The 114,302-nt window shown below is 50.7% G+C and carries 120 protein-coding genes, 7 tRNA genes, 1 pseudogene and 1 CRISPR repeat array (2 of these 129 running past the window's edge); of the genes and pseudogenes, 59 read left to right on the forward strand and 69 right to left on the reverse strand.

All coding sequences use genetic code 11. The features are described from left to right. A protein-coding gene (gene aroB, locus QJT81_17515) for a 3-dehydroquinate synthase (GenBank protein ID WGZ93576.1) crosses the window boundary here: on the forward strand, positions 1–524 show its 3' portion. 553 nt of this gene lie to the left of the window's left edge; the window shows 524 of its 1,077 coding nt (coding positions 554–1,077); the start codon falls outside the window, past its left edge; the stop codon is at positions 522–524. A 49-nt stretch (positions 525–573) separates the two neighbouring features. Here aroB and QJT81_17520 read toward each other — a convergent pair whose 3' ends face one another. From QJT81_17520 to QJT81_17545, 6 genes are read right to left on the reverse strand one after another with little or no spacing between them, the layout of a single operon-like run. Further along, entirely contained in the window at positions 574–1,890 is a 1,317-nt protein-coding gene (locus QJT81_17520; protein WGZ93577.1) for a DUF3131 domain-containing protein, read from the reverse strand. Continuing rightward, entirely contained in the window at positions 1,887–3,755 is a 1,869-nt protein-coding gene (locus QJT81_17525) for a cellulose synthase catalytic subunit (GenBank protein ID WGZ93578.1), read from the reverse strand. Before QJT81_17525 ends, QJT81_17520 begins: the two co-directional genes overlap by 4 nt. A 12-nt stretch (positions 3,756–3,767) precedes the next feature. Then, positions 3,768–5,984, reverse strand: a complete 2,217-nt coding sequence (locus QJT81_17530) for a glycoside hydrolase family 2 TIM barrel-domain containing protein (protein WGZ93579.1) — start codon at positions 5,982–5,984, stop codon at positions 3,768–3,770. Between the two features lie 2 nt (positions 5,985–5,986). Next, positions 5,987–6,418, reverse strand: a complete 432-nt coding sequence (locus tag QJT81_17535) for an ATP-binding protein (protein WGZ93580.1) — start codon at positions 6,416–6,418, stop codon at positions 5,987–5,989. Then, a complete protein-coding gene (locus QJT81_17540; GenBank protein ID WGZ93581.1) occupies positions 6,418–7,608 on the reverse strand; it encodes an NDP-sugar synthase in 1,191 nt (396 codons plus the stop codon). Before QJT81_17540 ends, QJT81_17535 begins: the two co-directional genes overlap by 1 nt. Before the next feature lie 34 nt (positions 7,609–7,642). After that, entirely contained in the window at positions 7,643–7,981 is a 339-nt protein-coding gene (locus QJT81_17545; protein ID WGZ93582.1) for an STAS domain-containing protein, read from the reverse strand. 210 nt (positions 7,982–8,191) lie between these two features. Between QJT81_17545 and QJT81_17550 the strand changes: the two genes are divergently transcribed. Then, the gene (locus QJT81_17550; protein WGZ93583.1) at positions 8,192–9,346 is read left to right on the forward strand and encodes an FIST C-terminal domain-containing protein; all 1,155 of its coding nucleotides are present in this window, start codon (positions 8,192–8,194) and stop codon (positions 9,344–9,346) included. Next, the gene (locus QJT81_17555; protein ID WGZ93584.1) at positions 9,343–11,001 is read left to right on the forward strand and encodes an ATP-binding protein; all 1,659 of its coding nucleotides are present in this window, start codon (positions 9,343–9,345) and stop codon (positions 10,999–11,001) included. Before QJT81_17550 ends, QJT81_17555 begins: the two co-directional genes overlap by 4 nt. Here the strand turns inward: QJT81_17555 and QJT81_17560 are convergent. Further along, the gene (locus tag QJT81_17560; GenBank protein ID WGZ93585.1) at positions 10,993–12,192 is read right to left on the reverse strand and encodes a SpoIIE family protein phosphatase; all 1,200 of its coding nucleotides are present in this window, start codon (positions 12,190–12,192) and stop codon (positions 10,993–10,995) included. The two genes, QJT81_17555 and QJT81_17560, sit on opposite strands and share 9 nt — an antisense overlap. A 164-nt stretch (positions 12,193–12,356) precedes the next feature. Here QJT81_17560 and QJT81_17565 point away from each other — a divergent pair, with 164 nt between their 5' ends. The 6 genes from QJT81_17565 to QJT81_17590 are packed head-to-tail and all read left to right on the forward strand — an operon-like array spanning position 12,357 to position 18,810. Further along, complete coding sequence (locus tag QJT81_17565) at positions 12,357–12,707, forward strand: Hpt domain-containing protein (GenBank protein ID WGZ93586.1); 351 nt, start codon at positions 12,357–12,359, stop codon at positions 12,705–12,707. A 35-nt stretch (positions 12,708–12,742) separates the two neighbouring features. Next, on the forward strand, positions 12,743–13,291 hold the full coding sequence (locus QJT81_17570) for a heme NO-binding domain-containing protein (GenBank protein ID WGZ93587.1): 549 nt from the start codon (positions 12,743–12,745) through the stop codon (positions 13,289–13,291). Continuing rightward, positions 13,291–15,039 carry a response regulator gene (locus QJT81_17575; GenBank protein ID WGZ93588.1) on the forward strand — a complete coding sequence of 583 codons (1,749 nt, stop codon included), beginning with the start codon at positions 13,291–13,293 and terminating at the stop codon, positions 15,037–15,039. The genes QJT81_17570 and QJT81_17575 overlap by 1 nt, the downstream gene beginning before the upstream one ends. Positions 15,040–15,073: 34 nt before the next feature. After that, a complete protein-coding gene (locus tag QJT81_17580) occupies positions 15,074–15,601 on the forward strand; it encodes a hypothetical protein (protein ID WGZ93589.1) in 528 nt (175 codons plus the stop codon). Beyond that, the gene (locus QJT81_17585) at positions 15,588–17,045 is read left to right on the forward strand and encodes a DUF3131 domain-containing protein (GenBank protein WGZ93590.1); all 1,458 of its coding nucleotides are present in this window, start codon (positions 15,588–15,590) and stop codon (positions 17,043–17,045) included. Before QJT81_17580 ends, QJT81_17585 begins: the two co-directional genes overlap by 14 nt. 52 nt (positions 17,046–17,097) lie before the next feature. Then, positions 17,098–18,810, forward strand: a complete 1,713-nt coding sequence (locus QJT81_17590; protein ID WGZ93591.1) for a hypothetical protein — start codon at positions 17,098–17,100, stop codon at positions 18,808–18,810. Here the strand turns inward: QJT81_17590 and QJT81_17595 are convergent. After that, a complete protein-coding gene (locus QJT81_17595; GenBank protein ID WGZ93592.1) occupies positions 18,807–20,174 on the reverse strand; it encodes a DUF3131 domain-containing protein in 1,368 nt (455 codons plus the stop codon). The two genes, QJT81_17590 and QJT81_17595, sit on opposite strands and share 4 nt — an antisense overlap. 126 nt (positions 20,175–20,300) lie before the next feature. Between QJT81_17595 and QJT81_17600 the strand changes: the two genes are divergently transcribed. Further along, positions 20,301–21,422 (forward strand): OmpA family protein, encoded by a 1,122-nt coding sequence (locus tag QJT81_17600; GenBank protein ID WGZ93593.1) that lies wholly within the window; start codon positions 20,301–20,303, stop codon positions 21,420–21,422. 469 nt (positions 21,423–21,891) lie between these two features. On the opposite strand, the gene QJT81_17605 is transcribed toward QJT81_17600, so the two are convergent. The 11 genes from QJT81_17605 to opgC all read right to left on the reverse strand — a co-directional run bounded on the left by QJT81_17605 (position 21,892) and on the right by opgC (position 29,961). Continuing rightward, the gene (locus QJT81_17605) at positions 21,892–22,095 is read right to left on the reverse strand and encodes a hypothetical protein (GenBank protein ID WGZ93594.1); all 204 of its coding nucleotides are present in this window, start codon (positions 22,093–22,095) and stop codon (positions 21,892–21,894) included. Further along, positions 22,092–22,445 carry a hypothetical protein gene (locus QJT81_17610; GenBank protein ID WGZ93595.1) on the reverse strand — a complete coding sequence of 118 codons (354 nt, stop codon included), beginning with the start codon at positions 22,443–22,445 and terminating at the stop codon, positions 22,092–22,094. Before QJT81_17610 ends, QJT81_17605 begins: the two co-directional genes overlap by 4 nt. A gap of 173 nt (positions 22,446–22,618) precedes the next feature. Beyond that, positions 22,619–22,915 carry a BrnA antitoxin family protein gene (locus QJT81_17615; protein WGZ93596.1) on the reverse strand — a complete coding sequence of 99 codons (297 nt, stop codon included), beginning with the start codon at positions 22,913–22,915 and terminating at the stop codon, positions 22,619–22,621. Further along, positions 22,896–23,174: a BrnT family toxin gene (locus tag QJT81_17620; protein ID WGZ93597.1), complete on the reverse strand. Its 279-nt coding sequence runs from the start codon at positions 23,172–23,174 to the stop codon at positions 22,896–22,898. The genes QJT81_17615 and QJT81_17620 overlap by 20 nt, the downstream gene beginning before the upstream one ends. Positions 23,175–23,356: 182 nt before the next feature. After that, complete coding sequence (locus QJT81_17625; protein ID WGZ93598.1) at positions 23,357–23,710, reverse strand: MarR family transcriptional regulator; 354 nt, start codon at positions 23,708–23,710, stop codon at positions 23,357–23,359. Beyond that, the gene (locus tag QJT81_17630; GenBank protein WGZ93599.1) at positions 23,707–24,000 is read right to left on the reverse strand and encodes a DUF6516 family protein; all 294 of its coding nucleotides are present in this window, start codon (positions 23,998–24,000) and stop codon (positions 23,707–23,709) included. The genes QJT81_17625 and QJT81_17630 overlap by 4 nt, the downstream gene beginning before the upstream one ends. 378 nt (positions 24,001–24,378) lie before the next feature. Next, a complete protein-coding gene (locus QJT81_17635; GenBank protein WGZ93600.1) occupies positions 24,379–24,744 on the reverse strand; it encodes a hypothetical protein in 366 nt (121 codons plus the stop codon). Positions 24,745–24,904: 160 nt separating this feature from the next. After that, positions 24,905–25,960, reverse strand: coding sequence for a transposase (locus QJT81_17640; GenBank protein WGZ93601.1), 1,056 nt, complete (start codon positions 25,958–25,960; stop codon positions 24,905–24,907). A gap of 71 nt (positions 25,961–26,031) precedes the next feature. Beyond that, a complete protein-coding gene (locus QJT81_17645; GenBank protein WGZ93602.1) occupies positions 26,032–27,270 on the reverse strand; it encodes a hypothetical protein in 1,239 nt (412 codons plus the stop codon). A gap of 42 nt (positions 27,271–27,312) precedes the next feature. Beyond that, positions 27,313–28,362 (reverse strand): hypothetical protein, encoded by a 1,050-nt coding sequence (locus QJT81_17650; protein ID WGZ93603.1) that lies wholly within the window; start codon positions 28,360–28,362, stop codon positions 27,313–27,315. A gap of 369 nt (positions 28,363–28,731) precedes the next feature. Next, entirely contained in the window at positions 28,732–29,961 is a 1,230-nt protein-coding gene (gene opgC / locus QJT81_17655; GenBank protein ID WGZ93604.1) for an OpgC domain-containing protein, read from the reverse strand. Between the two features lie 184 nt (positions 29,962–30,145). Here opgC and QJT81_17660 point away from each other — a divergent pair, with 184 nt between their 5' ends. Then, complete coding sequence (locus QJT81_17660) at positions 30,146–30,592, forward strand: transposase (protein WGZ93605.1); 447 nt, start codon at positions 30,146–30,148, stop codon at positions 30,590–30,592. Between the two features lie 171 nt (positions 30,593–30,763). On the opposite strand, the gene QJT81_17665 is transcribed toward QJT81_17660, so the two are convergent. The 4 genes from QJT81_17665 to QJT81_17680 all read right to left on the reverse strand — a co-directional run bounded on the left by QJT81_17665 (position 30,764) and on the right by QJT81_17680 (position 33,351). After that, positions 30,764–31,507 (reverse strand): phage Gp37/Gp68 family protein, encoded by a 744-nt coding sequence (locus QJT81_17665; GenBank protein WGZ93606.1) that lies wholly within the window; start codon positions 31,505–31,507, stop codon positions 30,764–30,766. 139 nt (positions 31,508–31,646) lie between these two features. Beyond that, entirely contained in the window at positions 31,647–32,093 is a 447-nt protein-coding gene (locus tag QJT81_17670; protein WGZ93607.1) for a GNAT family N-acetyltransferase, read from the reverse strand. After that, the gene (gene gloA / locus QJT81_17675) at positions 32,068–32,463 is read right to left on the reverse strand and encodes a lactoylglutathione lyase (GenBank protein WGZ93608.1); all 396 of its coding nucleotides are present in this window, start codon (positions 32,461–32,463) and stop codon (positions 32,068–32,070) included. Before gloA ends, QJT81_17670 begins: the two co-directional genes overlap by 26 nt. A gap of 69 nt (positions 32,464–32,532) precedes the next feature. Further along, on the reverse strand, positions 32,533–33,351 hold the full coding sequence (locus QJT81_17680; protein WGZ93609.1) for a hypothetical protein: 819 nt from the start codon (positions 33,349–33,351) through the stop codon (positions 32,533–32,535). A gap of 67 nt (positions 33,352–33,418) precedes the next feature. Here QJT81_17680 and QJT81_17685 point away from each other — a divergent pair, with 67 nt between their 5' ends. Further along, positions 33,419–33,667 (forward strand): hypothetical protein, encoded by a 249-nt coding sequence (locus tag QJT81_17685; GenBank protein ID WGZ93610.1) that lies wholly within the window; start codon positions 33,419–33,421, stop codon positions 33,665–33,667. Between the two features lie 37 nt (positions 33,668–33,704). Here the strand turns inward: QJT81_17685 and QJT81_17690 are convergent, their stop codons facing one another. Beyond that, the gene (locus QJT81_17690; GenBank protein ID WGZ93611.1) at positions 33,705–34,172 is read right to left on the reverse strand and encodes a DUF695 domain-containing protein; all 468 of its coding nucleotides are present in this window, start codon (positions 34,170–34,172) and stop codon (positions 33,705–33,707) included. Between the two features lie 34 nt (positions 34,173–34,206). Further along, positions 34,207–34,377, reverse strand: coding sequence for a hypothetical protein (locus tag QJT81_17695; GenBank protein WGZ93612.1), 171 nt, complete (start codon positions 34,375–34,377; stop codon positions 34,207–34,209). A gap of 153 nt (positions 34,378–34,530) precedes the next feature. Here QJT81_17695 and QJT81_17700 point away from each other — a divergent pair, with 153 nt between their 5' ends. The 6 genes from QJT81_17700 (at position 34,531) to QJT81_17725 (ending at position 37,545) form a co-directional block, all read left to right on the forward strand. Beyond that, complete coding sequence (locus QJT81_17700) at positions 34,531–34,821, forward strand: helix-turn-helix transcriptional regulator (GenBank protein ID WGZ93613.1); 291 nt, start codon at positions 34,531–34,533, stop codon at positions 34,819–34,821. Continuing rightward, positions 34,818–35,312, forward strand: coding sequence for a HipA N-terminal domain-containing protein (locus QJT81_17705; protein ID WGZ93614.1), 495 nt, complete (start codon positions 34,818–34,820; stop codon positions 35,310–35,312). Before QJT81_17700 ends, QJT81_17705 begins: the two co-directional genes overlap by 4 nt. After that, positions 35,267–35,554 carry a hypothetical protein gene (locus QJT81_17710; protein ID WGZ96511.1) on the forward strand — a complete coding sequence of 96 codons (288 nt, stop codon included), beginning with the start codon at positions 35,267–35,269 and terminating at the stop codon, positions 35,552–35,554. Before QJT81_17705 ends, QJT81_17710 begins: the two co-directional genes overlap by 46 nt. Before the next feature lie 86 nt (positions 35,555–35,640). Further along, positions 35,641–36,798, forward strand: a complete 1,158-nt coding sequence (locus QJT81_17715) for a Fic family protein (GenBank protein WGZ93615.1) — start codon at positions 35,641–35,643, stop codon at positions 36,796–36,798. Between the two features lie 46 nt (positions 36,799–36,844). Continuing rightward, entirely contained in the window at positions 36,845–37,090 is a 246-nt protein-coding gene (locus tag QJT81_17720) for a response regulator (GenBank protein ID WGZ93616.1), read from the forward strand. Between the two features lie 71 nt (positions 37,091–37,161). Then, positions 37,162–37,545, forward strand: a complete 384-nt coding sequence (locus QJT81_17725; protein WGZ93617.1) for an ABC transporter substrate-binding protein — start codon at positions 37,162–37,164, stop codon at positions 37,543–37,545. 75 nt (positions 37,546–37,620) lie between these two features. On the opposite strand, the gene QJT81_17730 is transcribed toward QJT81_17725, so the two are convergent. The 3 genes from QJT81_17730 to QJT81_17740 are packed head-to-tail and all read right to left on the reverse strand — an operon-like array spanning position 37,621 to position 38,931. Next, the gene (locus QJT81_17730; protein WGZ93618.1) at positions 37,621–38,109 is read right to left on the reverse strand and encodes a methylated-DNA--[protein]-cysteine S-methyltransferase; all 489 of its coding nucleotides are present in this window, start codon (positions 38,107–38,109) and stop codon (positions 37,621–37,623) included. Between the two features lie 4 nt (positions 38,110–38,113). After that, positions 38,114–38,602, reverse strand: coding sequence for a DUF3368 domain-containing protein (locus tag QJT81_17735; GenBank protein ID WGZ93619.1), 489 nt, complete (start codon positions 38,600–38,602; stop codon positions 38,114–38,116). Then, positions 38,587–38,931 (reverse strand): UPF0175 family protein, encoded by a 345-nt coding sequence (locus QJT81_17740; GenBank protein ID WGZ93620.1) that lies wholly within the window; start codon positions 38,929–38,931, stop codon positions 38,587–38,589. The genes QJT81_17735 and QJT81_17740 overlap by 16 nt, the downstream gene beginning before the upstream one ends. A 457-nt stretch (positions 38,932–39,388) precedes the next feature. Between QJT81_17740 and QJT81_17745 the strand changes: the two genes are divergently transcribed. The 9 genes from QJT81_17745 (at position 39,389) to QJT81_17785 (ending at position 46,684) form a co-directional block, all read left to right on the forward strand. Continuing rightward, positions 39,389–39,465, forward strand: a tRNA-Pro gene (locus QJT81_17745). 21 nt (positions 39,466–39,486) lie between these two features. Beyond that, positions 39,487–39,562: transfer RNA gene (locus QJT81_17750), tRNA-Arg, on the forward strand. A gap of 33 nt (positions 39,563–39,595) precedes the next feature. Next, positions 39,596–39,671 (forward strand) — tRNA-His (locus QJT81_17755). Between the two features lie 106 nt (positions 39,672–39,777). Beyond that, positions 39,778–39,862 (forward strand) — tRNA-Leu (locus QJT81_17760). A gap of 71 nt (positions 39,863–39,933) precedes the next feature. After that, positions 39,934–41,241, forward strand: coding sequence for a trigger factor (tig, locus tag QJT81_17765; GenBank protein ID WGZ93621.1), 1,308 nt, complete (start codon positions 39,934–39,936; stop codon positions 41,239–41,241). Positions 41,242–41,270: 29 nt separating this feature from the next. Beyond that, positions 41,271–41,885: an ATP-dependent Clp endopeptidase proteolytic subunit ClpP gene (gene clpP, locus QJT81_17770; protein ID WGZ93622.1), complete on the forward strand. Its 615-nt coding sequence runs from the start codon at positions 41,271–41,273 to the stop codon at positions 41,883–41,885. A gap of 250 nt (positions 41,886–42,135) precedes the next feature. Next, positions 42,136–43,422, forward strand: coding sequence for an ATP-dependent Clp protease ATP-binding subunit ClpX (gene clpX, locus QJT81_17775; protein ID WGZ93623.1), 1,287 nt, complete (start codon positions 42,136–42,138; stop codon positions 43,420–43,422). Positions 43,423–43,487: 65 nt separating this feature from the next. Then, entirely contained in the window at positions 43,488–45,908 is a 2,421-nt protein-coding gene (gene lon, locus QJT81_17780) for an endopeptidase La (protein ID WGZ93624.1), read from the forward strand. A gap of 116 nt (positions 45,909–46,024) precedes the next feature. Further along, a complete protein-coding gene (locus QJT81_17785; protein ID WGZ93625.1) occupies positions 46,025–46,684 on the forward strand; it encodes an ISAs1 family transposase in 660 nt (219 codons plus the stop codon). A 36-nt stretch (positions 46,685–46,720) separates the two neighbouring features. Here QJT81_17785 and QJT81_17790 read toward each other — a convergent pair whose 3' ends face one another. Continuing rightward, entirely contained in the window at positions 46,721–48,142 is a 1,422-nt protein-coding gene (locus QJT81_17790; GenBank protein WGZ93626.1) for a transposase, read from the reverse strand. Between the two features lie 140 nt (positions 48,143–48,282). Between QJT81_17790 and QJT81_17795 the strand changes: the two genes are divergently transcribed. From QJT81_17795 to QJT81_17835, 9 genes are all read left to right on the forward strand, one after another. Beyond that, positions 48,283–48,774: an ISAs1 family transposase gene (locus QJT81_17795; protein ID WGZ96512.1), complete on the forward strand. Its 492-nt coding sequence runs from the start codon at positions 48,283–48,285 to the stop codon at positions 48,772–48,774. Between the two features lie 152 nt (positions 48,775–48,926). Continuing rightward, the gene (locus QJT81_17800; protein WGZ96513.1) at positions 48,927–49,214 is read left to right on the forward strand and encodes an HU family DNA-binding protein; all 288 of its coding nucleotides are present in this window, start codon (positions 48,927–48,929) and stop codon (positions 49,212–49,214) included. Between the two features lie 18 nt (positions 49,215–49,232). Next, a tRNA-Val gene (locus tag QJT81_17805) sits at positions 49,233–49,308 on the forward strand. Positions 49,309–49,329: 21 nt separating this feature from the next. Continuing rightward, positions 49,330–49,406: transfer RNA gene (locus QJT81_17810), tRNA-Asp, on the forward strand. 68 nt (positions 49,407–49,474) lie between these two features. Beyond that, positions 49,475–49,551 (forward strand) — tRNA-Asp (locus tag QJT81_17815). A gap of 113 nt (positions 49,552–49,664) precedes the next feature. Further along, entirely contained in the window at positions 49,665–51,545 is a 1,881-nt protein-coding gene (locus tag QJT81_17820) for a SurA N-terminal domain-containing protein (protein WGZ93627.1), read from the forward strand. Between the two features lie 8 nt (positions 51,546–51,553). After that, positions 51,554–52,849, forward strand: a complete 1,296-nt coding sequence (gene mtaB / locus QJT81_17825; protein WGZ93628.1) for a tRNA (N(6)-L-threonylcarbamoyladenosine(37)-C(2))-methylthiotransferase MtaB — start codon at positions 51,554–51,556, stop codon at positions 52,847–52,849. After that, the gene (locus QJT81_17830) at positions 52,839–53,426 is read left to right on the forward strand and encodes a hypothetical protein (GenBank protein WGZ93629.1); all 588 of its coding nucleotides are present in this window, start codon (positions 52,839–52,841) and stop codon (positions 53,424–53,426) included. Before mtaB ends, QJT81_17830 begins: the two co-directional genes overlap by 11 nt. A gap of 128 nt (positions 53,427–53,554) precedes the next feature. Continuing rightward, positions 53,555–54,322: a hypothetical protein gene (locus QJT81_17835; GenBank protein WGZ93630.1), complete on the forward strand. Its 768-nt coding sequence runs from the start codon at positions 53,555–53,557 to the stop codon at positions 54,320–54,322. A gap of 14 nt (positions 54,323–54,336) precedes the next feature. On the opposite strand, the gene QJT81_17840 is transcribed toward QJT81_17835, so the two are convergent. The 7 genes from QJT81_17840 to QJT81_17870 form a co-directional block, all read right to left on the reverse strand. Next, positions 54,337–54,789, reverse strand: coding sequence for an EVE domain-containing protein (locus QJT81_17840; protein WGZ93631.1), 453 nt, complete (start codon positions 54,787–54,789; stop codon positions 54,337–54,339). A gap of 19 nt (positions 54,790–54,808) precedes the next feature. After that, complete coding sequence (gene rlmJ, locus QJT81_17845) at positions 54,809–55,657, reverse strand: 23S rRNA (adenine(2030)-N(6))-methyltransferase RlmJ (protein ID WGZ93632.1); 849 nt, start codon at positions 55,655–55,657, stop codon at positions 54,809–54,811. Positions 55,658–55,727: 70 nt separating this feature from the next. Then, positions 55,728–56,444 (reverse strand): hypothetical protein, encoded by a 717-nt coding sequence (locus QJT81_17850; GenBank protein WGZ93633.1) that lies wholly within the window; start codon positions 56,442–56,444, stop codon positions 55,728–55,730. An 87-nt stretch (positions 56,445–56,531) separates the two neighbouring features. After that, on the reverse strand, positions 56,532–56,990 hold the full coding sequence (locus QJT81_17855) for a hypothetical protein (protein WGZ93634.1): 459 nt from the start codon (positions 56,988–56,990) through the stop codon (positions 56,532–56,534). Positions 56,991–57,060: 70 nt separating this feature from the next. After that, a complete protein-coding gene (locus QJT81_17860; GenBank protein ID WGZ93635.1) occupies positions 57,061–57,678 on the reverse strand; it encodes a 5-formyltetrahydrofolate cyclo-ligase in 618 nt (205 codons plus the stop codon). Next, entirely contained in the window at positions 57,650–58,264 is a 615-nt protein-coding gene (locus QJT81_17865; protein WGZ93636.1) for an FHA domain-containing protein, read from the reverse strand. The genes QJT81_17860 and QJT81_17865 overlap by 29 nt, the downstream gene beginning before the upstream one ends. After that, positions 58,261–59,568, reverse strand: coding sequence for a transglycosylase SLT domain-containing protein (locus QJT81_17870; GenBank protein ID WGZ93637.1), 1,308 nt, complete (start codon positions 59,566–59,568; stop codon positions 58,261–58,263). The genes QJT81_17865 and QJT81_17870 overlap by 4 nt, the downstream gene beginning before the upstream one ends. A gap of 139 nt (positions 59,569–59,707) precedes the next feature. Between QJT81_17870 and QJT81_17875 the strand changes: the two genes are divergently transcribed. From QJT81_17875 to dnaQ, 3 genes are read left to right on the forward strand one after another with little or no spacing between them, the layout of a single operon-like run. After that, positions 59,708–60,517, forward strand: coding sequence for a class I SAM-dependent methyltransferase (locus QJT81_17875; GenBank protein ID WGZ93638.1), 810 nt, complete (start codon positions 59,708–59,710; stop codon positions 60,515–60,517). Continuing rightward, positions 60,507–60,950, forward strand: a complete 444-nt coding sequence (gene rnhA, locus QJT81_17880; protein WGZ93639.1) for a ribonuclease HI — start codon at positions 60,507–60,509, stop codon at positions 60,948–60,950. Before QJT81_17875 ends, rnhA begins: the two co-directional genes overlap by 11 nt. Next, positions 60,947–61,666: a DNA polymerase III subunit epsilon gene (gene dnaQ / locus QJT81_17885; protein ID WGZ93640.1), complete on the forward strand. Its 720-nt coding sequence runs from the start codon at positions 60,947–60,949 to the stop codon at positions 61,664–61,666. Before rnhA ends, dnaQ begins: the two co-directional genes overlap by 4 nt. Here the strand turns inward: dnaQ and QJT81_17890 are convergent. Further along, positions 61,663–62,364, reverse strand: coding sequence for an outer membrane beta-barrel protein (locus QJT81_17890; protein WGZ93641.1), 702 nt, complete (start codon positions 62,362–62,364; stop codon positions 61,663–61,665). The genes dnaQ and QJT81_17890 overlap by 4 nt on opposite strands. A 159-nt stretch (positions 62,365–62,523) precedes the next feature. On the opposite strand from QJT81_17890, the gene bioA reads away from it, so the two are divergent. Beyond that, on the forward strand, positions 62,524–63,837 hold the full coding sequence (bioA, locus tag QJT81_17895) for an adenosylmethionine--8-amino-7-oxononanoate transaminase (protein ID WGZ93642.1): 1,314 nt from the start codon (positions 62,524–62,526) through the stop codon (positions 63,835–63,837). 3 nt (positions 63,838–63,840) lie between these two features. On the opposite strand, the gene QJT81_17900 is transcribed toward bioA, so the two are convergent. Further along, positions 63,841–64,530: an iron-containing redox enzyme family protein gene (locus QJT81_17900; GenBank protein WGZ93643.1), complete on the reverse strand. Its 690-nt coding sequence runs from the start codon at positions 64,528–64,530 to the stop codon at positions 63,841–63,843. A 97-nt stretch (positions 64,531–64,627) separates the two neighbouring features. Between QJT81_17900 and QJT81_17905 the strand changes: the two genes are divergently transcribed. After that, positions 64,628–65,875: a YihY/virulence factor BrkB family protein gene (locus QJT81_17905; GenBank protein WGZ93644.1), complete on the forward strand. Its 1,248-nt coding sequence runs from the start codon at positions 64,628–64,630 to the stop codon at positions 65,873–65,875. On the opposite strand, the gene QJT81_17910 is transcribed toward QJT81_17905, so the two are convergent. From QJT81_17910 to QJT81_17955, 10 genes are all read right to left on the reverse strand, one after another. Then, a complete protein-coding gene (locus QJT81_17910) occupies positions 65,861–67,123 on the reverse strand; it encodes a deoxyguanosinetriphosphate triphosphohydrolase (protein ID WGZ93645.1) in 1,263 nt (420 codons plus the stop codon). The genes QJT81_17905 and QJT81_17910 overlap by 15 nt on opposite strands. Before the next feature lie 160 nt (positions 67,124–67,283). After that, positions 67,284–68,339 carry a transposase gene (locus QJT81_17915; GenBank protein WGZ93646.1) on the reverse strand — a complete coding sequence of 352 codons (1,056 nt, stop codon included), beginning with the start codon at positions 68,337–68,339 and terminating at the stop codon, positions 67,284–67,286. A gap of 71 nt (positions 68,340–68,410) precedes the next feature. After that, positions 68,411–69,022 (reverse strand): 23S rRNA (adenine(2030)-N(6))-methyltransferase RlmJ, encoded by a 612-nt coding sequence (gene rlmJ, locus QJT81_17920; GenBank protein WGZ93647.1) that lies wholly within the window; start codon positions 69,020–69,022, stop codon positions 68,411–68,413. 238 nt (positions 69,023–69,260) lie between these two features. Continuing rightward, positions 69,261–70,121: a DMT family transporter gene (locus tag QJT81_17925; GenBank protein WGZ93648.1), complete on the reverse strand. Its 861-nt coding sequence runs from the start codon at positions 70,119–70,121 to the stop codon at positions 69,261–69,263. Between the two features lie 28 nt (positions 70,122–70,149). Then, positions 70,150–71,679 carry a PH domain-containing protein gene (locus QJT81_17930; GenBank protein WGZ93649.1) on the reverse strand — a complete coding sequence of 510 codons (1,530 nt, stop codon included), beginning with the start codon at positions 71,677–71,679 and terminating at the stop codon, positions 70,150–70,152. After that, on the reverse strand, positions 71,669–72,211 hold the full coding sequence (locus QJT81_17935) for a PH domain-containing protein (protein WGZ93650.1): 543 nt from the start codon (positions 72,209–72,211) through the stop codon (positions 71,669–71,671). Before QJT81_17935 ends, QJT81_17930 begins: the two co-directional genes overlap by 11 nt. Before the next feature lie 78 nt (positions 72,212–72,289). Continuing rightward, entirely contained in the window at positions 72,290–72,871 is a 582-nt protein-coding gene (locus tag QJT81_17940; GenBank protein ID WGZ93651.1) for a hypothetical protein, read from the reverse strand. Between the two features lie 58 nt (positions 72,872–72,929). Continuing rightward, positions 72,930–73,505, reverse strand: a complete 576-nt coding sequence (locus QJT81_17945; protein WGZ93652.1) for a DUF4340 domain-containing protein — start codon at positions 73,503–73,505, stop codon at positions 72,930–72,932. Between the two features lie 3 nt (positions 73,506–73,508). Continuing rightward, positions 73,509–76,424, reverse strand: a complete 2,916-nt coding sequence (locus QJT81_17950) for a Gldg family protein (protein WGZ93653.1) — start codon at positions 76,422–76,424, stop codon at positions 73,509–73,511. A gap of 11 nt (positions 76,425–76,435) precedes the next feature. After that, positions 76,436–77,356: an ATP-binding cassette domain-containing protein gene (locus tag QJT81_17955; protein WGZ93654.1), complete on the reverse strand. Its 921-nt coding sequence runs from the start codon at positions 77,354–77,356 to the stop codon at positions 76,436–76,438. 153 nt (positions 77,357–77,509) lie between these two features. Between QJT81_17955 and ggt the strand changes: the two genes are divergently transcribed. Continuing rightward, positions 77,510–79,297 carry a gamma-glutamyltransferase gene (gene ggt / locus QJT81_17960; GenBank protein ID WGZ93655.1) on the forward strand — a complete coding sequence of 596 codons (1,788 nt, stop codon included), beginning with the start codon at positions 77,510–77,512 and terminating at the stop codon, positions 79,295–79,297. A 9-nt stretch (positions 79,298–79,306) separates the two neighbouring features. Here the strand turns inward: ggt and QJT81_17965 are convergent, their stop codons facing one another. Together QJT81_17965 and QJT81_17970 are read right to left on the reverse strand one after the other, a co-directional pair. Beyond that, positions 79,307–79,654, reverse strand: a complete 348-nt coding sequence (locus QJT81_17965; protein ID WGZ93656.1) for a nitrogen fixation protein — start codon at positions 79,652–79,654, stop codon at positions 79,307–79,309. Positions 79,655–79,724: 70 nt separating this feature from the next. Continuing rightward, the gene (locus tag QJT81_17970; protein WGZ96514.1) at positions 79,725–79,805 is read right to left on the reverse strand and encodes a (2Fe-2S)-binding protein; all 81 of its coding nucleotides are present in this window, start codon (positions 79,803–79,805) and stop codon (positions 79,725–79,727) included. Between the two features lie 205 nt (positions 79,806–80,010). Here QJT81_17970 and QJT81_17975 point away from each other — a divergent pair, with 205 nt between their 5' ends. Continuing rightward, entirely contained in the window at positions 80,011–81,312 is a 1,302-nt protein-coding gene (locus tag QJT81_17975) for an ATP-binding protein (protein WGZ93657.1), read from the forward strand. On the opposite strand, the gene QJT81_17980 is transcribed toward QJT81_17975, so the two are convergent. The 4 genes and pseudogenes from QJT81_17980 to QJT81_17995 all read right to left on the reverse strand — a co-directional run bounded on the left by QJT81_17980 (position 81,300) and on the right by QJT81_17995 (position 83,117). Continuing rightward, positions 81,300–81,539 carry a hypothetical protein gene (locus tag QJT81_17980; protein ID WGZ93658.1) on the reverse strand — a complete coding sequence of 80 codons (240 nt, stop codon included), beginning with the start codon at positions 81,537–81,539 and terminating at the stop codon, positions 81,300–81,302. The two genes, QJT81_17975 and QJT81_17980, sit on opposite strands and share 13 nt — an antisense overlap. Before the next feature lie 17 nt (positions 81,540–81,556). Beyond that, a pseudogene (locus QJT81_17985) lies at positions 81,557–82,605 on the reverse strand (IS630 family transposase). Between the two features lie 60 nt (positions 82,606–82,665). Beyond that, positions 82,666–82,863: a hypothetical protein gene (locus QJT81_17990; protein ID WGZ93659.1), complete on the reverse strand. Its 198-nt coding sequence runs from the start codon at positions 82,861–82,863 to the stop codon at positions 82,666–82,668. Then, on the reverse strand, positions 82,863–83,117 hold the full coding sequence (locus tag QJT81_17995) for a type II toxin-antitoxin system Phd/YefM family antitoxin (GenBank protein WGZ93660.1): 255 nt from the start codon (positions 83,115–83,117) through the stop codon (positions 82,863–82,865). The genes QJT81_17990 and QJT81_17995 overlap by 1 nt, the downstream gene beginning before the upstream one ends. Before the next feature lie 133 nt (positions 83,118–83,250). Here QJT81_17995 and QJT81_18000 point away from each other — a divergent pair, with 133 nt between their 5' ends. Both QJT81_18000 and QJT81_18005 read left to right on the forward strand, forming a co-directional pair. Next, positions 83,251–85,530, forward strand: a complete 2,280-nt coding sequence (locus QJT81_18000) for a 2OG-Fe(II) oxygenase (protein WGZ93661.1) — start codon at positions 83,251–83,253, stop codon at positions 85,528–85,530. Between the two features lie 214 nt (positions 85,531–85,744). After that, positions 85,745–86,344: a hypothetical protein gene (locus QJT81_18005; GenBank protein WGZ93662.1), complete on the forward strand. Its 600-nt coding sequence runs from the start codon at positions 85,745–85,747 to the stop codon at positions 86,342–86,344. 33 nt (positions 86,345–86,377) lie between these two features. Here QJT81_18005 and QJT81_18010 read toward each other — a convergent pair whose 3' ends face one another. Next, positions 86,378–86,797 carry a YqaA family protein gene (locus QJT81_18010; protein WGZ93663.1) on the reverse strand — a complete coding sequence of 140 codons (420 nt, stop codon included), beginning with the start codon at positions 86,795–86,797 and terminating at the stop codon, positions 86,378–86,380. Positions 86,798–86,887: 90 nt separating this feature from the next. On the opposite strand from QJT81_18010, the gene QJT81_18015 reads away from it, so the two are divergent. Together QJT81_18015 and QJT81_18020 are read left to right on the forward strand one after the other, a co-directional pair. Next, complete coding sequence (locus QJT81_18015) at positions 86,888–88,123, forward strand: hypothetical protein (GenBank protein ID WGZ93664.1); 1,236 nt, start codon at positions 86,888–86,890, stop codon at positions 88,121–88,123. 14 nt (positions 88,124–88,137) lie between these two features. Beyond that, the gene (locus QJT81_18020; GenBank protein ID WGZ93665.1) at positions 88,138–88,953 is read left to right on the forward strand and encodes an N-formylglutamate amidohydrolase; all 816 of its coding nucleotides are present in this window, start codon (positions 88,138–88,140) and stop codon (positions 88,951–88,953) included. 100 nt (positions 88,954–89,053) lie between these two features. Here QJT81_18020 and QJT81_18025 read toward each other — a convergent pair whose 3' ends face one another. Together QJT81_18025 and phaE are read right to left on the reverse strand one after the other, a co-directional pair. After that, positions 89,054–90,115 carry a class III poly(R)-hydroxyalkanoic acid synthase subunit PhaC gene (locus QJT81_18025; protein ID WGZ93666.1) on the reverse strand — a complete coding sequence of 354 codons (1,062 nt, stop codon included), beginning with the start codon at positions 90,113–90,115 and terminating at the stop codon, positions 89,054–89,056. Positions 90,116–90,144: 29 nt separating this feature from the next. Continuing rightward, entirely contained in the window at positions 90,145–91,257 is a 1,113-nt protein-coding gene (gene phaE / locus QJT81_18030; GenBank protein ID WGZ93667.1) for a class III poly(R)-hydroxyalkanoic acid synthase subunit PhaE, read from the reverse strand. A 189-nt stretch (positions 91,258–91,446) separates the two neighbouring features. Between phaE and QJT81_18035 the strand changes: the two genes are divergently transcribed. The 7 genes from QJT81_18035 to QJT81_18065 all read left to right on the forward strand — a co-directional run bounded on the left by QJT81_18035 (position 91,447) and on the right by QJT81_18065 (position 98,471). After that, on the forward strand, positions 91,447–92,631 hold the full coding sequence (locus QJT81_18035; protein WGZ93668.1) for an acetyl-CoA C-acetyltransferase: 1,185 nt from the start codon (positions 91,447–91,449) through the stop codon (positions 92,629–92,631). 81 nt (positions 92,632–92,712) lie between these two features. Further along, complete coding sequence (gene phbB, locus QJT81_18040; protein ID WGZ93669.1) at positions 92,713–93,441, forward strand: acetoacetyl-CoA reductase; 729 nt, start codon at positions 92,713–92,715, stop codon at positions 93,439–93,441. 118 nt (positions 93,442–93,559) lie between these two features. Continuing rightward, positions 93,560–94,045, forward strand: coding sequence for a polyhydroxyalkanoate synthesis repressor PhaR (phaR, locus tag QJT81_18045; GenBank protein WGZ93670.1), 486 nt, complete (start codon positions 93,560–93,562; stop codon positions 94,043–94,045). Between the two features lie 89 nt (positions 94,046–94,134). Beyond that, a complete protein-coding gene (gene cas6, locus QJT81_18050; GenBank protein WGZ93671.1) occupies positions 94,135–95,097 on the forward strand; it encodes a CRISPR system precrRNA processing endoribonuclease RAMP protein Cas6 in 963 nt (320 codons plus the stop codon). A gap of 12 nt (positions 95,098–95,109) precedes the next feature. Beyond that, positions 95,110–95,772 carry a Uma2 family endonuclease gene (locus QJT81_18055; GenBank protein ID WGZ93672.1) on the forward strand — a complete coding sequence of 221 codons (663 nt, stop codon included), beginning with the start codon at positions 95,110–95,112 and terminating at the stop codon, positions 95,770–95,772. Positions 95,773–95,922: 150 nt separating this feature from the next. Further along, positions 95,923–96,232: a CRISPR direct-repeat array (repeat unit 36 nt; unit sequence TTCTGAAGACCGCCCTGATTTAAAAGGGATTAAGAC). Between the two features lie 733 nt (positions 96,233–96,965). After that, complete coding sequence (locus QJT81_18060; GenBank protein WGZ93673.1) at positions 96,966–97,217, forward strand: hypothetical protein; 252 nt, start codon at positions 96,966–96,968, stop codon at positions 97,215–97,217. Between the two features lie 90 nt (positions 97,218–97,307). Next, on the forward strand, positions 97,308–98,471 hold the full coding sequence (locus QJT81_18065) for a DUF2130 domain-containing protein (protein WGZ93674.1): 1,164 nt from the start codon (positions 97,308–97,310) through the stop codon (positions 98,469–98,471). Between the two features lie 96 nt (positions 98,472–98,567). Here QJT81_18065 and QJT81_18070 read toward each other — a convergent pair whose 3' ends face one another. Beyond that, positions 98,568–99,071 carry a phasin family protein gene (locus QJT81_18070; GenBank protein WGZ93675.1) on the reverse strand — a complete coding sequence of 168 codons (504 nt, stop codon included), beginning with the start codon at positions 99,069–99,071 and terminating at the stop codon, positions 98,568–98,570. Between the two features lie 244 nt (positions 99,072–99,315). Here QJT81_18070 and ppc point away from each other — a divergent pair, with 244 nt between their 5' ends. Further along, the gene (gene ppc, locus QJT81_18075) at positions 99,316–102,135 is read left to right on the forward strand and encodes a phosphoenolpyruvate carboxylase (GenBank protein ID WGZ93676.1); all 2,820 of its coding nucleotides are present in this window, start codon (positions 99,316–99,318) and stop codon (positions 102,133–102,135) included. Here ppc and QJT81_18080 read toward each other — a convergent pair. Further along, positions 102,098–102,982 (reverse strand): nucleotidyl transferase AbiEii/AbiGii toxin family protein, encoded by an 885-nt coding sequence (locus tag QJT81_18080; protein WGZ93677.1) that lies wholly within the window; start codon positions 102,980–102,982, stop codon positions 102,098–102,100. The genes ppc and QJT81_18080 overlap by 38 nt on opposite strands. Then, a complete protein-coding gene (locus QJT81_18085; protein WGZ93678.1) occupies positions 102,982–103,647 on the reverse strand; it encodes a hypothetical protein in 666 nt (221 codons plus the stop codon). The genes QJT81_18080 and QJT81_18085 overlap by 1 nt, the downstream gene beginning before the upstream one ends. Before the next feature lie 280 nt (positions 103,648–103,927). Here QJT81_18085 and QJT81_18090 point away from each other — a divergent pair, with 280 nt between their 5' ends. Then, positions 103,928–104,134, forward strand: coding sequence for an ATP-binding protein (locus QJT81_18090; protein WGZ93679.1), 207 nt, complete (start codon positions 103,928–103,930; stop codon positions 104,132–104,134). 53 nt (positions 104,135–104,187) lie between these two features. Here the strand turns inward: QJT81_18090 and erpA are convergent, their stop codons facing one another. From erpA to argC, 4 genes are all read right to left on the reverse strand, one after another. Continuing rightward, positions 104,188–104,538, reverse strand: coding sequence for an iron-sulfur cluster insertion protein ErpA (gene erpA, locus QJT81_18095; GenBank protein ID WGZ93680.1), 351 nt, complete (start codon positions 104,536–104,538; stop codon positions 104,188–104,190). 68 nt (positions 104,539–104,606) lie between these two features. Beyond that, positions 104,607–105,068, reverse strand: coding sequence for a polymer-forming cytoskeletal protein (locus tag QJT81_18100; GenBank protein WGZ93681.1), 462 nt, complete (start codon positions 105,066–105,068; stop codon positions 104,607–104,609). 6 nt (positions 105,069–105,074) lie between these two features. Next, entirely contained in the window at positions 105,075–105,920 is an 846-nt protein-coding gene (locus tag QJT81_18105; protein ID WGZ93682.1) for a hypothetical protein, read from the reverse strand. 28 nt (positions 105,921–105,948) lie between these two features. Beyond that, positions 105,949–106,980, reverse strand: a complete 1,032-nt coding sequence (gene argC, locus QJT81_18110) for an N-acetyl-gamma-glutamyl-phosphate reductase (protein ID WGZ93683.1) — start codon at positions 106,978–106,980, stop codon at positions 105,949–105,951. Between the two features lie 75 nt (positions 106,981–107,055). On the opposite strand from argC, the gene QJT81_18115 reads away from it, so the two are divergent. Both QJT81_18115 and QJT81_18120 read left to right on the forward strand, forming a co-directional pair. Next, positions 107,056–107,559 (forward strand): TlpA disulfide reductase family protein, encoded by a 504-nt coding sequence (locus QJT81_18115; protein WGZ93684.1) that lies wholly within the window; start codon positions 107,056–107,058, stop codon positions 107,557–107,559. 3 nt (positions 107,560–107,562) lie between these two features. Then, complete coding sequence (locus tag QJT81_18120; protein ID WGZ93685.1) at positions 107,563–107,988, forward strand: CopD family protein; 426 nt, start codon at positions 107,563–107,565, stop codon at positions 107,986–107,988. A 71-nt stretch (positions 107,989–108,059) separates the two neighbouring features. Here the strand turns inward: QJT81_18120 and QJT81_18125 are convergent, their stop codons facing one another. Both QJT81_18125 and QJT81_18130 read right to left on the reverse strand, forming a co-directional pair. Beyond that, positions 108,060–108,533 (reverse strand): DUF302 domain-containing protein, encoded by a 474-nt coding sequence (locus tag QJT81_18125; protein ID WGZ93686.1) that lies wholly within the window; start codon positions 108,531–108,533, stop codon positions 108,060–108,062. Positions 108,534–108,745: 212 nt separating this feature from the next. Then, a complete protein-coding gene (locus QJT81_18130; protein WGZ93687.1) occupies positions 108,746–109,216 on the reverse strand; it encodes an RNA pyrophosphohydrolase in 471 nt (156 codons plus the stop codon). Positions 109,217–109,336: 120 nt separating this feature from the next. On the opposite strand from QJT81_18130, the gene QJT81_18135 reads away from it, so the two are divergent. Then, a complete protein-coding gene (locus QJT81_18135; GenBank protein WGZ93688.1) occupies positions 109,337–109,990 on the forward strand; it encodes an HAD family hydrolase in 654 nt (217 codons plus the stop codon). Here QJT81_18135 and recC read toward each other — a convergent pair. The 3 genes in view from recC to QJT81_18150 are tightly spaced (at most 2 nt apart) and all read right to left on the reverse strand, a layout consistent with a single transcriptional unit that may run on beyond the window. Next, positions 109,974–113,081: an exodeoxyribonuclease V subunit gamma gene (gene recC, locus QJT81_18140; protein ID WGZ93689.1), complete on the reverse strand. Its 3,108-nt coding sequence runs from the start codon at positions 113,079–113,081 to the stop codon at positions 109,974–109,976. The two genes, QJT81_18135 and recC, sit on opposite strands and share 17 nt — an antisense overlap. Positions 113,082–113,083: 2 nt before the next feature. After that, positions 113,084–113,944, reverse strand: coding sequence for a glycosyltransferase (locus QJT81_18145; protein WGZ93690.1), 861 nt, complete (start codon positions 113,942–113,944; stop codon positions 113,084–113,086). After that, positions 113,941–114,302 carry the final stretch of a glycosyltransferase family 2 protein gene (locus QJT81_18150; GenBank protein WGZ93691.1) on the reverse strand. The gene runs 400 nt beyond the window's last position, so 362 of the gene's 762 nt are visible here — the last part of the coding sequence; its start codon lies off the right edge, out of view — the gene reads right to left on this strand; the stop codon is at positions 113,941–113,943. Before QJT81_18150 ends, QJT81_18145 begins: the two co-directional genes overlap by 4 nt.

The following is a 114,302-nucleotide window of genomic DNA, read 5'->3' on the forward strand; positions in this document are numbered from 1 at the left end:
AATACGGTCTGATCCGTGATCCTGCCTTCCTGCAATGGCTGGATGCCAATATGGATAAGCTGTTGGCGCGTGATCCCGACGCATTGACCTACGCGATTTTTCGTTCCTGTGAACACAAAGCCGAAGTCGTGGCAGCAGATGAACGCGAATCAGGGCAACGTGCTTTACTGAACTTAGGGCATACCTTCGGGCACGCGATTGAAGCGGCAATGGGTTACGGCAACTGGCTACACGGCGAAGCCGTTGCAACCGGCATGGTGATGGCAGCGGAATTATCGCAGCAAATGGGCTGGTTAACGGCAGATGACGTGGCTTACACGCGCCACATTTTGCAACGGGCTAACTTACCCGTTGACCCACCTGCACAAATGACGGGCGAAGACTTCACCCGCTATATGTCGGTGGATAAGAAAGTGCTGGATGGCACATTGCGCCTTATCCTCATGAAATCACTGGGTGAATCCATCGTCACCGCCGACTTTGATCCGGCGGCACTCAAGCGCGTGTTAAACCGAACCCTGTAGGTCGGGCTTCAGCCCGACTTGTCGGACTAAAGTCCGACCTACCACGGTGTTATTTTCCTAACTTCATCAGCTTACCACCCTGCTTATACGCCAACGCCTCCAAGATGATGCCGTTGGTGTTGGCGGTAATTGCTTTGTTCGGCTGACCACTAACTTCATACAAACCGGAATACCAACCGCGTTCGGGGTCAGCCAATGTCGCCGCCTTCTCCACCAATTTCTTGGTGTAATCGGTTTCATACAGCACGTGCCAGCCAAATGCCGCCTTGGTACTCAAGGTTTTAAACTGGCTCGCATCTTCGCCTTTTTCCGAAATCGCGTTCCAGATTTTGCCATCGGTAAACACGGTGTTGTAAACGAAGTACGGCGGCTGGTCGATATTGTCTTCGGACACAGCGGTGAGAATACCCGTCTCAGCAAAGCGCTTTTCCTGTGCCTTATACACGCGCCATGCCAATTCTTGCGACAGATGATCCCAACCGAATTCCACACCATCCAGAATGTACGGTTCACTCACCACGTAGTTGTGCGCCCCGTATTGCTGCGCACTGCGGCTATCGGTCGCCACTTGAATGCCACCAATGTCCACAAACTTGAGAAAATCGGTGTAACGCAACGAGTTCGAGACATCCAAGCCCATCAGATTGAAGGATTTCGCCGCGTATTCTTCATAGCCCAAACGCCCTTCCTGTAGGTATTCGGTTTTGCCATCATCATTGACCACAGCACCCTGCAACACACCGTTGACCAGCATCGGCTGCGTATCCCAACGTTCCATCACTTTTTTAACGGAAGCGGTGTGTTGCGGGTAATGCCATGCCAATACGTTGAGCGGCACGAGCACCCGCCCGATGTCGATTGCCGACCAACCAATGCCTTTCTCGCTCGGCTGATTGTTGTAATCGACCATTTGCAAGGAAATCGTGTTGTAGGACTTGTTCGGCAACTTGCCTTCAAACAGCGCCATTTTCGTCAGAGAATCAAGGGCTTTGAAAATACGCGCATCGAATTCAACCTGATCAATAATCCCCAAGCGTTGCGCCGCTATCACTGCCATCAGATAGGACGAAGTATCCCACAACGTCGACGCATTGTAGTTATCGACCGAATTCACCAAGCCGGTTTCAGAAATCGTATTGTTCTGGAAATACTTCCACGCCGTTTTTGCCCACGCCATTTCCTCCGCCGTCGACGGGCGAGGCGGGGCAATATTCACATCCGTGCTGGCTTCAATGATCGCCTCAGGCGTATTCGCATTGCCCACACTGAGTCCCTCCAACCAGCCCACCAAACCAAACGCGGTGACTAACCCTGTCAAAAAAATCAAATGGCTACGCGCACGCACCAAGCCCTGCTTAAAACTCATACTGTCACCTCGTTATTATTATACTGTTGGGGTTGAGCCACTTCCTCAGCAACCTCGTCTGTCTCCGGCTGCCAAAACGCCGCCATGACAATCCCACTCAACGCCAAAATATTATTCAGCCCCCAAAACAGGTTGGTCAAAATCCCACCTATCGAATAATCGCTATTGCCCAGCACAAAAAACTGCACACTGGCATACGCAATCCCCAGCACCGTCAACACAATCACCGCAAATTGCGGCAGCACCAGATGGAAAAAATTACCTTCTTGCCGGTCTTTCGGTGTCACCGGAAACTTAATCTGCTCCCCCTTCAACACCGTCCAAATTGCCTGAAGATTCACCGGGAAAAACGACAAGTAACTGGCTTTGGAACGGTAGCCCGCTATCCCCCACGTCCCCACCATAAACGCCAATTCCATCGCAATCAGGAACGGCAAAATGTGCAGGAAGAAATCGCCGGTATACGCACTCACAGGCGCAATCCCACTAAACAAATAAATCAACGGCGCTGCCAAAAACAGCATATTCCAGATACCGCCAAGGTATGACCACGCGGTTGCACCGTACATCAAGCGTTGCGCCCAACTCATGCCTTTGCGCGTCATCGGGTTGTCGTGCATGACAATATCCAACGTGCCACCTGCATATTTGAAGCGTTGCACCGTCCAACTCAATAAGTCTTGCGGCGACAACATTTTGGATTCAACCGCCGGATGCAGTACCGATTTCCAATGCCGATCTTCATCCGAATGCAGCACAATCGAGGTGTAAATATCTTCGGAAACGTGGAAACGGTACGGGGTAAATTCCTCCTCGCCCGCTACCTGATGGCGCATTTCCTGCACCAAACCGCTATCGAGTGCTTCACCACCCATCAGCTTTTGCAACTGTTTGGACTGCTTACCGACCTGCTTTTCGATGGTATCGGAATAGGTTTTGAGTGCCGCTTCCATCACTGCTTCACGCCGATGAATCGAGCCTGCCCCGCAACAAAACGACGCATTCGCCCAATTGCGGCGGCGTTGGATAATGTCGTAAAACATCTTCGGCTCATTAACGAACGGGTCTTCACCGACGCGCATTTCGCCGATCACTGCTTCCACGCCTTTACCCAGCCAACGACCAGGGGCTTTCAGATATTTACCCAATACATCGGGCAAACGCTTACCTTCCGGCAAATCGAAGAACCATTGCGGGGTTTGCACCCACGCCACATCCGGGTCACGGAAATAGCCGAGCGTGTGTTCCAAAATCGTCGGGAATGGGCGCGTATCGGCATCGCAAATCACGATGAAATCACCGTGAGTTTGCTCCATTGCATTGCGCAAATTGCCCGCTTTGAAACCGATATTGCTGGTGCGGGTAATGTAACCCACACCTTCCTCTTCGGCGACGTGGCGCATTTCCGCACGCTTGCCATCATCCAGCACGAAAATTTTCAGCTCAATCGAATGCGGATACGTGACCTTTTTGGCATCGCGGATACTCAAACGTACCAGCTCCACGTCTTCGTTGTAGCTGGGGAAAAACACATCCACTTTCAGCGGGCGTTCTTCGCCATGATCAGGGCGCACTACTTCACTCAAGCTGGCAGGTGGTGGTAATTGCGCGTAATCCTGCACTTTCCACAAGTTGAACACGAACAAGCCCAAGCCGAAGTAGGAGGCGGTTTCCGCAAATGCTAGTGGAATCGCATACCACAGCGCATCCGGGTTAAGCGAAGCCGTCCACCGCCACCACAAATACCACGCCCCCAAGGTCAGGGCGATGACGGCGAGAAATTGCCAAATACTTTCCGTCACCGCTGAATATTCCAACGGCGGTTCGGGTTTGCGGTCTTCAAATTTGTCGAAATAGAATCCCATAACTGTGCATTCTTATTGTTGTGGTTGAACGGTGAAACGGTATTCGTTGCTGCTTAACAGCTTGCCTTGCGCATCGTGGATAGCGGCTTCCAGACGGTATTCGCCCGCATCCAATGCAGGTGCGGTGTAATCCCGCAAGTGCTGGTGCATATCCGCCGTCAGGTTGAATGCCCATGTTTGCGTATCCAGTGTTTGCTTGCCGCGTAACAGCTTGATGTCATAACGTGCGTTGGAATAATTCGCGGTGCTGTCATTCAACGCCCACGCACCAAACGTAATGGTTTCACCGACGGCGTAATCCACCTTGCTCCACGCCAGACTCGGCAAAATGGGCTGGTAGGCACGTTGCAACGCGTAATACCCCGGCTTGGGTTTGCGCCAAAAATCCACCATGCCCCAGTTCATCGACGGCCAGTCTTCCACCAGCATGAACTGGAACAACGCCCCAACCGGACGATACGCTTGGCGACGGTACGATTCGGCAGCAAGCTGGTTTAAGCGGGCTTGGTATTGCTGGGTATTATTGATGAATTCATCCAGCGTTTTGCCTTGCGGGACTTTGGCAATTTCCAAGGTTTCCTTGCGCTGGAAGTTATGGAACGCCCATTCCTCCCATGTCACATCCGTGGTGGGCAATTCTGCTTCATGCCCCAGAATCTTGCGCAAGGTTGTCTTATCCGGCAAGGCTTGCGCACCGAATTCAGCAATGGTGGCGGGCTTGGTCGGCTTGGCGTAATCGAGCCAATGACCAGAATACCAACCCAACCACGGGTGTTCTTTGGTGGAAGAAATCATGCTGATCGGGCGAGTTTTTTCCAACGCCAGTGCTGCATGATGCAACTTGTTATCCAGCACTTTGTTTTGCTGCGGGTTGTAATCTTTGTACTTCCACTTCATCCAATCCGCATCCCACGGTGGTTCATTGTGCAACGTCCACTGGATGATGGAAGTGTATTGCCCGAACTGGCGGATCATATCACCCACTTGCGATACAGCTTGTTGGTGGAATTCAGGTGTGTCCTGATAACCCCATTGCAGCGGGAAATCTTGCCAAACCATCAAGCCCATTTCATCGCACAAACGGTAAAATTCGGGGGCAGTGACGTGGGCATGGACGCGCACGGTGTTGATATTCGCATCCAGCATCAATTGAATATCGCGGCGAAAATCAGCCGCTGACATCTCACTGAGCCACTGGTTAGCGATGTAATTCGTGCCTTTGAGCTGGATACGCTGGTCATTGATGCTCCAGATTTCTTGCGGCGAACGGCGGATTTTGCGGAAGCCAATGGTGCGTTCGAAGGAATCGAGTATTTTGCCATCGTGTACCGCGCTGACGGTTAGCGTGTGGAGGTTGGGGTCGCCGTAGCCGTGCGGATTCCAGAGTTTGGGGTGGGCGATGGGGAAAAAAACCCCTCCCAACCTCCCCTTATCAGGGGAGGAGCGAAGAGTACCGCTGAATGTTTTCTTGCTCCCTTCCCTGATAAGGGGAGGGTTGGGGAGGGGTTTCTCTTCCAGCGTCCATTGAAGCTGGCTTCCCTGCGGCAACTCCCCCAACACATCTAAATCCACCAACACCTGCCACTGCTCCAGTCCCTGCACTGGCTGCACCTGCACACGTTGCGGCGCAAGCTGTACCTGCTGAGATTGCTGCAAACGCACCTCACCCCAAATGCCGCCGGTATTCTGTTCCTGCCCCCGATCCGACCAAGCCCCACCGGGGCGCGTATCGTGGTGAGCGAAAATGCCTTTAATCAGTCGTTTACGCAGTGAATAATCTTCCGCCTTTTCCTGCGGACTGTTCACCCGTACCAACAAACTATTTTCGCCAGCCTTCAAATACTGCGAAACATCAAAGGCAAAGGCTTGAAAATAACCTTCGTGCGAACCGAGCTTTTGCCCGTTCAACCACACAGCGGCAAAGTAGTCCACCCCGTCAAAATGCAGGGTAGACACGGTTTCAGGGGACGTATTCGCGTTAAACTTGAGCCGATACCATGCCACGCCGTGATGGTCATAGCCTTGCGTGTACCAGTTGCCGGGAACATTGATGGTTTGCCATACGGCTTTGGCAGCGGGCATCGCTTCCGAACCGGAGGGCAGAAATTCCCACTGCCCCGCCAACGAACCCGTTTTGCTGACAACATCCGGTTGACTGGACGGCATGACACTGCACCCCTGCAAGAACAGCAGCCACACCATCATTACTGCCCAGACCAGCCGTTTCATGTTCAAGCCAATTGTTTGCTGACGTGCAGGTGGTTGCCCTTGGCATCACGGATATAGCGAATGGAATCTGCCAGCAAATGGATCAATCCCATGCCCCAACCGCCTTCCGGTAAATCTTCTGGGTCAGGCATCTCATGCGCCTCGGAATGCACTGCCTCTGGCATGGTGCGACCGCTGTCAGAAATGATCAGATTCACCACTTCAGGGTTATATTCCACCCGCACCCGCACATCATTACCGCCCTGCATTTCATAAGCATGTTCGATGACGTTATTGACGGCTTCCACCATCATCAATTCGAGTTGCCCTAGTTGATCGTCGGAAAGTTCAAGTTCCTTACCGATACCGCGTAACGCACCAGACAGCACACGTACTTGTTCCAAGCGACTGTCGATAGACAGCCGAATGTCATAATGTTGATACTTCGTTTCCATTAGGCTGTCTCCGTTTCCGGCAACAGTTCACTGTAGAAACTGTGCATATTGCTAAACAACATCATGTCGTGAATGTCACTTGGGTTCAGCACCCGACGTCGATCATCGACTAACCAACGAATTTGCGCGTCACTAACATTTAGTACATCGCCATCTGGGGAAATGCAGTCCCCACCGAAAATCAGTTTGTGATCAAGCGCAGCCATACCGCCAATACGGGTGTAATCGCTAATCAGGCATTCTCGAATTTCCGCACCAGACTCGACTAAGCAATTCGCGCCAATCATGCACGGCCCGGTAATCTTGCTGCCTGCTTCAATTTTGGTGCTACTGCCGATATACACAGGCGGGGTAATTTTGACGCGTTCCCAATTCACGCTGACATTGATTCCCGTCCATACGCCGGGGCGCACTTCTTTGCCCGGCATTTGAAAACCGTGAATCTCACCTTGCAAGGCTTGGCGCGTGGCTGCCCACACATCCGGCACTGAACCAATGTCTACCCATTGAAAATCCATCTTGATACCGAAAAACTCTTCACCTGCCGCCACTAATGCAGGGAATAGCTGACTGCCAATGTCATATTCCACCCCAGCGGGAATGTAATCAAAAATTTCTGGCTCGAATAGATAAATGCCAGTATTGATCAGGTTAGAAACAGCCTCTTCCGGCTGAGGTTTTTCTTGGAATTGCACAATACGTTGACGGTCATCCAACTTCACAACCCCGTACTTGTGGACTTCAGCCTGCGGCACTTCCTGCAAGATAATGGTCGCAACCCCCCCCCTCTCTCGGTGTTGGCGCAGTGCTTCACTGAGATCAAGATCAATCCACGCATCGCCACACAACACAATGAAGGTCTCATCGAAAAAGCCAGAAAAGGCTTGGATACGCTTCATGCCACCAGCAGAGCCAAGCGCCTTACCCTCCAACCCCTCCTCTGTCATATAGCCTTCGTAGGAATAAGCTAGGTGTACACCTAACTGATGACCATCACGAAAATAGTTTTCGATCACAGGCGCAAGATGGCTGGTATTCACCACAATATCTTGTACACCATGAGTACGTAGTAACTCGACAATGGACTCCATCACGGGCTTGCGTAGAATCGGGATCATGGGTTTTGGCATTTCATTGGTGATAGGGCGTACCCGCGTACCTTTACCCGCTGCCAGAATCATTGCCTTCATAGAAAGCACCTCCTCAGATGTGAAACGCTATCAATTAGGCAACAACAGCACCCAGTGCCGCCTCAACACTATCTGCCATGCGGAACACGCGATCCATGCGGGTCAGCTTAAAGAGGTCAGCCACAATACCTTTTGCACCTGCAATGATCAGATCGCCACGATTACCCACCATTTTCAATAAGCTAACTAATGCACCGAGGCTGCTACTGTCCATGAATTGGACTTGGCTAAGATCCAACACAATACGCGTAGTGCCATCGGTGAGCAGTTGGCTAATTTGGTGTTTAAGTTCAGGAGCGATGGCGGCGTCCATACGAGCTTCGCCGATGGTAGCGACGGTGAATTCACCTTGAACATGAGTAGAGAGTTTCATTCTTGTTGTCCTCGTTGTTTTTAAGAACCAATCCGGCTTATTTTTTTATAAATATATTGTATACGCCAATTAGTCCAAACGGCAATAATTGTCTCCTGAACGGTCGATCCTTCTTACAAAATATGATAATCCTTTTTTATGTGTGGCAAACCTCATATAATCAAACAATAGATTTCATGAAAACAATAAGTAAGTACAGGAAACCACATCATGTGTGCTCACCATCTACCTGCCCGGCTATTCGTTGACCAAAGTGGAACACCTGAAGGCTTATTTCAATTATTGGATAACGCCTTGGCAGCAGGTGCACAGAGTGTATTTGTGCTGGCTGCTGATGCCAATGGATTCACCCCCTCACAATTGGATAAGCACTTACAAACGTTCCCTATTCCCATTTTTGGCGGTATATTCCCGGAAATCATTGCCAACGGCGAGATACTTCAACGTGGTAGCATTGTATGCGGCTTACCGATGCTCAGTGAGGTTTATCATATTGAGCACTTATCCGACCCTGACGAAGATTATTTTCAGGCAGCCGAAGCGCTGTCTGCATTGATTCCCCCGCACTCAACCCTAGTGACCTTAGTCGATGGCCTTAGCAAGCGGATTGCAGCACTATTAGAAGGTATCTATGAAGTCTTCGGTGATAGTTGCCAGTACATCGGTGGTGGAGCCGGTTCCTTAAGTTTTAAGCCAAAACCTTGTTTATTTAGCAACCAAGGTTTACGGGTTGATTGTGCACAAATTATCGCCATTCAACAACCATTGAACCTTGGTATTGAACATGGCTGGCATAAGTTTGCAGGGCCTTTTTTCGTTACGGGAGCTTACGAAAACACCATTACCACAATCGACTACCAACCCGCTTTCGAGGTTTACCGACAAGTAGTGGAAGCAGACAGCGGCAAACGTTTTCAAGATGTTGAATTTTTCGATCTGGCAAAAAGTTATCCATTTGGCTTAGAGCGTCTGAACGGCGATGTTGTGGTACGTGACCCGCTCTTTAACAATGACAATAAACTTACCTGTGTCGGGGAGGTTCCTGCCAATCATATTATCTACATCCTCAAGGGGGAGGCCGATGACCTGCTGGCAGCTTCCCGTACCTGTGCAGCCACCGCGATGCAGGTACAAGCGCCCCCGCTACTGGCTTTACTGTTTGACTGCATCAGTCGCACCCTCTTTTTAGAAACGCGTTTTGCCGAAGAGATTAACAATATTCACGCCCCCCTACCTAACAACGTACCACTAGTGGGCGCTTTATCATTGGGTGAAATCGCGGATGCAGGTCACACTTGCCTAGAATTTTTCAATAAAACCATTGTGCTAGGCATCATCACGCAAACAGAGAGCACACTGGCATGAACCCAACTCTAGAACTGGTTTCTGTTCAATACGCCCTCGCCCTACTGATTGGGCAGGATTTGGATTTGCGCATCATGTTACGCAAGTTTCTGCCCCCTGCTTTGAAGCTATTGAATTGCCGCAGCGGCTATATCTGGCTGCACCAAAGCATTGCTCAAAAAAATCAAGACAATGCATCTGCTCCGCCACCCTGTTACAGCTCCCCCTCCTTACGCGGAACCTTAGAAACAGACCTGCCACACTTAGCTACACAGGTACAACACTTTGCTAAACAGGACTGGTTCATTAAAAAACCGGGGGAAATCATTTCAATACAAGGTTCCTACTACCACTTTATGCCAATTGGTGACAATGGCCTACTCGTCTTAGTGCGCGACCCACCACTGCCAAACACATACATGCTGGCATTAGGTTTAGTACTCAAGCGCCTCGAAACAGCTTGCCTAGCCTGCCTACAACATGCTTATTTAGAAGAGGCTCGCAAAGAAGCACTCCAAGCCAAGGAAATGGCCGAAAAAGCCAGTAAAGCCAAAAGCGAGTTTCTGGCGATGATTAGCCACGAAATCCGCACGCCCATGAATGGCATTATCGGCTTGACGGACTTGATGCTGTATAGTGAAGTTTCCGCCTCCCAACGCGAACACCTAGGCATGATCAAATCATCGTCCAACGCCTTGCTCGACATCATTAATGAAATCCTCGACTTTTCACGCATTGAAGCTGGAACGCTAACACTCAGCAATACTCCCTTTCAGTTACGCCCCTTATTGCAGGACACTTTTACACCACTTGCCTTGCGGGCAAAGGGTAAGCACCTCACGTTCCAATGGGAAATAGCGGCTGATATACCCGACACTCTCGAAGGTGATGAAGGACGCTTGCGCCAAGTCATGATTAATCTGGTCGGCAATGCCATCAAATTCACCGAGCGCGGGGAAGTAAACGTCACCATCAGCTTGCAAAGTGGTGCGCCAAACGGTCAAGTCTGTGTGCAATTTGCCGTGCGTGATACGGGTATTGGCATTCCCCCTGACAAACAAGCCAACATTTTTCAGCCCTTCCAACAAGCAGATAGCTCGATCACTAGGCGTTATGGTGGCACAGGTTTAGGCTTAACGATTTCGTCACAACTCATCACCATGATGGGCGGACGTTTACGGTTAGCAAGTGATGCCGGTGAAGGCAGTATTTTTTATTTTAGTGTACCGTTCACCATCTCCACACAGCTCACCCCCAGCGCGAAACCAACACAGCAATCCCTGCAACGTACCGAACGCCCCCTCAATATTCTCCTTGCAGAGGACAACGCCATTAACAGGATGCTGGCTGTGCGCCTGTTAAACAAAGCAGGGCATCACGTCAAAGTTGCAGAAAACGGGCAAGAAGCGCTACATGCATGGGAACAGACCCGCCCTGATGTCATCCTCATGGATGTGCAAATGCCGATTATGGATGGATTGGAAGCCACCACCCGAATTCGCTCACAAGAACAAAGCCAGCAATTAACGCATACACCAATCATTGCTTTGACCGCGAATGCCATGAACAGCGACCGGGAACAATGCCTGGCAGCGGGAATGGATAATTTTCTCAGCAAACCCTTTAATGTACAGGACTTGCTGGAAGTCTTAGCACACTCATGTCCTTCAACATAAATCAATCATTAACAAAGAAATATCATCTGGCTTTTCTGTGCTTGTGCTATTCAACCCTAACTTCAGTGCTAATTGCTGAATCACCTGACTGGCAGGCTGCTGCATCAGCGGTTGCAGGCATCTTTTTAGCGTTGCCTCGGTAATCATCTCACCATTAGCTTCTTGCAACTCCAGCAACCCATCCGAATACAAAATAAAGCGGCTGCCAGCGGGAAACGGCAAATGAATGGTTTCATACGCCATATCGGGCAACAACCCAATGGGAAAGCCAGTGCAATCAATCTGCTCCAATTGCGCTGTCATGGGGCTATACAAAAACGGCTGCGGATGCCCCGCCTGCACAAAATACAGTTGCTCCTGACGCGTATCGACCACCCCCATAATCAAGGTGAGATAATGATCGCCCGTATCCAAACGATAATGTAAATGATGATTCAGACGTTCAGCTAAACGTGACGGAAAAGTTGCAACGGTACGTGCATCCAACTCCTCCAAACAATGCAACTCACTGGTAGCACTGAGTAACGTTTGCAAACACATCGACAATAAAGCGGATGCAATCCCATGCCCAGAGACATCAATAGAGTAGAAAAACAACAGATCATCATTAATGGGAAAATAGTTAAACGTATCCCCACCAATATACTGTGCGGGCTGGAAAAACCAATCCACAGCAATGCGCCCAAACGCTTTCTGGCTAGGCAACACGCCTGCTTGCAACACCGCTGCCCGTTCCAAATCACTTTGAATCAATTGCTGTGCTGCCGATAACGAATGATTCACGCTTTCCAAATGACGGTTTTTATCTTCCAACGAATGTTCTAAATCCAATACTCTTTGTGCAGCACGCAAACGCACTTCTAATTCTTCACGCACAATCGGCTTGGTGGCAAAATCATCTGCACCCGCTTCCATCCCCTGAATCAGGTTTTGCTTACCGGACATACCCGTGAGCAAAATAATGTACACGTAATACGGCAACTCAGCCGTGCGCACAGTACGGCATAATGTTGGACCATCCATGATCGGCATGACCCAATCACTGATGACCAATTGAAAATGATGTCGCTGAATCAACTGCCAAGCAGTCTCACCGTTTTCCGCCAGCATTACCTGGTGTCCCATCAGGGTAAGAATACGGCGCAGAATCAACTGCATATCTCTGGCATCATCGACGACTAAGATGTTCATTAGCTATATCTTGTTTTTATGATGTTATTAACACTCGGATAGAGATATGCTATCATTAAAACACAAGATGTCCATATAGATAAAAATGATAAAAAATACAATTCCGGCAAATGGCATCCTTTACGTTTGTCGGATCATCATAACCAACAGGTTAAGGTATAAAAATGACTCATATCACTCCTGTCGATGAAGAAACCTATGCACTGTTGCAGGAAATCATGGCTGACGAATTCACCGAACTGGTAGAATTTTTTCTCACGGATACCGAACAGTCACTGGTTCTGCTCCAACACTGTGTCGCCACGCAAGACAGTACACAAGTAGGCACACTCTGCCACAAACTCAAATCCAGCAGTAAGTTGATTGGTGCATTCCAGTTAGCAGAATTCACCAACTTACTCGAAGACTACAAAGATCATCATGATCAGCAAATCGCCCGAACACACCTAAACCACTTGTGTGCGGAATTTACCCAAGTTGTCGGTTGGCTCAAACAGCAACCAGCTATTGCTTAAAAATAAACGAACAATCATAACAACAGGAATAGTACATGAAAGGCTTAGTGTTTACGGAATTTCTGGAAATGGTGGAACAAACGTTTTCGGCTGATATGGTGGATGACATTATTGAAGCATCCGACTTACCCTCTGGCGGTGCTTATACAGCAGTAGGTACTTATCCCCATTCCGAAATGGTCACGCTGGTGCAAAACCTTTCCAAACAAACCGGAATGCCAGTACCCGATCTGATCAAAGCATTTGGGCGTTATTTGTTCAGCCGATTTGTCGCGCTTTACCCTAGCTTTTTTGAATCAACACCGGATGCCTTTGATTTTCTGGACTCCATCGAAAATTATGTCCACGTTGAAGTACGTAAACTCTATCCAGATGCTGAACTGCCGACTTTTTATACGGCACGCGAAGGCACGCAAAAATTAACCATGATTTACCGCTCCAAGCACCCATTTGCTACCTTAGCAGAAGGCTTGATCGAAGGCTGTTTGACGCACTATCAAGTCAATGCGCACATCGAAATGATTGACCGCTCTGCGGGTCAAGGTACACATGTTGAATTTCACATCACCCGGTTGGATGTGTGATGAATGACGAAATAACTCGCCTGCAACGCCGCCTAGAACGTGAGCGCAGCGCTCGCAAACAGGCAGAACAATTGCTGGAAAGTAAAAGCCTCGCCTTATACCAAGCTAACCAAGAACTCCGGGCGCAAGCTGATTCACTCGAACAAATGATCATCGAGCGTACCCGCGAGTTAGTCGAAGCGCGTGATCAAGCACTTTCTGCGAGTCGTTCCAAAAGCGCTTTTTTAGCCGCCATGAGTCATGAAATTCGTACCCCCATGAATGGCATCATCGGCATGACGACCTTGTTGCAGGACACGCCCTTGGATCCCAATCAACGCCGTCAAGTTGAAATGACGCTGCAATCGGCACAATCATTACTGGGTATTATCAACGACGTTCTTGACATCTCACGGCTAGATGCAGGCAAACTCGAATTGCTAGCAGAAGATTTCAAATTAAGTGAAACCCTCCCCAGTATTATCGAAACCATGGGAATTATCGCCAGCCAAAAACATCTGGAACTGTTTACGATTGTGGATAAGCGCGTCTCCAATTGTTTACACGGTGATGCATTACGTCTGCGCCAAATATTAATGAACCTGCTCGGTAACGCCATCAAGTTTACCCAGCAAGGGCAGATTATCCTGCGTATTTTGCCAGCCACTCACACTACAATCGGTATCCGTGTTGAAATACAAGATTCTGGAGTGGGTATTCCACAAAACAAACAATCCGCACTCTTTCACGCCTTCAGCCAAATCAACCGTTACGATCAACACAATGGCAGCGGTACAGGCTTAGGACTGGCAATAAGCCGTAAATTGGTGCAATTAATGAGCGGTACAATTGGCGTTAACAGCGAATTGGGGCAAGGCAGCACCTTCTGGTTTGAAATACCTTTCGCAGCCAGTAACAATCAGGCAACCTGCGGTTCACTACTAACTACTCGCTGCCTGGTATTGTTATACCCTGAACTACACGCCCAACTGACCGCAGAACAATTATACAATACGGGAGCTGACTGCGTCGTTGCCAGCGATATAGACGCGGCTAATAAACTACTCGACAGGCAATCATTTGACTGGTTAATCACCGACTATAAAAGTTACCCGCTTCCGCAGCGGGCTAAGTTAAACCAGTTACTAGAACGTTTAAACACACTGCCCCATCCTGTGCGTCTGTGCAATATTTCCCCCCAAACCAGCAGTTGCAAGCAGTGTGGCGTAATAGATTTGCAGCAACATTGTAGCTGTTTATTGAAACCGGTGACCCAAAGCAAATTGCTCGGTTTACTCACAACGGCATCACGGCCTACCTCGGAGTCGGCGCTCTTGGCCACCGAAACCCCTCAAGTCATGCAGGCTCGCCAAAATAAAGCCGATGTCATTCAAATGGGGACACACATTCTCGTGGTAGAAGATCACAAAGTTAACCAACTCGTTGCCAAAGGCATGTTAGCCAAACTAGGCTATCGCGTGACCTTAGCTGAAGATGGCTTTCAAGCACTTGATAAAATACGTAGCCAAACTTTCGACCTGATCCTGATGGATATTCAGATGCCCGGCATGAGTGGTGTGGAAACCACCCGGCACATCCGTGCAGAATTTCCTGACAACTCCGTGCCGATTATTGCCCTCACCGCCAATGCTATGAAAGGCGATGAGAAGGAATACCTAGCAGCCGGAATGAACGCCTGCCTGACCAAACCGATTCAATTGGATACGCTGGCAGTTACCCTCAGGGAATGGTGTCCGGCCACTGTCTAATACCCATACAATAACAATAAGGGGAAAACCACCGATGAATCACGTTCAGCATGTCTTGCTTAGTATGTTGCTGGTGCTCGTCTGTTATCTAACCTTCCAGAATCAACAACTCCGCACCGAACTTGCCGCATTGAATACCTTGCAGCAAGATTCAGCCGTGGCACTAACAGAAACCCTTGCGCCGCTCACTGCCCAACTCGAAGCGATTCATGCTATCACCAGTAAACTGGGGCAAGAAGCAGATGAGGCATCCAAGAAAAAACTGACCACCCTACAACAGCGTATCGACTTGTACCAACTCCTCGGCACAGTCAATCAAGCAAACCAATTGCGGGCAGCAGGCAAAGGCACAGAAGCCGCTGAAAAACTTGGCAGCACCAAGAAACCTATTTGGCAAGCAGGCGATACCTTCAACGCCCACAAAGCACGTCTGCAAGGGCTAATGGGTACGATTGATAAACTGGTCACAGCGTGGAAAAGCGGCGACACCACTACAGCACCGGATACGGTACGTAAAGAACTGGAAACCGTTCTGGGGGAACTCAATAATGAACAAAAATAATCTCAATATTGCATTCGCCTGGCTGGCAGGCTTATTACTGGCAGGCATTATCATCTTTTTCGTGAGTCATACCGCACCGCCTGTGCAAAGCGGCGTTAACCATGCATCATCCCAAAGCCAAAGCTTACTCTCACTGCTGGGGGCGCGAACCAATCCCACACGTTCTGATACGTTTTGTGCCTTGTCTACAGCGCCAGATAATAGTTGCTTAGGTGAATCCCAAGCACTGTGCAGTAAAGACTTGGAAATGGCGCAAATTGCCTGGCAATACTTTGAAAACAATTACAACCCCGAAACAGGACTGTATAACGCAGCAGATAAATACCCCTCCACCACCATGTGGGATACCGGTTCGGCATTAGCCGCCACCATTGCCGCCCACGATTTCGGCATCATCGACGACAAAACCTTCGATGAGCGCATCCGAACCATGTTCAAAACCCTTAACAGCATGGAGCTGTTTAATAAGGAAGCACCCAACAAGGTTTACCATACCATTAAAGGTGAGATGGTGGATTATCGAAATCAGCCTACCCCTGACGGTATCGGAGTTTCCACGCTGGATCTGGCACGCCTAATTTCATGGTTGAATACCTTAAGTTGTATGCACCCTAAATACGCCTACCCCGCTCAACAAGTCATTAAACGTTGGGATATGACACGCTTAATCAGTAAAGGGCAAATGTACGGCTTATATCGCGACCCGGTATCCAAAAATATCAGCGTGGTGCAAGAAGGTCGTTTAGGTTACGAACAATACGCAGGGAAAATTTTCCGTGAATTAGGCTACGATCAGCGTGTGTCTGCGGTTTATGACAATGAATACCGGGAAACTATCAATATTTATGATGTACCGATTGCCTATGACCGCCGCGATCCCCGTGATCTGGGTGCTTACAATTACGTCGTAACCGAATCGTATGCGATGGATGCCATTGAAAATGGTATTGATGCCGAAAACCGACCCTTACTGGATAATATTTACAAGGTGCAAAAACGCCGCTGGGAAGAAACGGGTATTGTCACCGCCGTTTCCGAAGACAATATCGACCAAAAGCCGTACTTCTTGTACAACACGATTTTCACCGCCGGGTTGCCGTGGAACACCACCACGGATAAAGGCGTGCGTTACGATAACCTCAAAACCACCTCAATCAAAGCGGCTATGTCCATGGCATTGCTATACCCTGATGACCCTTATAGTAAAGAGCTGGCTTACACCATCAGTTCCGCTTACGACCCTGAGCGCGGCTGGTATTCCGGTATTTATGAAAGTGGCGGCGGTTACAATAAAGCCATCACCGCGAATACCAACGGAATTATCATGAGCTTGTTGCTGTACAAAAAATACGGCGAGTTTGCCCCAGTGTGCAAGCGGTGTCAGCGTAGTTTGAAAATGGATGTCAGTACACCGCAAACATGTGATGTCTGTACGACTGAATAACCCGCTTTTGCTATTAGTAGCTGCTGGTAGTTTCACCTACCCAGCGACGCTCATGGCACACCCCCCTTTGCTACAACGCTTGGAAGACCTCTCATGTGCTGCCAATAGTGACAAGGCAGCGCAGCACCTCGAAACACTGTTCAACATCTCTCCACCCGGTCAACACTGGCCGGATGAGTGGTTAGGCACACAACCACAACAAGCCAGCCTACACGCAGGCACACTGGATATTGCACTGCATACCTTGCAACAAACCATCGAACGCTTTCCGAAACTACGCGAAACCGCAGAGCGCGTGGCTTTGCAATGGGATTACTGCCAAGTCTTAGAAGAACAGCGTTTTTACGATGTGCAGTGGCAACATTCCGAACTAAAAAAATACCCGGCCGCCGACAAAGTGCCATTGAATTGGCGTGGCTTCAGAACATGGGGATTTTTAACACCTGATCCACCTGCACGCTTTGTACCGCTCTTGCTGGATGAAATTCGTCTCAGCCCTAATGCCTACCACTTATTTTTACACCGGCTTTACCGCAAACAGTGTTTTCCTCACCCAGAAACAGGGTTATTGGCAAGCGAAGCAGAAGCCCCACGTCTCGTGGATCAGCATCGCGCCGTAGTCATGTTAGAAACCTTAACAAAACCACAAGCGTACCCTTTTGCATGGCATCCCTCTTGTGAAGCTACCCCACACACCGATACAACAACCTCGATAAAAAAAACACCGCCCGACATCAAAATGCCACTCGCATCACCTGTGACACCAGCAAAAACAGCAGCGACCGCCCTAGCAAAAAAACCGGAAAAGGCTAAAAAGTCAACTAAACAGATGCTTCCGGCCCTACCGCGTACAACACGCTTCCCAACCATTGTTGCGGTCAACCAACAAGCACAACCCAGTGATCGACCAACATTAAAACTTGAACAAGCACTTGAACCATTGGTCATACCGGTCATTGCAACACCTGAGATACCTATCCCACATCTGCCTTTAAGACAAAAAGTCGCAGAAGGTGCAAGAGGAGACCAAGGAAAAACAGTCGCACCTACTCGCGCAGTCGCTAGTGAAATCACTTTACCTGCGATTGTGCCAATAACCGCAGGTGGTGATATTCCCATGTACATGGAGGAATACACTTCAGAAACCCAGGCACACAGCACAACAGGTATCGTTGATCCCCAAAAGAAAAAGAAATTGCGCTTGGCTGGTAACTTTGCTGATTCAATCTCATTGAAAGAGGGTAATCATACGATCTCTGCCAGTGCTACTTGGTCGCCCAAACCCAATTGGTTTGTCAGCGGTAATGCCTCCCTCAAACAAGAGAAGCTTGGGTATTCGTGGAGTGCTGGCTATGCCGATAACAAACCGGGTGGATGGTCTGCTCAAGTCAATAACTGGGGGCCACTCAAACCCGGCGACGGCTTAGCATTGGACAAAGCAGTCGCCAATATCGGCTATAAAGTTAAATCTGAGACACTGAAAAAACGCAACCTAGCTGCGGCCGCCAACGTGAGCGCCCCTCTCAAAGGCAAACCTAGTCTTAGTGGTACACTACAGTGGAATCCAACACCCAAGGTATATGCCCGCACTACTGCCAACGTGCCACTAGAGGGTGACAAACCTAACTGGAATTATGCTGTTGGTTATTCCAACCCAAAACCAGGCTCATGGAAGATCGAATACGCCAACTACGGTAAAAACGATTTTCCCGGTGATAACCTAAAAGATGGGGCAATCACGGTTAGTCGAAGTTGGCAATTTTAACGAAACCGCCCCTCTGCCAAACACTGTCGCTTATTTTGATTGATACGGAGAAATGCTTCAGACAATTTAACGCCCTTACCGCACCGGTCACATTGGCGGTTCAGTGAGCCGTACAGCTTATGCAGCAACACTGACAAAATAACGCCATTGGTATTCGCGGTGGTTGCCTTGTTGAACCCTTTAACAGGGTCTTCGTAAATGCCTGAATACCAACCACCTTTCGGGTTACGCGCATCCTTCACTGCATTCAACAGTACCTTGCTGTACTCGCGCTCCGGAAACAAATAAGCCATCGACACTGCCGCTTTCACTGATAGGCTTCTCAAATCCGACATATCCTCACCTTTATCCGTGATTGCAGCCCAAGGTATGTCATCGCTGAAAATCGTGTTATAGACGAAATAAGGTTTGCGATCGAGATTATCTTCAGACACAGCCGTAACCCTGCCGGTTTGCTCCCAACGGCGCTGTTGTACCGTGTAAATCGCCTCCAGCAGTGGTTTGTTTTCTTCATCCAGCCCATGCTCTAGCACATCCATCGCATAAGATTCGGATACCACGTAATTGTGTGCGCCGAGTGTGGATGCATCGCGGGAATCTACCAACAATTCCACACCCGATACCTCCGCCTGAGTCGCATACTGATTGTGATAGCGTGCGGAAAGACTCATATCAAAACCCAACTGTTGGAAGGCTTTGCCTGCATATTGCTCATACCCCAGACGCCCCTCCTGCTGCACTTCCACCTTGCCAGACTCATCTTTGAAGGCCAGACCATACATTTGGTTATGTTCCAGCAAACGACAGAAACTCCAGCTTTCCAGTAATTGTTGCGCCTTGGCTTGGTGTTGAGGGTGTAAACAACTCAGGATATTTAACCACGACACCAAACGCCCCAAATCCAAAGTAGAAACCCCAATACCCTGCGCTGATGGCTGGTTACGGTAATCCACTTTTTGCGCCGTCTTGGTGTTATAGACTTTGTTGGGTGCTTCCCCATTAAACAAATCCAGATGCCGTAAGGTATCCAGCATCTGACTGGTCATGCGATCAAAACGTTCACGCGGGATAATGCCCAGCTTTTCTGCCGCAATAAACGCAGCAAGTGTTGAGCCGACATCCCATAAAGTAGTAGATGGGTATTGATCAGCGGCATTTACCAAACCCGTTTCTGCTTGCAAGTTATTCTCGAAATACTGCCAAGCGATTCGCGCCATTGCTTTATCGCGCTCGTTTAACTCACCGGCACGAGCTGGGCAATACGTGGGTTTACTGGGTTGCGCAGCGTCAGCAATGGCAGGGTTCAGCCAGAGTCCGCCACACGCATTGATAATCAAGGCTAAGGTTAAGCTAAGGCGCAGCATGGTTTTATGATTGTTCCTGCACTGGGGACTTTGATTTTTACCGTGCAGTCGTCGGAAGTCAATTGCCGTCAGACAAACGTAGCCCTATTATCGAATCTAGCAATCATAACAATAAAGGTGATGCCCATGTTCCCAAAACGCCCGCTGCAAGTGGCAATATTGTGCGCGATGGCAGGGTTAGCCGTGCCACACACACACGCCGATACCCCCAAATCTGCTGCCCTTTACCCGGTCTGCGACACGCCAGCCGTACCCATCGGCAAAGAAGACTACCAACCCAGCAGCCTCGCGTTGCACGGTTTAACCGCACTTTACATCAATATTGACGATGTAATCAGCAGTGCCAAACCCAAAAATGTCAAGTTGCAAAAAGACCTCAAAGAAGCCGTCAAACAACGCTTAAGCACCGCCGGAATGCGCTTATTAAGCAAAGAAGAAATGGAAACCACAGCGGGGCAACCCGAAATGAGCATGTTCCCCTCCTACCCCAAACACTTAGGTCCCTTCAAACCCGGCGAACCGCGCATCGAATACAACGCCGCCTGTTGCACCGCCGGTATCTGGACATCGTTCTCCCAAGGAGCGATGACCCTACGTGACCCGCTGTTGCACCACAAACTGGCAACGTGGGGCGAAGGTCACAACACCACGGACTGCAACAATGTGGGCAAATGGCTCAGCGAAGTCGTGTTAAAAACCGTCGATGATTTCATCGCAGCCAAGCAAAAAGCTGACAAAGATTACCAAGCCTGGCAGAAAAAATCGGGGCAGACACCAGCAAAACCCGACAGAGATACCCCAGCTATCAGCACTGATAAGCCCGCAAAAGATACTCCACCCGCCAACACTGCCAAACCTGTAGAATTGCGCGAAACCAACGATGCTGAAGCCTTAGCCTGCGATACCGCGATTTTGTTGTATGCCGAAATTTTCCCAACCGCCGCCGTTGACATCAGTGATGCGAAGGGTGGGATTTTAGGCAAAATCGCCGACAATATGAAAGCCTGCCCACAATACCGTTACCGCATCGAAACGCACGCCGACCAACGTTCCAGCCATGAATACAATGATGTACTCTCAGCACGGCGGGCGGTGGCTATTCGCAATTATTTGGTCGATAACGGGGTCGATGAAGAACAGTTTGACCTACGCTTTTACGGCAAGCGCAAGCCCTTAGTAGACGGTGATAATGAAACTGCGTGGGCAGCTAATCGGCGTGTCATGATCACACCGATTAAACCAAAATAAAGCGCATCAGGCAGTATGCAAAAGTCTTTTGAGATGTAATTTGGCGATAGCAGGTTGCTGCACATGGAGGATATCTGCCTAATGCTTTTTGCGATAATCCACGGGCGCGGCGTAAGCATTTTCTGCTTTCAGGTGTACTAATTCGCTAACTCTTTTAGCGATTTCAGCCTTAGATTGCCGCAGCAATTTTATCTCGGAGTGTCATGATCACACCGATTAAACCAAAATAAAGCGCATCAGGCAGTATGCAAAAGTCTTTTGAGATGTAATTTGGCGATAGCAGGTTGCTGCACATGGAGGATATCTGCCTAATGCTTTTTGCGATAATCCACGGGCGCGGCGTAAGCATTTTCTGCTTTCAGGTGTACTAATTCGCTAACTCTTTTAGCGATTTCAGCCTTAGATTGCCGCAGCAATTTTATCTCGGATACGGTCAACATTCGGGGTATTAAACAATTAACGCGCTTCATCACGCTGCTTTCATCGCTGCAAACAAGCTATCGACCGTATAATTTTGCTGCCATGCCTGACGGTCAATGGTGTAGTTGCCATAGCCTTTGTCGTATTGCTGCATGAAGCGAATTAGACCAACCACGCCGAGACTGCTGCGTAACGCTTGCAATGCCTGACGCTGGATTTCGTGTTCTGTTTGGTAACTTCTTACGCCGCTCATGGTAAAACCTCTTCTAGCCATTGCAGGGGATTCAACACTTTGACCTGTAAACCAGGAATTTGCTGTGCTTTTTTCAAAAATTTGTCATCGGTAGTTAGAAAAATATCCACTTGCCCCACTGCGCTTGCCAAATGGAAGGCATCAAATGCTTGTATGCCAGCGGATTGGTAGAGGGTTGCCTGTTGCTTAATTGCTTCGGTCAGGGGAATGGTTTCACTGGCGAGTTGCGCCATCAATTGTAAAATGTTGCTGCGCTGAACCTCTGGGGCATTATTGATTTCAAACAGCAGTACGTCGCTACTCACCAACATCCAACTGTCGTCCTCACACAAGGAAAGGATCGTTTTCACCGCTTCAGCTTCCAAATGAATACGCGGGTTAGACTGGTCATCAAATGGGCGGTTTAAGCAACAGTTGTCAAGGTATATTCTCATAGACGTTAGTATATCAAAGAAAAAGCCGAAACACGTCCGGCTTTTTCGTCTCAGGGCAAGCAGCCGCCTACTGGCGCGATACGCTTACTCTAACTGTGTGAGCGCAATTCCTGTTGAATCGTCTGCCTGACGACATCTTCCAGCCCTTGCCCTTGGATAAACTGCTTCAACGCTTCGTTCATCATGTTCTGGTAGCTGCCGCCTGTGATTGCCGCACGCGCTTTGAAGGCTGCCAAGATGCTGTTGTCAACACGCATGGTAATACGGCTTTTGCCGCCAGATTCCGCCTGTAATTTTGCCAAAGCAGGTATTTTTGCTACGGGTTTAGCATCAGCGAAATCGTAATCTTTGAATTTGTCGTACATATCATCTGAATTGGTTTGCATAAATCCTCCGTTGTGGTTGGTTGGCTTTCCACGCCGAAATTAGACGGATACGCTCACCGCGTAACGTCCATACGACCACCAACACCCGATGTTTTGCCCCGACACCCAAGCTCACAAACCGCTGTTCGCCGAAAGTATCGCCATCTTCACGGGTCAACGCGAAAGGGTCAAGTAACACGACTTGCGCTTCCTCAAAGGTCACGCCTTCGTGGTTGATCGGGTTAATGGCTGCTTTTTCGGGGTCGAATTCAATATCCATACGCTAATGATATGCACAAATATGCAGACATTCAAGGTAATGGGAAAGAAAAAGCCGGAACGCGTCCAGCCTCTTCCGCTCACTGCAACTGCTTGCCGCTTGCTGGCACGACCAATGCGTTAATCTTTATGCTTACTGCATATCCACATCTGCAAAATTGTTGATCCACTGCCCGATTTCCGTCAGGCAACTTTAGCCAATGGCATCCGTATCTCTACCGCAGTGAAAGGCACTAAGATATTGCCATTCTCAGCCCGTTCAACTAGCCCAATTTCTTCAAGCCGCGCAATATCAGTGTGTACGTTGGAGTAATTGCGGGCAGCGGCTTTGGCAAGTGCGTAAACGCTGCATGAACCCAGTTTGCTGAGAGTATCCAGCAGATCGAGCCGTGCGGGAGTCAGTTCCGTAAACAGAGTTCTGGCTGATTCAAACGAAAGCCAAAAATCAGGCGTTTGCCCTTGGCGGGAGGCGGCGAGTTGTCGCCGTGCCGTTTGGAGAGCAGAACCGCGTTTCGCGACTTCAATGATTGCTTTCATGATTCCCTCCAGTTTGTCATATCGTTTTCAAAATCATCGAGTAACTGGTCGATGGTGGTGAACGCATAGGCTATTTCATCAGTATTGATATGCTTATGGTCGCCTTTGCCTCGCTCATTGTCATATCTGACCCTGCACACACCGTCTGAGCCGAAATACAGACGGTATTTATAGGGATGCCCGCAGGGTGGAACAGGTTCAGAAAGCTGCCAGATAACGACTTCGACGATTGAACCGTCGTCATGAATTTCTTTGGATTTGGCGATGAGTGTTGCTTTCATGTATTGCATAATAGCAATATATCAGAATGGTTGTCGATGTTAGGATTCACGGAGTAATAGCAAGACAATTGAGATGCGCCCTCAATTTTCCACACATTAGCGGCCGATGGAAAAAGGCTGGACAAGTTCAGCCTTTTCCGCTCACTGCAACTGCCCGCTGTCTACTGGCACGACCCGCTTACCGGTTTCTGGCTATCCTCAGAGGTGAGGTGTGTGTAACTCATGAAGCTCTCCTGTCAGTGGTTTTTCGGGATGCTTTTTACCACATCTTGCCTCTGACCTTATGAGGAAAGACACATCCCGTCTCGATTAACGGGCTATGCACTTATGATACGAATTCACGCCTCCTTTTATTGTTATCCTCTTAATCTTGATCAGTGGTCAAGATCATTCTCCCCCTGCTCCCCAATTCATCAGGATAGGCATATTAGGGTTGGCGGGTGTAATTACTGAGCCATCAGGAGGCGTTTCAGTTCCCCCTGTTTCCCCAGGCATTCCTGATACGGAAGGTTCTGAATCCGTAGTTAAAGGAGCTAAATTAGCAGTATAAACTTCCTGCTCCACCTTAGATTTGATCTTAGTATTATTTAGATTTTCCAAGTCATACATTGTCAAATCAAGGCTAATGCTTTCAACGACCTTCCCCGGACTCAATCTAATTGAACCATATTGAGAATTCCCAACCTGATTTGCAGAAGATATAAATGAGCGACTTGCAAAATCCGACAAACTGAGTTGCTCAATTTTCAGCATTGACCGAACGCCGCATATTCAGCCGATTTTTTACTCAATTTGACCAACGAAACCTGAGCTTTTTCAGTTTTACCGTAACTTTTGCTAAATTTCACCCATACCGATGCGACTGCTCCTGTTTTTCAGTCAGTCTTCCCGTGTTTTTTCAAAACCAGTCGCCTTATAACAAGACACGCATCAGTTGATCAGCACTCAACACCAAAATCCCAAACATCAGGTGGCTGTAAACTTTTTGTGCGCCTTGCACCCACACATTCCGACCACCAAATTCATCCTTCAGGCGGGCATTGGTTCGTTCTACGGTGCTGCGAATTTTGTAACGCTCGGCATCAGCAGGTTCAAACGCTTCTTTCTGTCCGCCGCGAGGATTGTGATCAATCAGAGGGACATGCCCCAGATGACGGCTGTATTCGTGCAAATCAGCACTGCAATAGGCTGCATCCATCAGGTCGTAGAGACTGGTGACACGTTGGGCACTGATTTGAGAGAGTGGGATGGCTGCCCCGCTGTCGTGAAAGGAGGCGGAAGACAGAATGGCTGCTATCGGGACACCACAATCGGCGGTATCGATATGCAGTTTGTAGCCGTTCCAACTGTGCTTGTAGCCTTGGGCATTCTTCTTCGTCCCCCGGTTACACTGAACCGGTATCTCATCGAGTGCTTGCTGAAGTGACTGTTCCCGTTGGCGCTGAATCCGTGTTTGCCCTTGTTTTTTCTTTGGCTTTTCCTCGGCAACAGGCCGTTCACGTGCCTCAATGGCTGTTGAATCCCGACACAGGTGGCCGATCAGCGCATCGCCCAAATACGTTTTCACCAACGTTTCATGCACACGTTCCGCTAAACGCTGTTCAGCAAATTCAGCGAAGGCACGTGAAAAGGTGGATTCGGAAGGCAGTTTCTTGGTCAGGGGAAACCCGCAGATGCGTCGCAGGGAGCGATCGTTTTGCAGCCGGTCAATGAGTGCTCGCGTATTGACAATATTGAGCACGCTTTTGGCGACAAAAGCATTGGCAAACCAAGATCGCTCCGTCGCTGGCCGTCCAGACCCATCACGAAAAGAGCGCACAAAATCTTCAATGCGCGTCAGCTCCAGTACGTGAATGAGTTTTTCAAGCTTGGGGGTCAATGTGCCAAAGGCATCATTGAAGCAAGGTAGTATTTCAATTTGCAGCAAACTCCAGCGTTGTGCAATCAGGGCGCGTTCGGTAGAATTCATAGCGTGGGCTTAATGGTTGTTTTGACGCTTCTATTATCGCCGAAAACGGCAGCCCACACTTCTTTTTTCCTTCAGATGAAGGAAGGTTCACGCTGAAAATGTAATTTTGCAAGTGGCTCAAATGAAGGCAATACTGATCTATCAACTACTGAGGGTTGTGCAACTGTTTTTTGCATAGCATCTATCTTAGCAGCAGCCATAAAAAGTTTTGCATCATTAAGTTCCACATCAATCTTGGCTTGAAGCACCTGCTTTAATAGCCAAGCATCAACAACATCTGATGATATACTTACAGACTTATTTTTAGCTTTGTATTTATTCAAAAGTATATTGAGTGTGTTTGCTCTATCTTGCATGGCAAGATATTTATCTTTTCTAACAGGATCTAAATTACCATCAACATACCACCTTCTGATGAAGTTTGAATCCGGTTGGACATTTTCCACCATAGTATCACTAAAGACCTGAAGCCCTTTTATTAAACCATCAATTTCACGCATGTGATCTTGTTGTAGAACTTTTGCTTCCGCTAAAAACTTATCAGGATCATTTATTGCCATTAACTTTTTCATTCTATTTTGATAGCCCAGCATTCCATCTTTTGAAATCTTTGTCCATGCTGCGTTAACAGCATCCAGATATGCCATGTGCGCTTGGTCTTCAGTTTCTAATGTTTTGATAAGCTCCGCAGGTTTTCTCACAAAATCAGCCAAGTCATATTCAAGAATAATTTTTACGCGCTGTATAACTTCATCACTTGCATCCCATTCTGTTACAGGCTTTTTATCAATGGTAAGACTTGTAATTGCAGAAGCAATTGCTAATGGGTGAAAAAAGTCCGCAACTCCATCAACCGTCGTCAACACGCCTGTTTCTACAGCAGTAACAGTCCCATACTGTTTATAATCATCAGTAACATCCATACCTCTCACTGCTACGTCTGCTGCTGTACCTACAACTTTAAGAATTTTCCCTGAAGTTTTTAAGGTTTTTGCAAGTTCTTCACTCTTTGCAATATCTTTTGTAAGTTTCCCAATTTCACCAGCAGACTTACTTAGATACTGCGTATGCAAATCTGCCACCTTGGAGTTTTTTATTACATTCATCGTATGGTTAAGTGCATCAATTGTTTTTTGTGAATTTGCAGCAGATTGTTCAACTATAGCTGCCAATCCGCCAAAATCATCTGTATGAGCTATAAATTCTCCTACAGTTGCCGCATTCGCAAAGGTTGAAACATTGTTAGCAAATGCAGGGGATGTGAGACCGCAGATAATGGCAACTGTGAGCAGGTTAAGTTTTGCTTTCATTTTGGAGTCCTCTGGAATGGGGTGAAGCGTAAGGTGCATGGGTTAAAATGCCCAGTCGATGCCAGCCGAGATTTGTGTGCCTGTGTATTTGGTGTCAACTAAAGTGGCAGGCGTGGCTTTGTCTTTCATTTCAAATTGCTTTAGGTCGGTATAAAAGCGGGCTTTTTGGTTGATTTGGTAATCGTAGCCTAACCCGAATTGGGTTTTATTCCGCCCTGCGTTGTAGAGGTCATTTAACTGGTCATAGCTGTTGGCATCTATTTTTAGCTTGTCAGCATTGACCCGCACAGTATGTTGCCCACGCCATGTTTTGGCGTATTCGACGGAAGTGTAGAGGCTTTTGCCATTGACGTTGCGGCTTTCTTTGTCCAGATTACCCGTGATGCTGCTGATGTAATAGTCCGGGTCTTGTTTGGAATGACGAACCCCAACAGTAATACGCTGATCGTTAGGCAGTGCATGGACAACGGTAACATTGGTGTCGTAGCTATCGCCTTTGCGGTAATAATCGACGTTATCACGCTGCGTTTCATCGCTTTGGGTGTAATTCATGCCCCCAATCACCTGCGTATTCCCCTTGGCAAAATGCCCTTGCAGGGAAACCCGCGTTTCATCACCGGGGTCAAGCACGTCATTTTCAACATCACCATTCGGGTCAAACTTACCCTTGATGGTGCGACTCACCCCCACACCGATATTCGCATTCGGCGACACGACTTTGGTCACAACAATCCCCGGCGTGACATTCTCACCCTCACCAAAGCGAGTTTGCTGCACAAGACTGCCATCCATAATGGCATTCTTTTCGCTGCCGGAAAGCGTCTCCTTCCCAGTCGGGATGTTGTAATCAAGGTTGTAACGGATATTCCAATTATTACGCAACTCTTGGGCATACGCAGCACTCAACGCCGTATCACCTTGGGCGTTGACATGCCCTTCACGCCCCTCTGTTGTATTGCGCGAATCAATATTGGCAGTGCGCAAACCCACATCCAGGTTGTCCATTACCTTATAGGTAATAGTGACGGGTGTTACAGACTGCTCCCCACTGGTGTTGTTATCCCCCTCCCAGTCATACGTATACTGCTCCACGTGGATTGCCAGCCGATCCTTAACCTGAGGGGCATCCTGAAGCGCAAATAAAGGATTTCCACCCGCAACCGCTGTACCAGTGCAAATGGCAGATAAAACTAGAACGCTAGTAAAATTAAAATGCTGTGCTGTGCTGACCACAGCTTACCGCCTGACGGTATGGACTTCATGGCGCAATCCCCTGTTAAGCAATCAATAAATGCAATATCAAATAAACCCTACGCATGATACTAACAGATAAAATGTAACCGCCCATTTACTTATGAAGAATTTTTTATGCTTATTTTTGAATTAATTTCATAAATACAATCTATTTAATTGATAGATTAATTAACGATCCTGCTACCGCTCCCCACCGCTGGATTCGATTTAATGTGGAATCCAGCGGAACAAAAATTGCCGCTTCACCATCACCCACACCAACGCCAATAATCCGGCATGGATGCCCGTATTAATCCAGAAATTCTCATAACTCGGCAACGGCGTATTGGCGATCAATAGCAATAAAAACACATGAATAAAAAACACATACAAAGACGCCTGCCCTAAAGGAATAAAGAACCACCCCAATGCACGGTTAATCGGCTGCCAACAAACCGTCATCAGCGCATAAATGGCAATAAACAGCACGACCACATTCACCAAACGCCCAATACCCAAGGTATGTTTAGGAAAATAAGTGTTATACCAATACAAAAACGTATCCGCTGGCACAAAATGCAAACGCGCCCACTCAGGAAACTGGTCTAAGGGGTGATTCCACGTAAACACGATAAAACCTAATGACAACGCAATACACAGCGCCACTAAACGTTTACCCCATGCCGTTGCCGAGAAAAACTGCACCACTTCCTGTTTATAATAACCGGCTACCATTCCATGTACATAAAGCAACTGCCAAGAAAGAATAGGAAAAGCGTATTCAAACTGCGCATTCGTTGGCCGTAATGATGGCGTACTCCCCAGATTAATCAGGTATAACACCCAGCTTAGCCCTAATAACAAGCCTACCTGCCGCTTAGCCAACATAAAAAACACCAGTGGCGTAAACAGGATAAACATCACCACATACATGCCTACAATCTGGAATTGGTGTGGCCCGATCTGAAGCAATAAGGCTTTACTGATAATCTGAAAAATACTCGCGTCGATTGGCGGGTATAATTGGAAGGTTTTACCGCCATAAGGGTCGTGAAACGTGGTAATAATGGTGGTATCCAACCAAGGAATAAAACGCAGCGCCGCTATCGCTAATATCATCAAAACACTAATCCGGTATAGCGCCACCGAGCGGCTAATTAACCCCGGCATGGCGGCGGCAACACCGGCTTGTTTGACCTTTTTGCCATACACCATCCCGACCACAATTCCCGATAAAATCACGAAAATCTCGGCGGTGGAAATCACCCCAATGCGTTCCCAACCGATGAACATTAATGCTGAAAAGTATTCAAAATGCGACGCAAATAACAGCGGAATAACAAAGCCCCGCATAAAATCAAGGCGCAAATCACGGGTTGCCCCCGTTTCGGGATACGCCCAACTCGCCGGAATCCAATCGGAAAAAGTGCGCGAAGCACGGAGGGTGTCTGTTGTCATGTTGTACCGCCATTTATCGGTTTTTATATCGCGTTCGTCCATGCTATGCCGTAAGGTAAACCCAAGAGCCACTTGCAAAATTACATTTTCAGCGTGAACCTTCCTTCATCTGAAAGAAAAAAGAAGTGTGGGCTGCCGTTTTCGGCGATAATAGAAGCGTCAAAACAACCATTAAGCCCACGCTATGAATTCTACCGAACGCGCCCTGATTGCACAACGCTGGAGTTTGCTGCAAATTGAAATACTACCTTGCTTCAATGATGCCTTTGGCACATTGACCCCCAAGCTTGAAAAACTCATTCACGTACTGGAGCTGACGCGCATTGAAGATTTTGTGCGCTCTTTTCGTGATGGGTCTGGACGGCCAGCGACGGAGCGATCTTGGTTTGCCAATGCTTTTGTCGCCAAAAGCGTGCTCAATATTGTCAATACGCGAGCACTCATTGACCGGCTGCAAAACGATCGCTCCCTGCGACGCATCTGCGGGTTTCCCCTGACCAAGAAACTGCCTTTAAAGAGAGAAATCTCAACAAGATTCTGGGCACAGATTCATGGAAAACTGAACTTTACAAGAGGGAGCAAACACAGGATTTGTTTGGATCAACAGAAAAAGTTAGTCGTGTCAGCATGACAGATATGGAAAAGTGGGTAAAACAGCGATTGGAAAACTGCTTTCCTCGCGTTTCAAAACCACTGCCCCTACCACACGATAGAAAGCCTCAACAGTTTTCCCTGTTTTTCTGCATATCAAATCCAGACCCAAAAGCAATAGGGTTAGCTTTAAAGGTTGCCAATCATATCCTTAAATCTCCGCAGTAACAGGATAACTATCCCATATAGCACCATCCAGAGTTCGCCCATTAAGATGCTTGTTACGTTTTACGCCATCTGCTCCCCAGGTTCCCCATTGCTTAAAGAAGAAACTGGAACCTGAATTTTCACATTGTCTACGAATACTGGATACCCATTCTGGTTTCATTGGCCTTGCTTTAGGGCCACTTTCACCACCAACAATGACCCAATGAATATTCGACAGATCAATTAAACCCAAATGTTCCAGCAGCGGTTCAACCGACAAAAAACGTATTTTAGCTGGGATATGACGTAGCTCATCAATACGCGGAACGCTATATTCACGATCCTCAACCGTTACACCTAACCAAACATTCTCCGGCACATGCCGACCCATGCAGAATTCACGCATCCGTGTCGCTCGCTTGGTTAGAATTTGATAGGTATGGTGAGGTGTTTGTCTTATTACATCAAATACCTGCTCAAGGTACTGATCAGGAATGTCTTCGTGGAATAAATCTGACATGGAATTGACGAAATACATGGTCGGCTTCTTGCGTGTCAGTGGCTGTGACAAACGCTCAGGCATCAGCGATAGCTTAAAACCGTTATCGTAGCCCGGTGTTCCCATGGCTTGTAAACGTCTTGCCATCGTCTCAGCGTAACAATGCTTACATCCTGGCGATATTTTTGTACAGCCAGTTGCCGGATTCCATGTTTGTTCTGTCCACTCAATTTTGCTTTGCGTACTCATAACCATGCCCTCCGTATCTGGGCTGTCTCAATATCCTGTTGTTTGCTCACGAACACCCGTTGTAATACTTGCATGATAAACCGAACAAAGACCGAACAAAAGCATTTTCTGATTCTTCGGCATAATGCAGGTAACCTCATCAAGATTTCAAGTCTTGTCCCCCATCTAACACCCAACAACGTGGCATATGCGTATACCCAATCCGCCCGTAATACGCATTCGCCGCCGGAGCTGCAATCAGTATCAGCTTGCAATGCCTGCCCAATTGTTGCTGGGTGAGGATTTGCAATTGCTTGCCGATGCCCTGCCGCTGGTAGTTTTGGTCAACTGCCAGATCAGACAGGTAACAGGCGTAATGGAAGTTGGTCATGGAACGCGCCACGCCCACCAGTTTGTCGCAATCCCATGCTGTCACCAGCAAGTTGCTGTTGTTTACCATGCCTTCCATGCACTCGCGGTCGTCGATGGGGCGGCGTTCGCCCAAAGTGGAGCGGCGCAGCACGTCGATGAACTGCTCTGCCGAAATGGGGGCGTTGACCTCGTAGCGGATCATGCCCGCTTCAACCACGCTGGTGTTTCTCGCCAATCAACTCAATCTGATAACCATCCGGGTCTTCGAGGAAGGCGATGATGGTCGTACCTGCATTCATCGGCCCGGCTTCGCGGATGATCTTGCCGCCCGCTGCCCGCATTTTTTCGCAAGCGGCGTACACATCCGGCACTTCCAGCGCGATATGCCCGAAAGCCGTCCCCAGTTCGTACTGATCCACGCCCCAGTTGTAGGTCAGTTCCAGCACGGTCTGGTCGGTTTCGTCGCCATAACCGATGAAGGCGAGGGTGAATTCGCCCGCCGGGTAGTCCTTGCGGCGCAGCAGTTGCATACCGAGGACATTGGTGTAAAACGCAATCGAGCGTTCCAGATCGCCGACGCGCAGCATGGTGTGAAGGATTCGCATGGTAAAACTCCTGAAAATACGATCCGCCCATTCTGCCCCGATCAGGTCATGGCAGCAAATCTACCTTATTCAGTGTGCTGCCATCCGTAACATGACCAGCTCCATATTCGCCACCGCCAACCCCGGTTTGACTTCAAACACCTTGCGGCTGTCAGGAAACTGCTGATGCAACTGCGCCAGTGCCGTGAAGTAATCCCATGCCTGCGTGTAGTCATCCGCCCGGTTCAAGCCGAGGCTTTCGCTTTCCACAAAGGTGAGATGCTGGTCGCTCAGCCCGTTGTTGGCGTGTAGGTGGAAATGTAGCTGCACGCCTTTGCCATCCAGTTCATGCAGCCATTGCAACCATTGCGGCAGGCTTTCCGGCGACCAGATTTTGGCATGACCGATGTCGAAACAGCAGTGGACGTAACGCAACTCCAGCCGTTCCACCAGCTCAAACAGCCACCGATAAAATGCCAGTGAGTGGAAGGTATTTTCGATGTGAACCGGATGGTCGTATTCCGTGCAAAAGCGTTCCAGCAAGCGCAATTGCCGCGTCAGATGTTCGCCCAATACGTCACGAAACGCAGGGCGTTGGCTGAGTGAATACTTGTGGGTGTGCATGATGGAGTACGCTGAACCGATAGCTTTGGCGGAGGAAAATTGCTGGTGCAGTTCCGTTTCCTGCCGGTCAAGCCCAAACAGCGTCGCTTGGTAATGGTTGAAATGGGTGTTGACGGGGATGTGGTGGGCAGCTTCGCGCAGGGTAGCGATAATGAATTCCCAAATTTCCGCATCACCCTGATACAAGCCAACTTCCAGCGGGCGTTGCTGGGCAATGGCGGCATGAACCACGGGCGCTTCGTCCGCGAGGTTCTTTTTCATGATTTTGTAGCCAAAATTTTGCATGGTGTTTTCCTTCATAAGGATCGTGATAAACTATTGACCATCAAAATATTTTGAGGGGAAAATTGCAATGAGTGCTATCAAACTGGTACTAGCAACCGTGTTAGCGTCTGCTTTATGTGCCTGTAACGAAACCAAACCTAGTCCCGTTGTGCCAGTAGTGGGCGGCGATCGGGATGCTCATGGGTGCATTGGTTCTGCCGGATACTCGTGGTGTCAGGCAACCAACCAATGTGAACGCTCTTGGGAATTGGCGAAGAAACATCAGTTCGAGTTGACGCCAGAAGCATTCGACAAGTTTTGCCAAAACAAAAAATAACCACCGGGGTGCTACCCTGAACCCTTGGGCATGACCCTTACCCTGCCGCCGGTTTCAAACGCTCCACCACTTTTGTCGCATACGACAGGTAGAAATCGCCTTGCGTATCGGTTTCATGGTCAAGGGTGATGGGGAGTTTCGCACCCAAATTTTCCGCCGTATTGAGCCGGTTCTGAAAGGCTGATTTATGGCGTGCCAACCAGATAAATTCGCGGTGCGCAGGCTCGGTGAACACCATCACCAATAAGGCGGCATGGTCGGCTTGCATCACCGCGCACAAAGCGTTTTCAAAATCCTTCATGCGGGTGAGTTCTGCCGTGCTGGGCAAGCCTTCGGCGTCGAGTTCGGTAAATTCCCACAAAATGCTGAAGCGTTCCGGGTAATTCCGAAACGGAAAATTTACCCCCACATCCAGCAGCCGTAACAGGTGTAAACCGTCATCGGCGGCGGCTTGTTGGACAACTGTCCACACGGGTTCGGCGGGGTTGCTGGCATTGTCTGACATGGTATTGACCTGAGCTGGCTGTAAAGGCGTGATCTTAAGCTAAAACGGCGGGCAAACGCACCACCCCTGTTGCCAGCGCCGTTCCCAACACAATCACTGCCCCACCCACCAGCATCGACGCACTCACCGTTTCACCCAGAAACAGGCTACCCCACAACACCCCAAACACCGGAATCAAAAACGTAACCCCGAATGAAAAACGCATTGTCTGCGGGAATGCCCCTGCAAGTCCAACCCCGGCCTTTTTTAACGGATACGCTATGTTACCGTTGTTATAGGATGAAAGTGTCTTAGCAATATAACTAAAGGATACTATAATAGCTGTTAAATACATTCTTATGATTTTAGGGGCAATATAATGCCTATTGTTTTCCAAACGCCCGACGCGCTGCTGAAAACCATCGCCACCCAAGCCAAAGCGCAACGGCTGTCAGCCAACCTTACGCGGCGCACCTTGGCAGAGAAATCCGGCGTTGCCGAAGCCAGTATCAAACGCTTTGAAACCACGGGGCAAATCAGCTTTCACAGTTTGCTGAAAATCGCCTTCGCCCTGAATTGCATGGATGATTTCAACCGCCTGTTTGCGGAAAAGCCACCGCAAACCATTGCTGATCTGCAAACTACGCCGCGCCAACGGGGGAGTTTATGAAACACATCACACGTTTGCGGGTACATATCGCCGATACGACCGTGGGTGAGTTGGGAACAGATGCGCGGGGGCGGATTTATTTCCAGTATGACCGCGCTTGGCTGAAGACGGGGTTTGATTTGTCACCCGGCACACTGCCGTTTCAGGCAGAACCGCAGCTCTCCCCTGAGTCACATGAATTCAGTGGTTTGCACGGTGTTTTTTACGACTCCTTGCCGGATGGCTGGGGTTTGTTGCTGATGGATCGGGCATTCCGTCAGCAAACGAGCTGGCAAGCGCATGAAATCACTCCGCTGGATCGGCTGGCCTACATCGGTTCACGCGCTATGGGTGCACTGGAATATGAACCGAAAATCTTTGCCGAAGCCGTGACGGAAACCGTGGATATTGCGCAACTAGCGCACTCTGCCGAACAGTTGATGATCACGCCAAAAACTTTGCTTTCATCCGTCGCGCCCACGGTTGGGAACTGTCACCGGCATTTGACCTGACTTTCAGCAGCGGCATCAACAACCAACACACCACCGACATTGCAGGCAGCGGCAATCCACGCCTGCAAGACATTCAGCGCGTGGCGGAAAGTTGCGGGATCAAACGCTGGCGGGAAATGTTGGAACAGGTGCGCTCTGCCACTCAGCAATGGCAAGTTATTGCGGCGCAAGAAGGCGTATCAGATGCAGAAAGCCAAAAGATTGGTGATGCGTTGGCGGAGATTGATGAGCGGCTGGGATAATGACGAACGTCAAATAGATGATTACGCCATTTCTATACCTCACAAAATGAGCTATAAATGAGTTATAGAATAACGGCGAATGACTCATGACATGGAACTGGCAACAACCCGACTGGCCTAACTTCAGCTTCGACCCGCTGAAGCTGATGCCGTTGGAAACCGCTTTTGCACACGAATCCGGCTTACTGCTGGGCGCGTTCACGCACCTGACGGAAGATGACCGCACCCAACTGAAAGTGGAAATGGTCAGCAACGAAGCCATGCAAACCTCGGCGATTGAAGGCGAATACCTCAACCGTGACAGTGTGCAGTCGTCGATTCGGCGGCAATTCGGCTTGCAAACGGATCGGCGGCAAGTGACACCGGCGGAATACGGCATTGCGGAAATGATGGTGAATTTATACACCCACTTTCAGCAACCGCTCAGTCATCAAACGTTATTCGATTGGCATTCGATGTTGCTGAACGGGCGGCGGGATTTGCAGGTAATCGGCGCGTACCGCACGCATGTTGAAGCCATGCAGGTGGTTTCTGGGCGGCTGGATGCTCCCAAGGTGCATTTTGAAGCCCCGCCTTCCGCACAGATGGAAGCAGAAGTGGCTGCCTTTGTGGACTGGTTCAATCGCACCGAAACCAACGCACCGGACGCTTTGCCGCCCCTGATCCGCGCAGGCATTGCCCACCTGTATTTCGTCAGCATCCACCCATTTGAAGACGGCAATGGGCGTATTGCCCGCGCTTTGGCAGAAAAAGCTCTCGCGCAAGGTTTGGGGCAACCCACGCTGATTGCACTTGCCCACACCATCGAACAGCACAAAAAAGCCTATTACACCGAGCTGGAATCGGCGAACAAAGACAACGACATTCAACGCTGGCTGGTGTATTTCGCGGAAATGGTGCTGACGGCAGTGCGCCATTCGCGCCAGCAAGTCGAATTCCTGATCGGCAAAACCCGTTTGTATGACCAAGTGCGTGGCAAACTGAATCCACGGCAGGAAAAGGTCGTGGCGCGGCTATTTGCGGAAGGTATTGGAGGGTTCAACGGCGGCATGAGCGCCAAGAATTACCTCAGCCTGACCAATGCTTCACGCGCAACGGCTACCCGCGACTTGCAGGAACTGGTGGAATTAGGCGTGTTGCACAAAACCGGGGAACTGCGGTATGCGCGTTATTGCCTCAATTTACCGGTGTGCATCAACACCTGCGCTGCCGTCAAAATTTGCGTTAGTCATAAAATGGCGTAGTTTTTGCATTGGTCTTATATTAGCTGTTGCTTATAACAAGGTTCACATGCACAAACTCATGTTGGTCGATCAAGACCCCGAACGCTCTGCGAGTCTCGAAGTCGCGCTCCTTGTCGCCGGTTACGCCCACATTATCCGCGTCGGGCAAGGTGAAAACCTGCTCGCTGCGGTGCGTACCCACCAGCCCGACATTATCCTTATCGACATGCAAAGCCCCGATCGTGACACGTTGGAATCCCTGCGCAATGTCAGCCGCGAAATGCCCAAACCCATCGTGTTTTTCGCCGAATAAAGCGACATTGACACCACCCGTGCTGCCATCAGTGCCGGGGTAATCATGGCCTTGCTAGGGGGTAAATTCTGATGAAACAAGAGTTACGCATCGGCTTTTTGCCCCTAACCGATTGTGCTGTGCTGGTAGCGGCGTTGGAGCGCGGTTTCTTTGAAAAATACGGCCTGCACGTCACCTTGCAGCGCGAAGTGTCTTGGGCAAATATTCGTGACCGCGTGGCATTCGGCGAACTCGATGCGGCGCACATGCTTGCCCCCATGCCCTTGGCGGCAACCTTGGGCATCGACGGCTTGGGCATTCCCATGCAAGCAGCCTTCAGCCTTGGCTTGAATGGCAGCGCGATTACCGTCGCCAGCCCCTTGATGCAAGCCATGCGCGAACATTACCCGCAAGCATTATGCGCGTTTCAATGCCGATTTGCCCAGTGTGTTGGAAGGTGTGCATCCACTGGCTAACGGGCAGGTGAAAAACTACGTGTTGTTGTCATTACCATTGTATTTGGCAGGGGAGTGTCGCCGGGTTGTGAAGGCTTATGTCGCTTCCAATGCCAGCAAATACGCCTTCGCCGCTAACCCGCCCGCATAACCCGCGAGCTTGCCCGATTTAGCAATCACCCGATGGCACGGCACGATAATGCTGATCGGGTTCAGCCCATTGGTATGCCCAATCGCCCGCACCGCTTGCGGTTTTCCAATCATTTGCGCCTGTTCGGAATAGCTGCGGGTTTCGCCATAGGGAATGTCGTGCAACACTTGCCAAGTGCGTTGCTGGAAATCCGTGCCATGCACGCTTAGCGGTAAGTCGAACGTGCGCTGCGTTCCGGCAAAATACGCCTGCAACTGGCTGATGGTTTCGCGGGTCATGGCGTTGCTTTGCGCTTGCACCTCACCCAAGGTGACGCGGATACGTTGCCAGTTGCTGTCAAAAGCGACGGCACACACCGCCTCATCAGTGGCGGCGATAGTCAGTGTGCCGACGGGCGATTCCCATGTTGAAAAACCGATACGCATGGTGTGCATGTGGTTATTCTCCAATCCGCGTCAAAATTTGGCGGATAACGGCGGCGGCAATCCGAAAGTCTGCTTGGTGCAGGATTCCAAATACCGGGCGGGCGGCAGGGATTAAGCCGCGTTGTTTTGCCATGCCAATGATGGCAGCCGTGCCGGTGATGGTTAGCCCTTTTTCCAGTGCGACTGCGCGTCCGGCACGTTCATCCATGATCAGCAGCACAGGGTCGGGGTGGTGCAAGGCAAGGCTGATGCAGGCGCTCTCCCCCTCGTCGAGGTCAAGCCCCGTGAGGGCAGGGAAAGGGTGTTCCCAGACTCGCAGCCAGCCAGCGGATAACGCTGCTTGTATAGCGGCTTCACCAGGCGCTTGTTTGCCCGGCAATACTTCATTGCGCACGATTTCAGGCAACCAGACTTCGCCGAACAGGTGCGGCAACCATGGCAAGCCATCGACAATGGCTAACCCAATCAATGGGCTGGCATCGGCAATTACGACGCGAGCCATTGTTCCAGCGTATCCATGTCTTGGTTGACTTCGGCGGCAGTTTGGTTAATGACGGGAATGCCCAAGCGTGAAACGTGCGCGATGAAATCTGCCAGCACCATGTTTGCCAACCGCGCGGAACGTGCCAGTGATAATGTACTGTCTTTGAATAGCGAGGTGGCTAACGCGGTACGTACCCCTGGCATATCCAGCATTCCGCCGGTTTGGTTCAGCCCGATCATCAGTGCGTCGGGTTGGTCGCGGTTCATGACTAACACCATGTCCTCGTGGGCGTAGCGCAAGGCTTCGCTGGGGTTGTTTTTCAGGCTGCTGACGTTAACGGTTTTCATGCCTATGTTTCCTAGGATGATGAGACAGGATGATTATAAGGGAATGATGCTGACGTTGCACCAATTACGCCCGATTCAAGCCAAAAAAGCACGACATAAGTGCATTCTAATGAACTGTAGGGTGGGTAAAATGCCTGCGAAACCTACCATTTCCCACCCAACCCCGCAAAAATCCTAGCTTCCTCATACTTGGCACACCCATTGCATTGTAATCATCAAGCAGTCAACGGCAACTGCAACGATTGAAGTGACTCCTCCTAACCGTGCGATGCAGTACGGTATTTGGGTAAAGCAGCCCTGACCCGTGGTCGTCAGTGATAATGTGGTGGAATTGAAACCCGCGACAGCAAAAGCTGCATAAAAACCCCATTTGGGGCTTGACGTAAAAGCGTGTGCTACGTATAGTTCGCGCTCTTGATTGAGTAACGGAATCAACGTATTCTCTACCTTTCAACGTCGGAGTATAGCGCAGCCTGGTAGCGCACCTGTTTTGGGTACAGGTGGTCGGGGGTTCAAATCCCTCTACTCCGACCAATTAATTTTAGTTTCCTACTTGCGCCCGTAGCTCAATGGATAGAGCAACGGCCTTCTAAGCCGTAGGTTGCAGGTTCGAGCCCTGCCGGGCGCGCCATTTCGATGCCCAGCAGAGACAATGTTTTCCGTGGTGACTGTAGCTCAGTTGGTAGAGCACTGGATTGTGATTCCGGTGGTCGTGGGTTCGAGCCCCATCAGCCACCCCACTTTTTTCCCGCTTCAAATATTATGCAAAAGCTAACAGGCTGTGTATAATCGCCTCCTTCGTGATTCTCGGTAAGGTTTGCTGACCGGAATCCGCAATTGACAAATGCGAAAATGGCGGAATTGGTAGACGCACTGGTTTTAGGTACCAGCGCCGCAAGGCGTGAGAGTTCGAGTCTCTCTTTTCGCACCACTTTAACTCCTTGATTTTAATGATGATCTGCCCTGCATCGGTGGATGTCAGGCTCGTAACGAGGTTTTTACATGCAATTTTCTGTCGAAACAACCGGTAACATCGACCGCAAAATGACAGTGGCAGTTCCTGCCCAAAAAATCGACCAAGAAGTAGAAAAACGCCTGAAAGGCATGGTGGGTCGCGTCAAAATCGACGGTTTCCGCCCCGGCAAAGTGCCGTTTAGCGTGGTCAAAAAACGCTATGAAGAGGGTGTGCGTTACGAGGTAGTGGAAAAATTGCTGGGTTCTGCCTTCCAAGATGCCGCTAATCAAGAAAAATTGCGTGTCGCAGGTTTGCCAGAAATCGACCTGAAAACGATGGAAGCCGGTAAAGACCTCGAATTCGTGGCGAGTTTCCAAGTTTACCCAGAGGTGGTGATTGCAGGCGTTGAAACCCTGACGATTACTCGCCCGGTTGCAGACATTGCTGACGCTGATCTTGACAAGATGATTGATGTCATCCGTAAGCAAAATCAAGAATGGAATGAAGTTGACCGCGCTGCTGCGGTAGGCGACATGGTAAAAGTCGATTTCGACGGTTCTGTCGATGGCGAAGCCTTTGAAGGCGGCGCTGCGGAAGATTACTCCGTCGAACTCGGCGCTGGTCGCATGTTGAAAGACTTTGAAGACGGTCTGGTGGGCATGAAAGCCGGTGAGGTGAAAACCATTGATGTGGCATTCCCGGATACTTACCACGCTGAAAATCTGAAAGGCAAAACCGCACAATTCAAGCTGACTATGAAGCAAGTGCGTGCTGCTGTGCTGCCAGAAGTTGATACCGATTTCATCACTAAATTCGGCGTAGAAAGCGGTTCTGTGGATGATTTCCGTGCTGAAATCAAAAAGAATATGCAGCGTGAACTCGATACTGCCATCAAAACCCAACTCAAGCAGCAGGTGATGGACGGTTTGGCGGAACTGCACGCTATTGATATTCCCAAGTCACTGGTGACGGAAGAAATCCGCTACGTTCGTGATGAGTTCTCGCAAAACACTGGCTCTCCGGCAGATAATATCCCCGACGAGTTGTTTGCGCCGCAAGCAGAGCGCCGCGTGAAGTTGGGTTTGATTGTGGGTGAAGTGATTCGCCAACACAGCCTGCAACGTGACCCGGCACGGGTTGAGGCAATGTTGGAAACCGTGGCTGCCAGCTACGAAGACCCGCAAGCGCTGAAAGACTACTACCGTGGCAACCGTCAAGCCATGCAGACCATCGAAGCAGCGGTAATGGAAGAAATGATCGTTGAATGGGTCATGGAAAAGGCCACCGTCAACGACGAAACCCGCGACTTCGATAGCGTCATGAACCCTAAAAAGCCGGAACAGGCACAAGCCTGAATCCCGTAAACAGATAAAGGTAGGTTGTAATGTTTGGAATAAACCCGATTGAACCCCGCGCTGTTGGCGTGCCAATGGTTATCGAGCAATCTGCTCGTGGCGAACGCGCCTTTGACATCTACTCGCGCTTGTTGCGGGAACGGGTCATTTTCTGTGTGGGTGAAGTCGAAGATTACATGGCTAACCTGATCGTGGCGCAGTTGCTGTTCCTCGAATCCGAAAACCCTGAGAAAGATATTCACTTGTATATCAACTCGCCGGGTGGGGTGATTACCGCAGGCATGGCGATTTACGACACCATGAAGTTTATCAAGCCACAAGTCAGTACTTTGTGTATCGGTCAAGCCGCCAGCATGGGTGCGGTGTTATTGGCAGCGGGTGAACCTGGCAAGCGTTTCGCACTGCCACATTCGCGCGTTATGATTCACCAGCCATCGGGTGGCTCGCGTGGACAAGCTTCTGATATTGAAATCCAAGCGCGTGAAATTCTTAAAATGCGTGAGGTTTTAAACAAAGTATTGGCGGGTCATACCGGGCAAACGGTTGAGCGTATTGAGCAAGACACGGATCGGGATAACTTTATGGATGCGGTGCAGGCACGTGAATATGGCTTGATTGATGAGGTCTTGACAGTTCGCACGTGATGGATTGTCGGACTAAAGCCCGACCTACATAGCCATTTGTCAGAAAACAGCCTGTCTTTACAGGCTGTTTTCGTGTCTGGACAGGTATTTTTCAGCAAAAGAAGCATAAAATACTTGTAAAAGGCGAGTATTCTTGTAACAAGACAAGTTTATTAGAATAATATAGCTTGAAAGCAGTCATATGGACACAACATAGTCCTTTGGTTTACATCGTTGATGTGTCGTGAAGCGGCACAGGATAGAGGTTCTGATGAGTAAAGATAGAAGAGGCGATCACGATAGCGGCAAGCTGCTGTATTGCTCTTTCTGCGGAAAAAGCCAGCACGAAGTACGCAAGCTGATCGCTGGCCCTTCGGTGTTCATTTGTGATGAATGTGTGGATTTGTGTAATGACATCATTCAAGAGGAAATGCATACCGCGCAAGGGTCTGATGAACAATCTTCCCTGCCGACCCCACGTGAACTCAAAGGCAACTTGGACGAGTACGTGATTGGTCAGGAACTGGCAAAGCGTGTGCTTTCAGTAGCGGTTTACAACCACTATAAGCGCTTGTACAAAAAAGGTGGCGGCAAAGATGATGTCGAGCTGGCAAAAAGCAATATCTTGCTGATTGGCCCGACGGGTAGCGGTAAAACCTTGCTGGCAGAAACGCTGGCTCGTTTGCTGAATGTGCCGTTCACGATTGCTGATGCCACGACTCTGACCGAAGCCGGTTATGTCGGTGAGGATGTGGAAAACATCATCCAGAAATTGCTGCAAAAATGCGATTACGATGTCGAAAAAGCGCAGACGGGCATTGTTTACATCGACGAAATCGACAAAATTTCGCGCAAAGCCGATAACCCTTCCATTACCCGTGATGTGTCGGGCGAAGGTGTGCAGCAAGCGTTGCTGAAGCTGATCGAAGGCACGGTAGCCTCTGTACCCCCGCAAGGTGGGCGTAAACACCCGCAACAAGAATTCTTGCAGGTCGATACCCGCAATATCCTGTTCATTGTGGGCGGCGCGTTTTCGGGTATGGATAAAGTTATCCGCCGTCGTACTGAAAAGGGCAGCATTGGTTTCTCTGCTAAAGTGAAAGCACCGGAAGAAAGCCGCAGTTTCGGCGAAGTTATCAAAGACATCGAAGCCGAAGACTTGGTGCATTACGGTTTGATTCCAGAGTTTGTGGGACGTTTACCCGTTGTTGCTACCTTGGAAGAGCTTGATGAAGCTGCTTTGGTACAAATTCTCACCGAACCGCGCAATGCGTTGACCAAGCAGTACGCTAAGTTGTTTGAGATGGAAGGTGCTGAATTGGTCTTCCGTGATGATGCCTTGCATTCGATTGCGCGTAAAGCGATGGAACGCAAAACCGGTGCGCGTGGGTTGCGTTCTATTCTGGAAAAAATCTTGCTGGATACCATGTACGACCTGCCATCTGAGCAGAATGTCAGCAAGGTGGTGGTGGATGATGCTGTCGTCAAAGGCGAGTCCCAACCGTATCTGATCTATGAAAATGTCGAGCCGCAGCAACAACTAGCCGCAGGCGAATAACATTTGTTGGCGTGCTGATTCTCCTCAGCACGCCACCCTCCTAGCTGCCACAGTGAGTACTTATTATGGCTGAATCAATCATCGTTCCCGTTTTACCGTTGCGTGATGTCGTGGTGTATCCACACATGGTGATCCCTTTGTTTGTCGGGCGTAACAAGTCCATCCAGGCGTTGGATATGGCGATGGATAGCAACAAACAAATCCTGCTGGTTGCTCAAAAAAGCGCTGAAGTGGATGCCCCTGATTTAGATGATGTGCATACGATGGGTACGCTTGCCACCATTTTGCAATTGCTGAAGCTGCCGGATGGCACGTTGAAAGTATTGGTGGAAGGGCTGGAGCGTGCGGAAATTATCGCGATTGATAATGACGGTGATTTTTCCGCTGCACGGGTTAAAGTAGCTGCTTCGGTTTCCACTGACAGCCGTAAAATTGACGTGCTGAGCCGTTCTTTGGTGAGCTTGTTTGAGCAATACGTCAAACTGAATAAAAAAGTCCCGCCAGAAATTCTCTCTTCCTTATCCAGCATTGATGATCCGGTACGCTTGGCGGATACCATTGCGGCGCATTTAGGCTTGAAGATTGCAGAAAAACAGAAAGTGTTGGAAATGCTCGATGTCGAAGAGCGTATTCAGTACCTGATGGAGTTGGTGGAAGGTGAAATCGACTTGCTGCAAGTCGAGAAAAAAATCCGTGGGCGCGTTAAACAGCAAATGGAACGCAGCCAACGCGAGTATTACCTCAACGAGCAGATCAAAGCCATCCAGAAAGAACTGGGCGAAATGGACGATGCTGCGCCTAACGAAATGGAAGAACTGGCGCGTAAAGTTGAAGCCGCCGGTATGCCCAAAGAAGCTAAAGAAAAAGCTGATGCAGAGTTGAAAAAGCTCAAAATGATGTCGCCGATGTCAGCAGAAGCCACGGTGGTGCGCAACTATATCGACTGGTTGGTTAATTTGCCTTGGAAGAAAAAATCCAAAGTTAATAATAACTTGGGTGAGGCTGAGAAGGTTCTCAACGAAGATCACTACGGTCTGGAAGAGGTTAAAGAACGCATCCTCGAATTCCTCGCTGTGCAACAGCGCGTCAAAAAGATCAAAGGACCGATTTTGTGTTTGGTAGGGCCACCGGGAGTAGGTAAGACCTCACTGGGGCAGTCCATTGCGCGTGCCACTGGGCGTAAATTTACCCGCATGGCGCTGGGTGGGGTGCGTGATGAAGCCGAGATTCGTGGGCATCGTCGCACTTACATCGGTTCTTTGCCGGGTAAAATCGTGCAAAATCTGACGAAAGTAGGAACCCGTAACCCGCTGTTCTTGTTGGATGAAATCGACAAAATGTCGACCGACTTCCGGGGCGATCCTTCGTCTGCTTTGCTGGAAGTATTGGATCCAGAACAAAACCATACTTTCGCTGACCATTATCTGGAGGTCGATTTCGACTTGTCGGATGTGATGTTCGTGGCGACTTCCAACAGTATGCGTATTCCAGGGCCACTGCTGGATCGTATGGAAGTCATCCGCATTCCGGGTTACACCGAAGATGAAAAGCTCAGCATTGCGAAGAATTACTTGGTTCCTAAGCAAATCAAAGCTAATGGATTGAAGAAAGGGGAGCTAACCATTAGCGATAGCGCGGTGATGGATATTATCCGCCATTACACCCGTGAAGCCGGGGTGCGCAACTTGGATCGTGAAATCTCTAAGTTATGCCGCAAAGCCGTTAAAGAGCACTTGTTGAGCGACAAGAAGAAGAGTTCTGTTACCCCGCGTAACATTGAGAAATACCTTGGTGTGAAACGTTTCGATTACGGGCGTGCGGATAAAAGTAACCAGATTGGTCAGGTCACGGGTTTGGCATGGACGTCGGTCGGTGGTGACTTGCTGACCATTGAAAGTGCCTTACTACCGGGTAATGGCATGATCAAGAGTACCGGGCGCTTAGGCGAGGTGATGAAAGAGTCTATCCACGCAGCCGAAACGGTGGTCAAAAGCCGTGCGCGTAGTTTGGGGATCACCCGTAAATCATTGCGCAAAAATAATGTACATATTCATGTGCCTGAAGGAGCAACACCCAAAGACGGCCCTAGTGCAGGTATCGGGATGGTAACAGCGATGGTATCCGCCATGACGCGTATCCCGGTGCGTGCTGATGTGGCCATGACGGGTGAAATTACTTTGCGCGGTGAGGTATTGCCTATCGGTGGCCTGAAGGAAAAACTGCTGGCCGCGCACCGTGGTGGCATCAAGCTGGTGTTGATTCCCAAGGAAAATGAAAAAGACTTGGCGGAAGTACCGGATAATGTCAAAAAGGGGTTGGAAATACGTCCCGTGAAGTGGATTGATGAGGTATTAGCCTTGGCGTTAGAACATGCGCCAGTGCCTTTGGCTGATGATGAGGACTTGGATGATGATGCGGAAGCACCATCTTCCGTCCCAGTGGTGGTGGCTGACGAAGAGGAAATCAGCCCAGCCAGACCGCATTAATGTACCTACACGGGATGCTGAAATACTTCTGTGCGTTTGAAGTCCGCAGGGCAATCGCTTGAAAGTTTGGTTGCAAAACATGCATAAATAAGGTTTTTCCCGAAAGGACAAAACCGATGCCGAACTTGCCGTCCAGCGCTATCAGCCGCTTACTGGAACAGTTGTCAGTTTTAGAAGACCCCCGCCAGCAAGCCAAAGTTCTCTACCCCCTACCTGAAATCCTATTGCTGGGTTTGGCAGGCAGCTTAGCAGGGGCAGACGATGTGGTGGAAATGGTGCGCTGGGCAAAGCTAAACGCGGATTTCCTGCGCCGCTATTATCCCTATGCACGGGGCTTTCCCAGCCATGACACGGTGAGTGACGTGTTCAACGCGCTGAATGCTAAGCTGTTTTCGGAACTGTTTATCCGTTGGACAAACAGCCTGTCCGCAGGGGAGGCTGACCTATTGAACATTGACGGCAAAACCTCACGGCGCAGTGGTGGCAACGGGCAGAACCCTCTGCACCTGGTGTCAGCGTGGGCAAACCAGCAAAATCTAGTGCTGGGGCAGGAAGCCACCGACCAGAAATCCAATGAAATCACTGCCATCCCCGCCTTGCTACGCAAGCTCGACATTGAAGGCTGCTTGATCACCATTGATGCGATGGGGACACAAAAGGCCATCGCCAAGCAAATCGTGGAAGCAGGCGGTGATTACCTACTGCTCAACAGTCGTGACATTCCCCCAAAACCAAGCATGATGTTAGGCAGCAGCCTTACTGAACTGCTGTTTTAACACCTTGATTATGGGTATTTTCCCGCTGTTAGCGGTTCATGTTTGCCTATCATCGTCCTCATCGCCGTTGACGGCCGCGTTAATTCGCCACCAGAAGGCTTTGGGGGGAGAGCGCAGTAATTGCCGTGCCAGTAGTGGTGCTAAAATCTGTCGCACGGTGTTCTCGGAAGGCAATTCACGGGAACGGGTGCGCAAATACAAGACCTGCTGCTTCCAAAGCCCCTCATGGTACTTGAGGGAAAACAGTTGTAGCAAACCGGTGGCGATGCAGGCACACAACACAAAGGTTTCCATTGCCTGCCAGCAGGCCACCACCGTGGGGAGGTGCTGTGCTTGGGGGGCTTTGAGATGCCGATTGGCGGTAGGTCGCCGGGAATGGCGCGGCAGGTAACGGCTCCAGAAGTGGAAGCGGAATGCGCCCATGGTATTTTTCAGGGCATCAAACAAGGTTTCAATCCGGGTGCGTCGGCAGTACAGGGTGAGGATGGTTTCCGCGTCCAGCACCAAATCCGAACACATCAGCAGGATGGGGCCACGGGAAGTGACTGCCCAGACAAATTGCAGCGGCTGCCCTAACGGTTTCCACCACAGGGTATGGGACATCAGGCGTACCGACTCCTCCTTGCCATAAATGCACAGGGTCACTTCACGGAAAAAATCAGCATGGTCAAAGGCTTCCCACAACACCAGCTTCATCCCGTACTGGCGTTGCCGCCCACGCCTTCCCGGCGGTTTGGGTGGCGCAGGGAAGTAGGCCACATAGTTCTTTTTAGCGCGGGTGATGACCTGCACCAGTGGTTGTTGTAACGCCACCGACCAAACCGAGCGTGCCAGCCGGAACACCGAAGCCGTGGCAAAGAACGCATCCAGCACCAGCCACACCGGGCGGTCATTCACCTGCGCAAACGACAACGCCATCTGCACCACCCGTGTCCCCAGTTTGAGTGTCGGGTCGTTAGCATCCTCTTCCCCCAAATGCCGAAACCCCTGATGGATTTGCAAACTCAGCGGCAGGCAGAAACAGGCGGACAGGCTCCCCACCAACAACCCCACGGCTCCCCAACACTGCCCCCGGAAATAGTCCGGTTTGCTTTGGGTTTCCGAGGTTTCCCGCAAGGAAACGACCCCCGGCATCCGCCCACCATCCTTAACCACATGGGTATGGTCGCCCAGCACCACCAAACGCCCCGCCACCTCAACCAGCGGCGCATGGGACAACACCCACCGCTGCCAGCTCGCCCGTAACCGCTCAGGATGGTAAGACCCGGCACGAAAAAAATGGAGCAACCGATGGTAGCCCCGTTCATCCGATAACCAGTAACGGCACATCGACGTGACCCCGCTCATCTCGGTCGCCGCTAAAAAGCTCAGGATGATGGCGCAAAACAATAGCCATGCTCGCTGGCGCGAAAATTCACTTTTAAAGTGGTGAAGGCTCTGGTATAGATCAACTAGCATGATGTCCCTTGGATAATAGGTCGCTGGTAACGCCTACTCTAAGGGATTTCGTGCTGCTTGGGGGAATGGGGAGAACTTATGACTGTTGAGACCTACTGGCAGTCAAAGACAATCAGAAAACGTTAGCAGAAGACATCGCCCTGTTTTTCGAAAAGCCGCCTGCCGGTTATGTGCTGGATGAAGACACCCAGGTGGAAAAAGACCACGGGCGGCTCGAAACCCGCCGTTGCCGCATTTGCACCGATGTTGCTTGGTTGGAACAACGGCAGGAATGGGCAGGACTTGCCAGCATCATCTGTATCGAGTCCTGGGTCGAAAAAGCAGGAAAATCCACCTATTCCATCCGCCACTACATCTGTTCACTGGCGATGATCGCCAAGGCCGCACAATATGCCGTCCGCTCCCACTGGGCAATCGAAAACAAGTTGCATTGGGTGCTGGATGTCCTGATGCGGGAAGATTTGGCGAGAAACCGTAGCAACCATGGCGCACATAATCTCGCCATCCTGCGCCACATGGGTACTAACCTGCTGCGCAATGACAAAACCAACAAACATAGCCTCAAAGTCCGTCGTAAACAGGCAGGGTGGTCAACTGACTATCTGGCACAACTGCTGGAGCAAGTCATGTAAGTAAGGCGATTATTCAAGCGATTGCCCTATTGAAGTCCGTCATTTTGTTGACATATTTTAGATGTCGCTGGTATAACTAGCGGGCGTATCCGCATGGGTGGCTCTGCTGACTGTTGTGGCAGGAGTGTTTCGGTTTCCCCTATAATGAATTCATAAGGAAAATTTCTATGAATAAAGCAGAATTGATTGATGCAGTAGCAGAGAAGTCCGGTTTAACTAAAACCGATACCGATAAAGCGTTCAAGGCGTTTGTTGAAGTTATCAGTGAATCAATGGCGAAAGGCGACCAAGTGGCTCTGGTGGGTTTTGGTACGTTCCTCGTGCGTGAGCGTCAGGCGCGTTCTGGGCGTAATCCGCGCACTGGAGACACAATTTCTATCGCTGCTGCAAAAATTCCTTCATTTAAGGCTGGTAAAGCCCTAAAAGATGCTGTACAGTAGCGACCTCTGATGAACGACGGGTAGTTAGCTCAGTTGGTAGAGCGTCGCCCTTACAAGGCGAATGTCGGGGGTTCGAGTCCCTCACTACCCACCATCTTTATTCAGTTTTTATCGCGGAGCGGTAGTTCAGTTGGTTAGAATACCGGCCTGTCACGCCGGGGGTCGCGGGTTCGAGTCCCGTCCGCTCCGCCAACTATTCAAAAAAGGATGCTCTTGTAGCATCCTTTTTGTTTCTTTCAAGTTGTTCACAACAACATCGCGGAGCGGTAGTTCAGTTGGTTAGAATACCGGCCTGTCACGCCGGGGGTCGCGGGTTCGAGTCCCGTCCGCTCCGCCAACTTTTTCCATTTCATCCCCCTGTTTCTTCCTGTATGATGGCGTTCTTGCGTGCGTGGGGCGTGCGCATTAATTGTTCATCAATCAACATTACTCACAAAAACGTAAAAGACCATGCTGCAATCAATTCATGACAAAGCCAAAGGCTGGATTGCCTACGCAATCGTAGGGATTATTATCGTACCCTTCGCTCTAACCGGGATTTATGACTATTTTCAAGGTGGCGATAAGCGTGTCGCTGCTGTTGTCAATGGCGAAGATATTCCTGTGCAAGCCGTACAAAATACGCTGTTGCAACTCAAGCAGCAATTCGGTGGTCAACTGCCAGAAGGTATGGATGAAGCGCTAAAAGGTAATGCTTTAGAATCTGTAATTAATCAAACCTTGATGAAACAAAAAATTCGTGATGGCGGCTACCTTGCGAGTAATCAGGAAGTGGCAGATGCTATTGCTGCGCTCGACGTTTTTCAAAAAGAGGGCAAGTTTGATAAACAAACGTATGAAAGCTTTTTGAAAATGCAGCGTCGTGAACCCGCTGAGTTTGAAGCACAAGTACGCGCTGATCTTTCGCAACAACAGTTGCGAAATGCTGTGGCAAGTACCGCGTTTTTGCCAAAATCAGAAGCAGAGCAGTATCAGGCACTACGCAATCAGCAACGTGAGTTGGAAGTCTTTACGCTAAAACTTGCTGATTTCCAGGCGCAAGTACAAGTAACCGATGAGCAAATTGCTCAGTATTATGAGCAAAACAAGGCATCCTATATGACGGATGAGCGGGCACAACTGGCGTATGTAGAACTCAAACGTGATGATTTGATGGCTAATGTCACTGTGAATGAAGCGGCATTGAAAACGTGGTTTGATGATAATGCGGATACTTATGCGCAGCCAGAACAGCGTATGGTGAGTCATATCTTAATCAGTGTCGATGACCCGGCAAAAGATGCACCAGCGAAGCAACGTATTGATGCGTTATATGCTGAAATACAGGCAGGCACGCGTACTTTTGAGGCAATTGCCCGTGCTGATTCCGATGATAAGATTGCTGCCGAAAAAGATGGGCAGATGGGTTCTGTTGTGGCAGGTGACTGGGGTGCTGAATTTGAGAAAGCAGTCTTTGCGCTAAAAGTAGGTGAAACATCGGCACCGGTGAAAACGGAAGCGGGTTACGAAATTATTCGTGTCACGGAAATCAAGCCAGCTAAGCCGAAAACATTTGAAGAAGCACGTGCAGATGTGGAAACCGATTACCGTAAAGATCAAGCGGAACAAGCCTTCCTCGACAAAGGCGAAGTGCTAGGTCGGGTTGCGTATGAGCAGGATGGTGATCTTGCACCGGCTGCTAAAGAAGTGGGTTTGAGTGTGCAGCAAACAGACTGGCTTACGCCAGTACAAGGCCAGGGCATTGCTGCTAATGAAAAAGTACGTGCTGCCGCATTTAGCGAAGAGGTTTTAAAGTCTGGTAAAAACTCTGACTTGTTAGAATTGGAAGATGGTAATGCGGTGGTTATTCGTGTCGTGAATCATGAACCAGCCGCACAGAAACCGTTAGAAACGGTTCGTGAAGATATTCGCACTGCTTTGCTTGCGCAAGAGGCTCGCAAATTGACGGCTCAAAAAGGTGAAGATCTCCTGAAAAAGCTGATGGCAGCACAGTCTTGGACTGTATTGGCAGAGTCTGGTTTAGGCTCGGAGACTGCTGTTGAAAAGCTCGGTTTGCTTGGGCGCACTGATACTAAACTGTCACCAGAGGTGTTGGAGCAGGCATTTGCACTGAGTCATCCGCTAGAAGGTAAATCGACGTGGGGTAGCGTTGCCTTGGCTAATGGGGATTATGCGATCGTTGCGTTGAAGTCGATCAAAGCGGGGGACGCTACGTTGGGTGCTGATGCTGAAGCGATTTATAGTCAAAGCATTGGCTCGCGTGAGTTAGACGCTTTTTTGAAAGCGCTACGTGATTCCGCCACAGTCGAAACACATGCTGAGAATTTGTAAGCAGGTACATGAAAGTCCATCTGAAAGCGTTAGGATGCCGCCTAAATGAGGCGGAGTTGGAACAGTGGTCGCAGCAGTTTCGTGCAGGCGGGCATGAAATTGTGTCCAATGTACCGGATGCCGATGTATTAATATTAAATACCTGTGCGGTTACTAATGAAGCGTCAGGCAAGTCTCGACGCCTCATGCATCGCCTTTATCGTGAAAACCCTGCCGCCAAGCTGGTGGTGAGTGGTTGTTATGCCAGCCTGCAAACGGATGAAGTTGCGCAAACGCTCGGTGTGGATTTGGTTGTGCCAAATACCGAGAAAGATCAACTTCCCCAAACCGTGATGCAACATTTTACCTTGCCGGTGATGCCCGCGATGGCTAGTGAACCGGGTGAGTCGCCATTATTCTTGCGTGGTCGGCATCGGGCGTTCATCAAGATTCAGGACGGTTGCCGTTATCGCTGTACGTTTTGCATTGTCACGGTGGCCCGTGGTGAGGAGCGCAGTCGCACTGAAGCTGAGATTGTTTCTGAAATCAATGAGCTGTATCGACAAGGCATTCAGGAGATTGTATTAGCTGGGGTGCATGTCGGCGGTTATGGCAGTGACACGGGAAGCTCTTTGTATGCCTTGGTGCAAGCCATTTTGCGGGAAACCGATATGCCGCGTATCCGGTTTGCTTCGGTAGAACCGTGGGATTTGCCGGATGATTTCTTTGCTCTGTTTGCTGACCCGCGTTTAATGCCACACATGCACTTGCCTTTACAAAGTGGAGCCGATTCGGTGTTGCGACGTATGGCGCGGCGGTGTAAGACGACTGAATTTGTGCGGCTAGTGACTGAGGCACGGCGTAGTGTGCCGGGTTTCAATGTGACAACGGATATTATTGTCGGGTTTCCGGGGGAAACCGATGAGGAGTGGGAACAAACCTTGGCTTATGTAGAGTCGGTTGGTTTCGGTCACATGCATATATTCACTTATTCGATTCGTACCGGAACGAAAGCCGCTACATTGCCTAATCAGGTTGCAGAATCCGTTAAAAAATCACGCAGTCAAACCTTACATGCAGTGGGTGAGCGCCTGAAACGCGAGTGGTTAGCACGGCAAGTTGGTAGCACTGTGCCGGTCTTATGGGAGTACGGACGTGCTGGCGACGCTGGGCAGCACATTTACACCGGCTACACCCCAAACTACTGTAAAGTCATGGTGTCTGTCACCGATAATAAGCCGCTTGAAAATACAGTTAAGCACACCATATTAACAGGTGTGAATGACGAGGCCGTTCTTGAAGGGAAAGTGAACCATGAACGCTAAGCGCTACTTATTTGGTTTTTATTTACTCGTGCTGAGTGTGTTGCTGCACGGGTGTATTTTTTCCTCGGAATCGCAGCAAGCTCGTGAGGTTGCTGATAAGTTTTGGCAGGCCGTGTTAAATGAGGATATGGATTCTGCCAAAAATCTGACAACGTGGGAGAGTGCGCAATACCTGCAATTTTTGAGTAGCAAGAGTGTTGCTGCTAAGCGTTTTGAAACCGGCGAAATCAAAGTAGATGGTGTGACAGCCGAAGTGGCTACGCTACTATACAGTGGTGAAAAGGGCGAGATGGCGATTCCTTTGCGTACAGTGTTGATTCGTAATAAAGATGTGTGGCAAGTGGATGTCCAAAAAACCATGGGTTCGATGGTCAGTGGTGCGATGGGGGCAGTAGTTGATCAGTTAAATATGTTTATGGAAAATGGATTAAAAGATTTGGATAAGGCATTAACTGATAGTGTGCAGGAATTAAACCAAAACCTAAAACAAGGTGTGGATCAATTAAAGAAAGAATTAGATACCCCGCCAGCAGCGCCTACTTCTTCTCCGCCACCTTCCGGCGCTCAAGCGATATAAATCCTTTTAGAAGATTATATTTTAATCAAAAAGCCGACTTCTTTGTCGGCTTTGCTTATTTCTATTGCATTCACGTCGTATTCAGGTTTATATAGGGCGATGTCCGTATACAGGTAAAAACCCCCGTTTTGTCAGTCAGTGACTGGTATAAAAATAAAGAGCTGTTATGTTGGCATCACGCTGTTGTGAATGGTCAGATCAACGAAGTGGAATTCCCCATGCCAAAATTAGTTATCAAGCAAGATTTGCCTGAAGTTTCCATACAAGAAAAATTAGAAGGTTTATTACGGGTAGTTCTGCCCGTGTTATTAGCCGTGATTGCTGTTGCGGCATTATTGTCACTTTATATAACCCGTGATTCTGTGATGCCGGGAGCCGCTATAGGTGATTCCGGGCAGCAAATTGATTTACCTGCGATGTACACTGAACAAGAAGAGCGGCTGAATAAGCTTGGACGTGAGTTTGAGGCTCAGGAAAAAACGGAATTAGAAAGTTACAATAAACACTCTACGTTGGTTGTAAAAGCTAATGAATTGTTGACAAAGCTTGCTGAGCTAGATGGCAAGGTAGCAAGTTTAGATGTTCCCACTGAAACCAAGCAAGCTCTGTTGAGCCGCCACCAGTATCAAAAGGATTATTGGGAAGCCAAGCGTGTTTTTCATCATTTACGGTTATCCCATTTTGCGAAGCCCGTTGATGCGCCTGCATTGGCAGCAACGGTGACAGTTCCACAGGAGCCTGACGAAACTATACCGTCGCAAACGACAGAAAAAAGGGATGGTAAGCTGAGTGGAGAGGATGCAGCACCCGTGCCAGCCTTACCTGATGGTTTCTGCCCGTTATTTGGGCCGGGAGCTAAAGCTTGCCGACCGGATACGAATGATAAAGCTCCCTAACGGCCTGGCTAAAATTATTCCATGGCAAGGATAACCTGCCATTCTTCTGCACTTACTGGCATGACAGAGAGGCGGCAGCCTTTTTGTACTAGCGGCATATTTTGCAACGCCGTTTGTTCGCGCAATTCATGCAAACTGATGGTGCGTTTTAATTTACGCACGAACTGCACGTCAACCCGATACCAACGTGGATTCTGTGGGTCACTTTTGGGGTCGAAATACTTTGCTTCTGGGTTAAATGCGGTATCGTCGGGGTAGCCTTGGGTTGCAATGCTGGCGATACCGACAATACCGGGAATGTCGCAGTTTGAATGGTAGAAAAATACCTGATCACCTACCTGCATTTGGTCGCGCACCATATTGCGGGCTTGGTAATTACGTACTCCGTCCCATGGTTCCACGGCTACTTTTTGCAAGTCATCAATGCCGAACACATCAGGTTCTGATTTCATCAGCCAGTATTGCATAAGTGTATCCTTAAGGGCTTCAGGTAGTTTTTTCTGGGGTAATGTATGCGACGGTAAAGCGACCAGCGGAGTTCGTCATTTGTTGATTGAGCCATGGAAATACTGACTGCATTTGTCTTGCCAGTAACCAAGGCGGGTTGATAATGAACAAACCACTGCCAGTCATGCCAATTCCCGTATTGTCGGCTAATGGGCAATATTCGATTTGCAAAATGCCTGCAATCTTACTTTGCTGCAAGGCGTGAATCATTTGCTTGATCCGCTGACGTTCAACGACAGGATACCACAGCAGATACGTACCTGTGGCAAAGCGCTGGTGGGCTTTGGTGAGTGTACTGATGACATCAGCGTAGTCTGTTTTTAATTCGTAAGATGGGTCGATTAGGGTAACGGCCCGGCGAGTAATAGGGGGTAATAATCCCAGCAAGCCTTTTAAACCATCTTGTTTGCTGATCTGAATACGTTTGTCGTATCCCAAATTATTTTCCAGTGCAGTGAAATCAGTGGGATGTAATTCAAACAAGCGTAATTGATCGGTTTTGCGTAATACGTTTGCCGCAATCCAAGGGGAGCCGGGGTAGTATTCCAAGGCTGGTTGGGTGTTGAGCTGTTTAATCAGGTTGAGATAGGGGTGCAGTTCATCGGGCAGATTGTTGGCATTCCACAGGGTTTGGATGCCGTGAGCAAATTCGCAGGTTTTCAGTGCTTCTGAACTGTTCAGGTGGTATAGACCGACACCGGCATGGGTATCAATGTACCAACATGGCTTGTCTTTGCGCTGGTAGTATTCCAGTGTTAACACTAGCACTACATGTTTGAGGACATCGGCATGATTACCTGCATGAAAAGCGTGTCGGTAACTTAACAAGTCAAATTCCTTCCTTGGAAAATGCAGGGCGCGAGTTGATACTTCGCGCCCTGTAGTCTCTCACTGTACTTTACTGTGTTATAGGTGATGCTGGAGCAGGTGTTGTGCTTGGTGTTGTTGCTTGAGCTTCTTGATTGGTTGCTGTTGCTTCAGGAGCCGCCGTTGTTGCCTCAGGTACAGATGCAGGTGTGACTGGAGTCGTGTTTTCATTCACCGGAGAGGGCGTAGTTGCTGATGGCATGGCTGTTGGCGGAGTAGGTGCGACTGGCGGTGGTGGTGGAATCATGAAAGGTGGCAAGCCATTATTCATGCCCATACCATTTGCATTGGGTTGCATTCCCATAGGCGCTACAGGGCGTGGGTAACGGCGCATAGTGTTATTGCCCCAACCCGTGCCGGGGAAGTTTGAGCTGTTAAAGGCAGGGCCATTGTTCCAGTTAAACGGCATACTAGGGCCATTATTCCAGAACGGCATGTTGGGGCCGTTGTTCCAACCATTGTTCCATGGCATGTTGTTGCCACCCCAAGTTGGGCCGCCATTGCCCCAGCCCATGTTTGGAGAACCACCCCAAGCTGGGCCACCATTGCCCCAGCCCATGTTTGGACCGCCGCCCCAAGCCGGGCCACCATTGCCCATGTTAAAGCCATTGCCTGGTCCATTCCCCCACGATTGGTTGTTGCCCCAGTTCATATTGGGATTCATATCGAAGTTGTCGAAGCCCCAGCCGCCTGCATTGGTCATGCTTGTGAAACCTGCCAAGAGGATGCTTGCAATCATTTTTTTCATGGGTTTGCTCCCTGTGTATTTTGGTCATGCTAATACGAAAACAGGCCGGATAAACCGACCTGTTAAGTATAACTGCTTTAGCTAAAATTAGTTAGCAGCAGGACCAGGTGCTGCACCCGGAGCTGGCATCGCAGGAGGAGCCATCATTGGAGCGCCCATAGGAGGAGCCATCATTGGAGCGCCCATAGGAGGAGCCATCATTGGAGCACCCATAGGGGGAGCCATCATTGGAGCGCCCATCGGTGCAGCGCCGTAAGGCATCATTGGGTAGTTATTGCCACCCATGAATGGCATATTGTTATTATTACCCATGAACGGCATACCACCCATGAAGCCATTGTTACCGCCATAGCTGTCTTCATCATCAAAGCTGTCCATCATTTCTTCCATCCAGTACATAGGAGTCCATTCTGGCCAGTCGCTTTCTTCATAGTAAGGGCCGTAAGGCCCCATTTTCCATTCACCATCGTTGCCACCGAAAAAGTCGTTTGCACTTGCGGTAGCAGACAGAGCCAACAGGCTCAAGCCAATCAATAATTTTTTCATTTCAATATCTCCTATGCGGTTATGTCGTATCAGGCTAACCCTGACTATGTTAAGACTATATCAGTATATTCTAATATATACCAGTGTTGAATCGAAAAAAACTGCTATCGGAAGTGACGAGATCCAAGGGAACATCCCATGGTTGGCGGGTTAAAGATTCGGCTTGTTGAAAGTGGTAAGCCAGCCCGCACAGATAAGGGCGCAAGCTTGCCATGGTGCATCGTTTGAATGCAAAGGTGCGATCATAAAAGCCTCCTCCCATCCCCATGCGCGTGCCAGTATGATCGAATGCGACCAACGGGGCGATCACCAGATCAAGCCAGCGTGCTGGGCGCTGTTGACGATAATGTGGATACGGTTCAGGAATGCGGAAGCGGTTCAAGCGGAAGCGAGTTGTCCTATCCCAACGCACAAACCACAGTCGCCCGTCTTTGAATGGCGATAAAACCGGCAGATAAAAATATTGGTGCGGTAGTGCGTGATGACGCACGCTGCGTGGGTCAGCTTCGCCCCTGACAGGTAGGTACAGTGCAATGTGCCGTGCATTGCGAAATAACCGCTGAGTGGTCAAACGAGTAACCGCTTGCTGTGATAGTTGGTTTTGTTCGGAAGGGCTAAGCGCTGCACGTTGGCGTTGGATAGTGCGGCGTAGTGAAGGTTTAGGTAGAGGCGGGATTGATGTCGGCATCTTGCTCCTTCAGACAGAATTGGAAGGTGGTTTCTTCCACCTTGAGGGTGTCTCCATCGCTCAACGTTCGGGTACGATGGTTATTCATCGTACCCGTTTCGCTCATAATATATTGCCCTTGAGTGGAACACTCAATCAAAACTTGTCCGGTGGTTTGATTCCCTAGCACTAAGCGTTCGGCTTTTAAGGGAATAATGTACCCTGATTTGCTGCCATCCATCACTTGTAGCCAAGCATTGTAGCTGGCATCCATCAATTTAGGGTGAATACTTAAGTGTTTGATTTGTATTGCAATACCTTGAGCAGAGCGAAAAACCACTTGGTATTTTCCGAGTGCTATGATGTCTCCATCCATGAGTAAGTGGCGGTCAATCTGCTGCTGATTGACGTAAGTACCATTGGTGCTTTGCAAGTCTTCCAAAAAGCAGTCGTCTCTCACCACGGTGATGCGGGCGTGATTATTGCTAATGGTGCGATCGGGAAGAGCGATGTCGCACTTGCCATGGCGTCCAAACACAATGCTGGTTTTTTTTACAGCAATGCGTTTGAGGATTTGTTTGTCAAGCATGACAATCAGTTCGCTCATGACTGGGCATTAACTCCTGATACACTGGCAATCACGTCTAAACGCTCACCGACTTTTAACTTGGAGGTGCGTTTGCTGTTGTGTTTCATCAAGGTCTTTACTGTAGTTCCATGACGTAGGGCGATGGATTGCAAGGTATCGCCTCTACGTACCGTATGTACTTTGACGCTACTTTTGGTGTTAGCTTTCGCGAGCTGGCTAGATTTCTTCTTACCCATACGAGTCGTTGCCAGCTTATTGTAACCAGAGGACGATTTACTGGCATAAATCCGGTTATTGGCTGCCGGAGGCAAGGCTTCAATGGCTTGTACGAGTTGCTTGGCGTATTGACGTGGCAGCACAATGCGATTGGAATATTGTGGTGTGGTGATGCCCGTGCGGAAACAGGGGTTCAAGTTTAGCAAGGTATCCGCTGCTAAGCCTGCCTGTAGTGCAGCCTGCCGTAAATCGACGGGTTTGTCGATGCGCAGTTGTGCCAAACGTGCGCTGTTGGGGGTTTCCGGCAGCGTAATGCCATAGCGTGGTGCATTACCAATCAGTTCTTTGAACGCCAGTAAGCGTGGTACATATTCGCGGGTTTCTTTGGGCAAGGAAAGGTGCCAGAACGTTGTCGGCAGTCCTTTAGCACGGTTGCGGTCTATTTCACGTTGTACCCGATTTTCACCACAGTTATACGCCGCGAGTGCGAGTAACCAGTCACCATTGAAATCGTTGTTGAGTTTTTGCAAGTAAGTCAATGCTGCGCCTGTGGCAGCAAACGGATCCATACGGGCATCGTAGGATATGGCTTGTTGCAAGCCATAGCGTCGCCCGGTATCAGGAATAAATTGCCACAGACCCGCAGCACCTGCGTGGGAGAAAACATCCGCATCAAAGGCACTTTCCACGAAAGGCAGTAAGGCAAGTTCGCTGGGCATGTCGCGGCGCTCAACTTCGTGCACAATCATGTGCAGGAAGACACTGGCACGTTCAGAGAGCAAGTTTAATTGGGCCGGATTACGTCCGTAATACTGAACAAACCGTTGTACGTGTGGGTGCTGGCTGTATTGGTTATTGAGTTTGAAGCCGCGAAATACCCGCTCCCACGTATCAAAATCGTTATCTAGCACAGGTTTTTGCTGCGCTTGCTGTTGGATACTCGTTTGAGCGTCATTGGCAAGACTCGTGCTATGCAAAGAAGCTTTGCGTAACGTCGGTTGTTTACTGGCCTGTTCTGGTTTACCCATGTGGCTAGAACAACCAGAGCCAGTAAATAATGTGATGATAGACGCAGCGATGAACGCCGGTTTGCTTATTGTTATCATGTTTAAAACCCCATTGACTTTGTTATTCTTATGTTGCCCCTGATTCGTCGCTATAATGATGTACAGGATAGCAGTTGAGTAACGGGATACTCTTCATAAGTTTTTCTGATTAGTCTAGTCTGCTGCGAATATAATACGTATGTTACTTGTGAACAAGGAAAAATCGCTGAACGTTACTGCTACAACTTCATTATCGCCAGCAGGGGTCAATGTCTGCCGGGATTGGTATGCTTCATCAACAGGGCAGGCTACCTTGGCGCGGGTGCAGACGATTATCAGTCGCATGAGCGCCGATATTTTTGGTTACTACGCCTTGGAAACGGGTGTGTTAGCAGGGCAATATTCTTTTTTGCAAGAATCACGGGTTGCCAGCCAGTTTTCTTTAGGGGGGGGATCGGGTGAACGGGTCAGTATTGTGGGGACACCGGAGCAGCTACCCTTTGCGTTAAACAATATGGATTTGGTTGTGGCGAGTCATGCCTTGGATTGTAGTCGCAGCCCCCATCAAGTATTGCGTGAAATCGAACGGGTATTAGTGCCTGAAGGCCATTGTATTTTGATAGGCTTTAACCCGATCAGCTTCAAGGGCTTGGCACAATTGCGTTATTGGTATAATCCCCAGGCACGACACTGCCACTTTTATTCCACTTTTCGTGTGCGTGAGTGGCTGAGTGTGTTGGGGTTTGAGGTGTGTGAAACGGTTTCAGCGGGATTTTGCCCGGTATTTGGTGGTGATTATCTGTTTAAACGGGCGCGTTGGTTGGATCGTTTGGGGAGCCAGTTCCGTTTGATGACGGGTAATGTGTACATTATTCATGCGCAGAAAAAGGTATCCAACATGACGCTATTATTGCCTTCCCGCAAAGTTAAGCCGGTGCTACGTCCGGGAATGATTGTGAATCCGGGCGCCGGGCGTGTATCCCGTAAAGAGCCAAATAATGCCAAGTAAAGTAGTTGAGATTTTTACCGATGGTGCCTGCCGTGGTAATCCGGGGCCGGGAGGTTGGGGCGCATTGTTGCGCTACAATGGCACAGAGCGTGAACTCTACGGGTATCAGCCTGTCACCACTAACAATCAAATGGAACTGATGGCAGCGATTCAGGCACTGGAAACCCTGACACGCCCGTGTGAGGTGGTGTTGACCACCGATTCCCAATACGTCCGCCAAGGCATTACGGAATGGCTGGCAGGGTGGAAACGCAAAGGTTGGAAAACTGCTGCGGGTAAACCGGTTAAAAACCAAGAGCTTTGGCAACGTTTGGATACAGCGACTACCCAGCATCGTATTGACTGGCGTTGGGTCAAGGGTCACAGCGGACATGCTGAAAACGAACGGGTAGACCAACTTGCCAATAAAGCCATCGACGAGAAAAAAGTATGAGCCGTCAAATTATCCTCGATACAGAAACTACTGGTCTTGAGCCTAAAGAAGGTCATCGCATCATCGAAATTGGTTGCGTGGAAATGCTCAACCGGCGTCTGACGGGAAACAATTTCCACTATTATCTGCAACCTGATCGTGAGATTGATGCAGGAGCGATTGAGGTTCATGGCATCACCAATGAGTTTCTTGCTGATAAACCGCGCTTTGAAGATGTTATGAAAGACCTGCTGGCCTATCTGCATGGGGCGGAATTAATCATCCATAATGCGCCGTTTGATATTGGTTTCCTTAACCATGAATTGCGCTTAGTGAATCCAGCACATCACCCGATTACGGATGATTGCAGCGTAACCGATACATTGGTCATGGCGCGACAAATGTTCCCCGGACAACGTGCCAGTTTGGATGCGTTATGTAAGCGTTACGAAATCAACAATACGCACCGTACTTTGCACGGCGCTTTGCTGGATGCGGAGATTTTGGCAGATGTCTACCTTGCCATGACAGGTGGACAAGTCAGTTTGTTGCTAGGTGCAGAGGATGCAGGTAATAACGGTCAAAACGGAAGTGCAGGAATCCGTCGGATTGTTGCTGATGTGAGTCGTTTGCGAGTGATTCAAGCCAATGCTGAAGAGATGGCAGCCCACACTGAACGTGTTGCTGCCATCACCAAAGCAGGGGGCAAATGTTTGTTTGACACGTTATCCGCTTAGAAGTTAAACGTTGCACCGACGTAAATCATGTCGGTATCCGTTTTCACACTGTGTAAATCGGTAACGTTTTTATTGGCGTCCAGTTCCAAAAAGCGGTCACCCTTGCCGGTATTAAAGGTACGATCCCAACCTGCGCGGATGCTAATGCGGTCGGTGACTTCGTGTTCAATGCCAAGTCCGACAGTTGGGCTAACTCCCCGGTCAGTACTTTTGTATTTTTCATTGATGCCGTCAAGGTTGGTATAATCCATACTGTTTTTGTTTTCCCAAACAAATGCGCCTGCCTTGCCATAGACGGAAGTCTTGCGTGTAACACGGTGATTCGCTTTGGCACTGAGGCCAATACCACGGGTTTTTTGGCGGGCACGTGCCGTTTCTGCACGTCCACCGGGGATGCCAAATTCAGGGCGGTACATGTCAATGGAATACGTATCGCCAAGGTTGGCGTATTCGGCTTCCACCCCCCATACGGGGTTTAAATTAGCGCCAGCGTAGACTTTGTGAACCTTAGCTCCTGTGTTTTTTTTGTGCATGGTGAATTTAGAGCCGGTACATTCATCACAAAACTGCGCTTCACTGCCGTTGTTTTGAGACGCACCGATGGCTGCTCCAGCATAGTAGGGGGAAAAGCCTGCTTCTGCCATGCTTGAACCCACTAGGGCAGCGAGGCCAGCATTCACAACCAAGAATTTTTTCATGGGATTGATTCCTGAAAAGTAATCCACTAAAGAACTTTTTTATCAGCATTTATTTTAAAACTGTATTCGCGAAGCTAACGCTATTAAGTAGGATAAATGGCAGTTTAGAGCAGATAGTTGGGCGTTGCGTTATTTCTGAATTGGTATAGTGAGTTATTTATGTTAACGACTCTTTTGCTGGATCGTCGCCATGTTTGGCATCCCTTTACGCAAGCTCAGACTGCTCCAGAGCCGATTGCCATCACGTCGGCTAAAGGCATTCGCCTCTATGCTGAAGATGGTCGTGAGTTTCTTGATCTGATTTCATCCTGGTGGGTGAATATCCACGGACACGCTCACCCCACGATTGCCGCTGCCATTGCCCGCCAAGCGCACACGCTGGAACAGGTCATTTTCGCCGGATTCACGCACCAACCTGCCGCGCAATTGGCACACGAACTGGTGCAACGTTTGCCGGTTGGCCTTACCCGCGTATTCTTCAGCGATGACGGTTCCACAGCGGTGGAAGTGGCGTTGAAAATGGCGCTGCAATACTGGCGCAATCACGGTGAATCCCAGCGCACCCGTTTCCTTGCCTTTGAAGGCGGCTATCATGGCGATACAGTAGGCGCGATGTCGGCGGGCAAAGGTTGTGGATTTTTTGATACTTACGGAAGTTTGTTGTTTGAAGTCGGTTTGTTGCCCTTCCCCGCAACATGGGATGGCGACACGGCAGTAGCCGCCAAAGAGCAAGCCGCTTTAGCGCAACTCGATACTTATCTTGCTGACCACGGTGATACCCTCGCGGCTGTCATTATGGAGCCGTTGGTGCAAGGTTCTGCCGGAATGCGCATGTGCCGCCCCGAATTTTTGCAAGCGTTGGCAGCACGTTTGCGTGAGTCGGGTATCCTATTGATTTTCGATGAGGTTATGACGGGGTTTGGGCGCACGGGGGCGATGTTTGCCTCCCTAAAAGCGCAAGTGACACCGGATATTATTTGCCTATCGAAAGGGCTGACAGCGGGGTTTTTGCCCATGTCGGTGACGGTTGCCAGCGAAGCCATTTACGTGGCATTTTTGGGGGAAAGCTTTGATCGGGCGTTGGTGCATGGGCATTCTTTCACCGCGAATCCCTTGGGCTGTGCGGCAGCGTCGGCATCTTTACAAGTATTTGCAGATGAACAGACGCTGGCAAAATTACCACAAATCGAACGCTGGCAGCGGCAAGGTTTGGCAACCTTGGCAGGGCATCCGTTGGTGCAGCGGATGAGGGTCATGGGGACGATTGCGGCATTCGATGTGGTGGCAGCGGATGCAGGCTACACTTCCGCGATTGGGGCGCAACTCAAAGCCTTTTTCCATGAGCGCGGCTTATTATTGCGCCCACTGGGAAATGTGGTGTATGTGTTACCACCGTATTGCGTGACCGAAGCTGAGCTTAAACAGGCGTATGCGGTGATTGCAGACGGTTTGGCACAGCTTGCGGTCGGTTAGGGCTTACTGCTTGCCGAAGACTTCGCGCTGCAACCCATTCAATTGCACGAGCCGCGCATTGAGGTTGAGGTTGATACCGCGCCACAGGGATTCTTGCCCTTCGCGGGTTTCCAAATGCGGCATAATGGCTTCTTCAATCATGCGTGAATGTTCAATATCCAGCTCGATATGCCCGATAAACAATTCCAGCGCATCATCATCTAAGCCTGGTACAGTACGCAAGCCAGTCAGTAACAGGCGGTAATACGGCGGAATCGGCCATTCCCCGGCAATGCCTGCCACCCCGACGGCTGCCAACCAGTCAGTGCCTTGGGTAATACGCATCATGGTGTCAATGTAACCTTGCTGTTCGGGGGTGATCGGCGGGTTGGCAATCTCTTCCGGGCTGCAATCCACCGCGCGTAGCAGCTTGCGGTAGACTTCCATGTGTGATTTTGACGGGTCGCCATTGCCGTATTCGTCGTACAAAATATCTGCCAGCACTGCTTGAATGCGCTCATCGGGGGTCACGCCCAGCGCATTCGCCTGATACAAGCGGGTGCGCAAAATGTGCGGGTAATACAATAGCGCGAAGGTGCGGGCTTGTTGAAACGTCAGCGCTTGTGTCGAAAACTGTTGCAGGAACGGATGGCGCAGGAACGGGTGGTTATTGACCCGTTCTTTGAGTTCTTGCAGGAAAACAGGTGCGTTCATGTGCGAGTGCCTTCTAAAATGGGGGAATTGCGTAACTGTAGCAGCAGTGTGCGGCAAAGCCGAATTTTCCATAAGTTTCTACTGATATACCACCGGAATGATCAAGAAATTGCTGATTTTTACCCGCGCACTCGCCATTGCGCTGTTTCATGATATGCATCAGGGAAGCATTACGTTGCGGGCGATGGGCTTGGTCTATACCACCTTGCTGTCGTTAGTGCCGTTGCTGGCACTGAGTTTTTCGGTGCTCAAAGGTTTCGGGGTGCATAACCAGATGGAGCCGTTATTGTTAGCGCTGTTAGAGCCAATGGGGGATAAAGCAGAGGAGTTGACCCGTCAGGTGTTGGGCTTCGTCGATAATGTGCAGGTGGGAGTGTTGGGTGTCGCGGGCTTGGCTATTTTGTTCTACACCGTGGTGTCACTGATGCAAAAGGTGGAAGAGGCGTTTAATCATGTGTGGCGTGTGAAACGTCAACGCTCGATATTGCTGCAATTTCGGGATTACCTGAGTGTGGTGTTGGTGGGGCCGGTGTTGATCTTTTCTGCGTTAGGGGTGTGGACGGCGTTGGCGAATTCTGCTTGGTTGCATTCGTCGGCAGTGCTGGAAACGGGCTTGGCGGTATTGGTGCAATTGAGTCCCACTTTTTTGATTGTATTGGCATTTACCTTTATTTACCTGTTTATGCCAAATACGCGCGTCAAGCCCTTGGCGGCATTCGGCGGCGCCCTGATGGCGGGCATTGTGTGGCAAGTGGCGGGGTGGTTGTTTGCGGCATTTGTGGTGAGTTCGGGGCAGCAAACCGCGATTTATTCGATTTTTGCCAGTTTGTTTTTATTCATGTTATGGCTGTACGTGGGCTGGATTATTGTGCTGACCGGGGCGCGGCTGGCGTATTATTTTCAGCACCCGGATGCGGTGTATTTGCCCCAGCAACCCACTGAAACCAGTGTGCAAACCCGCGAATTATTGGCCGCAGCGGTATTGCGCGAAGTCGGGCAACGCTTCATCAGCAAGCAAGCACCGCCTTCGTTAGAGGAATTGAGCCATGCGATTCCGGTATCCCGTTTGCTATTGGAAGAGGCCTTGGACGATTTGGTCAGTTACGGCATTCTCAGTCGCGACGACGATGACCCTACGCATTATTTGTTACGCATCAGCCCGGAAATGCTCACGGTGGCGGATATTCGCCGCTGTTTTTGGCAAGGGAGCAGGCAGCAACAACGGCAAGCCACCCAAATCCAGCAGCAGATTGGATTTAGTGAGGCGCAATTAATCGCACTGGACAGTCATCCGCATCTGACACTGCAACAATTGTTAGCAGCACGAGTCTCAACGCAACCCTGACAAGTCAAATAATTGCCCGTATTCGCGCATGGCATAGCGGTCGGTCATCCCCGCAATAAAATCAGCAATGGCGCGTGCACGTCCCGCGTCCCCCATGTCGGTTTCGTAACGTTTCGCAAACGCTTGGTATTTGGGAGTCAGCAAGCGGGTGTCTTGCAGGTATGCTTCAAACAATGCGCGTACCACTTTACGTGCCCGCCAAGTCATGCGATAGACCGTGGGGTGAAAGTACAAGTTGTCGCGCAGGAATTTTTTCAGCCCATTTTTTTGCTGCCGCATTGCCTCGCCATAGCGCATTAATGCAAGCGGTTGGGCGCGGACTTCTGCCAAGGTTTGCACCCCGGAGGCTTGGATGGCGGCTTGGCTGCTTTCGATTAAATCCACCACCATGCGCCCAATCATGCGCCGCAAGGTTTCGCGGATCAGGCGTCGGCCTTGCAGTGTGGGATATTGTTGCAACACAGCTTGATATTCTTGCGCAAATACTGGCACTTGCTGCAATTGTTCCAAGCTGATTAAGCCGGAGCGTAAGCCGTCTTCAATATCGTGGTTGTTGTAAGCGATTTCATCTGCCAGATTGGTGAGTTGGGCTTCCAGCGTGGGCTGGGTTTTATTGAGAAAGCGTTGCCCGACATCGCCCAACGTTTGGGCGTGTTTGAGGGCGCAGTGTTTGAGGATGCCTTCGCGAGTTTCAAAGGTAAGGTTGATGCCGGGAAAGTCGGCGTAACTGTCTTCCAGCACATCCACCACCCGCAGCGATTGCAGGTTGTGTTCAAATCCGTCGAAATCTTTCATGCAGGCGTTGAGTTCATCTTGTCCGGCGTGCCCGAATGGGGTGTGGCCCAAATCGTGGGAGAGCGCAATCGCTTCGGTGAGGTCTTCATTCAAGCCCATGCTGCGGGCAACTGAACGCGCAATTTGCGCCACTTCCAGCGAATGGGTCAGGCGGGTGCGGTATAAATCGCCTTCGTGATTGACGAATACTTGGGTTTTGTATTCCAGCCGTCGGAACGCTTTGGAGTGAATAATGCGGTCGCGGTCGCGCTGGAATTCGGTACGGTATTGCGGCGGCGCTTCGGGATAACGCCGCCCTTGGGTGTATTCCGGTTGAGCAGCGTAAGTGGCAATGGTTGGCATCTCAGGCTCCGACGAGTGGTTAGTGTGCAGTAACATGACCGTATAGCGGCTTGCGCTTGCTTGGGAGCGACTTGCAAAATCCGACAAACTGAGTTGCTCAATTTTCAGCATTGACCGAACGCCGCATATTCAGCCGATTTTTTACTCAATTTGACCAACGAAACCTGAGCTTTTTCAGTTTTACCGTAACTTTTGCTAAATTTCACCCATACCGATGCGACTGCTCCTGTTTTTCAGTCAGTCTTCCCGTGTTTTTTCAAACCCAGTCGCTTTATAACAAGACACGCATCAGTTGATCAGCACTCAACACCAAAATCCCAAACATCAAGTGGCTGTAAACTTTTTGCGCACCTTGCACCCACACATTCCGACCACCAAATTCATCCTTCAGGCGGGCATTGGTTCGTTCTACGGTGCTGCGAATTTTGTAACGCTCGGCATCAGCAGGTTCAAACGCTTCTTTCTGTCCGCCGCGAGGATTGTGATCAATCAGAGGGACATGCCCCAGATGACGGCTGTATTCGTGCAAATCAGCACTGCAATAGGCTGCATCCATCAGGTCGTAGAGACTGGTGACACGTTGGGCACTGATTTGAGAGAGTGGGATGGCTGCCCCGCTGTCGTGAAACGAGGCGGAAGACAGAATGGCTGCTATCGGGACACCACAATCGGCGGTATCGATATGCAGTTTGTAGCCGTTCCAACTGTGCTTGTAGCCTTGGGCATTCTTCTTCGTCCCCCGGTTACACTGAACCGGTATCTCATCGAGTGCTTGCTGAAGTGACTGTTCCCGTTGGCGCTGAATCCGTGTTTGCCCTTGTTTTTTCTTTGGCTTTTCCTCGGCAACAGGCCGTTCACGTGCCTCAATGGCTGTTGAATCCCGACACAGGTGGCCGATCAGCGCATCGCCCAAATACGTTTTCACCAACGTTTCATGCACACGTTCCGCTAAACGCTGTTCAGCAAATTCAGCGAAGGCACGTGAAAAGGTGGATTCGGAAGGCAGTTTCTTGGTCAGGGGAAACCCGCAGATGCGTCGCAGGGAGCGATCGTTTTGCAGCCGGTCAATGAGTGCTCGCGTATTGACAATATTGAGCACGCTTTTGGCGACAAAAGCATTGGCAAACCAAGATCGCTCCGTCGCTGGCCGTCCAGACCCATCACGAAAAGAGCGCACAAAATCTTCAATGCGCGTCAGCTCCAGTACGTGAATGAGTTTTTCAAGCTTGGGGGTCAATGTGCCAAAGGCATCATTGAAGCAAGGTAGTATTTCAATTTGCAGCAAACTCCAGCGTTGTGCAATCAGGGCGCGTTCGGTAGAATTCATAGCGTGGGCTTAATGGTTGTTTTGACGCTTCTATTATCGCCGAAAACGGCAGCCCACACTTCTTTTTTCTTTCAGATGAAGGAAGGTTCACGCTGAAAATGTAATTTTGCAAGTGGCTCTTTATAATCTTCAATTTTCTCAAACTCATGGTTGAGTTGTCGGTTCATTCCGCTGATGGGAAACAAAAACCAGACATCCAAAGAGCGGGTAGAGGCTATAGCTTCCAGGGTTTTCCATTCCACACTGTTACCATACGGATCAAGAAAGAGAACACCCCGATATTTTTGTGATTGCCATGTTTTCTTGTTACTGCATATATTCTGAAGTACTTGATTGGCATCTGAATTTTCAATTCTTATATGTTGAGACGGATACTCTTGTTTTAATGCTTCCAATGCATTGCAGCGTTCTTTGCTAGCTTCAATGAATAGATAGCGGTCAAACTTCCGTTCAATATCCAATGCTATTCTGGCAGAACCATCGTATGTTAGTTTCTGTTCATTTTCTCCCAGTAACGGAGCATCAGGTATTTTTTCCGAACGGTTTCCTGATCCTGCAAATGCATCGATATAGAGAAGTTCATAAGGTTTATTTTTCAATGCTTGAGTATAAAAATCGAGGTACTTTTTTAGTATCTCCAACTTGATTTCAGTCCATGCACCGCCAAAGTAATGATCTGCCATTTGTTAGTCCTTATCTGATAATGACGATAATCTTAGTTGACAATAATTATTTGCATCATAGCACATTTGCTGTTTTTATCGTCAATAACGAGGTGTACTGACAAAATTATTGCCAAATTCACACAGACCTTATGTGAATTGCTGTTTCAGCATACGCTACAGCCACCCGGCGGCAAAGTATAAAATACAAGGTAGTTTTGGGCTGCATTTGGATAAAAAACAAGGGTGTTTTTTGCTCTCAGGATACCCGCCGATTATGCAACCACAACAGCAGCCCCGCGCCCACGATCAGTCCGCTTCCCACAAAGAAATTCCACCCCAGCACATCCTGAAACAGGAACACGCTATATAACGTCGCTGCCACCACCTGCGCATTCAGCCAAGGCGACAGATCCGACGCGGTGATCAGCGTATACGCTTTAATCAGCAGGAAATGCCCAATCGCACCGAACGCGCCCATGCTGATCAGCAACAGCCATTGCAGCGCATCGGGCGTTTTCCACCACAGCGGCACGAGGAAACTCAGCACCACTGCCCCCACAATCGAGGTATAAAACAGCGAGGTGCGCGGATCATCCACCCCCGCCACTTTACGGGTCAGCAGAAAATACAGTGCCAGCAGCAGCGAGGCAAAAAACGCCAGCAATAACGCCGGTTCAAAGGTTTGAAAACCGGGACGAATAATCACCAGCACTCCGACAAACCCGGCAGAAACCGCCAACAAATGACGCGGCAGGATACGTTCCCCCAAGAATACGCCCGCGAACAAGGTAACAAGTACCGGCGACAAATACATCAACGCCGTCGCTTCCGCCAGACTCACCGTTTTGATTGCCATGTACAGCAAGGTATTGATGCCGACCATGCACAAGCCGCGCAACAACTGCGTTTTTGGCGCACGGGTCACGGCAAAATGGCGCAAACCCTGCCCATAAAACAGCAGCGACACAATAATGCTGTGGAACAGAAACCGCGCCCACGTCACCTGAAAGGTCGAAAACTCACGCATCAGGTATTTCCCCAACGAATCCATCCCCGCCAGAATAACGGAGGCAATAATCGTGAGGACGATGGCAAGCAAGGCTGGGCGGTTTTTCATGGCAGCAAGCACGCGGGTAAGTTAGTCACTACATCCAACTCCGCCCGCTACTTTCAGCCTGATACAAGCTGTCATTCACAATGCGCTTACCCGCAACCCACGGAATGAACGGCACACCTTGAGCGCCCGACGCAAACACCAGTCGCACATGACACAGGTTGTGGCGTTCCAACCACCAGCTTTGCACATAACTCACCTGCTGCACCTTAAAAACCGGCAGGCAATAATAATTCACCCCAATCAGCCCTTTGCGGATATACAGAAACTGACTATCCAGCGCATAACCCCAGCGTCGCCAACGCAACACAATCAACCCGCCTGCCCACAATCCGACCAGCAAAGCCACATTTGCCAATAACGGCGAGTCAGGGCGCAACAGCCATTGTGACAGCCCAACCATCACCAAACAAAACAACACCGGTCGGATTAAAAACCGCCAGTTAATCGGCTGAAATACCACCTCGGCTAAACGCTGCGCTGGCAACGCCTCCGCCAGCAACGCCTGCGCATCCTGCGGCGTAACGGCGGGAACCATTATCCGCCCCGCATCCGCCAAACCTGCTTGCGGTGCTTGAATTTGCTCGAAACGCACATTACAGCGCCCAAACACACGATCCAGCCAACTTTGTTGCAACTGCACCCATTGCAGGCGCGACAGTTTCATACTCACTTCGTGGCGGGTAAACAAACCGCAACGTTGGATATAACGCTCGCCACGCTGCACCAAGCTGTAATCAAAAAAGCTCAACATCGCGCCTGCCACCGATAACAACGCCATGAACATCACTACCAGCAAGGCAATGCCCAGCATCAGCACAATCAACCACCCCAGCGACTGCTGCGCCGGGTCAAAATAATGCACCACATCAATGCCAAACGTTTCCAGCCGTTCAACCATCCGCTCCAGCGCGTTGTCCCAAAACGGTGTCGTTGCTGCCAAAAATACCCATACCCGATTATTGCTAATGCCATAAATCAGCAAATCGCCCACACTGCGCCGATTCAGTAGCCGTTCGTTGGGGGTCGTACCTGTCACATCGTCAATATCGCTGGCAATGGTATCTTGGGTAATTGTTGTGGTTGAATGCGCGGCATAAATGGCGTGTTGCAAAGCTTCCGCTTGTGAACGCGACAAAGCAACAAGCTGCGCCTCGTCGCGACTCGAACCAGCGGTATCCAACTGCACCATCACATGATCCGTGAAGCGGTAATACAAAGGCTGCTCCAGTTTCACATTTTGAATACGCTCGAACGGCAGGTTGAGTTGGGTTTTTTGAATAATCCCCGCCTGAATATCCACCGTGTCACCGGTTACGCGAAACTGGTAAAAATAATAGCGCAGCAAGGCAATACCCGCGAACAACCCCAAGCCAAGCACAATCGCGCCCAATGTCAGCAGTGGCGAATCCTGCAAGCCCCGATACGTAAAAATGATGAATGGAATGAGGTAAAACACACTGCCAAACACCGCCTGCAAACTTTGCAAGCTGAAATACAGCAACGCAATCGGCGATAAATGCTGCCAATTTTCCAATTTTTGCAGCGCATTATCCGCCATGTTGTAAATCCTGATGCCGTAAAATAAATTGCCGCAAACCTTGCGCCTGCTCGACCGGCAAACCGGGGATTGCAAACGTATACGTACCGCTACCGGCACTGAACACCTGCAAGGTTGCCAGACCCGCACTGCGTTCAATGGGGCCGCGTTTCAGCTCAATGTGTTGAATACGGGTCAGCGGCTGAATCACCGTATGCCGAAACAACAAGCCCCAACGAAACCCCACATCATGCTCACGTAACGCATACGCCACGCGCTGATCGGCAAAAATGCCATACACATTGTAAAGCACACTCAAGGCGATCAACCCCAACATCACCCAACCCGCCAAAGGCTGATAGTCAGCGGTAATGGCAGACAAGAAGGTGTATTCACTGGCGAACCAGATAATGAGCAATACCAGCGTCACCAATAGATTTAGCATGGCATTAATCGGCATATAGCGCGGCGAGAGTGCCTGCCAGTCAAACTGTTCAACATCGGGTAAGTCTGCCAACGGCACATTGGCGTTACTGAACGGTAGGTTTTGCATAGTGCTTCATCCCAAATGGCACGGATGAAGCACATTCAGATGTTTTAAGGGCATTGTCAACCGAAAGTTAAGGCGTGGTTACAACCACACTCGGTTTTCGGGTTGTGTGGGTTTCGGTGGCTGCGGTTGCACCGGCGCTGGCACTGCCCCACGCGGTGGCTCAGCAAAAAACCGTTGCAACAACCCATTGGCAAACGGGTCTTGCTTAAAAAACGGGTCATCGAACGGATTCTGTTTAAAAAACGGGTGGTCAAACGGGCCTTTGCCGCCAAACAGTGAGCCACTAAACGGGAAACCCTGTCCAAACATATCCGCAAACATTGCTTCCGGCTGCATGGTCATCGCTTGCAACACCGCTTGCTGTTTGTCCTGCGGCAGGCCGGATTGCTGCAATTGGCTACGGATTTCGTCTGGTGTCCCTTCAAAGGTGTAATCGCGGGTGTCGTTGGCTTGATCTTGGTAACGCAATTGCGCCCGCCAACGCCCATCCGCGAGGGATTGCACCTGTACTGACTGCGATTGTTGCTGGATCAGCGGCGGGGGTGAGTTCAGTGGCGGGGATTGCGGTGGCGTTTGCCAGTTCTGGAAAGGGTCAGTCTCTGCCCAGACTGGCTGGAAAAACCCAACCAAGACACTCAAACACAAAGCTAACGGTTTCATTATCGTCTGCTCCTTGATGTGCGCCCCTGCCAATGGCGGCAGGGGCAGTTGAACAATATTATTGCGGGGCAGCACCTGCGGGTGGGGTAGCCGGTGGTGGCGGTGGCTCAGGCTTTTTCCAGCTTTCTGCCTTGCCCGGCAATTCATACGTGCCGATACTGGTACTGTAGACCACTTTGTCATCAGGCAAGCGGGTATAACTGCGACCAGCCCCCGCGCCATTGCCCAGCAACAGCGTGGCTTTCACCGTATCACCTTGCAGCAGTTGCACCTGACGTTCAAAACCGCTGTCTTCCACCTTGAAGCGTTTGAAATCCGCCCCGCTGGTGGCGACTAGCAAACCGCGCTTTAAACCGTGCAACTTATCCAGCACAGCGGTGATTTTAGCGGCATCCGCTTGCGCATTTTCCAGTCCCGGTAATTGCCACTGATCGGCGGTCTTGCGCAATTCCGCGCTATTGCCCTCGGCATCTTTCACCACAATATGGTCGATTTGCGCCGTTTCAAAGCTCAGTAAGGCTTCGTTGGCAGGACGTGCCGCCAAGGCATTGGTTTGCCAACCGGATACTGCCACCAACAACACTTGCAACAGCAATACGCCTGCAAGGATCATTACCCATTTACTCCGTACCATCTGTTATACCTCCGCCAGCCATTGTTGGTCACGTTGTTGGGCGCGGCGACGTAACCACCAACGCCACAATCCAATCAGGAATAGCCCCAGTGCCGCCAGTGCGTAGTTGAGGTATTCCCAGAACACTTGTTGGCTGTGCTCCAAGGGTTCCAAGGTACGGGCGAAATGCGCACGGCTGCGGATGTTGAGCAAACCTTCATCCTCCAGCGTCCAGTCCAGCACGTTTTGCACAAACTCCAAGGGTGCGGAATACAACGTGCCACGCCCTTGGGATGCCAGCCGCAATACCGCATCACTGGCAAAGGCATTGCTGCTGAGGACAATCAAACGGGCAGATTCCGGTGAACGCTCAATCACACCGCTGACCACGGTTTTGTCGGCGGGCTTGTCTTCCGCGTTGGCTTGCGGTTGCTCAGCGGGTGGGGTGGGGTTAGCCGCGTCCCCCGCAGCATCAGCAGGTTTATCTTCCGGTTTTGCCAACAAGGGCGACTGCTTGCCTTTGAAGAAGGAATCAAATCTGCCCTCCACCGCCACAGCCAACAGTTGTGCCGCCCGTTCCTGTTCCGGCTTGAAACCGGTTTGCGGGTAAAGCCCATAGTCCGGGATGACATTGGTTTCCGCCGATGTCCAGCTTTGCGCGGAAGAATGCAGCAATTCCGTGACCTTGCGTTGCGCATTGGCATCCTTGTTGACTTCCAGCGGTGATGCCCAGTTCAGGGTTAGTTGCCCCAATGCTGCTGTGACTGGGGAGTCAGCATTCAACCCGGCTTTGCGCACATCCGGGAAATGCGGGTAAGGCATCATGCGGATTTCTTCCACTGTAATCGGGCCAATCTGGCGCGGTACGGGAACTGGCAAGGCAGCATTTTGCGGGTCTAGCACCATGCTTTTGGCAAGGGTGAAACCGTGGTGTTTGAGCCAGTCTTCCAGACCGGAAGTATGTTCACGTGCGGTGAGGGATTGCCCGATGTCCACGTCGAACGCGCCGGTTGCCAGCACGACCGTGCCGCCTTTCATCAGGAACTGATCAATGGCAAAGCGTTGCTTGTCGTCAAGGTTTTCCGGGGCGAGCAGCATCACCACATCGGCTTCAGCCGGAACTGCACCGTTTTTCAGGTCGGTATCCACCAGCCGCACATTTTCCCCCAGAGCGGTGCGTAATTCCTCATAACGCTTACCCGCCGCTGGCATAAACATCCCGCCGCCGCCCGTATCGGGTGGTGTCACCAGTGCCACGGTTTTGAGGAAACCGGGGGCAAGGCGTTGCAAACCTGCGGTAATTGCTTGTTTGAGGCTGTTTTTATCCAGCTCAGCGGGCAGCGGAATATTCACTGCGGTACCATTGCTGTCCAGTTGCATATAGAACCAGAACGGTTTGGGGTCAAACAGGCTGGCAATCTGCGGGCTGTAACCGAAGTCCTGTTGCAGCTTTTTCCCCAGTGCACCGCCGTCAGCATCGGGGTCGGCAAAGCTGACATTGAGTTTGCCGCCTGCGGTTTGCTTGAGTTCATCCAGCGTGGCTTCCAGTTCCTTGCGCAAATCGGCAAGGGCTTTGGGCAGTTTGTCGCTGGCAGAAACGTAGCCGTGGAACGTCACTGGTTTGTCCAGTGCTGCAAAAGCATTGCCACCCGCCTGATACGCATTCGCCAGTTTGCGGACAGTACGGGTAATGGCGTATTCGGGGTTTTTCAGGCGTACATCAAGGCTTTCTTCACTTTCTGCCTTCACCTCAATCAGGTCTTCGTAGCCCAGCGTTTGGTACTGGTCGCCGTAAGCCACCACCAGATTGAAGTAGGAGTTGACCACGCCCGCCTGATAACGGCTTGCCATACGGAATGGCACGGGGCGGATACCGTACTTTTCCGCAGCTTCGGCTTCCAGTGCCTGATCCTGATGCGGATTGACGAATTCCACCTGTACCTTGCTGCCACCGGCGACTTGGTATTCCTTGAGCAAATCCTTGATTTGCGGCACGAGCGGTTCGAGCAAGGGGTGAGTTTTATCCGAGAAATACCCCCGGATCAGTAACGGTTCTTGCAGTGAACCCATGTACTGGCGGGTCGCGGATGACAAGGAATACAGCTTGCCTGCGGTCAAATCCAACCGCGCAGAACCGACACTCTGTAACCAGACATTCGCCACCAACACATTGGCAATCGCCAACCCGACAATGGCATACCACTGCACGTGCTTGGCATTACGCGGGTTGCCTGCCCAACGCAAGCGTTCCAACGTCAGCACATTCAAGGCGAGGAACACCCCCACCAGTGACACGTAGTAATACAAATCACGGATGTCCAGCACCCCACGGGTAATCGCATCAAAACGTGATCCCGTACCCAACAGGCTCAACACACCGCTGATGCCCTGCCCAAACAGGGAAGTCAGCACGCTTGCCCCCAACAGGTAGAAGATACCCCCAACCACCACGGTGAGAATCAACGCCACAATCGGGTTATCGGTACGTGCGCTCAGGAACAAACCAATGGCAATGTACGCAGCCGCCAGAAACAGGCTGGCAAGGTAGCCGCCGATCACTGGCCCCCAGTCCACATCTCCCAACAAGGACACCGTTATCGGCAACGGCACGGTCAGCAATAACGCCAACGCCACCAATGCCAGACTTGCCGAAAACTTACCCAACACCAATTGCAGCGGGCTAACTGGGCTGGTCAGCAACGACTCCAAGGTTCCGGCGCGACGTTCTTCCGACCAACTGCGCATGGTCAGGGCTGCTACCAAGAAGATCAGCAACACCGGCATCCAGGTAAACAAGGGTTTGAGGTCGGCAAGGTTGCGGGCAAAAAACGCTTCCGCCCAGAAAAAGATAAACAGATTGACGGCAAGGAACGTGCCCAAAAACAGCCAAGCGGCAGGCGAGGCGAAGAAAGTGTTGAATTCCTTACGGAAGATAGCCATGAACTTGTCCATTACGCTGCCTCCCGGTTATTGGCTTCGGCAAACACGGTTTCCAGTGTGCGGGTTTGTGTATGCAGGCTGTGTAACTGATCCCCCGCCGCATGGACAGCGGCAGCGACTTGCGGGGCAAGTTCCGGGCTGGCTTGCAGCGTGTATTGGTATTGGTATTGCCCTTGCCCTGCTGGGATCGTTTCCACATGACTGACCCCTTCCAGCTTGCCAAGGTAAGTGGCTGCTTGGGCAGAATTGAGCGTCAGTAGCAGGTGGCGGGTTTGTTGCAATTCATCCAGCCGTGCATCCACCACCAGTTTGCCGGAACGCATGATCAGCACCCGTTCGCACACCGCCTGCACTTCCTGCAAGATGTGGGTGGAGAGAATCACCGTGGCATGGCTTGCCAACTCGCGGATCAGTTCGCGCATTTGATGGATTTGTGTTGGGTCTAAGCCATTGGTTGGCTCATCCAGAATAATGATGGCAGGATTGTGCAAAATTGCCTGTGCCACCCCGACCCGCTGGCGATAACCGCGTGACAAAGTGGCAATCATTGCACTGGCTTTTGCTTGCAAAGCAGTCCGGCGGATTGCACTGATGACGGCTTGGCGTTGCGCATTGGTTGGAATCCCGTGCAAATCCGCTTGGTAACGCAGGTAATCCAGCACCGTCATTTCCGGCCAGACCGGGCAGTTTTCCGGCAAATAACCGATGCGTTGCTGGATCGCTTGGGTATCTTTGCCGATGCTTAAACCATCGACTGCGATACTGCCAGCGGTAGGCTCAAGGAAACCCGTGAGCATTTTCATAATGGTGGTTTTGCCTGCCCCGTTGTGACCGAGAAGGCCGATGACTTCGCCCTGTTGAATGCCGAATGAGACATCATCAACAGCTTTGAAGTCACCGTAATGGCGACTTAAGTGATTGACCTGAATCATTGTTTACCCTGTACAAGTAATGTTTTTAGGATTGCGGCAGCAATTTTAGGCAAAGCATGAACGAGGTAAAGTTACAAAAAAGTAAGGTTGGGCATAATGTGTTAAAGTTCTTGCCATTGTATTTACTGCCTTGCAAACCACACCTCAAAACCCATGCAGCAATCTAAACCTATTCGTCCCGTCATCCCCTCATGGTCAGCGCTTGCTGCTTGGCTATGCATCGCCGCCCTCTGCCTCCCCACCTCACTGGCAGCGCGGCAAGCCTCGGATACCGTTGCCCCGCAAACCACCCACACGCTCAAGCCGCAAACGCTGGTGAGCGCCAAGCAGTTCATGGTGTCAACCGCGCACCCCGACGCAACCCAAGCCGGTTACGCCACCTTGAAAGCAGGCGGTTCGGCGGTGGATGCGGCAATCGCGGTGCAATTGGTGCTGGGTTTGGTCGAACCACAAGCCTCCGGTTTAGGCGGTGGCGCACTCATGGTGCTATGGGATGCCGACAAACAGCAATTGGTGGCACTGGATGGGCGCGAAACCGCCCCGCAAGCCGTGACCCCCGACCTGTTTCTGGATGAGCTTGGCGAACCCTTGCCATTTATGGATGCCGTCGTCGGTGGGCGTTCCGTCGGCACACCCGGCACGGTAGCGTTGCTGGCACACGCACACGCCCATTACGGCAAACTGCCTTGGCAAGACCTGTTCACAGCCGCGCGGCAGTTAGCAACGGATGGCTTCGTGGTGACAGCACACATGGCGGAACAAATCGCGGATAGTGCCGACAGTTTGCGCACCTTCCCCGCCACCCAACAGTATTTTTTCACCCCATCCGGCAAGCCCTTGCCCGCCGGATTTGTGCGCAAAAACCCAGAATACGCCAAGACGCTGAATGTCATCGCCAAACAAGGCGCGAAAGGCTTTTACCAAGGCGCGATTGCCCAAGCCATTGTCGATACCGTGAGTAAAGCCGCCACCAACCCCGGCAAGCTGGCACTGCAAGATTTAGCCGATTATCAGGTGAAAGCGCGTGAGGTGTTGTGCGTGGATTATCGCCAGCATGAAGTGTGTGGCATGGGGCCGCCAACCTCCGGCACGGTCGCCATTGGGCAAATATTGGGAATGCTCAGCCATTTCGACCTGAAAAAACTGGGTGCAGACAACCCGCAAAGCTGGCGTTTGATCGGTGATGCCACCCGTTTAGCATTCGCGGATCGCGGGCGGTATCTGGCAGACAATGACTTCGTGGATGTGCCAGTGCAAGCCTTGCTCGCCCCCGCTTACCTGAAGGCACGGGCGCAGGCGTTGCACGGCGAAAAGGCGTTGGATACGGTTGCTCCCGGCGATCCCCTGCCCAAGGTATCCCAGCAATGGGCGGATGATGCCGCGCTGGAATTGCCTTCCACCAGCCATTTCGTGATTGTGGATGCCAAGGGCAATGTAGTGTCGCTGACCAGCACCATTGAAAACGGCTTTGGCTCGCGGCTAATGACCAACGGTTTTCTGCTGAATAACGAATTGACCGACTTTTCTTTCAAAGCCGCTGAAGATGGCGTGCCGGTTGCGAATCGGGTGGAAGCTGGCAAGCGCCCGCGTTCGTCAATGTCACCGACGATTGTGCTAAAAGATGGCAAGCCGTATATGGGAATGGGTTCACCGGGCGGGTCGCGCATTATCAGTTATGTGGCGAATGCGCTGATTGCGCAACTCGATTGGGGTTACGACATCCAGCAGGCTTTCAGTATGCCGCACCGTATCAACCTGTTTGGACGTTACGAGCTGGAGGAAGACACATCTGCCACTGCCATGCAGCCCGCACTGGAAGCCTTGGGTTATGAAGTCACCACCAGTACGATGACGTCCGGCTTGAGCGGGGTAGTGATTACGCCGCAGGGTTTGCTCGGCGGAGCTGATCCGCGTCGGGATGGCACGGTGTTGGGGGACTAAGCAGTATTGTTAGGCACTGCGTACCGATTTACCCGCCCAGGGCACAACCGCCGTCACTAACGCCTGCACCGCCACCAGCGGATCAGTTTCATCCGTGGTTCTCACCCGCACCCCGAATTGCTTCATCTGATTGATGAAACTTTTCCCACAGGGGCCGGTGATCAAATAATCCAAGGCTAACAGCGGGTGATCGCCGCGCTTGTCCCATGCGTGGATCGACATTTCCATCGGCAACTCCAATGACTCGACGGGTTGCAGCGCTTGCTCGGCAGTCCATTCGTACATTAGAAAGCTGCGGGCTTTGCTGGCGTGTCCGGTAACGGTACGCAAATTTTGGCTGGTAACACCAATTTTCATAAGGGTAGTTCTTCATCATGGGGTTGGTCGTGTGCGAATGGTACAGCACGTTACCAACCAGCGTCTAATCTTAGCCCAACAACGCCTGCAATTCTGGCAAGCACGAACCGCAATTCGTCCCCGCATTCAGGCAACGTCCAATCGCCTCCACGCTGCTCAAACCCCTTCCCTGCCCTCCCCTTATCAGGGAAGGGGACAAGACACGCTTCTTCTCTTTCTCCTCCCCTGATAAGGGGAGGTTGGGAGTGGGAGGGGAGGTTTGCACTGGAATGGGGAATTCAAACACAAAAGCGGTTCACCTTAAAACTGACGATAATTAAGAAATCATCCTTACAAAAAATATGATTTAAGCTAAAATGAACGTCATGACAAAGAAAGAACTGCTCAAAACCCTAATCCGCGACTTCCAGCTACGGGAAATTCCCGCACTGAAGCCGCGCAAGCTGGAAATTCCGCTGCACCTGAACAAGGTGATTACCCTCATAGGGGTACGGCGGAGCGGGAAATCCTCCATCCTGCTGCAAGCCATCAACACCTTACGCAAAACCGTGCCCCGCGAACAAATCGTCTACCTGAACTTTGAGGACGAACGCCTTGATCTGGATGCTGATGAGCTTGACCTGATTGTGCAGACTTACCGCGAGTTGTACCCGGAACAGGATTTGTCACAGTGCTATTTCTTTTTTGACGAAATCCAGAACCTGCCGAAATGGGAGCTTTTCATCCGGCGACTGGATGACAGCATTTCGCGTCACCTGTTCATTACCGGCTCTAATAGCAAGTTGCTGGGTAGTGAAATCGCCACCGCCTTGCGCGGGCGTACCTTGCGCTACGAAGTGTTCCCACTGTCATTTGCGGAATACTTGGGGTTCCAGGGCATTGCAACGGACTGGCACGCCTCTCACTCCCGCGCCTTGATCAACCGTGCCTTTGGGCAATTCCTGACACAGGGAGGCTTCCCGGAAGTCGCTTTGCTGGATGATGAAAGTGTGCGCCGCAAGCTACTGACCGAATATTTCGATGTGATGATTTACCGTGACCTGATCGAGCGTTATCAGGAACGCAATGTGCAAGCACTGCGGTTTTTCCTGCGCCGTTGCATTGAAGGTGTCACCAGCCCGCTATCGGTTGCCAAAATCCATAACGAACTGAAATCTGCCGGATTTCGCATTGGCAAAGACACCTTGCACAACTATCTGGAACAAGCCAACGCCATTTACCTGCTGATGGTGGCTTACAAATACGACCCGTCACTGGTGCGGCGCGAATTGGGCGACAAGAAAGCCTACATCGTGGATAACGGTCTGATCAGCGCATTGAGCTGGCGGGCGGGGCAAGACAAAGGCAAGCTACTGGAAAATCTGGTGGCGATGGAATTAAGCAAACAGGGCTTGGAATTGTTGTTTGTCAAAGGCACACAGGAATGTGATTTTGTGGTGCAACAGCCCAACGGGGCTTGGCTACCGATACAAGTTTGTTACGAGATGGGTGATCCGGCTACTCGTGCACGTGAAGTGGCGGGATTAGTGGCAGCCTGTCGGTTTTGTGACACCCAAACCGGCATTATTCTCACTATGGATGAGGAAGCAGAATGGCAGGAAAGTGAAATTACCATCAGCGTCTCGCCCGCGTGGAAATATTTCAGTCAAGAGCCATAAACCCACGGATTCAGGATATTAACGCCTGTCGGTTTGAAATCATCTACATTGCGGGTCACAACTGTCATCCCGTGAACCATCGCGGTTGCCGCAATCAGTGCATCCCGATCTGAGCGCGGGTCTGACACATGCAGGCTGGCACATTGCCGCGCAACGGCGGTATCCACTGCCAACACACGTTCAGCAAAACTGGGTAACACTTGGGTTTCCAACCACTGGCGCAACATTGCACCTTGGGTATACCTTACAGCGTCAAGACCTGAACATTTTTAAAGGTTTGAAAATTTGTTGTCATCAACTGGGTCAGTTCTTTCTTGTGATCGGTATCCAGCTTGTCGAGACAGTTGGTGATGGCCGCCTTGAAAGCGGGAAACTTATCATAGTATTTCGAGTACAAGCATTTTTTCTTGACGAACTTCCACAACCGTTCAATCAGATTGAGGTTGGGTGAATAGGTCGGTAAAAATAATAGTTCAATATTGAGCCTTTTCGCACAGGCAAACACGGCTTCACAGCGTTGATACTTGGCATTATCCAAGACCAAAGTGATCGGTATTTTGAGTGCTAACGCTGCAATTTTTTCCAATAATTCACACACGCTGTTAGCGTTGATATAGGAGTCGTTAGTGATCGTGATGAGTTGTAGCGTTATCGCATTGAGTGCGCCCAATACGTTGTAGCGTTGTCGACCACAGGGGGCTTTGATGAATACGCGGGAAAATGACCACAAAAACCCCAGAAACGGTGCTAACACGAAGTGGGCGGCATCGACAAAAAAAGGGCGCGTTTGCCCTCCTTAGCCTCCTGAATGCGCGGTTTTAGTTCATTTTCCAGGAACTTTTCTTGTGCTTCCACATCAGCTTTGGCGGGTATCATCCCCACTTTATGGATGTCCATCCCTATTTTCTTCATAAAGACACGTACCCTGTCCTCACTGCGTTTGATGCCTGTCAGCTCCTCAATCTTAGCGGCTGCCGCCTTGCTGGTTGCGGGGGGATATTCACGAAAATAGGCTTCAATCTTGTCTTTATATGCCATCAAATCACTCTGTGGTTTATTGAATCGTATTTCTTTAAGAGCTTCTAAACCGTTAGGTTGTAGGTAGGCGTTTAGGTAGGCAAGCAGCGTGGCTTCTGTAATCCTTTCCAATCGTTTGATTTCCTTATGCGTCAACTGTTGGGATTTCAGGTACAGCACGGACATTTTCTTACGGACTCTGGGATGAGGATGGCGCTCCTTCCAGTAGAACAGCTCCGCTATCTCATCCTCAGTGAAAGTGATTTTTAATGTCATACATTACTCATGGCTGCTTTTGTTACCAGTCATCTAACCATATTTCCTTGATCAAAAAAACTATTTTATGGCACGGACTGGTATAGTATCACGCCGTTCCAGCAATAAGATGCCGGTTTCCAGCTCCAAAATGCTGATTGCCGATACAAATAGGCTGGTGGCAGGCACGCTTTGCGCCCAAGCGACGACGTGCGGGTCTGCTTTGCCGGTTTTGGCTTTGCGTAGTTCGGAAACCACGTTGGTATCCAAGACGTACATCAGAGTAACTCCGCAGGCTGGTACAGTTTGCCGCTCAATCGCGGTGGCTCGAATTCGATGTCAGCCGCTGCTGGCATTGCCAATAAGTCAACGATACTCACCTGCTGACCAGTGATGCGCAGGTATTCTCCAATACTGAGTAACACGTGGGCGGGTTTGCCCCGGTCGGTGATGAATACTGGGCCGTTGAGTGCCGCCTTCTTGGCGCGGCTGGCATCCTGATTGAATCCGCGGCTGGAAAGGGTCGTGATCATGACAACACCTCTTGCATTAAGTCATTGTAGAAACAATACTACAAAATCTTGGCCGAAAATAGAAGTATGGTAAATTACTGCGACGCTATCTAAACTCTTCACCATCTAAAACATCCGCGAGTGTTACTGCCCCATGACCGACCTCAACACCCAACTGGTTTCCATCCTCAGTCGCGTGCAACGCCCCGGCAACTTTTACGCCAGCGGCAACGCTGATTTTGCCTTGCCACGCCTTGAAGTCGAGGGTGTCGGGAATATTGCCTTGCCACTGTTACCCCAGCAAATCAGCGCGTTGGTGCAAGCTGCCGAGCAAGCCCCTTACGGCAAGGGAGAGGAAACCTTGGTCGATACCAGTGTGCGTAAAACCTGGCAGATTGCCCCTGAAAAAATCCGCATCAGTGGTAAACACTGGCAACCCATGCTGGATGGCATTGTCGCGCAAGCCGTCGAGGGCTTGGGGGTAACAGGTGAGGTTCATGCCGAATTGTACAAAATGCTGGTGTATGACGAAGGCAGCTTTTTCGTCAATCACCGCGATACGGAAAAAGCGGCGGGCATGTTCGCCACGCTGATTCTTGCCCTGCCTGCCAGCTATACCGGCGGCGAATTGCGCATTGAACACGCGGGGCAAAGCGTCACCCTCAAGGTGCAGGCGGATGATCCGGCTGAAATTGCGTTTGCCGCTTTTTATGCCGATTGCGTGCATGAAGTCCTGCCTGTTACCAGCGGTTGCCGCATGGTGCTGGTGTATAACCTGTGCCGCAGTGGAGCAGGGGAATTGCCGCACCCGCCGGATTACCAACAGGAACAAGCCAAAGCCGCCGCCTGTTTGCGCCAATGGACGACAATGGAACATACCGGCGAAGACATTCCGCTCAAGTTGGTGTACTTGCTGGAACACGCTTACACGCCTGAAGGCTTGAGTTTTGCGGCGCTTAAAAACGGCGATGCGGCGATTGCCAGCGTGATGATTCCGGCCGCTGAACAAGCCGATTGCGATTTGTATCTGGCACTGGTGTCGGTGGAAGAATCCGGCTGGGCGGAATACGGCGGTTCGTATGGGCGCAAAAAACGCTACTGGGAAGACGACGACGAAGATGACGATGACTTTGAAATCGGCGAAGTAACCGAACAGGATCAGTACATTGCGGATTGGCATACCCCGCAAGGGGAGTTGTATGCGCTGGACAGATTGCCGTTTGACGATGAAGAATTGTGCTTGCCCCACCGTTTGCAAAGCCTCGCTGCCGATGCCCTGCACTTCCACGAAGCTACCGGCAATGAAGGCGCATCGTTTGAACGCACCTACCGCCGTGCCGCGCTGGTCATGTGGCCTCGCGCTTACCGCGTCGAGGCATTGAGCGTGGGCGGGGTGGGTTCGATGCTCAACTACCTTGACTACTTGATGACGTTAGCGCAACGGCAGGAAGCACTGCATTTTGTGCAAGGGGTCATCAGCAACTGGGAAAGCACGGATAGCGGTTGGCATCCCAGCCGTGCCGATGCGCCGTACCTGAGCCGCTTGCTCCAGTACCTGCTGGTGCTGGCGGATACTCACTTGATCGAAACCGCGCTGACTCGCATTCCGATTGGCGGGAAATCCTACCAGCGGGAAGACAACCACCTGCTACTGACAGCCTTGGCGTTATTACCCGATGCGCAGGCGCAACACCTGCTGGCAGCTCTGCTTGAGAAACGGGCGGCTGACCGTCTGGCGGCGTGTGGGCAATTGTTGCGGCTGGCATTGCCGCGTTATGCGCAGGCGGAAAGTGCAGCGTTCCTGCCCGCCGCGCAAGCCTTGCTGGACAGTCTGGCGAATACTGAACCTAGCACCAGCCCCTATCGGGCGGTTGAACGGCTGACGGTCGAACACGTGGTGGATGTGTTGATCGCTATCGGCAATGTCGATGCCGGTTTGGGCAAACAGGCGGTGGTGCATTTGTTGGCACAGCGGCAACGTTTCCCGATGGATGACAGCCTGATTCCGGCGGTGATCATGGCGGCGAATGCGGACGATTGCCCGCCCTTGGTAGTGGGTTTGCTGCAACAGCAGTGTCTGGCGTATCTGGAATCTTGCATTAGCGAACCGCTGGCAGCTCCGGCTGACTGGACACGCGCAGCCGATTTTGAGTGTCCGGGCAGGGATAATGCGGATTGCGAAGCCCTCAAACGTTTTATGCTCGACCCGAACCAATCCAGTTGGGCTTTTGCCGCTGCCGAAAGCCGCCGTAATACCTTGGCATACATTGCCAAGCAGAAGCGGCTGGATGTTGAGATGACGACACTCAAGTCGAGGCGACCTTACACCCTGCACTTTGTTAAAACCCAAGCCAGTTATGAGCGCAAAGTAGCACAGCGCCAGCGGGATGAGGGGAATCGGGAATGCTTGCTGGGCTTACGTTTTCGCGGTTGATTCTGCCCAAAAGATGACGACATCCTAGTGCAACGATTCAGCAACAATCCGATTGTCAGGGAGGTATCACAAGGTTGGAACATCAACATCAGCTACGATAAAGATGGCAATATTGTTCAATATCGTCATACTCGAAGCGAAAGAGAAAGGACTGTATCCTGTCATTCCCATGAAGATGGCAGCCTGACACCTAGAATGATCTTAAGGAATCCCCATGACCCCAGAACAAATCAAACGCTACCGAGAACGCGCCAATAGAGCAAAACGCGAACTCCTCAAAGAAAAACAACAATACGGATGCATCAACGACGGCTCAGGCAAACGCTACCTCGCCCCCGTCTATTACATTTTGGCAGGCGATAATGACAAAGCATTAGCCTTTTACACATGGTTTGAAGAAGAGTTCGATGATGACATCGGCGAACCCGTCTTCGATTTGTATTGGGCACTGGCTGAATTTCGGGCTGGCAACACGGCACAAGCACGTTACCGCCTACAAATCGTCATGCTCAACAATTTGTACCTGCTGCCATTCCTGTTCAATAAACCCATCGACCGACTGGATATATGGCACTGGTCAAACCGAACCGACAACAGTTACCTAAGCGAAATTCAAGAATACCTGCATGAACCCACCCCCGCAGAACGCCAATGGATTGAGGCTGAATACAACAGCCAACCGTTCACAACATTACGCCAAGAATACATTGCCACGTACCATCAGTTAAAACACGAGCGCGGTCTCCCAAAACGCACGGAAATACTGGATAAATGGCGCACATTCTCTGCAACCTTTCTGCAAAAACCCGCTTAGGAAAGGGGTACGAAACATCTAAAAATCGGGAATCTAAAGCACCACCCACGCCAACACCCCATACCGCCCACCCTTCGCCACTGCCACCACCAGCACAAACGGCAGCAAGCGCATCCGCATCACCCCCGCCACCACCGTCAGCGGATCGCCCACAATCGGCAACCAACTCAATAACAACACCCCCCACCCATAACGCTGAAACCACTGTTGCGCCCGTGCCAAGCTTGCCGCTTTCACCGGAAACCAGCGTTTATCCTGAAAGTGTTCCAGATAACGCCCCAGCCACCAGTTAATCACCGAACCCAGCGTATTGCCCAACGTCGCCACCACGAGTAACACCCACAACACCGATTTTCCCTGAAGCATCAAGCTCACCAGCAAGGCTTCCGATTGCGCGGGAATCAGCGTGGCCGCCAACAGTGCGGATAAAAAAAGCAGAAGGTATGACATCATTTTCCCATCAAACCACACAACATTGTCATACGCCAGCAACAATCACCTGCTAGATTAATAGGTTTACCACTGCCCTCGGAGTAAACCACCATGCTCGAACGCCATACAGGCTGCACCGTCAGTGAGGCTTACGCCACCGGCAGTAACGGCATCCACATGCCGCGCTACCCCTACTACGCCGCGTATGATTTGCCGGGTGAATGCCATTACTATTACCGCCGTTCGGTGCAATACCTGACCTGCCAGACAGCGCGTTTCCTGCTCATCGGCGGCGAAGCCACCACCTTGGTGAAAGAAGGCGTAGTGGATTTCAGCCGCGATTTAAACCCCTGGTGGCACGGCTTTTTCCAGGAACATTTCGGCAAGCAAATGGGCGAAGTGGTGCGTTACGCAGGCGGGCACAGCTATCTGGAATACCTCGGCAACCACCCGCAAGCCAAACTGGTCGTGCCACACCCCTACCCCGCCGACCAGATTGCCAGCGACCATTACTATCTGGAAAACCCGGAACTGATCGTGCAACTCAACGACAAAGGGCGCATGGCAGATATTTCCTCGCATTGCATCCCCTATGAAGTCTATGATGCCGCCACCTTTGCAGGCAAAACCTGGCGGGAAAGCTGGGAATTGCCCTTCGTCATTAAGCTGGCAGCCCCCTCCGGCGGTGGCGATGGCGTGGCGATTTGCCAGACCGAAGCAGATGTGCAGGCCGCGCAAGAACGTTTCGGCGGGCATCGGGTTAAGGTCGAACATTTCATCGGCGGTTACTTAGCCAATTACAACCTCAATCTGCACGTTGATCGTGACGGAACCATCCGTTTCATCGGCGGCTCGGAGCAGCGCATTTCCGCCAGCGCCCGTTACGAAGGCAATTTCATTGACCTCTGCTGGCATCCTTCCCTCGAACTCGAAGCCATTGCGGTTGAAATTGCCCGCAATGCCGCAAACCTAGGCTGGTTTGGGGTGTGCGGGCTGGATGTGATCAAAGCCGCCGACGGCAAGCTGTATTTCATCGACCCCAATTTCCGCCTCAACGGCTCGACCCCGTTCCATTTCATCCGCGACCATTTATTCACTCACTTCCAACGCCCCCATCTGGAAACCGGCTATTTTTGCTACCAAGGCAATCCGCTGGCCTTTTTGGATGCATTCCGCCCCGAAATCGAGAAAAAAGTCCTGATGCCAGTTGGTTTGTACTACGACCCTAGTTATGATCAGAAAACGCGGGTTTATTTGGCACAAGTGACCGACAATGACGTGGATGCCCATGTCAGCCTGCGTGAAACGTTGGCACAGCGCGGGCTGCTGCCGGGGATTCACTTATAATTGACGCAACACACATGGAAATTGACCAACCCTTCCAATACATCGAGGGGGAAAGCCCTGTTTTACTGGAATTACCGCATGGCGGTCACTTGACCCCGGATGAGGTCAGACCTTACTTGCACCCCAAGTTCACGCCCGGCGACCGCCGCGAAGATGCCGATGAATTTTCCGACGCACTTTACCTTGATTTACCCAGCAAGCCGCACGTACTGCGCTTCCGGCTATGGCGTGCCCATGCCGACCCCAACCGCCGCCACGACGATTTCAGTGCCGATGGCGTAGTAAAGACACACACCAGCCAAGGCGTGAAGATTTACCAATCCGAACGCGGAATGCCGGAAGCGGTGCGGCAAGCGGTCATCGAACGCTACGTGATGCCACACCAGCAGCAAATGCTGGCATTGCTGGCGAATCCGCACATTAAACAAGTGCTGTTTTGCCACACCATGCCGGGGATTGGCACGAGTGTTTCCAAAGACCGGGGCAATTTGCGCCCGCTGTTTATGTTTGGCAACGGTGGCGACCTGCACGGCAAGCCACACCATAATTGCTATGCGAGTAAAAAGACCTTAGAGCTGATGTCCAGCATTATTGAAGACCATTTCCACGAGCTGGATGTCGGTTTCAATTTTTGTGACGTGATCCGCTGCAATAACCCGTATTCGGGGATCAACTCGCTGGGGCGTTTCACCTGTGAGCAATTCAAGGGCAAACACCCGTTCACGCTGGAAATCAACCGCGATTTATTGTTGCACAACCCCGAAAACATTATTCCGGTGCGGCACATTATCGACTTAATTGTGCAGGAATTGGCAGCGGGGCAAGCCTAAGCCTGCACAAAGAACCCCCTCCTAACCTCCCCTTATCAGGGGAGGAACAAGATTTCTTACCCCCTTCCCTGATAAGGGGAGGGCTGGGGAGGAGTTTCTTCTAACTACGCGCTGTCAACCACTCGCCAATCGCGGGTGGAATCGTTTTTTGCGCTTTGCCACTGACGTAAATACCGATGTGACCGCCTTTGAAAGACAGCTCGGTATAATCGCTGCTACCCGTCGCACCATTCAATGCACGTGACGCATCCGGCGGAACCAAGTGATCTTGTTCCGCAAAAATATTCAGGATCGGCGCAGTCACATTTTTCAAGTCGATGGTGTACTCACCCACCTGCACTTCACCTTTCAGCAATTTGTTTTGCTGGAAGAAGTCCTTGATGAATTGGCGGAACGTTTCACCCGCTTGGTCAGGGCTGTCGAAAATCCACTTTTCCATGCGCATGAAGTTTTTCAGGGTCTGGCTATCCCCCATCACATCCACCATGCCGAGGTATTTCTGCCCCATGAGCTGGTAAGGCTTGAGGTTGAGGAATGTCCAGTTGAGCATTTCGCCGGGAATATTGCCGATGGTATCGACCAGTTGGTCAATGTCGATGTTTTGCACCCAGTGGCTCAGCATATTATCCGGCGTTTGGTAATCGACGGGCGTCACCATCGTCACCAAGTTTTTAACTTTTTCAGGATGCATGGCACTGTAACACAGGCTGAATGCACCGCCTTGGCAAATCCCTAACAGATTGACGGCATCAACGTTATGACGTGCACGCACTTCATCCACACAATTATCGAGATAACCGTTGAGGTAATCATCCATCGTCAGGTAACGGTCAGACGCATCGGGGTAGCCCCAGTCGATCAAATACACATCCTGACCCGCATCCAGCAAACCTTTGATGGTGGAACGGTTTTCCTGAATATCGGTCATGTAAGGGCGGTTTACCAGCGCGTACACAATCAGCATCGGTACTTTATTGGTCGGCTCAGTCGTGCCGGTGTAATGCAGCAGTTTGAGCTTGTCTTCAGTGTAAATGACTTCAAACGGGGTAACGCCTGCGGAAATCTCGCCGACTTCCATCAGATTGGTCATACCCTGCGCGAGTTTTTCATTGAAGGTTTTGACTTCGTTCAGAATTTCGTCTGGACGCATTTGAAACGGCATGTTCGTTCTCCTTGAATATCCAGTGCAGGTTAGGCGTTCTTGGTGCTGGCGCTAGGGGTTTTGGGTTTCGCGGCTGCCTTGGGTTTCGGTGCGGCAGGCGCGGCGGGCGGAGCGGTGTTCTGTACGGCAGCTAACGCATCCACTTTGCGGGACAGTTCTTGTAACTGCTTGCGCAAGGTGCGGTTTTCGCGGCGCATTTCTTGCTGCTTTTCAAACGCCGCATTCAAGTCTTTACGGGTTGGCAAGTTTGCCGCCTCATACACACTGTCCAACTCCGCATTGATACCTTGTTTGAGCGCCATCAGCGCATTCACTAAATCGCCGTAAACCACTTGGTATTCATCTGTCATGGCAAACTTGGCGTAAACCTGTTCGTTGACATCCACCCACAAATCGTAAAGTTCACGCAAGGAATTGATTTTCTTGCCTTCACTGCGCAAAGTATTGACACGCTCACGCAACGCTTGCACGGACTCAATACCCTGCTTGGCAAACGCTTTTAAGTAGTCATCCATCGCTTCCTGGTAGTTTGCACCCAATTTTGCCAAGGCTTGCAAACGTTCTTGCGATTCACGGTTATAACCCACGGCTGGCGTCCCCAGCACCTTATTGAGCTGTTCACTCCAGTTCTCAGACGTCGGCATGTGGAAACCGCCCGCCCCCATTTGTTGGAAAGCTTGCATCCCCATGCTGCCCAATACCCGTTGCCAGCTATCCAAAGCCGCTTGCCCTACCCCAAAACCATGGGCAGTGAACTTCCCCATTTCGAGCTGACCACAGCATTGGCGGAAACCCGTTTCCATGGCATCCATCCACGCATTCATGGCATCGGTGCCATTGCTGCCGGTTTGCTGCACCTTGTAAGCATTTTCGGCAAGGTTCATGTAAACCTTGCCCATTTCAACCATACGCTGGAAGGCATCGGTAGACGCGCCGGGAACAGCGTGCGGGCTAACGGCTTTCCACCATTGCTCCAGCCCTTGTGTCCAAGCAGGTGCTGCCCCGAAACCCGAACCAAAGCCAGCGCCAAAATTCGGCACAGCTTGCGGCTGACCCATTTTGGAAAGATCCGACCACGCATTCCAATAACGCTGTTGCGCATCAGACCAGTTTTTCATCATTTCTTCCGACCAATCTGCCATGACAGTACCCATCCTCCGCGTATAAAAATATTGCCTTCCAAGAGCTTACCATGCTATTTTGTGCGTCGCAACAATGTTGACAGTGTGGTACTTTTACGACTTGCCAAAGCCACACCTGTCGGCTTATTGTTGACACCCTACAGATATACCACAGAATTTGTGACATTTTATACCCTAGGAGAACGTTTCATGCGCGAAGATATTGTGATCGTAGCCGCTGGCAGAACTGCACTTGGTACTTTTGGTGGTTCGCTCGCCGCTATCCCTGCTTCTGAACTCGGCGCAACCGTCATCAAAGGCTTGCTGGAACGTTCTGGCTTGAAACCTGAGCAAATCAACGAAGTTATTCTGGGGCAAGTTTTGACCGCTGGTGTGGGTCAAAATCCGGCGCGTCAAACCGTGCTGTCTGCTGGCTTGCCTGTTGAAGTTCCGGCGATGACCATTAACAAAGTCTGCGGTAGTGGTTTGAAAGCGGTGCATCTGGCGTATCAAGCGGTTGCTTGTGGCGACGCTGACATTGTAATCGCGGGCGGTCAGGAAACCATGAGTGCTTCGGCGCACGTCCTGCCTAATTCACGCAACGGTCAGAAAATGGGCGACTGGAAAATGGTCGACACCATGATCAAAGACGGTTTGTGGTGCGCCTTTAACGATTGCCACATGGGGATCACAGCGGAAAACATCGCCGCGCAATACGGTTTCAGCCGCGAAGCACAAGACGAATTCGCTGCCGGTTCACAGCAAAAAACCGAAGCGGCACAAAACGCAGGCGTGTTTGACAATGAAATCATCCCCGTGGTGATTCCACAGCGCAAAGGCGACCCACTGGTGTTTGCCAAGGATGAATTCCCCCGCGCTGGCACCACCGCTGCTTCTTTAGGCAAATTGCGCCCTGCATTCAAGAAAGACGGCTCAGTCACAGCGGGTAATGCCTCCGGGATTAACGACGGCGCGGCAGCGGTGATCGTGATGACAGCATCCAAAGCGGCTGAACTGGGCTTAACCCCGATGGCACGCATTGTGAGCTTCTCCAGCGCGGGCGTTGATCCGGCAATCATGGGTACTGGCCCTATCCCAGCCACCACCAAGTGCTTGGAAAAAGCAGGCTGGAGCGTGGCGGATCTCGACCTGATTGAAGCCAACGAAGCCTTTGCAGCACAAGCGATGTCGGTGAACGAAAGCCTCGGCTTTGACCTGAGCAAGGTGAATATCAGCGGCGGCGCGATTGCGCTGGGTCATCCGATTGGTGCTTCCGGCGCTCGTGTGCTGGTGACACTGCTGCACGGCATGAAGCGCACTGGCGCGAAAAAAGGTCTGGCAACACTGTGTATCGGTGGTGGTCAGGGTGTGGCAATGGCAGTTGAAGCGGTTTAAAGACCCCCCTTCCCCAGCCCTTCCCCCCCAAGGGGGGCAGGGAGTAAGAGACAAAATACATTACATTGAGGAGTATTGATTATGAGTAAAGTTGCACTGGTAACAGGCGGTACTGGCGGTATTGGTAACGCGATTTGCAAGCAGTTCGCTGCTGACGGCTACAAAGTTGTCACCACCTATTTCGAGCCGGAAGAGCAAGCCAAAGCATGGCAAGCCAAACAAGATTATGACGTTGCCATCTACCCTTGCGATGTCAGCAGTTATGACGATTGCGCCAAACTGAAAGAATCCGTGATTGCGGATTTCGGTCAGGTTGACATTATCGTTAACTGCGCGGGCATTACCCGTGACGCCACCTTCAAGAAAATTACCCCGGCGCATTGGGCTGCGGTCATGAAAACCAACTTGGATAGCGTCTTCAACGTGACGCACCAGTTCGTGAACGAAATGGCTGAACGTGGCTTTGGGCGCGTCATCAACATTTCTTCCATCAACGGTCAGAAAGGTCAGTTTGGTCAAACCAACTACAGCGCAGCAAAAGCCGGTGTACACGGTTTCACCATGGCACTGGCACAAGAAGTGGCACGTAAAGGTGTGACCATCAACACCTTATCACCGGGCTACATCGCCACTGAAATGGTTATGGCTATCGCGGAAGACGTGCGCAACAAAATCATCGCACAAATCCCGGTCGGTCGTTTGGGTACACCGGAAGAAATGGCGGCAATCGTTTCTTTCTTGGCATCCGACAACGCGGGCTTCATCACCGGTGCGAACATTTCTGCTAACGGCGGTCAGTTCATTCACTAAGATGAAAAGGGGCGTATGCAATACGCCCCTACCCCGCTATTCACCGCTTTTGTGCATTGCCGTCGTGTTTTTGTGTGCATAACAAAACGTTAACCTATAAAATCAGGCTTGATTTTATTTGTTTCATCACAGTAGCACCGACGAAGATCCTATGGCAGAAGAACGCATTATTAAGAAATACCCCAATCGCCGCTTGTACGACACCAACCAGAGTTGTTATATCACTTTGAGCGATGTCCGCGATTTGGTCTTGGCAGAAACCCCTTTCAAAGTCATCGACCGTCAATCTGGTGACGATATTACCCGCAGTATCCTGCTGCAAATCATTATGGAACAGGAATCAGGCGGGCAACCCTTGTTCAGCACCGACATTCTGGCGCAATTTATCCGCAATTACAGTGACGCGACCCGCAAGGGCTTTATGGAGTACATGGAGCAAAGCGTCGGGTTGTTTACCAGTCAGCAAACCGCGATGCAGGAACAGATGCACAAAGTACTCGCAGGCACGCCGCTGGATGCATGGATGAAAATCAGCGAGCAAAATATGGAAACCTGGAAAAAAATGCAGGAAAGCATTATGGGCAATTTACAGCCGAAAAAATAAAGCACTCCACGTTCCACAAGCTTGTCAACGCTTGCTCAAAACCTTTACGGCGGTAAACTGCACAAACCGTTGTCACCGTGAAGGTTTTCATGCGCCATTTTAGCCTACCGATTGCCCGTTACCGTTTAACATTGCGGGCGCTAACCCCGATTCAATTCCCTGCTTATGCTGGCTCGACTTGGCGTGGTGCGTTTGGTCATGCCTTGCGGCGCACGGTGTGTATTACCCGTGAGCCGGATTGTCGCCAGTGTTTGTTGTGGCGTTCCTGTGTTTACAGTCAGGTGTTTGAAACACCAGCGGGGCATGAGCCATTGCTGGAAAAGATTAATGCCGCCCCCCACCCTTACATTATGCAGCCGTTGGCAACGTCGGGGCGGCAGTATGCGCCGGGGGAGGTGTTGTCGCTGGAATTGAGTTTGCTGGGGGCGGCGATTGGGCATTTACCGTATTTAATCCACGCGATGCAGCAGGTGGGCGAACGCGGAATCGGTAAGGGCGATGGGCGTTATGCGCTGGTGGCGGTGGAACAGGAGCTTACACCGGGTGCGGGGGAATGGGCGCAGATTCAGGCGGCGGGGGGAAGTTTGCAAGCGTTAGCGGGAATTGTGCCGTCGGTTCCGCCAATGCCGGAAAGGGTGCAGGTGCGCTTGTTGACGCCGTTGCGCTTGTTGCAGGAAGGGACGCCGATACGCAGCAGCCGGTTTACGTTTCAGTTGTTTATCAATGCGTTGATGCGGCGGATTACCTTATTGCACGCTTATCATGCGGGAGTGGAATTGCCGGGTGATTTTAAGGCGTTGAGCCAGCAAGCGGCGGCGGTGACACTGGAAGATGCGAATTTGCACTGGCATGAATGGGCGCGTTATTCCAATCGCCAGCAGAACCATGTGCAGATGGGCGGGTTGGTGGGTAGCTTTATGCTGGCGCTGGATGGGCTGGAGGATTTCTGGCCTTGGTTATGGTTGGGGCAGTGGGTACACGCGGGGAAAGGTGCGGTGATGGGCATGGGCGGGTATGCGCTCGACTGCTATACTGGGGAAAAGGCGATTTGAGAGGCAGGCATTATGCAGTTTCAGTTTAGTCAGCTTAGCTTTCCGGAAAATGCGGAAGTGGTGATCAATGATGTGTCTTGGGCGGATTTCGAGCGCTTCATGGATGAATTGGGGGATAGGAGCAGTCTGCGCATTCATTACAATCAGCGGAGTATTCATTTGATGGCACCATCGGTTGGGCATGAAATGCCAAAAACGTATATCGGCGACTTTATCAAATATTTGTTGGAACACGCCGAGGTGGATTTTAGCCCGCTGGGTTCGTTTACCATGCGTAAGCAAAGTGTGCAAAAAGCGGTTGAACCGGATGAGTGCTTTTATATTGAACATGCGGCGGCGGTGCGTGGCAAACGGCAGATTAGTCTGGATAGTGATCCGCCACCGGATTTGGCAGTGGAAATCGACATTTATTCGCCGACAGATCGGGCGTTGTATGCGGCGCTGGGTGTGCCGGAGTTGTGGATATACGATGGCAAGCAATTGGTGATTTGGGTGTTGCAGGCGGGTGAATATCAGGCCGTTGAATTTAGCCCGCATTTTCCGGGGTTGGCATTGCGGGAAAAAATCCCGGCGTTGCTGGACTTGGCGGAACGTGAGGGGCGCATGGTGGCGATGAAGGCGTTTCGCGCTTGGGTGGGCGAAAATCCCTATTCAAACGCTGCTGAGGTGGTGTAAGATTAATCTATTCACACAGACAGAGGGCTGTGTTGCTTGTTTAAAAATCTAACTTGGTCAGTTTTTTCTCAAGACAACTTTTTATACAGTGCATTTCCTGCTAAGGGTCTCTGTAACCCACTGATTCAAAAGGCTGATTCGACACGAGCCTTCTGAAGACCGCCCTGATTTAAAAGGGATTAAGACTCATAGGTTTCGCTCAAATGCGCAATGGGATCTTCTGAAGACCGCCCTGATTTAAAAGGGATTAAGACGGCATTACTTCACCTTAATCATTATTACTCCTTTTCTGAAGACCGCCCTGATTTAAAAGGGATTAAGACGCTTCAAATCCGTCAACTTGCTGCTGACGCAGTTCTGAAGACCGCCCTGATTTAAAAGGGATTAAGACTGACTTGAGCGTCTGTTTTTCACTTCCACTGACTTCTGAAGACCGCCCTGATTTAAAAGGGATTAAGAGGGCGTATGCAATACGCCCCTACGAAAGAATCCACTGTAGGGGCGTATTGCATACGCCCTCTTTCAGCCTCTTTTAATCTGAACTAAGATTTTCAGGATTAAAAGATTTCCAAGATGCCCACTTACATCCTACTAATCCTTTAATCCTAAAAATCCCAGTTCAAGACAAAAAACGACCAATTCTAAATGCCGCCCTGATTTAAAAGGGATTAAGACGGATGACTATCATGTATGTCAAGCCCTGTATAAGTTCTGAAGACCGCCCTGATTTAAAAGGGATTAAGAGGGCGTATGCAATACGCCCCCTACAGTGGATTCTTTCGTAGGGGCGTATTGCATACGCCCTCTTTCAGCCTCTTTTAATCTGAACTAAGATTTTCAGGATTAAAAGATTTCCAAGATGCCCACTTACATCCTACTAATCCTTTAATCCTAAAAATCCCAGTTCAAGACAAAAAACGACCAATTCTAAATGCCGCCCTGATTTAAAAGGGATTAAGACTACTGGTCATTGTCTTGTCTCCGTGTGTTGATTGGTTCTGAAGACCGCCCTGATTTAAAAGGGATTAAGACGCCTTTCGATTCATGATGGTAGCTGTAATTTCAGCAAAAGTGTCGGACTAAAGTCCGACCTACGTGTCACGCGCTTAAATTAATCGTTGTGGTCTATACGCCCACCTTCTCCCCTGCTATCATTAATTTAACTTATTAATAAAAACAGCACGGGGCTTCTCATGGCAACACGCATACACGCTACCATCGCCGGTTCGATCTTCGCGGGCATCGGCTTATTCTGGGTACTCGGCACCGCGATTGAAGCATTTGGCATTTACCAAACCCTCGCCAGCATCGTGCTAACCCTCGCGCTCGCGGTGTTCTACCGCATCGGTTACAGCGACGGCAAACACGCCTGCTACATGAACGCCAAACCCGGTGACACCACACCGCCACGTGCCGAACCGCTACGCCGCGAACCCCGAATGTAAACGCCCTCCAACACTGACAAGCTTGTCAACCTGCCCTTCGTCGCGAGTTGCGCCTATACTCTGCGCATCCAGTAACCAAGGGCCATCACCATGCAAGACACCACCATCGAATGCCACCAGTGCGGCACAACCATTGCCATTTCCGACGTGCTACGCGGGCAAATGCGCCAAGAACTCGCCGCCGAACAGCAACAAGCGCTGCGTGCCGCGACCGAACGCGCCGAACAACAAGCGCAACAGCGCCTGCAACACGAGCGCGAACTGCTACAACAACAAGTGAGCGAACAACAGCGCCAAGCCTTGCAAGACATTGCCCTGCTCAAACAACAACTCGACCTGAGCCAGCAGCGCATCGCCACCGCCAACCAAGCCGAGCTGCAATTACGCCAAGAAAAAGCCGAACTCGAAGCCCGCGCCCGCGACATGGAACTCGAAATTCAACGCCGTCTCGACACCGCCCGCCAGCAACTCGAACACAGCCTGCGCAATCAAATCACCGAAGAACAAGACCTCAAACTCAAGCAAAAAGACCAACAAATCAGCAATCTGCTCAAAGATTTGGAAAACGCCAAACGCCGCAGCGAACTCGGCTCCCAAGAGTTACAAGGCGAAGTGCTGGAACAAGACATGCAAACCACCCTGCAACACGCTTTCCCGCATGACACTATCCAACCCGTGCCCAAAGGAATGCGCGGTGCGGACATTATCCAAACCGTGATCAACGCGCAGTTGCAAGAATGCGGCGCGATTATCTGGGAATCGAAAAACACCAAGGCATGGCAAGCAAGCTGGATCGACAAACTTAAAGAAGACCAACGCAGCGCCGGAGCCGCGATTGCAGTATTGGTATCGGTAGTTGTGCCGGAAACGATTCGCGGCTTCGGGCGCATTGATGGCGTGTGGGTCAGCGATTTGAAAAACTGGCAGGCACTCGCCAGCGTCTTGCGCGAACAATTGGTACAAGTCAGTTACGCCCGCGCTGCCAGTGAAGGCTTGGATGCGAAAATGGAATTGCTGTGGCGTTACCTATCCGGTGATGAATTCCGCCAGCGGGTAGAAGCGATTGTAGAAGCCTTCGACACCATGCAAGCGCAAATTCACAAAGAACGCCGCGCCATGGAAAAGCATTGGGCAGAACGTGAAAAGCAGTTACAGAGGGTGATCGGCAGTACCACCGGTATGTACGGGGCGTTGCAAGGCATTATCGGTCACACCATGCCTGTGGTCGCTGCGCTGGAATTTGATGCGGAATAGGCCAAAAAATTACCCGCTACAAGAGCGGGCAATGGAGGAGAAGCGGGTCAGGTCGCAAGAAGGAGTTACACCCTGACCCACTGTCAAACGCGTTAATTAAGCAGCTTTAGCTTTAGCAGCAACTTTTTGAGTCACTTCAACGGCTTTGCCTGCCGCTTCTTTAGTCAGCTCAACCACTTCAGCAGAGGCTTTTTCAACCGCTTCAGTGGTCTTTTCTACCGCTTCAGTTGCTGCTTTCTTGCCAGCTTCTACTGCTTGCTCAGCACCAGCTTGAGTGTATTTTGCAGCTTCTTCCATGATGGCTGTCAGTTCGTCACGAACGGAAGTCAGCATTTCAGTCGCTTCACGCATGTTCGCAACCCATTTTTCGCCACAAGTGCGGGTAACGTCTTGTTGCAGTGCTGTCAGTTCGGTCAGGTCTTTTACTTTGGTTGCTGCTTCTGCGTTCTTAGTGCCCATTTCGACACAAGATTTCATCAGGTCAGCTTGCTTGGTAGCCAGTGTTTCAAAGGTTTTCATGTTCAGTTCGCCGATTTTCTTGGCAGAAGCCATCGCGCTGTCACTGAATTGTTTTACGATGTTCATCATTTCGTTTTGCATGTCTTATCTCCTAGTGCGGGTTTCGGTTGAATCTCTTAATGCATTTCTGCATTTGATGCAGTGCACAATATCGCTTTCCCGAAAGGCTGTCAACGACTTTTTTGCTGCATCGCAACAAAAAACCGAAACTTCATCATTTCGTTACATTTCTCACGTTTCTTTATGGCTAGTCATACATAAGGCATAATGTCGGCCTCCTTTTTGCATGTATTTGTGCATTAACTATTCGGGGATACGACAGACCATGAATCTCACCACAGACAAGCCTTTCGACGTTGCCAAATTGCAGCACAATATCCGCCAGTTCGGCGAATTGCTTGGCGAAATCATCAAGGAACAGGAAGGCGAAGCCGTGTACACCACGGTTGAAAAATTACGCCGTGGCTATATCCGCCTGCGTAAAAGCAATGATGACGCTGCCCGCACTGAGTTGATGCAACTGATCGACGCACTGGATGTGGATATGCTCGAACAAGTGATTCGGGCGTTTAACACCTTCTATATCCTCACCAATATCGTTGAGGAAGATTTCCAGCACCGTGAACGTCGCCGTGAAATCCAAAAAGCCGACAGCCAATTATGGAAAGGTTCAGTGCGCCGTACTGTGCTGGAACTCCAGCAAGAAGGCATGACCGCCGAGCAAATGCAAAGCCTGCTCGACCAGATGCGTTACATTCCGGTATTCACCGCGCACCCGACCGAAGCACGCCGCCGCACCATGATGGAAATCCAGCGCCGCATCTTTTTGGTGATTGACCAACTCAATAATGACCCCGAAGAAAGCGAACGCGAATCGCTGATGCGCCACCTGAAAGCGCAAATTCAGCTCATGTGGCGCACCAACGAAGTCCGCACCCGCAAGCCCACGGTCGAAGATGAAATCCGTTACGGCCTGTACTACTTCCGCGAATCCTTGTTTGACGCGATTCCCATCGTTTACCGCTACTTTGAACGCGCTACCCGCAAAGCTTACGGTTGGGGTGCTGTCACCGTACCCAGCTTTTTGCGCTTTGGCTCGTGGATCGGCGGCGACCGTGACGGCAATCCTTTCGTCACGCCTGCTTTGACCCGCAAAGCGATTCGGATGCAAATGCAACTCGCCCTGCAAGCTTACATTCACCGCGTGAAAGAATTGCGCTCGGTACTCTCCCACTCGCTGGAATTCATCACGCCGACCCCCGAATTCACCGCGTATTTGCAGCAAGAAGACCAGCGCATTGGCATTGGCGAGGTTATCTTCCACTACGCCCACGAAAGTTTCCAGCAAGAACCCTACCGGCGCTTGCTCAGTATTATGCACCACAAGTTGCACCAAACCCTCAATACTGTGAATGCCCGCCTGCAAAGTGAACACGCCACGCTGTCAATAGACGCTTACACCGATGTCAGCGAATTCATCCACGAGCTGTACCTGATTCGTGACTCGTTGCGCAGCCACGGTGACTGGGTAATTGCGGGGCGCGAACTCAAAGACTTGATTCGCCTAGCCGAAACCTGCGGCTTTGGCTTGTACAAACTCGACATTCGCCAAGAGTCCACCATCCACAGCGAAACCGTCGCCGAAGTGCTGCAACTCTCCGGCTTGTGCCATAACTACTTGGAATTGCCCGAAGCCGAGCGCATGGAATTGCTGGCGGAACTGATTTTACGCCCGCGTTTACCCATGCCACACCGCCCCAAACTCAGCGAACGCACCGCTGAAACTTTGGAAATTTTCGACAGCATCTTAGAAATGCGCAACGAAGCAGGCGCAGGCATTTTCGGCACTTATGTGATTTCGATGACGCATCACGCCAGCCACATTATGGAAGTCATGTTGCTGGCACACATGGCGGGCTTGGTCGGCTATGACGAACACCGTCAATTGTTCTGCCACATCCAGATTTCGCCCTTGTTTGAAACCATTGACGACCTCAAGCGCATTAGTAGCGTATTAAGCCATTTGCTGGAAAATGATGCTTATCGTGCCTGCTTAACCGCGTCGGGCAATCTGCAAGAGGTGATGCTGGGCTATTCCGACTCGTGCAAAGACGGCGGCATCCTCGCTTCCAACTGGAACTTGTACAACGCACAACAAGAAGTGATTGCCCTGACCGACCGTTACGGGGTGAAATGCCGCTTGTTCCACGGGCGCGGCGGCACGGTCGGGCGCGGCGGCGGCCCCACGCACGAAGCGATTATTGCGCAACCACCCGACACCGTGCACGGGCAAATCAAATTCACCGAACAAGGCGAAGTCTTGGCGGCGAAATACAGCAACGTGGAAACGGCGGTGTATGAATTGGGCGTGGGTTGCACCGGGCTGCTCAAAGCCAGCGTGGGTTTGCTGAAAAAACGCGGCGCTTATCCTGACGAATTCCACCAAGCCATGAGCAAAATTGCGGCGAGCGGCGAACAACAATACCGCCAATTGACCGACTGGACACCGGGGCTGATGGACTATTTCTATGAAGCCACCCCGGTGCAGGAAATCGCCTTGCTGAACATCGGTTCGCGCCCGTCACACCGCAAGAAAACCGTGCGTGACAAAGGCTCGATCCGCGCGATTCCGTGGGTATTCGGTTGGGCGCAATCGCGGCATACCCTGCCCGCTTGGTACGGCATCGGTACGGCATTAAGCACCTTCCGTGCGGCGCACCCCGACAACGGCAAATTGCTGGAACGCATGTATACGCAATGGCCAGCCTTCCGCTCCTTGCTCAGCAATACGCAAATGGCGTTGTACAAAGGCGAAATGGATACTGCCAAGGAATACGCTGCCCTCGCCAGCGATCAGGAGAATGCACAACAGATTTTTGCCGACATTCGCACCGAATACGAAAAAACCGTTGCAGAAGTGCTGGCGGTAGCGCACCTCACCGGGCTGATGGAAGAAACGCCCTTGCTGCAATATTCACTGCAACGCCGTGACCCTTACCTTGACCCGTTGAACCACATCCAGATTACGCTGATCCGGCGGCATCGGCAGTATGTGGCGGAAACCGGGAATACCGATTCGCCCTGGTTGCCGACGTTGCTGCGGACGATTAATGCGATTGCGGCGGGGATGCGCAATACGGGGTAAGCGGCAAGTGAGCCAGTTTTTGCAGGAAGAAACGCTCACTCCACAATTGTAGCACGGGGCGTTCCCATAACGGTACAAAACGCTCCACATCACTGACCGCCTTTTTCCAGTCAATGCTACTGATTTTGGCGGTCAGTGTTGCTTGCAACCAAGCGGTATCTACCGCAATTCCCTGCCCTGCCCACGTGCCGGATTGCTGTAAAGCTGCCTGCAAATGCAGCAGATTGGGCGCAACGCCTTGCTTGACATACCAAGCGAAATCATACCAATCACGCCCTTTCAAATAGGGGCGACACAGCAGCGCGTGAATTTTCAAGGCAAAGTTACTCGCCAAATCCTGATGGCAAACCTCGAAATCCAACGGAAAATCCAGATAACTGTACGCGAACCCTGAACCAGCGGGCGGATTCACATCCACCTCCAACTTGATTTTCAAGTGGCGTGCCGGATTACCAAGTCCTGCATAAAACGACAGGTTGAGTTGACCGGCAATCGAATCATCCTTGAGCAATGCTTTACGGACAGCCTGATCCATACGGCTTTTATCCAATACTTCCGGGCGCAAACCAAAAAGCTCAAAGACCGCCAATAGCGGTTGCAAATACTTTTCCCATGCGAATGCAGAGTCAGGTTGCTTCAGCAGAAAATCCAAGTCTTCGGAAAAGCGTGGCAATTGATGCAAAATGCGTAAGCTCGTTCCACCCTGAAATGCTGCCACCTCAAAAAAACCAGCCTGCCACAAAGCATAGAGAGCAATCTCTTGCATGATTTCTTTTAACGCCTGCTCTTCTTGCAGCGGGTCTTTCGCTTGATAACGGTCAAGACGTTGTTGTAACAATTCCAGCATTAGACAGTTTCCCCGGTGAGTTGCAACGCGACACCCAACTGCGTCAGCCAGTGCTGCACGGCTTTATGTTTGTAAACGTAGCGCAAGTTAATGATGTCCGCCGCAGTAATGCGGGCAAGGGATTCCGGTTCAATCCGCAAACTATCTTGCAAAAACGCCAAGCCTTGCCAAGGTTGCTTGTGAAAACACGCCCAGTCCAACAAAGCGCGTAACGGATTTGCCAGCAATGCTGCCTGCCCTTCCAGTTCAACCCGTGCTACTTGCACCAGAAAATAACCCTTGTGTAATGCCAGCGGATGATAGGTAAACAACCCGAAACCATCCGGTTGATACTGCAAGGTTTTACGCCCCGGTGTCACACTCGCAACGGTATGAACGGCTTCAGGAATCCAGCCGTGCCATGCTAGAGCAGTTTCAAACGATACGTAACTGGTGGGGTGTAATCGCTGGGCAATCACAAAGGGATGCAAGCGGGTTTGCCGGAAACGTTGCGGCAATACGTATAAGCCGCGCATCAGGCGTTGCAACTCACCTGCTTGCAGCGCACGGTTGGTCAAACCATAACGGCGGGCGGATGTGCCACCCATTAAGTGTGCTAACTGGGTTTCATCCAGAATGCGTTCGCGGTAGGGGTGGAATAGCAGTTTTTCGGTTAATGCTTGCATTGAAAATTCCAGAAACTTTCACTTTATAGAAGTATAGGTAACAAAGTTCCATTAAGCCATATCAAGAATGCACATCTGTTACAATCACGCTGACTTGTAGCAGATAAACGTGATGCCTGACCATGAACCCAATCCCTGCGACCGAAAACTAATACATTGAATTCAAACGGGAATAAATGGCGGTGGACACCAAAGAAGTCGGCAAAACTACAGCATTATTGGCTCGCAAATCCGTGTATTTCTGTTCGATGACCGCATTGAATTCATCAGCCCCGGTCGGTTGCCCAATACGGTTAAAGTCAGCAAACTCACCACAGGGACGAGTTTTTCACGCAATCCGCTGTTGGTGCGCTTAATGGAGAACTTGGGGTACATGGATAAACTGGGGCGCGGCTTGCCGATGGTATATCAGGAAGCGAGAAAACTGGGTAAAGCCGTGCAGTTTATTGATGATGGCGAAGAGTTTCGGGTGATTTTGGAACTCTGACATAACACCCCTCCTTTGCAAAAGGAGGGGCTGGGGGAGGATTTTCTTCGATCTTACGGGCTGAAAGACGACCCACAACCACAAGTCGTGGTCGCATTCGGGTTACGAATCACAAACTGCGCCCCTTCCAGACCTTCGGTGTAGTCGATTTCGGCACCGACCATGTACTGGAAGCTCATCGGGTCAATCAACAACGTCACGCCAGCGTTTTCCACGGCGGTGTCATCTTCGTTCATGTTTTCATCGAAGGTGAAGCCGTACTGGAAGCCGGAACAACCGCCGCCTTGCACGGATACGCGCAGTTTCAGCGCTGCATTACCTTCATCTTCAATCAGGGCTTTGACTTTAACAGCAGCAGCGTCGGTAAAGACCAACGGTGCAGGGATAGCGGTTTCAACGCTCATGAGTGATCTCCTTAAAACAAGTGTATTTGGTCACGTTACCATTGCAGGGGTAACAAGGTAAAAAAGCCTTATTCGCTGTCGGATGCTGGTACTGGTGGCGGCGCAAATTTGCCGGACTCTGGTTTCTGGCGTACCAACTTGCCGTTGACTTCCGCACCCACCGCCATTTCCAGCAAGTTGTAGTACACATCACCACAGATACGCGCTTTTTCAAACAGCTCAACTTTGCCACCGGCAAACACGTCACCGTCGATTGCGCCGTTTAATACCATGCTGGGAACGCGTACTTCCCCCTGGATATGCCCATGCTCACTTAAAATCAGCGTGGCATTGTCGCCATCGGCTGCCAAGTTACCTTTGATAACCCCCTCAACATGCAGGCCGCCGGAGAAACGTAAATCACCGTCAATGGTCGTGCCTTTGCCAATAATCGTGTCAATTTGGGCGCTGCGAATTTTCTGGTCGCCATGGTGACTGGGGGCAGGACTACTGGTGCTACCGCTGCTAGACTTGGCGGATTTTCCGAACATGTTCATTTACTCCTTGGTGATGGATGCGGTGGAGTCAGTCACCACAGGGCTGACTTTATTACTAAACGAAGACCAATCATAACTTTTTGCTAAGCGCTCCGGGGTTTCACCTGAGGCCAGCGTCACTTTGACCTTAACGGATTCTGGCACAAAATCTTTGGGAAAAACTAAATTGCCTTCCAGACTTTGATAATGTTTTACTTCAAATGCGGTATTAACTTTTTCACCTGTGGGGGTCACGTCCTTGTGTAGGACACTGGCGGCTTTGCCATCTTGCTTGCCGCTAATTGCGATGCTATAGCTGCCTTTGATGACCTCCTCCCCGTTGCGAATGTGCGCCAAGACGAGGTGGTATTGATACATGTGCATCCCGTTGATTTTTTTGCCATCGTTATCCACTAAACGTTCTTTGACGGCAAAATGCTGGAGGTGCAAGCCTTGCTCCAAACCCGCTGGCGAGAGAATTTCTTCATACAAGGCAAGTTTATCGCGCTGCACCGTCAAATCCGCTTCGGCTGCCGCAAACTTGCGCTTCAGCTCTTCATTGGCAACCACCTGAACATCTTCGCCGCGTTTAGCTGAGGCTAATTTATCTTCTAATTCACGGATAGTGCTGGTTTGCTGGGCAATCAGGCGTTCTTGCTCGTCCATTTTACCGCGCAAGGTCATGGCGTGAATACCACCCGTCGCATTCGCGGGGGTCATATAGCCACTAAAAAACAACCACCCCGCCAAGGCAGTCAGCAACAGCAGTACGCCTAATAGCATGTACCAACAAGGGCTGCGTTTATCGCTGCCTGTCGGGCGCACTTGTACGGTGCCACGATTTTCAAACTTATACTCCAAACTCATGGGTGCTTACTATCTCTTGGTGTATTCATCAGGGCAATAAGCCCGGCTGCTTTAACGCGGTATCTTCTGCTAAACCCAGCATCAAATTCATGTTTTGCACTGCCTGACCCGCCGCACCTTTGACCAGATTATCAATCACGGAGAGTACCACAACGCGCTCAGCATTACCGGGGCGATGAATCGCCATGCGACATACATTTGCGCCACGCACGGAGCGGGTTTCAGGGTGAGAACCGGCAGGCATCACATCCACAAACGGCTCGTTGGCATAGCGAGCGGTATAAAGTTGCTGCAAATCAGCTTCACTGGTCAACATAGCATACAGTGTAGCGTGAATCCCGCGAATCATAGGCAATAAATGGGGTACAAAAACCGGGCTAATAGATGTACGGGCAATGCTGGAAAGCGTTTGCGCAATTTCAGGCTGATGGCGATGCCCTGCTACCGCATACGCTTTGAAATTATCCCCCGCTTCTGCCAGCAAGGTGTGCACTTCGGCTTTACGCCCCGCGCCACTGGCACCGGATTTAGTGTCGGCGATAATCCCTGCCACATCAATCAAACCGTTTTCCACCAAGGGCAATAAGCCCAAGGTAACAGCGGTAGGATAACAACCGGGATTAGCGACAAGCCGTGCATTGCGGATTTGCACCCGGTTTAATTCGGGCAAACCGTACACCGCTTCTTCCACCAAGGGCGGGCTGGCGTGTTGCATTCCGTACCATTTCTCCCACACCGCGATGTCTTTAATGCGAAAATCGGCGGCAAGGTCAATCACCTTAGTGCCAGCATCCAACAAAGTTTGCGCACTTTTCATCGCAATGCCGTTGGGTGTCGCAAAAAATACCAAGTCACACGCGCTCAAGGCGTCATCAGAGGGTGCGGTAAACGCCAAATCGACATAACCCCGCAAGTTAGGGAACATCATATCCACCCGGCTTCCCGCGTGTTCACGTGAGGTCACGCACGTAATGTCAATGTCGGGGTGATTCACCAGTAACCGCAATAACTCAACGCCGGTATAACCTGTCGCGCCAACAATACCAATCTTCCTTTTCACACTACCTCTTTTTATGTCGGCTTGAAAAATCCCTGTATAATACGCCTTCCTTAACGATTAACAAACACCAAGCCTATGAAACTGGATCTCAAAGGAATCGCCATTCTGGCATTCATCGCGGGCATTGTAGCCTTTTTCTTACTCGCCCCGGCGGGTGGTATCAAAGCAGCGCCCGCTATCACACTGCAAACCATTGATGGGCAAGCGATTGAGTTGGAAAAGCTCAAAGGCAAGCCCTACTTAATGGTGTTTTGGGCTACTGACTGCCCTGGTTGCGTCGGCGAAATTCCGCATTTAGTGGAACTCAACCAAAAGCTACAAGGCACAGGGTTCCGCACCATCGCGGTTGCCCTGCCGCACGATCAAGAGTCGGCGATCAAAGCGATGCGCCAACAAAAAGGGATGCAATACGATTTGGTCTATGACAAAACCGGTGAATGGGGGCAAGCATTTGGCGGTATTAAAGTCACGCCCACCTCGTTCCTCGTTAGCCCAGAAGGTAAAATCACCCGGATGCAACTCGGCAGTTTCGACTTCGCGGAATTGGAACAGCAAATCCGTTCCATGCTAAAAGGATAATTTATGTACGAATGGATCAAAGCCATCCACGTTATCTTCATGGTGACTTGGTTCGCGGGGCTGTTTTACCTGCCACGCTTGTATGTTTACCACGCTATGCCGGAAAACAGTGGCAGTTTCGCGCTGTTTAAAATCATGGAACGGCGCTTGTTTGCGATTATGACCATTGGGGCGGGAATCACACTGGGATTTGGTTTGATTATGCTGGCGCTTAATTGGCAATATTTGATGGTGGCAACCCATTGGTTTCACGCTAAATTGCTGCTGATTGTGTTGCTACTGGGTTATCACCACGCTTGCTACAAGCTGATGATTAAGTTTCGGAATGATGCGAATACCCACGATCACAAGTGGTACCGCTGGTTCAATGAAGCCCCTAGCGTATTGCTGATCGTGATTGTCATTTTAGCAATTGTGAAACCGTTTTAAACACAATGGTGGGATGTGCAGGTAGAGACGCAAAATCTTGCGTCTCTACCTGCAAGGATGGTGTTTAACGCTTACTGGGCGAAAGCAATGAAACTTTGTTGGTCGGCGGAAACGTCTTTCATGACTTCTGCCACTTTGCCACCAAACATCGCCCCCAATAATCCGGCATTCATGCTGCCGATATAGGCTTTGCCGTCCGATTTTTCATAGACTGAAATGGTGCATGGCATAAACACGGATATTTTCTTATTCTGATCTTGCTCCAGAATATTGGAAGCATGGGTAGCTTGGCACAAGTTCACCAGCATTACCGGCTTCAAATCCTTGCCTCCGTGCTTTTTAACGGACTCATGCAAGGGCTTAACATCGGATACCACCCAGCCTTTGCTCAAGGCATTCTCTTTAATTTTATCCACCGTTTCTGCTGTGCTTAGCGGACTGGCGCTTTCGTGCAACATCATCCCCGGCATTACATTCCAACCCACCGCTGCTGTTACTACGACGCCCACTACCGCGCCTACCATCATGGCCATTACTGTTTTCATCAAAATTTCCTCTTAGCGAAAAACAATTTGTAATCAAAAATGGGCAGTATTGTTGTATGTCTGCCTCGTCTATAGTTATAGCTACAAAACAGTTAAATCGCGTCGGGCAGAACGCCCAAGAGCATGAGAAAAATCATGATCATTGCAGATAATCTGCGGTGTTGCGTACACAGGTAGAGACGCAACATTTTGCGTCTCTACGGGGTAGGGTATTAGCTTAATAACGGCGCTAATTCGTTTAACGCACGGTGATACACTCGACGTTTAAAAAACACCACTTGGCGGGCAGGCTGCCAATAATCTACCCATTCCCAGTGATCAAATTCCGGTTTCCCGGTTGCCTGTAAATTGACATCATAGTCATTGCACCTCAAGCGCAGCAAAAACCAGCGCTGCTTTTGCCCGATGCACAATGGCCTCGCCCGACGGCGAATCATGTAATGGGGGATGCGATACCGCAACCATCCACGAGTTTGCCCAACAACTTCCACCTGATCGTGCCGCAAACCAACTTCCTCGTACAGCTCACGAAACATGGCGTCAATCGGTGATTCTCCTTGATCTATTCCTCCCTGTGGAAACTGCCAGGAATCCTGCCCTAACCGTTTCCCCCAAAACACTTTCCCGTCGCAATTGCAGAGGATGATGCCCACATTGGCTCTGAATCCTTCCTGATCAATCACGATTCACTCTCCAAAGCTGAACTTACCTTGATTTTTCCACAACTGTCATGATTCGGCAATTTCACGTGAGGAAAAAGCAGGTACAATCGTCGGTTTTCCGCAGCAAGAGTTAAAAAAAACATGACTTTGGCACTTTTTGATCTGGACAACACCCTGCTCAGCGGCGATAGCGACTACGAATGGGGGCAATACTTAGTCAGCAAGGGGTTGGTCGAACGTGATCATTACGAAACCGCCAACCAGTACTTTTACGAGCAATACAAACAAGGCGTGCTCGATATCCACGAGTTTTCGGCGTTTTCCTTCAAGCCACTGAGTGAACGCAGCATGGCGGAATTAGCGACCTTGCACCAAGAATTCATGGCAAGTGTGATTCACCCCCTGATCACCGAAACGGCAAAACAATTGGTGGAACAGCACCGCCGCCAAGGGCATACGCTGATGGTCATTACCGCCACCAATAGCTTTATCACCCGCCCGATTGTCGAGGCGTTTGGCATTCCACACTTGCTGGCAACCGAACCCAAAGTGGTAAATGGGCGCTATACCCGTGAAATTGACGGCGTTCCCTGTTTTCAAGCAGGCAAAGTCACGCGCCTGCAACACTGGCTTGCCAACCGTGCAGAAACCTTAAGGGGCAGCTATTTCTACAGCGATTCACGCAATGACTTGCCCTTGCTGGAAATGGTGGATAACCCCGTCGCCGTTGACCCCGATGACACCTTGCATCAGATTGCCATCGACAAGGGCTGGCCGGTCATTTCCTTGCGCTAAACAGCCGCCCGAAAACACCACCCGCTATTTCCATAAATGCCTGTTGGTGGGTTTCTAGCGGGTTGCTGCCACGATACAGCAAACGGTATTCGGGCTTTTCACATTCTCCGCTATAACGCCCGCTGCTATGCCATTTGCCTAATGCTGTCTCTAACTTAGGCGCTTCCGCCTCCATCATGCCAAACCCGGATTTAGGGAAGAACGGCAGCGGCTCCTGCAAACCCTGCCAATACCATGCCAACAGTTGTTGCAGTTGGGCGCGTGCATCCGTGACCGGCTCAAGCTGGTAATGCTCATCCGGTGTATCAATGCGGGTAACGGGTGGGCAACCACTTTCCGGTACAGCATTCAACACCAGATGATGCAACCAAATATCCAGCCACTGCCAATAACTCAGTTTGCCCAGTTCGTATAGCTGTCGCCCTGCCTGCGTATCCAAATGATTCAACGTACCGCTCAGGTAGAAATCGCCCAAGGTTAAGCTAAATGTTTCACGCTGTAACGCGGGTAAGGGCTGAATGCGGTTGAAAAATACTTCCACCACCTCCGCTTCTTTCCTGAACACCAACTCACCGGGTTTACCGTGTGGCAGCAAGCCCTGCGCTCGTAGCAAAGGTTCCGCCGTACTCACCGGCAGTGCTTGCTGCAATTGCCGGAAAATGCACTCACGTACCTCACGATCACGGTACTGCTCCAAACCGAACGGCTCACGAATGGGCAGCTCTTCGGTATATTCGCTCAAACGCAGGCCAAAACGCTCTTTCAAAAAGGCTCTGGCGGGGTTTTGGTAAAAACGAATCAAATCAGCAAGATTGAGATAACGGTAACTGGCATCAGGCTCAGGCAACACGTTATCCTGCCAAAAAGACGGGAAAAGACTCGCGGCATTCTCCGCTCTCCCCTCCACATAAGGGTTATACGTGAACAAACCATTACCACCACGCAGGTATTTCTGGCTAAAAGCTTGTAAGGGGTGTTTGGTAAGCAAAGCGTTGCGGCTACCCGGTACACAGCGCTCCAAATAATCCATCAGTTCGCTCACTAACACCGAGGGCGGCAATTCGCTGTTATCGTGCGGGCTTTGCCCAAGGTAACTGATATACAAGCCATCACGCGCCGAGAGAATACTTTCCAAAAACAAATAACGGTCTTCATCACGTTTAAGACGGTCGCCACGCTTGATCCCCTGCCCCATGCGGTCAAAACTGGCACGTGCATCCCGCCGTGGATAAATCCCATCATTCATCCCGATCAGGGCAACAAACCGGAAAGGCACAGTCCGCATCGGCATTAAGGCGCAACATGTGATGCCACGCCCCAAAAAGCCATCGGCCTCACTGCGTTTATCGAGCTGTTCCGCCAGTGCACTTTGGAATACCGCCCACTCCAACGGCTGCTCAAAACCCACTTGCGTCACGGTTTTTTCTAAATTCTCCAGCGCTTGCCATACTGATTGCAGCGGCGCATCTTCGCCCACGACGCTATCCAACACCTGACGAAAACGCCGATTCCATTCCGGTAGCAGATGCTGTTGCCGCCCCCACGTTGCCAGCTCAAACACCGCATCCAACACCTGCTGTAAGCGCCCCAGCATTTCTGCTTGACTACCTTCGATTTCATTCCAGGGCAGAATACCGTTGAATAAGGCATCACCGGGCATCACGTAACCCAACAGCAAACGATCCAGCCCGTAACGCCAAGTATGCTCCGGGGTATGCGCCCCACCGAGTTCCGGGCGCATCCCAGCATCAGTACCCCAGCGAATATTGACGGCACGAATCCAAGCACGGCATTGCTGCACTTGCGCTTCATCCGCGCCAATACGCGCACGCACCTCCTCGAATTCTAACAAGGTCAGTACGCTTTCCACGTCACAACGCCCTTGCGGAATGCTCAGCAAATGTTCGCAGAGATGGGTGATGCTTTGCGCATAGGCCGGGTTGCTATCGGCAATACTGAACGGTAGCGGGTAAATCGCACTGGAAAAGACCGCATCCAAATACGGTGCATACGTGTCGATGTCAGGGGTCATCACCACCACATCCGCCGGCGTAATCTCAGGGTGTGCCTCGAATAAAGCAAGAAGCTGATCGTACAACACTTCAACTTCACGCATCGGCGAATGGCAGGCGTGGAAAGTAATCGACGTATCCACCTTCCCCCCTGCTTCTGGCATCCGCAAGTACAACATATCCGCTTGCACCCGCCCTAGCAGCGTGGTTTCATCCGGCTCGCCAAACAATTCCAGATCATCAATATCGGCATTGGCTTCAATCAGCAAATCGAGAAAATCACGCCCCTGCCGCCCCCACGAAGCCAACAGCGGGTTGCCAACACTGAAATAATCCTGCACGTCGGCTTGTTGTTTGTGTTTGCGCTTTTCGGATTCAATATCACCCCAATAGTCTGCACAAGGGTTCATCAAATAAATGTGGATGTCGGTGTATTCCGCCACTTTCCCCAGCAACTGCACATAACCTGGCGACAACACTGGCACAGAAAAAAAACAGATGCGTTTCGGCAAAACCGTCGGTTCAAGCGTTGCCAACGCATGGGCAAAACGTTCTTGCAAACGCACCCAATGCGGCAAGTGCTGTTCGCCTGCCACCCGCCACCACAACCGCGCTTGCCAGTCATCCGCAGCACCTTTACCGCTTTCCCATTCCCGAATCCAGTCCGGGCGGAAAAACAGGTATTGGTCAAACACTTTGGCAAGCTGAGCCGCGAGTTGCCAAGCCGCCATTGCCCCGCCATCGAGGTAACGCGCCAGTTCCGGCCATTCTTCAGGTTCACTCAGAAAAATAGCCAACAAGCGCCACCGCATTAATGCCGGAGTGCAAGGGTCTTTCTCAGGAACCTCGGCTAACACCATGCGTAACAATTCCCACGTCATTTCTGCCGGGAATAAGTAGCGAATATTCGCAGTAATGCCATTAAAACCCGCCGTTTGCAACGAGAGCCAGCGCCCCATCCCGCTGTTTTGCACCACCACCTGTTCTTTTGCCAACGGCGCTAACGGGTCATCACGCTGCAAACGGGCGAACTCGCTGGCAAGTTGTTCGAGTTGGTTGGAATGGTGGAGGTAGAGCATGGCTATGTCACCAACGTGTAATGTTTTTTGCTGAGTTCCAGCCCGAACCAGCGTTCCAGTTTCAACATCCACCAATGTTTTTGCTGCTTGCGGGTGGGGCGGTAGGCGGGGTTGGTTTGAAATAAACCAGTTGCGGATGGGAGCCAGTCTTGTACCACAGCCGGGTGAGTGCCGTTGAATTCGCGCAAAATACGGACATCCATCTCACGGTAATCAATCGCGGCATTGCGTTTGTTCCAATATTTTTCTACCCAACTGGCTTTGAGGTTCATTTGGGCTTCGCTTCTGATCCAGCCGTAGTGGTACATGGTTGCGCCAGTGTGCGCCGCATTGGGATAGCGCCCGTGTTTGTTGGAGGCTAATACCAGCCAAAATAAGCCGTCGGGGGCGTAACTTCTGACCGACGCTTTGATAATGCGCGGGGCGCGGCGATACCAGCCCGGCGACCACAAATAGGTATTGGCATTGCCGTAAAAGTGCAGGTAATCAAAGATTAGGGCTTCCACGCGCTCGTCGTGCAAGTGTTGTTGCATACTGGCTTGAATGCGCGGCAAGTCGTTTTCATGCACCACTTCATCGGCTTCCAGATAGAAAATCCAGTCGCCGGTACAGGCAAATTGCGCGATCATTTTTTGCTGCCCGTAGACGTAACCTTTGACACGCATATTGTCATTCCACACCGTTTCGATGATGCGAATTTTGGGTTCGTGGAGGTCGCGGAGGATTTGCAAGGTATCGTCTTCACTTTGCCCGACCACAATGACGAATTCATCCACAATCGGTAGGATTGAGCGGATGGATTCGAGGAAGGGATACCCTAAAATTTGCGCATTACGGATAAATGTACAACCACTGACTTTCACGATTGCACCCCGTTATAGCGTTGAATTTCCAGTAATTTGGCGTATTTCAGGTAAGACCCCAGCGCATTCAATAGTGAAATGGTGAAGCCGTCAAAGCCGCAGCCAATACCGCCTTTGATTAAATAGTTCTTCAGGAAAGCCCCCAAGCCATGCAGTGGCGGCGACCAGACGCTGACACGCCGTTGGCTGGTGGCATTGTCGAGGGCGTATTGGGTGGAATACTTATTCAGCTTGTGCAGTATGTCGTGGTAGTTGGTGTAAGAATAATGCCGGATGTGCGATTTCAGCGCGGTATGGGCGCTGCTTTCGACTTTTTCATGGCATTGCGCATGGGAAAAACGCACTTTTTCACGGTTGA

The organism is Candidatus Thiothrix putei, from assembly GCA_029972225.1.
In the GTDB taxonomy this organism is placed as follows: domain Bacteria; phylum Pseudomonadota; class Gammaproteobacteria; order Thiotrichales; family Thiotrichaceae; genus Thiothrix; species Thiothrix putei.

Bases quoted from the DNA above. Each gene is read 5' to 3' on its own strand.
- QJT81_17520 (WGZ93577.1), bottom strand. From the start codon at position 1,890: ATGAGTTTTAAGCAGGGCTTGGTGCGTGCGCGTAGCCATTTGATTTTT.
- QJT81_17525 (WGZ93578.1), bottom strand. From the start codon at position 3,755: ATGGGATTCTATTTCGACAAATTTGAAGACCGCAAACCCGAACCGCCG.
- QJT81_17530 (WGZ93579.1), bottom strand. From the start codon at position 5,984: ATGAAACGGCTGGTCTGGGCAGTAATGATGGTGTGGCTGCTGTTCTTG.
- QJT81_17535 (WGZ93580.1), bottom strand. From the start codon at position 6,418: ATGGAAACGAAGTATCAACATTATGACATTCGGCTGTCTATCGACAGT.
- QJT81_17540 (WGZ93581.1), bottom strand. From the start codon at position 7,608: ATGAAGGCAATGATTCTGGCAGCGGGTAAAGGTACGCGGGTACGCCCT.
- QJT81_17545 (WGZ93582.1), bottom strand. From the start codon at position 7,981: ATGAAACTCTCTACTCATGTTCAAGGTGAATTCACCGTCGCTACCATC.
- QJT81_17550 (WGZ93583.1), top strand. From the start codon at position 8,192: ATGTGTGCTCACCATCTACCTGCCCGGCTATTCGTTGACCAAAGTGGA.
- QJT81_17555 (WGZ93584.1), top strand. From the start codon at position 9,343: ATGAACCCAACTCTAGAACTGGTTTCTGTTCAATACGCCCTCGCCCTA.
- QJT81_17560 (WGZ93585.1), bottom strand. From the start codon at position 12,192: ATGAACATCTTAGTCGTCGATGATGCCAGAGATATGCAGTTGATTCTG.
- QJT81_17565 (WGZ93586.1), top strand. From the start codon at position 12,357: ATGACTCATATCACTCCTGTCGATGAAGAAACCTATGCACTGTTGCAG.
- QJT81_17570 (WGZ93587.1), top strand. From the start codon at position 12,743: ATGAAAGGCTTAGTGTTTACGGAATTTCTGGAAATGGTGGAACAAACG.
- QJT81_17575 (WGZ93588.1), top strand. From the start codon at position 13,291: ATGAATGACGAAATAACTCGCCTGCAACGCCGCCTAGAACGTGAGCGC.
- QJT81_17580 (WGZ93589.1), top strand. From the start codon at position 15,074: ATGAATCACGTTCAGCATGTCTTGCTTAGTATGTTGCTGGTGCTCGTC.
- QJT81_17585 (WGZ93590.1), top strand. From the start codon at position 15,588: ATGAACAAAAATAATCTCAATATTGCATTCGCCTGGCTGGCAGGCTTA.
- QJT81_17590 (WGZ93591.1), top strand. From the start codon at position 17,098: ATGGCACACCCCCCTTTGCTACAACGCTTGGAAGACCTCTCATGTGCT.
- QJT81_17595 (WGZ93592.1), bottom strand. From the start codon at position 20,174: ATGCTGCGCCTTAGCTTAACCTTAGCCTTGATTATCAATGCGTGTGGC.
- QJT81_17600 (WGZ93593.1), top strand. From the start codon at position 20,301: ATGTTCCCAAAACGCCCGCTGCAAGTGGCAATATTGTGCGCGATGGCA.
- QJT81_17605 (WGZ93594.1), bottom strand. From the start codon at position 22,095: ATGAGCGGCGTAAGAAGTTACCAAACAGAACACGAAATCCAGCGTCAG.
- QJT81_17615 (WGZ93596.1), bottom strand. From the start codon at position 22,915: ATGCAAACCAATTCAGATGATATGTACGACAAATTCAAAGATTACGAT.
- QJT81_17620 (WGZ93597.1), bottom strand. From the start codon at position 23,174: ATGGATATTGAATTCGACCCCGAAAAAGCAGCCATTAACCCGATCAAC.
- QJT81_17625 (WGZ93598.1), bottom strand. From the start codon at position 23,710: ATGAAAGCAATCATTGAAGTCGCGAAACGCGGTTCTGCTCTCCAAACG.
- QJT81_17630 (WGZ93599.1), bottom strand. From the start codon at position 24,000: ATGCAATACATGAAAGCAACACTCATCGCCAAATCCAAAGAAATTCAT.
- QJT81_17635 (WGZ93600.1), bottom strand. From the start codon at position 24,744: ATGCTGAAAATTGAGCAACTCAGTTTGTCGGATTTTGCAAGTCGCTCA.
- QJT81_17640 (WGZ93601.1), bottom strand. From the start codon at position 25,960: ATGAATTCTACCGAACGCGCCCTGATTGCACAACGCTGGAGTTTGCTG.
- QJT81_17645 (WGZ93602.1), bottom strand. From the start codon at position 27,270: ATGAAAGCAAAACTTAACCTGCTCACAGTTGCCATTATCTGCGGTCTC.
- opgC (WGZ93604.1), bottom strand. From the start codon at position 29,961: ATGACAACAGACACCCTCCGTGCTTCGCGCACTTTTTCCGATTGGATT.
- QJT81_17660 (WGZ93605.1), top strand. From the start codon at position 30,146: ATGAATTCTACCGAACGCGCCCTGATTGCACAACGCTGGAGTTTGCTG.
- QJT81_17665 (WGZ93606.1), bottom strand. From the start codon at position 31,507: ATGAGTACGCAAAGCAAAATTGAGTGGACAGAACAAACATGGAATCCG.
- gloA (WGZ93608.1), bottom strand. From the start codon at position 32,463: ATGCGAATCCTTCACACCATGCTGCGCGTCGGCGATCTGGAACGCTCG.
- QJT81_17680 (WGZ93609.1), bottom strand. From the start codon at position 33,351: ATGCAAAATTTTGGCTACAAAATCATGAAAAAGAACCTCGCGGACGAA.
- QJT81_17685 (WGZ93610.1), top strand. From the start codon at position 33,419: ATGAGTGCTATCAAACTGGTACTAGCAACCGTGTTAGCGTCTGCTTTA.
- QJT81_17690 (WGZ93611.1), bottom strand. From the start codon at position 34,172: ATGTCAGACAATGCCAGCAACCCCGCCGAACCCGTGTGGACAGTTGTC.
- QJT81_17695 (WGZ93612.1), bottom strand. From the start codon at position 34,377: ATGCGTTTTTCATTCGGGGTTACGTTTTTGATTCCGGTGTTTGGGGTG.
- QJT81_17700 (WGZ93613.1), top strand. From the start codon at position 34,531: ATGCCTATTGTTTTCCAAACGCCCGACGCGCTGCTGAAAACCATCGCC.
- QJT81_17705 (WGZ93614.1), top strand. From the start codon at position 34,818: ATGAAACACATCACACGTTTGCGGGTACATATCGCCGATACGACCGTG.
- QJT81_17715 (WGZ93615.1), top strand. From the start codon at position 35,641: ATGACATGGAACTGGCAACAACCCGACTGGCCTAACTTCAGCTTCGAC.
- QJT81_17720 (WGZ93616.1), top strand. From the start codon at position 36,845: ATGCACAAACTCATGTTGGTCGATCAAGACCCCGAACGCTCTGCGAGT.
- QJT81_17725 (WGZ93617.1), top strand. From the start codon at position 37,162: ATGAAACAAGAGTTACGCATCGGCTTTTTGCCCCTAACCGATTGTGCT.
- QJT81_17730 (WGZ93618.1), bottom strand. From the start codon at position 38,109: ATGCACACCATGCGTATCGGTTTTTCAACATGGGAATCGCCCGTCGGC.
- QJT81_17735 (WGZ93619.1), bottom strand. From the start codon at position 38,602: ATGGCTCGCGTCGTAATTGCCGATGCCAGCCCATTGATTGGGTTAGCC.
- QJT81_17740 (WGZ93620.1), bottom strand. From the start codon at position 38,931: ATGAAAACCGTTAACGTCAGCAGCCTGAAAAACAACCCCAGCGAAGCC.
- tig (WGZ93621.1), top strand. From the start codon at position 39,934: ATGCAATTTTCTGTCGAAACAACCGGTAACATCGACCGCAAAATGACA.
- clpP (WGZ93622.1), top strand. From the start codon at position 41,271: ATGTTTGGAATAAACCCGATTGAACCCCGCGCTGTTGGCGTGCCAATG.
- clpX (WGZ93623.1), top strand. From the start codon at position 42,136: ATGAGTAAAGATAGAAGAGGCGATCACGATAGCGGCAAGCTGCTGTAT.
- lon (WGZ93624.1), top strand. From the start codon at position 43,488: ATGGCTGAATCAATCATCGTTCCCGTTTTACCGTTGCGTGATGTCGTG.
- QJT81_17785 (WGZ93625.1), top strand. From the start codon at position 46,025: ATGCCGAACTTGCCGTCCAGCGCTATCAGCCGCTTACTGGAACAGTTG.
- QJT81_17790 (WGZ93626.1), bottom strand. From the start codon at position 48,142: ATGCTAGTTGATCTATACCAGAGCCTTCACCACTTTAAAAGTGAATTT.
- QJT81_17820 (WGZ93627.1), top strand. From the start codon at position 49,665: ATGCTGCAATCAATTCATGACAAAGCCAAAGGCTGGATTGCCTACGCA.
- mtaB (WGZ93628.1), top strand. From the start codon at position 51,554: ATGAAAGTCCATCTGAAAGCGTTAGGATGCCGCCTAAATGAGGCGGAG.
- QJT81_17830 (WGZ93629.1), top strand. From the start codon at position 52,839: ATGAACGCTAAGCGCTACTTATTTGGTTTTTATTTACTCGTGCTGAGT.
- QJT81_17840 (WGZ93631.1), bottom strand. From the start codon at position 54,789: ATGCAATACTGGCTGATGAAATCAGAACCTGATGTGTTCGGCATTGAT.
- QJT81_17850 (WGZ93633.1), bottom strand. From the start codon at position 56,444: ATGAAAAAAATGATTGCAAGCATCCTCTTGGCAGGTTTCACAAGCATG.
- QJT81_17855 (WGZ93634.1), bottom strand. From the start codon at position 56,990: ATGAAAAAATTATTGATTGGCTTGAGCCTGTTGGCTCTGTCTGCTACC.
- QJT81_17860 (WGZ93635.1), bottom strand. From the start codon at position 57,678: ATGCCGACATCAATCCCGCCTCTACCTAAACCTTCACTACGCCGCACT.
- QJT81_17865 (WGZ93636.1), bottom strand. From the start codon at position 58,264: ATGAGCGAACTGATTGTCATGCTTGACAAACAAATCCTCAAACGCATT.
- QJT81_17870 (WGZ93637.1), bottom strand. From the start codon at position 59,568: ATGATAACAATAAGCAAACCGGCGTTCATCGCTGCGTCTATCATCACA.
- QJT81_17875 (WGZ93638.1), top strand. From the start codon at position 59,708: ATGTTACTTGTGAACAAGGAAAAATCGCTGAACGTTACTGCTACAACT.
- rnhA (WGZ93639.1), top strand. From the start codon at position 60,507: ATGCCAAGTAAAGTAGTTGAGATTTTTACCGATGGTGCCTGCCGTGGT.
- dnaQ (WGZ93640.1), top strand. From the start codon at position 60,947: ATGAGCCGTCAAATTATCCTCGATACAGAAACTACTGGTCTTGAGCCT.
- QJT81_17890 (WGZ93641.1), bottom strand. From the start codon at position 62,364: ATGAAAAAATTCTTGGTTGTGAATGCTGGCCTCGCTGCCCTAGTGGGT.
- bioA (WGZ93642.1), top strand. From the start codon at position 62,524: ATGTTAACGACTCTTTTGCTGGATCGTCGCCATGTTTGGCATCCCTTT.
- QJT81_17900 (WGZ93643.1), bottom strand. From the start codon at position 64,530: ATGAACGCACCTGTTTTCCTGCAAGAACTCAAAGAACGGGTCAATAAC.
- QJT81_17905 (WGZ93644.1), top strand. From the start codon at position 64,628: ATGATCAAGAAATTGCTGATTTTTACCCGCGCACTCGCCATTGCGCTG.
- QJT81_17910 (WGZ93645.1), bottom strand. From the start codon at position 67,123: ATGCTGAAAATTGAGCAACTCAGTTTGTCGGATTTTGCAAGTCGCTCC.
- QJT81_17915 (WGZ93646.1), bottom strand. From the start codon at position 68,339: ATGAATTCTACCGAACGCGCCCTGATTGCACAACGCTGGAGTTTGCTG.
- rlmJ (WGZ93647.1), bottom strand. From the start codon at position 69,022: ATGGCAGATCATTACTTTGGCGGTGCATGGACTGAAATCAAGTTGGAG.
- QJT81_17925 (WGZ93648.1), bottom strand. From the start codon at position 70,121: ATGAAAAACCGCCCAGCCTTGCTTGCCATCGTCCTCACGATTATTGCC.
- QJT81_17930 (WGZ93649.1), bottom strand. From the start codon at position 71,679: ATGGCGGATAATGCGCTGCAAAAATTGGAAAATTGGCAGCATTTATCG.
- QJT81_17935 (WGZ93650.1), bottom strand. From the start codon at position 72,211: ATGCAAAACCTACCGTTCAGTAACGCCAATGTGCCGTTGGCAGACTTA.
- QJT81_17940 (WGZ93651.1), bottom strand. From the start codon at position 72,871: ATGAAACCGTTAGCTTTGTGTTTGAGTGTCTTGGTTGGGTTTTTCCAG.
- QJT81_17945 (WGZ93652.1), bottom strand. From the start codon at position 73,505: ATGGTACGGAGTAAATGGGTAATGATCCTTGCAGGCGTATTGCTGTTG.
- QJT81_17950 (WGZ93653.1), bottom strand. From the start codon at position 76,424: ATGGCTATCTTCCGTAAGGAATTCAACACTTTCTTCGCCTCGCCTGCC.
- QJT81_17955 (WGZ93654.1), bottom strand. From the start codon at position 77,356: ATGATTCAGGTCAATCACTTAAGTCGCCATTACGGTGACTTCAAAGCT.
- ggt (WGZ93655.1), top strand. From the start codon at position 77,510: ATGCAGCAATCTAAACCTATTCGTCCCGTCATCCCCTCATGGTCAGCG.
- QJT81_17965 (WGZ93656.1), bottom strand. From the start codon at position 79,654: ATGAAAATTGGTGTTACCAGCCAAAATTTGCGTACCGTTACCGGACAC.
- QJT81_17975 (WGZ93657.1), top strand. From the start codon at position 80,011: ATGAACGTCATGACAAAGAAAGAACTGCTCAAAACCCTAATCCGCGAC.
- QJT81_17980 (WGZ93658.1), bottom strand. From the start codon at position 81,539: ATGTTGCGCCAGTGGTTGGAAACCCAAGTGTTACCCAGTTTTGCTGAA.
- QJT81_17990 (WGZ93659.1), bottom strand. From the start codon at position 82,863: ATGTACGTCTTGGATACCAACGTGGTTTCCGAACTACGCAAAGCCAAA.
- QJT81_17995 (WGZ93660.1), bottom strand. From the start codon at position 83,117: ATGATCACGACCCTTTCCAGCCGCGGATTCAATCAGGATGCCAGCCGC.
- QJT81_18000 (WGZ93661.1), top strand. From the start codon at position 83,251: ATGACCGACCTCAACACCCAACTGGTTTCCATCCTCAGTCGCGTGCAA.
- QJT81_18005 (WGZ93662.1), top strand. From the start codon at position 85,745: ATGACCCCAGAACAAATCAAACGCTACCGAGAACGCGCCAATAGAGCA.
- QJT81_18010 (WGZ93663.1), bottom strand. From the start codon at position 86,797: ATGATGTCATACCTTCTGCTTTTTTTATCCGCACTGTTGGCGGCCACG.
- QJT81_18015 (WGZ93664.1), top strand. From the start codon at position 86,888: ATGCTCGAACGCCATACAGGCTGCACCGTCAGTGAGGCTTACGCCACC.
- QJT81_18020 (WGZ93665.1), top strand. From the start codon at position 88,138: ATGGAAATTGACCAACCCTTCCAATACATCGAGGGGGAAAGCCCTGTT.
- QJT81_18025 (WGZ93666.1), bottom strand. From the start codon at position 90,115: ATGCCGTTTCAAATGCGTCCAGACGAAATTCTGAACGAAGTCAAAACC.
- phaE (WGZ93667.1), bottom strand. From the start codon at position 91,257: ATGGCAGATTGGTCGGAAGAAATGATGAAAAACTGGTCTGATGCGCAA.
- QJT81_18035 (WGZ93668.1), top strand. From the start codon at position 91,447: ATGCGCGAAGATATTGTGATCGTAGCCGCTGGCAGAACTGCACTTGGT.
- phbB (WGZ93669.1), top strand. From the start codon at position 92,713: ATGAGTAAAGTTGCACTGGTAACAGGCGGTACTGGCGGTATTGGTAAC.
- cas6 (WGZ93671.1), top strand. From the start codon at position 94,135: ATGCGCCATTTTAGCCTACCGATTGCCCGTTACCGTTTAACATTGCGG.
- QJT81_18055 (WGZ93672.1), top strand. From the start codon at position 95,110: ATGCAGTTTCAGTTTAGTCAGCTTAGCTTTCCGGAAAATGCGGAAGTG.
- QJT81_18060 (WGZ93673.1), top strand. From the start codon at position 96,966: ATGGCAACACGCATACACGCTACCATCGCCGGTTCGATCTTCGCGGGC.
- QJT81_18065 (WGZ93674.1), top strand. From the start codon at position 97,308: ATGCAAGACACCACCATCGAATGCCACCAGTGCGGCACAACCATTGCC.
- QJT81_18070 (WGZ93675.1), bottom strand. From the start codon at position 99,071: ATGCAAAACGAAATGATGAACATCGTAAAACAATTCAGTGACAGCGCG.
- ppc (WGZ93676.1), top strand. From the start codon at position 99,316: ATGAATCTCACCACAGACAAGCCTTTCGACGTTGCCAAATTGCAGCAC.
- QJT81_18080 (WGZ93677.1), bottom strand. From the start codon at position 102,982: ATGCTGGAATTGTTACAACAACGTCTTGACCGTTATCAAGCGAAAGAC.
- QJT81_18085 (WGZ93678.1), bottom strand. From the start codon at position 103,647: ATGCAAGCATTAACCGAAAAACTGCTATTCCACCCCTACCGCGAACGC.
- erpA (WGZ93680.1), bottom strand. From the start codon at position 104,538: ATGAGCGTTGAAACCGCTATCCCTGCACCGTTGGTCTTTACCGACGCT.
- QJT81_18100 (WGZ93681.1), bottom strand. From the start codon at position 105,068: ATGTTCGGAAAATCCGCCAAGTCTAGCAGCGGTAGCACCAGTAGTCCT.
- QJT81_18105 (WGZ93682.1), bottom strand. From the start codon at position 105,920: ATGAGTTTGGAGTATAAGTTTGAAAATCGTGGCACCGTACAAGTGCGC.
- QJT81_18115 (WGZ93684.1), top strand. From the start codon at position 107,056: ATGAAACTGGATCTCAAAGGAATCGCCATTCTGGCATTCATCGCGGGC.
- QJT81_18120 (WGZ93685.1), top strand. From the start codon at position 107,563: ATGTACGAATGGATCAAAGCCATCCACGTTATCTTCATGGTGACTTGG.
- QJT81_18125 (WGZ93686.1), bottom strand. From the start codon at position 108,533: ATGAAAACAGTAATGGCCATGATGGTAGGCGCGGTAGTGGGCGTCGTA.
- QJT81_18135 (WGZ93688.1), top strand. From the start codon at position 109,337: ATGACTTTGGCACTTTTTGATCTGGACAACACCCTGCTCAGCGGCGAT.
- recC (WGZ93689.1), bottom strand. From the start codon at position 113,081: ATGCTCTACCTCCACCATTCCAACCAACTCGAACAACTTGCCAGCGAG.